This window comes from Dermatophilus congolensis, from assembly GCF_900447215.1.
In the GTDB taxonomy this organism is placed as follows: Bacteria; Actinomycetota; Actinomycetes; order Actinomycetales; family Dermatophilaceae; genus Dermatophilus; species Dermatophilus congolensis_A.
Genome location: NZ_UFYA01000001.1, coordinates 1,668,987 through 1,784,329 on the forward strand (window position 1 = coordinate 1,668,987; position 115,343 = coordinate 1,784,329).

Genomic DNA, 115,343 nt, shown 5'->3' on the forward strand with positions numbered 1-115,343 from the left:
AGCCGAAACTTCGGCTTGCTCGTACGGGCAGGGGCGCCCCGCCTCAACCAAGCAAGTTCCTTACGCAGCAGGTTGTCACGTTTCTGGGCAGCCACCGCAGCCGCCCGCTCCCGCTCAGCCTTACTCAACACAAAAGCCGCATAACCACCCTCATAAATATCGACATGACCACCCACCACCTCCCACGTCATCGTGCTCACCGCATCAAGGAACCAGCGATCGTGTGTCACCACAACCAATGCCGACCCCGAACGAGGACGATGCACCGCAAGATGATTAGCCAGCCAGGCCACACCCTCCACATCAAGGTGGTTAGTCGGCTCATCCAACAGCAACAAATCCGGATCCGCGACAAGAAGACGCGCAAGCGCCAACCTGCGCCGCTCACCACCAGACATCGGCCCCACCACGGCATCCCACCCACCCATGGCTGCCGCATCCAAACCACCCAACAGCCCTACAAGCACATCCCGGATACGCCCGCTGCTGGCCCACTCATGCTCAGGCAAGTCACCAAGAACAACATCACGGACCGTGGCCTGAGGGTCCAGAACATCAGCCTGATCAAGCATCCCAACAGTCAAGTCGTTGTTGCGCGTAATACGACCAGAGTCAACAGCAAGCTTGCCAGCAATGACCCGCATCAATGTCGATTTACCGCCACCATTGCGCCCCACCACCCCGATGCGATCCCCATCAAGAATCCCCAGAGAAACATCATCGAGAAGCACCTGAAGACCAAGCGTGACAGATGCTTTCTCCACCGAAACAAGATTCGAAGGCTGATTCATGTGTGCGAGTTTCACTCTCCTGCAATGAGATGGGCGCCGTGAACCGGGCCAGATGCGCGCAGCACCTCAGCCCCAACACCAGCGGAAGTAAGGGCATGGGTAAGCTCACGCGCATGCCCAAGATCACGGGCAAGGAACACAACCGTGGGACCAGACCCAGAAACAAAACCAACGAGCGCGCCAGCCTGACGCCCCGCATCAATAACACCAGCCAAATCAGGCCGTAAAGAAAGCGCAGCTTCTTCCATATCGTTATGCACCGCAGCCGCCAAAGCGTCCGCATCTCCCGCACGCAACGCAGCCGCGAGCGCCTCTGAAGGCGCTGGCGCAGGAATCTGCCGGTCACCGCGAATACGGTCAAGCTCGCCGAACACCGACGGTGTCGAAAGCCCCTCCTGGCTGACCACGAAAACCCACTCGTAGCTGCCCTCGCTGAGCACCGGGACAACGTTCTCGCCCCGCCCGGACCCGATCGCTGTCCCGCCAACAAGTGCGAAGTTAACGTCACTGCCTAACTCCGCCGCAAGGATGTGCAGAGCCTCATCTTCAAGACCGCAGCACCACAGCGCATTCGCACCGATGAGGGCAGCGGCCGCATCCGCGGATCCGCCAGCCATCCCCGCAGCCACGGGGATACGCTTGTCGATAACGATGCGGCAGGCTGCTTCCACCTCGGCATACTCAGCAACCCGCTGCGCAGCCCGCAGCGCAAGATTGTCCGCCGGCTCACCTACCAGCTGGGCATACGGTCCTCTTACCTCCACTGACCATTCATCGGCATCGATCAGTGTGACCTCGTCAAACACCCCAACGGCATGAAACGTAGTCGATAAATCGTGGTACCCGTCATCGCGGCGCGGCCCCACAATCAACTCCAGATTGATCTTGGCTGGGACCCGCACTGTCACACTCGTGGGAGTGGGGTTCGGCTGCATACACCAACCCTACGTGTTCACCGCTACCTACCCTGCCCGGCGCATCAACGCCACATCGCTAAGGCGAAGAACATCACTGTGCGGCTATCTTCGCTTGAGCGATCCGCGTGAAGTCTTCGATCGTGAGGCGTTCACCACGCGTGGTGGGGGCAATCCCGGCCGCACGCAAAAACGCCTCTGAAGAAGCCGTTCCACCGGCCCACGGCGCCAGCGCACCCCGCAAGGCCTTACGGCGCTGCGCGAAAGCGGCGTCGATACAGGCGAACACCTCTGAACGTGGCACGTCCGTGATCACAGGCTCCTGACGCACTACCTCAACCAGCCCAGACTCCACACGCGGAGCGGGCCAAAACACGTTCTTTCCCACAGTGCCAGCAAGCCGGGCTGTGCCGTACCAGGCTGTTTTCACGCTGGGCACGCCATAGACCTTGGATCCCGGCGCAGCCGAGAGACGCTCAGCAACCTCCAACTGCACCATCACAAGCACGCGCTTGATGCTCGGGAACCGCTCGAGAAAATTGAGCAGCACGGGCACCGAAACGTTGTAGGGCAAGTTCGCAACCAGAGCTGTCGGTTGCGGCTGCGGTAATTCAGTGACACGCATCGCATCGGCTTGCACCAGCCGCAAAGCATGCGCTCGTGAAGGCGCGAAGCGTTCCACCGTGCCAGGAAGAGCTTCAGCAAGGAGAGGGTCAATCTCTACCGCCGTCACCGAATCCACATGTTCCAGCAGCGCCAGAGTCAAGGACCCAAGACCTGGCCCAATCTCAACCACCACATCATCGGCCCCCACTCCCGCAGTCGCCACGATCCGGCGAACAGTGTTCCCGTCGATGACGAAATTCTGTCCTAGCTGTTTGGTGGGGTTAATTCCCACTGCCGAGGCAAGTTCACGAATAGCGCCAGCACCAAGTAGCTGTACCCCCTCGTGGGTGGGGGTATTTCCCGCTCCAGCGGTGCCATCTGCTCCCGGATGTCCGTCGCTCATGCGATCTCCTCCCACGGCCCGTACAGCCGTTTTGCGTTCGCTGCTGTGACCGCACACACCTCAGCCGTGCTGGCCCCCAACACCTCGGCAATAGTGCGCACCGTGAAAGGCATGAGCGAGGGCGCGTTCGTGGCGCCACGGTTTGGTGTTGGGGTCAAATACGGGGCGTCAGTCTCGACAAGAATCTGTTCTAACGGCACAACCGCTAGAGCTTGTCGCAGTTCATGGGCATTCTTAAATGTGATTGTTCCGGCAAATGACAGGTAATACCCTCGCGCTACGCACTCCCGGGCCATCTGAACGTCACCAGAAAAGCAGTGGAACACCGTCACATCTGGGGCGCCTTCCTGGGCGAGAACACGCAGCACGTCTTCATGCGCGTCTCGGTCATGGATCTGCATTGGCTTGCCCACGCGTTTAGCGATAGCGATGTGCTCACGGAAAGAACGTTGCTGTGCTTGAATGCCTTCAGGGCCAGTACGGAAGTAGTCCAGACCGGTCTCTCCGACTGCACGAACACGCTGGTGGCGAGCTAGTTGCTCAATCCGTTCTAGCGACGTCTCGAGCGTGCCCGCTTGAGCCAAAATGGGTGCCTCATTGGGGTGCAGAGCAACTGCTGCAACCAGCGCAGGATGCTCCTGCGCCAGCTGCACCGCAGCTTGCGAATCAGCTAACGAGCAGCCGACGTGGACAACCCGATCCACGCCGAAGCGGGCAGCTTCGGCGAGGATTTCCTCCACCGCGCGAGGGCTCTGCCCCTCGCGCGCCATGTCGAGATGGCAGTGGTTATCCACCACAGGTATTGGCAAGGGGTCGGGCATCTTCACTGGGCGAGATGCCCGACCTGACGTTGAGCTAGTCACTCGGACTCATCCTTGGAGTCACCGTTGAGACGAGCTAGTTCCTCGTCTACTACTGCGGTGTCCAACTTGACGAACACGGGCTTTGGTTTAGCCACAGGTGTACCCGCCACAACCGGGGTGGATTCCCACTTCGGGAAGTTTGAGTAGTCACCGGTGATGATCGGGAACGTTGTCAGTTCGGCAGATGCCCCTTCAACGTCGGTGAGCAGTCCCTCCAGCGGCGCATCCAGGTCGCTTACTTCCTCCATGCGTGGCATGGGAGTCAAAGTGCCATCACCGCCGAGCACTGCATGCACTGCATTAGAGCTGTGCGGCAAGAACGGGGAAAGAATGAGGTTGAGGTCGCTGACGCACTGGGCGAGAACGTGCAGCACCGTCTCCAAACGAGGACGTTGCTCTTCGCTCTTGAGTTTGAACGGCTCAGTTGCCGAGACATAGGCATTGACTTCACCGACCACACGCATTGCCTCACCAATAGCAGCGCGTTGCTTATGGCGGGCGATGAGATCACCGACGGTATCGAAAGCTTCCCGAACCTGGGAAAGGATTGCCTCATCCACAGGCTCCAGCTCACCTAGCGGGGGGATTTCACCGAAGTTTTTAGCAATCATGCTGGCAGTCCGGTTAACTAGGTTTCCCCATCCAGCCACCAATTCGGAGTTGGTGCGTTGGACGAATTCTGACCAGGTGAAGTCCGAGTCGCTGGTCTCAGGGCCAGCGGCAGAGATGAAGTAGCGCAGTGCGTCGGGCTGGTATCGAGAAAGCAGGTCGCGCACATAGATGACCACGCCACGGCTGGAGGAGAAACGTTTGCCCTCCATGGTCATGAATTCGCTGGCTACAACCTCAGTGGGTAGGTTCAGCTTCCCGAAAGTTCCTGGTTCACCACCGTTATCCCCAGCGCCGTTGTAGCCGAGAAGTTCAGCAGGCCAGATCTGGGAGTGGAACGTGATGTTGTCTTTGCCTTGGAAGTAGTAAGACAAAGTCTGTGGATCGTTCCACCATTCGCGCCACCGCTCGGGGGCACCGATACGCCGTGCCCACTCGATAGAGGCCGATAGGTATCCGATGACTGCGTCAAACCAGACGTAGAGACGTTTGGTGTTCTGTTCACGCCAGTCATCTAGCGGAATCGGGATACCCCAGTCGATGTCGCGGCTCATTGCCCGGGGCTTCATGTCTTTGAGCAGCCCTTGAGAGAAACGAATCACGTTGGTGCGCCAGGTGCCGGAAGCTTCACGCTCATCTAGCCATGCCCCCAGGGCTGTGGCCAGGGCAGGCAGGTCAAGGAAGAAATGTTGAGATTCGACGAATTCTGGTGTTTCGCCGTTGATTTTGCTGCGGGGGTTGATCAGGTCCGTCGGGTCGAGCTGGTTACCGCAGTTGTCACATTGGTCACCGCGAGCGTCGGTGGCACCGCAGATAGGGCAGGTGCCTTCGATGTACCGGTCGGGCAGGGTACGGCCTGTGCTGGGGCTGATTGCCCCTTTGGTGGTTTTTTCGACCATGTACCCGTTGGCGTGCACTACGCGGAACATTTCCTGAACAACGGCGTAGTGGTTACGGGTGGTGGTGCGGGTGAACAGATCGTAAGACAAGCCGAGTTTCGTCAAGTCTTCGACGATTACTCGGTTATTTGTGTCTGCCAACTCGCGAGCTGAGACTCCCGCAGCATCTGCGCCGACGAGAATCGGGGTGCCATGTTCGTCTGTACCGCTGACCATGAGGACGTCATGCCCAGCCATGCGCATGTACCGGCTGAAAACATCGGAAGGCACACCGAAACCGGCGACGTGCCCGATATGGCGGGGGCCGTTGGCGTACGGCCATGCGACAGCGGAAAGCACCTTGGTCATGTCACGAGTCTAGAGCGGTACGGGGTGTCCTCTTCACCGAGTTCACGCCAACGCATGCCATAAACGCCGTTCTGGGTGTGTCCTTCAACCGCTCTAGCGTGCTGGGACGAGCAGGTCTGCCCGTTGTGGCAGGCAGATCTGCTCGTTGCCGCTAGGCCTTTATGCGGCCACTGGCCTGCCCGACCCTGCGAATATCTGTACCCAAGCCATCGTGGACATTTTCGTCGGCGAAAACTGTCGCGCCGCCGTTACGGTCAAAGGCGATGAACCCGCCCCTGTCTTCTGGGCACTGCAGCCGCCGCACCGACCGGTAGCCGGCAAATCCAGTTTTCAGCACGTTCGTGGTGGCTTTGCCTGAAGCGTAGGGAACCGTGATTTCGCTCAGCTCCCCTGTGCCAGAGTTCACGGCAGTAAGGACGTCAGCCACTGTTGTCGTGGTCCTGTCTTTACCAGGTTGCTCTACGTAGCGCCCAAAAGACAGGTCAGTGATCGCCCCTGCTTTGCTAGCTACGACCTTTGCGCCGCCTAGCCCTTTGACATCGGAGTAGCTGTATCGACGAATGACGCCATTCTTATCTGCGGTGTAAACAAAACCGGCATTGTCTTCTAGCGGATCTACCTGTGCCGCCAAAGCAGTCGTCGTGAATCCGCGACCGATGGTTTTCACCTGCATTTTTGCTCGATAACCATGCTCACTGGCCGTCGCGACCGATATGCGCTGCATACGGCCGCTAGGAGTCACCGCGAAATGAACCCGCATGCCAGCCCCCATATCGCCAGCCTCAGCAGCAAACGTGAATGCCGCAGGACGGCGGTTGAGCTTGCCGTCACTTCCACGCAAGGTAACTTTTGCCCCCGCATCTTCTCCCACCACGTCGTAGGTATTGACCCGCCCGGAGGAATCCACAAATACGGCTTGTCCACCGCAGTCTGCCAACGATGGGGCGGCTGTTACGGCCGCTGATGCCGGGGCAGGCGCACCTGCACCCATACATGCCGCCACCATGACCGACACAGCTATACCAACCTGTCGCGACCTGTCCTTACCGAACATTTCAACCTCCTCTAACACAATCGACGTTTGGGGCCTGGCGCCCAATAGCCACGACGTTTCCCGCCGCCGTATATACCTATTGTGTCTAGGTGCCCCACCGCACAGATAGGTAAATCGGTGACGTTTTGAGCACGAGTTCATACCGACACGCAGACGCTCCACACCTAAAAGGAAAGAGCGCCCCGGAACTCCGGGACGCCCCTAACTAATTCGCTTATCCCGTTGCTTTAAACAACGGGTAACGGTGGTCAGATATGCAAGAAAGATTTCCGCAGATCTGTATTAAGTCGCGAGATAACATCCATCGGGATGTCCTTCGGGCATGCAGCCGAACACTCACCAATGTTCGTGCAGCCGCCAAACCCTTCGTTGTCATGCGTGGCGACCATGGCCTGCACCCGATCCCAACGTTCTGGCTGCCCCTGTGGAAGCAAGCCCAAGTGCGTCACCTTTGCACCAAGGAAGAGCATTCCTGCCGCGTTCGGACATGCAGCCACACACGCCGCACAGCCAATGCACGCAGCTGATTCGAAGGATCGATCAGCATCTTTCTTCGGCACGGGCACCGAGTGCGCTTCCGGAGCAGCACCGGTGTTAACCGAAATGAATCCGCCCGAGGCAATAATGCGGTCAAAAGCCGTACGGTCCACGATCAAGTCTTTAATCACCGGGAACGCATTGGCTCGCCACGGCTCAATCGTGATTGTCTCGCCATCACGGAAGCTACGCATATGTAGCTGGCACGTTGTCGTGTTGGTGCGGGTAGCACCACCATCATTGCCGTGAGGGCGGCCATTGATAACCAAACCACACATGCCGCAAATACCTTCACGGCAGTCAGAGTCGAACGCGATCGGCTCTTCACCACGATCATTCAACTCTTCATTGAGCACATCGAGCATCTCCAGGAACGACATGTCCTCGCTGATGTCATCAACAACATAGTCATGCAGCGCCCCCTGAGCGGTGGGGCCGGCCTGACGCCAGATCTTCAGGTTGATTCTCACTTGTAGCTCCGCTGCTTCATCTCGATGAACTCGTACACGAGGTCTTCCTTATGCAGGATCGGCGGGTTGCCCTCACCATTCCATTCCCACGCCGCGACATATGCGAACTCGTCATCGTGACGCAACGCCTCACCGTCTTCGGTCTGCGATTCCTCACGGAAGTGACCACCACAAGACTCACGACGATGCAGAGCATCGATACACATAAGCTCACCCAGCTCGAGGAAGTCAGCCACACGGCCTGCCTTCTCCAAAGACTGGTTCAGCTCATCAGCCTTGCCAAGCACACGTAGATTGCTCCAGAACTCCTTGCGCAGCTGGCGGATCAAATCAATCGCCTTACGCAGGCCCTCTTCGCTGCGAGACATTCCGCAGTACTCCCACATGATCTGGCCGAGTTCTTTGTGGTAGCTGTCCACTGAACGGGTGCCGTTGGAGTTGAGGAAGTAATTAATTCGGTCCTGCACCGACTTACGGGCCTCGGTAACTGCCGGGTGATCTTCACCCAGCGGCTCAAACGGCGCGGCAGCAAGGTAGTCACGGATCGTATTAGGCAAGACGAAGTACCCATCGGACAAGCCCTGCATCAACGCTGACGCACCAAGCCGGTTAGCGCCGTGGTCGGAGAAGTTTGCCTCCCCAGCAACGAACAATCCCGGGATGGAGGACTCCAGGTCGTAGTCCACCCACATGCCACCCATGGTGTAGTGAACAGCTGGGTAGATACGCATCGGAACTTCATACGGGTTATCGCCCGTGATCCGCTCGTACATGTCGAAAAGGTTGCCGTACTTAGCTTCTACGGCCGCCCGCCCCATCCGACCGATCGCCTCGGAGAAGTCGAGGTACACCCCACGGCGAACCATGGTCTCAGTTCCGGTGCTGGGGTCAATTTCAGCGATAGCTGGGCCAACACCGCGGCCTTCATCACACATGTACTTGGCCTGACGCGAAGCGATGTCACGCGGTACGAGGTTCCCAAACGCAGGGTAGATACGCTCCAGGTAGTAGTCCCGATCCTGCTCAGGAATCTGCCGAGGGTCTTTATCGCAGTCCTCTTTACGTTTAGGCACCCAGATACGGCCGTCATTACGCAAGGACTCACTCATCAGCGTGAGCTTGGACTGCTTGTCACCGTGCTGCGGAATACAGGTCGGGTGAATCTGCGTGTAGCACGGGTTCGCGAAGTAGCCACCCTTACGGTGTGCACGCCACGTAGCCGTGACATTGCACCCCATCGCGTTCGTGGACAGGAAGAACACGTTGCCGTAGCCACCTGAAGCCAAAACGACAGCATCTGCTACGTGGGTCTCAATTTCACCAGTGACCATGTCACGCACGATGATTCCGCGCGCCCGCCCATCGGCGACCACGAGCTCAACCATTTCGTGGCGAGAGTACATCGTCACAGTTCCTGCACCGACCTGACGCTCCAGCGCCTGATAGGCACCGATGAGCAACTGTTGCCCTGTCTGACCGCGGGCGTAGAACGTGCGCGAAACCTGCACACCACCGAACGAACGATTATCGAGCAAACCGCCATATTCACGAGCGAACGGGACACCCTGCGCAACACACTGGTCAATGATGTTCGCGCTCACCTCAGCCAAGCGGTACACGTTCGACTCACGGGCGCGATAGTCACCACCTTTAACCGTGTCGTAGAAGAGGCGGTAGATCGAGTCGCCATCCTCTTTATAGTTCTTTGCCGCGTTCATACCACCTTGAGCAGCAATCGAGTGCGCTCGCCGTGGGGAGTCCTGATAGCAGAAAGCCTTAACGACGTAGCCAGCTTCGCCGAGTGTGGCAGCAGCAGCAGCTCCAGCCAGCCCCGTGCCAACAACGATGACGCTCATCTTTCGCCGGTTGGACGGGTTCACCAGCTTCGCGTCGAATTTACGCTGCGCCCAACGCCCCTGAATCGGACCGCTCGGAGCCTTCGTGTCCTTGACTGGCTCACCGACGTAGTACAGGCCGTCGACGAGCTCTCCATGTGTGGAAGTCGTAGTCATGATGTCTAGCAGTCCCCTCAGTGGATCAGACCGAACTGGATGGCCAGCGGCGGGATGAGGAACCCAACCACCACAACCACCGCAACGAACAAACCAATGCCCTTAGCCCAAGAACGCGCTTTGGCGGTGTTCGTGAAACCGAGCGTCTGACAGGCCGACCAGGTGCCGTGATGCAAATGCAGCCCCAACGCCACCATCGCCCCGATGTAAATAAGCGTCACCCACCACACCTGGAAGCTCGAAACCACCAACGATGCTGGGTCAGCAGCCGGCAACGGACCAACGTTGAATTGCACGATCGTGAATTGCAGCAAGTGCCAGATCAAGAACAGCAGCAGCGCAATACCACCCCAACGCATCGCCTTCGAAGAGGCACTCGCAGCAGCGGACTTGCTCACCGCATACCTAGTTCCACGCGCTGCTTTGGCTCGCTTCCACAACGTGGCAGCTGAATAAATGTGTGCGATCACCGCAACAAGAAGAACAATGCGGAAGAGCCACAAGAACCCTGAATAGGGAAGGATGGGCATAAACATGGTGCGCAGATGGTGCGCATATTCATTGAAAAGCTCATGTCCGGCGAGAATCTTCAAGTTTCCGTACATGTGCATCAGCACAAAGAAAACAAAGAGAAGACCCGAGACGGCCATCATGAGCTTGAGCCCGATGGTCGACCGACCGGGGGACGTCGGTTTTGTGAGGGTATTGGTAGCCACGGAAAGATCCTGCCTTGTCACGCGGAAGCTATGTCGGGTTTCGATACTGCGCTCACGAATCACACGGGTTCGCTTGGGCCGCTGCCCCTGCCGGGACAGAGTGCGCGATGCGTGGACGCCATCACGGTTGATGCTAGACCTCTGAAGGACCTTGAAAGGTCAGGACAGCCTGATCCATGAACACAGGTCACGAAAATAAAAAAACTTCTCCGTGAAAAATGGGTAGACAGCACTGCAGTGAGGTGACAATCCTCACCATTTCGGCCTCCAAAAAGCCAAGCCGTACGTAAAATGCGCCGTTACTTCGCCACAAATGCGTTGTACAACTCTTTACGAGAGTGTCCCGTGGCTTTCGCCACAGTTGCCGTCACAGTGGTCAATTTCTCACCGGCCGCCACTCGCGCGGCAACTTCTTCCACCGCGCTCTCGAAGTCCACTGCCTGCTCCACTTCGCAAGCGCCAGCAACCACGATGACAATCTCGCCCCGGATTTCGCCGTTGGCCCACTCAACCAGCTCAGCCAACGTGCCACGCACCACTTCTTCATACGTTTTCGTTAGCTCACGACACACTGCCGCTGAACGGTCAGCGCCAAAGGCTTGCACCATCGCCGCCAAAGTCGCCGCTGTACGGTGAGGTGCTTCGAAATAGATCAACGTGCGACGTTCCTGCGCGACCTGTTCGAGCGCAGCGGCTCGAGGGCCTGCTTTGCGAGGCAAGAAACCTTCAAAGCAGAACCTGTCCACCGGAAGTCCTGAAACTGCAAGGGCAGTTAACGCAGCGCTCGGCCCGGGCAGGCATGTCACCGTCACCTGCGCTTGCGCTGCCTCTACTACGAGCCGGTATCCCGGGTCACTCACCGAAGGCATGCCAGCGTCTGTCACCAACAAGACATCCACTCCGGCTTTCAGCCGTTCTACTAATTCCGGGGCCTTTGACGCCTCGTTGTGTTCATGGAAGCTGACCGCCTCGCCGGTGTATCGGATACCTAAACGCTCACACAAACGCGTTAAGCGGCGGGTGTCTTCTGCGGCGATGACGGGCGCTGACTGCAGCAATTCGCGCAGCCTCAATGACGCATCACCGTCGTTACCGATAGGGGTTGCCGCCAGAAACAAAGTTCCACTCATACTCTGATCCTGCCAGGCGCCCACGGCACCTGAAGCCGCCTTGTGCAGAGCTGCTTCAGCTACGTCCCCCTACCATGTACACATGGCCGAGATCACTATGCTGCGCCAACGACTACTCGGTCATCGACCCCCGAACCTTCTTCGTGACTGGATAGCAGCCATCGCGATCACTCTGTGGGCCGGAATCATCCGCATCGTCGGGCTCGCACACCCCAACACCCTTGTCTTTGACGAGACGTACTACGTCAAGCAGGGATGGTCGATGATCCTCTATGGGCACGAACGTCGTGTCGAGAACTCTCTCGCTTCCGCCAATGCCTCTCCAAAGGTCGACGAGGTTTTCGCTGCCGGGACTCCGGACGTGTTTGGCCCGGTGGCAGATTTCGTAGTCCACCCTCCGGTCGGGAAATGGCTTATTGGCTTTGGCCAGTGGGCGTTTGGTGTTGAAAACCCGTTCAGCTGGCGTATCGCCTCTGCAGTTTTTGGCACGTTGTCGATTCTGATGATCATTCGAATCGGGCGCCGTCTTTTCGGTTCAACGAGCTTGGGGCTCATCGCTGGTGTACTCATGGCTTTCGACGGTCAGCATTTTGTGCACTCCCGCACTGGCCTACTCGACGTGTTCGTCATGTTTTTTGCTCTTGCGGCATTCGGTGCGCTGCTTATTGATCGTGACCGTTCGCGTGAACGCCTCGCTGAAATTGTGGGGACATGGCGAGCCGAAGGCATGCGGGCAGATGACCCACGGTTGCGTTTTGGCCCGTGGCTTGGCCTGCGTCCGTGGCGTCTTGTGGCTGGGGTGAGTTTGGGGTTGGCCACAGGAGTGAAGTGGTCAGGTCTGTATTTTCTTGTCGCATTCGGCCTGTTGACCGTTTTCTGGGATATGGGTGCCCGTCGTGCTGCGGGGATTCGTCGATGGTGGTTCGCAGCGATGCTCATCGAAGCACCTCAGGCGGCAGTCACTATGGTCGGTGCGACGGTCCTCACGTATGTCGCTACGTGGACTGGCTGGTTCCTCACAGACAGCGGATTTGACCGGCATTGGGCTGATGAGAACCCCGCGGCAAAGACTTTTAGCTTTGTACCGGATGCTCTTCGTTCTCTATGGCACTACCACGTGCAGATGTACGAATTTCATCGCGGATTGCACACCAAGCACGATTACATGAGTAATCCGTGGTCATGGATTGTGCAGGGGCGCCCCACCTCTTTCTATTACCAGAGCTACCACAATGGTCAATCTGGTTGCACAACGGATAATTGCAGCGCAGCGATCACTAATCTCGGAAATCCCGTGATCTGGTGGGCTGGAGCATTGTCTATTGCTGTGCTTTTCACCATGTGGGCGTGGCGGCGTGATTGGCGGGCGGGAGCGATTCTTGCCGGCTATGCCGGTGGCTACCTGCCTTGGTTTACTTTGCAGGACCGCACTATTTACACCTTTTACTCGGTGGCTTTTTTGCCGTTCGTGGTGTTGGGAGTGGTGTACTGCCTCGGATTGGCGATTGGCCCAGCTACGGCATCACCAGGACGTCGCCGTAGTGGTCTCATCGCTGTAAGCATGTACGTGGTTCTGGCTGCAGCTGTTTTCGTGTTCTTCTACCCGGTACTAGCTGCTGAAGTCATTCCGTACGAGAGCTGGCGAGCCCGAATGTGGTTCCCCTCCTGGATTTAAGGAGGTCAGCGACGCCGCAGCGCGATGAGACCTACTACCGCTGCAGCAATAAGGAGTAGCAGCGAACCCACCAATTGAAGAATGCGCGCCTGATCATCTAAAACAACCCACGCCACTAAGGCCGCGCCCGCAAGAAGAATCAGGAAAGCCCAGGAGAGCGCAGCACGACCGCGCAGATCATGAGAGCGACTGGTCACCTGCTTGCGAGACCGCCGAGTTTCAGGCTGTAGTTGAGCCGCGGAGGGTTTACTCACGGGCGAGGGCTCGGCTCCTGGCCAGGACCCGCCGGGAGTAGGGCTGGGTGCCTTCCGTGCTGTGCGTCGCTGCCGGGTTTTGTTACCTTCTGGCGCGAGATGGATAGGGCCGCTGGGCCACGTTGGTACGTCCGGGGCTACTGATTTTTGCCCAGCAGCTCCTGGCCACGACTCCGGCGGACGTAACTCGTCCTCCACGGCTACGGGTGCCCCGAAGATGTCCTCGTCCATCTCGCCAGCGTGACATGCACAGGCGCAGTTTCTACTTCTTCTGAGACACATCAACACACGAGGAATTGTTCTGACATATGTAAAGGGTCTTTGATCAGTTGATCAAAGACCCTTTACATATGTGGTGGAGCTGAGGGGATTCGAACCCCTGACCCCCTCGTTGCGAACGAGGTGCGCTACCAACTGCGCCACAGCCCCAGGCGCGAAACCGACCATAGCACCACCTGATCGCCAACACCGAATCGGAATCGATCAGGCCCCCAAGACCCTCGACTGCCCCTCACCGTCGTCGTAATACGCGTCACCGTAATCAAATTCGACGGGAGCTGGAAGTGCGACAGGCTTCGGCGCCGCCGGGCGACGAGCCTTAGCTTTCATCGTGTACGTGGGAGGTGGAACCGGCTTGGGCTCCCAGCCACCGTCAGCAAAAAGCGGATCGACTGCCAGCTGGGACGGCACAGACGTAGCTGCCTGCGCCGCGGGAGTATCGCAGGTTCGATGGTCGCGAACATCAACGAACTCTTGAGCCACCGGCATGGTCCGCGCAGCGGGCCGTGCCTCATGTGCAGCTTCAGCGCGGTAACGCACATTTCGCTCGTATTCGCGGCTGCGCGCAGCCGCTGCTCGTGTGCGTGCGGAGTGGCGAGCCAAAACGGCCGCACGCATCCGCACAAATGTCAATACAGCTACTCCGAAAGCACTCACCGGAATGAGACCAGAAACCATTCCAAGTATGGCCATCGGCACAGCGACGAGGAAGGCAACCAAAGACCCAAGGAGGAACACTGCACGGACTTGATTACGACGGATCTCACGGGCACGCACATGGGCGGCGCTTTGACGATCCGACTCGGAGTCAACATGGATCGCCTCCATCACAGTGCGACCCCCTACAGGAGCCGTACGCATAGAGGCACCCGCGACAAGTGGACGACCTATCCCGGAAGACGCGGATTTCAGTCTTACGGAAGGCTCCACATCAGCGCTGGCCACCGCCCGACGCTGCAAGACACGCATCTGATTTGAGAAGCGGTCGACATTACGAGCGGTCGCCAATTGCTCCCGTCGGCGAGCGACGTGGACCACGAAATAAATAACCCACGACGCCACGACGGCCACGAAGATCAGGCTGCTCGGCGACACACTCCAACCTTATAGGCATGTGACCTGCCCCAATCCGCCGAATTCGGCGTGTTGACGGAAAAGTTACAACGCTGTGATTACAACTATGGAATCCGATGCTCTTGGCAACCCTTAAGCACAGAGAATCCACAGGAAAAATCCAGCCGAGTCGCGTTTTAGCGCACTTTTCCCCAGAAGCATCAATGACAGCCATAGATCAAATCGAAAATAGATTTATCGCAATCTCCCCCACATGCCCACAAAAGCAACGAAACTCACCCCAAACCAAATTCAATCCCACTCAAACACTTCCCGTTTGAACAAGAACATGCGGAAGCACATCCGCCAAAACATCAAGAGCATCCCGAGTCGCCCCAGAAGACCCCGGAAGATTCACCACAAAAGACTCACCAGCCATCCCCGCACACCCACGACTAAGCATCGACGTAGGCACACCACGAGCAATTCCCACCGCCCGGATCGCCTCAACAACCCCCGGCAACGGACGATCAATGAACGCCTCGGTCATCTCCGGAGTCAGATCACGCGAAGCAACCCCCGTACCCCCGCTGGTCAACACAACCCGCACCCCCGCCCGAACAGTAGCACCCACAGCTTCCCGAACAGGCTCACCATCACCAACGAGAACAGCAGCTACCTCAAACCCCCATGCAGTAAGCCGCTCACACAAAATCCGGCCAGAAACATCCTCATACTCACCCGAACTAGCTCGATCCGAGCAGGTAATCACACAAGCAGAAGCACCATCAGCAAAAGAAGAGCGAGCCGCCGCCCGCCCCACAAAAGGATCAGGAACCACTACCCCACCAGCACCATGCGGCCGCTCACCCTGCCCTGCCTGACCCGGCACACCAACCGCCCCCAGACCCTCAGCAGCACTCACTGTGATTCACACCAATCACCCGAACGACCACCCGATTTAGCAGTGACCCGCACATCCGTGATCCGACCGTGCTTATCAACAGCTTTCACCATGTCAATCAACGTCAACGCTGCAACCGTCACACACGTCAAAGCTTCCATCTCAATGCCGGTGCGATCGGCTGTGCGAACAGTCGCCGTGATGTCCACCCGATCCTGAGCAACAGACAAATCCACCTCCACCGCATGCACAGCCACAGGATGAGCCAACGGCACAAGATCCGGAGTGCGCTTAGCCGCCTGAATCCCCGCGATACGCGCCACCGCCAACGCATCACCCTTAGGCACCTCACCACACCGAAGCGCTTGAATCGCTGCCGCGCTCAACACCACCGAACCAGCTGCCGACGCCGACCGAGCCGTCACCTGCTTAGCCGAAACATCAACCATGTGAGCCGACCCATCAGCGCGAATATGCGTCAAACCCATCGCACCCTGCCCTTGATCACTCATACCTGCCCTCCCAATCTGGCATCCATCAAAACCAAGCAACGATACGTCGAGGCCCCAACCGCACCACCATCAGAAACAGCAGGAATCTCCATAAGACCATCAGCATCAGCTAAAGCCTGCAACATATGCGACCCCTGACCAGGCAACACCGTCGCAACAGCACAACCAGCCCCATCCCGCTCCAACCGCACCCGCACAAACTGCGTACGATCCCGAGGCTGCGGGCACTTCCCCACCACCTGCACCACCTCAACAGGAACGCCACACGGCTCAGCCCCCGCCATCGCCTGCAACGCAGGCAACACAAACACACAAAAAGACACATAAGCGCTCACCGGATTGCCCGGCAACGTAAACACCGGCACCCCACCCTCAACGCCCTCCAGCGCAAGACGCCCAAATCCCTGCGGCTTACCCGGCATCATCGCCACCTTCTCAAACCGCACTCCCCGATCCGCCAACGCAGCCTTCACTGCGTCATAGGCCCCCATCGAGACCCCACCAGTAGAAATCACCACAGAGCACCCCTGATCAACCCCCCGATCAATCGCCCCCAACACCTCCTCCACTGTGTCTTTCACCCCACTGATATGCACCGACTCAACCCCCCAGGAACCCAGCAAGGCCTCCAGCATCACCCCATTGCTGTCCACGACTTCACCAAAACCAGGCATTTGCCCCAGCGGCACCAACTCATCACCCGTGGAAAGAATCAACACCTTCGGCAACGGGTACACCCAAGCCGAAACACATCCCGCCGCCGCAGCCAACGCCAGTTCCCGCGCCCCTAAAACACGCCCAGCAGGGATCACAACCTCCCCAGCACGCACGTCCTCACCCCGGCGACGTACATGACGACCATCAGCAACTGGCACATCCACCCGGACACGATCAACTCCACCATCAGTGTGCTCCACCTGCACCACCGCATCCGCGCCCTGCGGCATCGGAGCCCCCGTCATGATGCGCACCGCCGTCCCTGCAGCCAGCGACACTCGCTCACATGAACCAGCCGCGATATCTGCCTGCACCGGCAAAAACACGGGCATTTGTTCCCCAGCGTTGGCAACATCACCAGCCCGCACTGCGTACCCATCCATCGCCGAATTATCAAACCCCGGCAAATCCACCGCACTGACCAACGGTTCGGCCAACACTCGCCCCACCGCACCTCGCAGCGGCGACTCCACCGCAGCCGTAACTTCCACCTGAGACAACACACGAGAACGGTATTCAGCGACGCTCAGCATGGTCACCACCCTAATCTCGACCATCGGATTAACCACGCCGCCTCCCATGTTGAGAACATGGGAGGCAAAAGCACGAATAGCGGCCTAGGCGCTTGTCACAAGCACCCCAGGCCGCCTCGAACCTGGAGACACCATGCCCACGTACCCCTACCAGTGCAAGAACTGCGACCACGCTTTTGAAGCCCACCAGTCCTTCACTGACGATGCCCTTACCGAGTGCCCCGAATGCGGAGGCAACCTGCGCAAAGTGTTTTCGTCTGTGGGGATCGTCTTCAAAGGATCGGGTTTCTACAAAAACGATTCCCGCTCTACCTCCGCAAACACCTCATCAAGCAGCTCCTCGAGCAGTTCAACAAGCAGCTCCAGCTCCTCCTCTTCCAGCTCCGCGAGCCCTTCAGCTGCATCATCAACCTCATCCACCAGCAGCAAAAGCTGATCGCTAACAACCCGGCACGGCGGTGCAGAGTTCTCCACAACACACACTCCGCACCGCCAACACAACCACCGAAGCGACCTACCGTGCCGACATGCCTCTGCCATCTCCGCAACACTCCAGCACACGCGCCATCCCCTCCCGCCGGTCACTCTACCGACGCGCGCTCCTGCGCAAAGGCCTCGCGGGACTGCTCACTATCATTGCCGTGTGGCTATTCACTACTGTTCTGGGGCTTACACACGGGGCAGAAGCTAGCGCATGGGTAACCATCCGCGATATGGAAGCCGGTGAACAACTCACCGAGAACGATGTCCGCTCCGTCCCCATCGAAGCATCCCTACTCACCCCCTCCGCCAACGCCATTACTCGTGAATATCTGGCCTCCGGGAACGTGCTTACAGCCCCCATCACCTCTGGAGAAGTTGTCACAGCCTCCCGGCTTCGCAGTCCCGACTCTTTCGACAAACTGCCCGCCAACCGTCGTGCCGTGCGTATTCCCCTGGCTGACGTGGGCTCAGCCTCCATCCTTCGCGCCGGAAGCCACGTCGACATCCACTCCCCACCAACGGCGCTGTCATCGCCGCTGACGTGCCTGTTCTTCAGGTTGACACGCCCACCGGGGACAGCGACACCAAAACTGCTGGAGCAATCCTTGATGTCCCCGCTGACCGAGCACCCCAGCTCATGGCCACGCTCGGCACCACAACTCACGACGGCGGCGCAGTCACCCTTGCCATCCGGAGTCGCTGAACCGCAGCCATGTCCGGTGCATTGCCCTACAAGCACATAGATATGATCAGCTTGGTAACAGAACGTACACAGATACGTTTCACCTTCATTTGGGCTCTCCTCTCACACGAGGGTCGAGCCCATTTCACTCCCCAAAATTTAGACAGAGGTTTTTCATGCTCCAAGGCTTCAAGGACTTCATTCTCCGCGGAAACGTCATCGAGCTCGCGGTTGCCGTGGTTGTTGGCTCCGCGTTCCAGAAGGTTGTGGACACGTTCGTGTCCTCGATCGTCACCCCGATCATCAACGCTGTCGGAGCACCACAGTCCAGTGGTTTGGGCTTCTCACTGCGCTCAGACAAGGCTGAGGCCACTTTCATTAACTTCTCGACCATCATTAACGCGTTCGTGGTGTTCATCATCACCGCGGCAGTTGTGTACTTCATCTTCGTGCTGCCGATGAACAAACTCGCTGAGCGTCGCGCCAAGGGTGTCGAGCCCGAGCCCGAGGTCGTTTCTGAAGACATTGCTCTTCTACGCGAAATCCGCGACGAGCTCGCTGCGCAGCGCCGCCAAGCCTGAACCAGAAGCTGTTCTCGGATTCAGTGCCGAGCGTGAGGGAGGGGGCCACCCGATCGGGTGGCCCCCTCCCTCACATGCGCGTTGATGTTCACCCCCAGTGAGGTGGGCGTTGGGAAAGAATCCACCTTTCGCGTTCACTCAACGAGGAGACATCTAAAGCAGGTGTGTTCTGGTCATCTGTGGTCGGGTCGATGATGGGGTCGACTTTTCCAGGCGGTGAGCTGACTGCGCGGCGTCGTCCTACTTTTTTGATACTGCGCTTGCCTGATTCTGCGCTCGAGGAGTCCGGCGGCGGAGGTGAAGTCACCATAGGTCGCTCGAGGTTCCGGTAGAACGATTGCGCGCCGACCGGCCAGCCACCCGGCCAGCTCGGGCATCGGCTGTGCGGATCGCTTCAATCACACGAGCGACGTCAGCACTTGGCTTTTCAGCGAGATCTTCGCTCCACACGCGCACATATTCCCATCCCATCGCGTCGAACTGTTCACCACGCAAACGTTCTCGTTCACGGGTGCAAGTCATGTCCGCGTATCGGCGCCCATCAGACTCGATCGCGACAACGATGCGTCCTGGCACGTACGGGTCTTCAACAGCCAGGTCCAGTGGCGCACAAGAACTGCCGAGGCGCTCATGCACAACAAGTCCCTCTTTGCGGAGCTGGAGCGCAAATTCGCCGAGGATGGCGTCATCACTGCGTCGGATCGTACGCAACGGAGTGACGTTGGAGGCGTGCCCACCAACTTGGCGACGCAGCACCTCACGATCGCCCCCGGAATCTGCATAGGCAATGAGGTCGTGCAGGGCACGGGCTCCCCGACTTGTCATGCGTCCGCCGTCGAGGTCACTGGCAGTCAATGAGGTGACTACGGTCAAGCGGGAACGTGCTGCAGCAACGACACAGTTGATGCGACGTTCGCCTCCGTCAAGGCCCAGCGGACCTGCCCGGTGCAGAGCTCGCCCGTCTTGGCCAGCAGCGGTACCGATAGCGAAAATCATGCGGTCACGCATGTCTCCGGGCACGCGTTCAAGGTTTTTGACGTAGAACGGTTCGCCTTCAGGGCCTGCGGTGGAGTGTTCTTGCGCCTCGAAGAAGGCCAGAACAACCGGATCAGGCTCATCGGTGAGTCGGTGACGCAGTTCGCTGAGGATATGCACGGTGTGTTCAGGGCTGACCGTAGCGATACCGAGACTGAGTTCTGGTGTGTTCCTGGCATGTTCAAGCGCCAGGCGGACAACTTCGGCGACTTCAAGGCGGGTGAGATCGCGGCTGAAGGCAGTGCTGGTGTCTCCGGGGTGTTCTTCCGGGGCGCTGACGGTGACCAAATCGATAGGCCGATCCGAGCGGGTGCTCGCGAAGGTGACGAACTCCTCGTTGTATTCGTGCAGGTTAGCGAACCCGAAAATACGTTCGTCGTCGCATCCATATTGCCAACCGAGTCGATGCTGAGGCAGAACCGAGGAGAGCTGGCTAAGGACAGACTGCGCGTGTTGGCTGGTGGCGACCATGTCGCCACGTGCGGGAGTGGATGCGGTGAGCGAGAAGGGGGCCGGGGGCAGGCCGTGGGTGTCACCAACGAGAACGACTTGTCCGGCTCGTGCGATAGCGGAAATAGATTCAGCTGTGGTGATTTGCTCGGCGCCTTCGATGATGACCAGGTCAAACCATTGTCCGGGTGGGACGGTGGCACCGACGACGAGGGGACTCATCGTCCAGATGGGGCGGGCAGCTAAAAGCGCGTCAGCGGTGTACGTGAGTAGGTCGCGAGGACGGTCGTGGTGGCTGACTTGGCGTGCTTGTGAAGCGAGGTAGGCAGCTTGGTCTGCGTAGACAACTTTGGCGTGCTTCATACGGCTGGTTGCGCGTGCCGCGACACGACGCCCACCAGTTCGTATGTACTGCTGGTCGAGGCGGATGTACTCGGCGAGTGCCTCGGCAATGGTTTCCTCATGTGTGGGTTCGTTACCGAGAGTTTCGAGGATTGACTCCCACCAAACGTGTTCGAGTTCTTCGACGGCATCGTCGGGTTTGACGTTGCGGTTGGCCAGATCATCGACAAGGGGTTGCAGCCCCAGGCGGGTAAGTTCGTCCAGTAGTGGCGTGACAGTAGGCAAGATGGTGAGCCGGTCGGTGTGTTCGGCAAGGCGAGTGACCCGGTCAGCCACCTGTGGGACCGACTGGTGTAGAAGATCTGCACCCTCACGGCTGGCTGCGAGGACTTCTTCGAGTCGGGCGATGTCCGAAGCGAGCCCGTTCCAAAGGCGGATTGCTTCATCGAGCGCATCAGGGATGCGTGGCCCGCCTCGCCCGCCGAGTGTTTGCCAGCGGGTGCGTTCGTCGCGGGCGCTAACGAGGGGGGCATGGAGTTTGATGTGGCTGTTTTGGTTTTCGCGTAGTAGGTCTTTGGCTCGGCGGGTCAGGGAGTTGCGGGCCCACCAGCCCAGGGTGATTCCTGCACGTTCGCGTTGTTCTCGGTCGGCGGTGGCGTCGACAAGAGAGTCCAGGTCTGCGGTGTAGACGTCCTCGGAAAATATGCCCATGGTGCGGCGGGCTGAGGTGAGAATGGCGAGAGCTTCAGCCCAGTCAGCAGGGCATGTGGCGGCAGGTAGGCCAACGTCGGCGAAGATGGCGTCTAGTCGGGTGGTGTCGTTGGTGAAGCGTTTACCGGCCAGGTCACGCACGAGGGTGGTGAGGCTATCGACTTGGGTTTGTTCGGTGACGCGGGCCCCAGCCCAGGGATCTTGGGGGCCGTGTGTCCAGGCACCTGCTAGCGCTGCTTGTTTGAGTGTTGCCCCTGCGGTTTCGCAGGTGGCGCGGTCCATGTGGTTGAGGACCTCAGCGGGCAGGCGCACGGTTGAGGTGGGTGGGACGCTGCGTCGAGCTAGGCGGGTACGGGCACTGAGTGCATCGAAGATGCTGACACCCCAAGGGGTTCGGGGGGCGTGGAGGTGTTCACGGTGTGCGGCGAGGCGGGCTCGGTAGTGCTCGTGGCGTTTGGTGAGGTCGGTGATGTCGGGTTCGTCGTCGTTGGTTTGGGTGGAGATGGAGTCGACGTAGGCGCGGCTGGGTTCTGCGGGTGAGTGGGCTCCGTCGGGGAAGTCCAGGACGAAGTCGCCAAGTTCGCATTGGTTGAGCCGTTTGTGTAGGTCGACCAGTGCTGTGCGCTTGTTGGCCACGACGAGGACGCGTTTACCGACGGCGAGGGCTCCGGCAACAATATTGGCGACGGTCTGGGTGCGGCCGGTGCCAGGTGCGCCGGTAATGGCCAGGGATACGCCTGCACGGACAGCGTTGATGGCGTTTTCTTGGTGGGAATCGGCGTCCAGGACAAGGAGTTCGCGCACGGCAGTGATGTCGCCGTGGTTGTCGGTGACGTCGTCGTTGGCTAGGAGCTCGCTGGCTTGGGTGTCTCCGGCGAGGGCGGCGATGACATCGTGGTCGACAAGGGTGTCGCCAAGGTCGCGTAGGTCAGCGATCATGGGCAGTTTAGCTGGCGAGAAAGTGCTGACGACTTTACGGTCGATGACTTTGAGGTCATCGAGTTCGGCTCCGAGTCGTTGGATTTCACGGAAGACCGGTTGAGGGTCGAAGCGTTGCGAAGTGTAGGCGAGGTCGACGATGTTTTCGGGGTCGATGGTGATGCCACGGCTGGCGAGATAGTTGACCAGGACGGGGTTGAGGTCGAGATCGTCGCCCAGGTCTATGTCGTAGTCACGGTGGGCGGGATCGACGGGGTGCAGGGTGCAGGAGCGGATGAGAACGGGGGCGCAGGCGCGCTGTTGGGCGCCGGGTACGTTCCAGGTGGCCATGCCGATGGCCATGAAACAGGTGCGCAGGCCGCGTTCTTCTTCGAGTTCGATAGCTTTTCCGCGGATGAGTTCTACGGTGCGGCAGGCTTGAAGGAATGCGCTGCGCTCGCGGACGAGGTCGGAGAGGCGAGTGGCGCGGCCGGCCATGAGCATGGAGACTCCGCCGGGGTGGGCGGTGGTGAGTTCGAGGTCGCTTTCGACGGAGTCTTTGTGCCAGAGGAGGGTGTTGGGGCCGCCTAGTTCGGAGAGTTCGCGTTGCCAGCGGCGCACGGCGGTAGCGACACGGTTGGCGCGGCCGGGGCGGCCGGTTTCGGTGTGGTCGTTGAGAGTGTCGCGGGCGGGGGCCTGGGCGACGTGGGTGTTGTCGGGGGAGGTGCCGGTGCCGTTGGGCTCGTTAGGCGTTGAACTCACGCTGAAATCCTATCCACTGGCGGGGGGTTCTCTTTGGAACGTATGGGTACTGGTTGTTGTCGTGGTGTGTGTGTCGCTGTGTGGGTGCTGTGTGAGCGGGGGGTGCCGGTGGGGTGGTCGGGGTGATGGTGCAGGGCGTGTCGGGTGGTTTTTAGGGATGCTGCGGTGTGGGGCGGTCGTTCTGGACGATTGCGTGAATCTCCTTGACAATGTTGAAGTTAACGGCAAGGTCCCACATATCACGCGAACCGTCGTCCACTGTCTTCGCTAGGAAAGTTCGGTACATGCCTTCGGAATCATCTATTTCGCCGGATCAGCACATCGACGCTCATATGTTGCGTCCTGCTCCTCCTGTGCCTCGCACGGGATGGAGGGGGGTTGCTTACCGGGTGACTGATGGGCGCTGGAATCCGGGGGTTTCGAGTGCCGAGCAGCGTCGCCGTGCTCGGGAGGCGCAGATCGGTGCGGCGTTAAATGGCAAGCATGTGACGGCGTACTTCTGCTTGAAGGGTGGGATTTCGAAGACGTCGACGACGGCTGCGGTGGCGACTGCGTTGGCGAATTTGCGCCCGGACCCGGTGTTGGCGATCGATGCCAATCCCGATGCCGGTGATCTTTCGGAACGTCTTGTTGGTAAGAAATTATCGGGCATTACGGAATTGGCGCGCAACATCGAGAGTGTGCACTCGGTGGAGGATTTGGCGCGGTTCACGGTGTCGGCTGGGCGGTTGGTGGTGTTGCCTGGTGAGCCGAACCCTGTGTTGGGTGATTCGTTGTCGTCGCAGGATTTTGAGCGGATCTTGGGGACGGTGCAGCGGTTTTATTCGAATGTGCACGTGGATTGCGGCACGGGGGTGACGCATCCGTTGATGAGTGGGATTTTGCGGCATGCGACGACGGTGGTGATTCCGGCTGCGTGGTCGGTGACGGGTGCACGGCGTGCGATGGAGTCGATTCAGTGGTTGCGTGACAGTGGGTTTGTGCATCTGGCTGACAACTGTGTGGTGGTGTTGACGTCGAAGGACATCGTGTCTTCGCACGTGGATAAGAAGTCGGTGCAGCGTCATTTGGCTGCTCGTTCGGAACTGATCGTGGTGCCCGCAGATCCGCATATGGCTGATGGCGGGCAGATCGATTGGGAGCATTTGAAGCCCAAAACGCGTGAGGCGTTTTTAAATATTGCTGAAGCGGTGTCGCGGCGATTCGCGACACAGCAAAGCAATGACCACGCAGCGTCCACAGGTTCGGATCTGGTGCTGCAGTCATGAGAGACTAGCGTGGTCGTGGTCTTTGTAGACCATTTGCCCTCGTAGCTCAGGGGATAGAGCACCGCTCTCCTAAAGCGGGTGTCGCAAGTTCGAATCTTGCCGGGGGCGCTCAATAAATCCACTAGTCAGAACGCATAAAACGTCGCCACTTGTCCATCTTTTAAAGTCTCTAGCGCTTTGCTGTGGCGAAAGAGCATCCAGTGACGGCCTCCGCGACGTTGACTGCGGAGAGACCGTCACCTCAAGCATCAGGGTCAGTCGGCCGTTGGTCTTTGCGAGAGACGTTTGGAAAGCTTCGCGCTGTCTCGTGCGATTTCCTCCAAATCCGCTGTAGGCCAGCTAGCGTCAGGCGACTTGGAGTAAGTAACCATGACGTCTGTGACATATTCGGTTACCTCATCCACCCTCGCCGCAAGGTAACGGCCCCACATCACAAGACCACGATCCGTCGCATCCGGCTGATCAACCAGCACGAACACATAGTTCGCCAAAAGCTCCGTTACCAGCTCGAGTGAGAGCTTCGCACCTGAAGCGGCGAGCACAGTTTGGATGAACTTGTCGAAACGCTCACTATTGGCCTCTTTCCAATCCCAGTTGTACCCATGACCCCAGTCTTCGGGCACGGCTGAGATGAGGTCCGCCACTACGCCAGCAACGTCTCCCCTCTCCACACGTTCGACAAAATCTGCCAGTTCTTCGTCCCGCATTCTGTCCGGCATTACCTCACCCATCCGTTACTTATCTCGCAAGGCACAGGGCACCCACTCAGCCACACGCTAGGGGCCAGCACAACCAGCACAAGTTGCCTCAATGAAACAGTGCGAGCGCCTATCTCGCCTCATCACTTACCGATGCGGTTTAGCTCTACCGGTAATAGAACTTTCATATGCCAGATCTGGCCTGACGACCACGCCATTACTCGCCTCTTGATGGTTCTGTTGTGTGTTCTTGCAGGAGCCGGTCCATGCCGAGGATCGGCAGAACTGTCAGGCACGAACCCGCAAGCCCTACCCACATGGCCGGGATAACACCCAAACCTGACCCGAGCCAGCCAGCGACGAGCGCTGCGGCAGGCATACTCCCCCATACAACGAACCGGATGGAGGACGTCATTCGCCCTAGAAGCCGTGGAGGGCAAACTCTCTGGCGAGTACTTACTTGGGTGATGTTGAACAGCACCGCGCCTAATGTCATTCCAACTTGCCCCACCGTGAGCAGGGCGATAGCACCAGCTGGCCTGCCCGCACCGATCCACCCAGCGAGCGGAAACAACCCCGTCGAAGCGACGGCAAGACACAGCCCTAGCGCCATCGTTGCGCCAGAGCGGAGCCGCTTGCACAGCACCGAGAGAATGACTACTCCCGCGATCCCGCCGATGGTTCCAACGCCAAGAACAATCCCCATAACCGTCGCGCTGAGGTTGAGTTCACGCAGAACGAGGATGGGCGTGAGCGTCATGACGATGGTGGAGAAAAAGTTTGACGCCCCGGTGGTAGCCACCAAACGCCGCAGCACAGGGTGCGTAGCGACGAAAGAAAGTCCTGCGCGCACATCCTGAGCGATCGTGGTCGAGGCAGCTGAGCTTCTGGAGGGTTCACGGTCGGCGACTGAGTGGAGAAGCAATCCGCATACCAGGTATGCGAGGGCGTCGATAGCGATAAGTAGGGGCGCACCAACCACGGGCACCAAGGATCCCGCAATCGCTGGCCCACCTGCTGCTGCCACCTGCGTTGATCCTTCCAGGCGCGCGTTAGCTGCCTCGATGTCTTGGCGTGCAACGAGGAAAGGCACTACAGACTGGTAGGCGACGTCAAAGAACACTGAAGCGATCCCTACGGCGATGCCGATGAGATAGAGCCAGTGCAGTTCCAGCGCTCCTGCGATCCACAGCAGCGGAACTAAAGCCAAGACGGCAGCGCGCACCCATGCAGAGCAAATCATGGTGCGTCGCTTATTCCAGCGGTCGACCCAGGCGCCGGCGGGTAGCCCTACAACGAGGTAGCACACTGTCAGTGAGGCAGTCAGGTACCCAACTTGTGCTGGGCTCGCACTAAACAAGTTGATCGCGACAATCGGGAGGGCAAACAACCCAAAACGCTGCCCGAACTGAGAGATTGTTTGTGCTGCCCAGAACCGAGCGAACATCGCAGACTTCGCTGCCGTAGTCACTATGCCCCCCGATGATGCTGTTAAAAGCCCGTCCGCTGACACAACCGACTTAGCTGCCACCCTTGCCAACCCACAAAAACGGCAAGGAACAATCATTTACGCGCCCCCAATTAGGCAAGGTTCCATCGCCACGCGCGAGCTCCCTCAAGAGGTTCTGGCGGCCCATGGCGAAGTCGGCACACCATTGCCACAAAAGAAGCTCGAGCATGAAGGCCAAGAGGCCTCCCACCGGCCGGACCCAGGGAGTAAAGCAACATAAAAACTGACTAGAGTGAGGCGGGCAGCATTGTTGAAATACACCGCATTCCGCAGTTCCCATTCAGGTGACTTATCCCTCAATGGGCGGGCAACGGCTAACAAATAAGCCACTGGGGCTGCAAGTCCAAGTAACAACCATGTGATTTCGCCGCTGATCTGGCTGGCCATCAGCGACGTCACAATCGACAGAATCCAACAGCCCACTTCAACGGCAGGATATGCACGAGGCGTCACGGCCTTCATGCGAGGCAACCCACCGCTACGTCTGCAACCGCGAGCGCGACGCCACCAGACCTAACCTTCGGCACACCTTTGAAGCCGTACTTGACAGCGTGTTGGCCGCCGTCACTGCGGCGGCCAACACGCGAAGCCTTTACCGGAGGGGCAAAGCTGTCTTCTATGATCCCTCCCGAGAGGCTGCACGGGCTAGTCACTTGCACTCCATAAGCCCCTGTCCTTCAAAGGAATCAACACTAAGGCTGTGTGTTTTCACACATTAATCCAACCCAGAAATCTCGCCGGGGGACTTTGAGGCAGCTAATACCTACTTGTGAGAATGAGTTCGACTTCTAACGTTTTAGCCAGCTTGGAAGGTGTCACGGTAGCTGGTAGGTGTCACGTTGATCTGTCTGTGCAGATGGCGCCGTAGGGTGCTGGTGTTCCCAGCCCGGTGCGCCGCGCGATCGCTTCAACCGGCATACAGCCACCTACACCACTCCCCATAGGCGTCGAAAATGCCTAGAGCGCAACAATATTCGCGCTAAGTCATTACAGTCGCTCCCATAGCCCCCGCGCCAAAACACCAGGCCAACCCCAGCTGCACGGAGCCACACATGAGCAAAAAACCACCCACCAGCATCGACACCTCCTCATGCACCCTCATCCCTTGGCTCCTCGTCACCTCCTGCGCCATGACATCCATCTACGCAGCCCATCCCTTCTGGCTCGCCATCAACTTCCTCCTCGTCGCCGCCCACCTAGCCGCCCGCGCCCTATCCACACGCCACAGCCACCCCACCAGCACCGCCCTCCTCCTGGTCGCCGCCACCCTGTGCATCCTCACTCTCTGGCACCGCCCCACCGGTGGAATCATCGCCATCGCCTTGACCTACCAGCTCATCCGCCAAGAACTCCAACACACCTCCACCGCCGCATCCCGCACATAGCCCCCGCCCAACACCACCACCTGAGCCCACCCCAACCACAACCCACCCAACAGTGGGTGGACTGCCATCCAGCGAGTAATCTCTCGCTGCGTGCCCTCACACACACGCACACCCCCGCACAAATCCCCGACAGCTACCACCCCTGCCCGCAAGCTACGGCTGCGGCCAGGACAAGCCGTCGTCGCCGGATTCGCCGCAGCCATCGCCGTCGGCACCGCCCTGCTCATGCTGCCCATCGCCACAACCGGCCCCGGCAGCGCCACTTTTGTTGAAGCACTCTTCACCGCAACCTCAGCCGTCTGTGTCACCGGCCTGACCGTCGTAGACACCGCCACCTACTGGACACCCCTGGGCCAAGTCATCATCATCGCACTCATCCAAGTAGGCGGCCTGGGCATCATGACCGTCGCATCCCTACTCGTTGCGCTGCTCTCCCACCGCTTCGCCCTCACCGCCGCACTCAACGCCGCCGAAGAAACCAAAGCGCTCGGCCCCGGCCAAGCACTCGCCGTGGTCCGCCGCGTCGTCCTCTACTCCCTAGCAATCGAAACCATCACTGCCCTAGCCCTGACCGGACGATTCATCCTCCACTACCACCAAACCCCCGGACTAGCCCTCTGGCACGGCACCTTCCACGCCATCTCCGCGTTCAACAACGCCGGATTCGCGCTGTGGACCGACAACCTCATGCACTTCGTCGCCGACCTATGGATCTGTCTACCCATCGCCGCAGCCATCATCATCGGCGGCATCGGCTTCCCTGTCCTATTCGAACTGCGCCACACCTGGAACACCCCCAACCGGTGGACCATCCACACCCGCATCGCCCTATACGCCACCGCAGCGTTCCTCATCATCGGCTGGATCGCCATCTGCACCCTCGAATGGACCAACCCCCACACCATGGGCCCCCTCGACACCAAAGGAAAGCTCCTCAGCGGATTCTTCCAATCCGTCATGCCCCGAACCGCCGGATTCAACAGCCTCGACTACAGCACCATGCACTCCCAAACATGGCTCGTCACCGACATGCTCATGTTCGTCGGCGGCTCCAGCGCAGGCACCGCAGGCGGCATCAAAGTCACCACCTTCTCCGTCCTGGCTTTCGTCATCCTCGCCGAAGTCCGTGGAGAACCCTCCGTACGCGTCTACAACCGCCGCCTCGGGCACGGCATCCAACGAGCCGCCATCACTGTGGTCCTCCTTTCGGCTCTCCTGGTCATCACCGCCACCACCGTCTTCATCATCTGCACCGAATACAGCCTCGACCGCTCACTCTTCGAAGTCATATCCGCATTCGCCACCGTCGGCCTGACCACCGGCATCACCCCCACCCTGCCCACACCAGAACGCCTCATCCTCGTAGCACTCATGTTCATCGGACGGCTCGGCCCCACCACCTTCGCCTCCGCCCTAGCGCTACAGCACCGCCGCCGCGTCTACGAACTCCCCGAAGAACGGCCCATCATCGGATAAACCGCCCAGCACGCATCACCCCTGCGAGGTCTGCAATATCACCGGCACATCTCCAACAATCTTCTGCACCATCGCTCGCCCCTGCTCCACCTCCTTGCCGTACAACCGAACCCCCACACTGTTGCCCTTCACATCACTCCACACCGCAGCCACCCGCACCCCCCTGGACAACAACGAATCTGCCTGCGACTCCACCGCGGCCTTTGCCGTCTCCAAATCCGTCAACGAGTGATCCACCACCACAACCTCAACCCCATCCACATCAGCCAAACGCTCCCGCGCCATCACCGCACCCGCAGCAGTCACCTGAACACGCAACCCACCGGTTTCCTCATCCGCCACAACCCCAGCCTGAGCTTCCCGCGGCAACGTCCGCACAATCTCATCAACCCGCTGACGCACCTGAGCCTGCGACTCGTATGCGTGCACCGCACTCACTGGCTGCTGGCTACCCGACACCGCAGCATCCGTCACCATATACACACCCGTCAGCACGCACGCCCCCACCAAAGCCGCCACTACCAAACGATTCCGCTGCTCCGACACCCGGCTTTCACTATCCACTCCGCCCCCTTCAACGACAAAAAGTACCGACCGTGCCCTCTCCCCATCGACACATCCACGACGAAGTTCACCCGTTCAACACGAACGCATTAGTTATTTCTGAACCAACCAGAAACAAAAACCGAACCAAGTTTTTACACCCCACCCCAATCTCGCCCCCTACCTGCTCTCTACCCAGTCCCGCACAAACCCAACAATCCCCGGCAACGCCCCCGCAATCTGCGCAAACGTCACATCAAAATCCTCATCACCGCCGTACCACGGATCAGCCATACCAACATCACCCGAAGCCACCGCAGCCGGATCAAACTCACGAATCATCCGGACCTTCCCAGCCTCGTCATCCCCACCAGCCAACGAACGCAACATGCGCTCATGCCGATAATCCGCAGGCAACAGCAAATCCACCTCACCAAACCACCCCACCTCAAACTGCCTCGCCCGATGCCCAGCAAAACCCGAATCCGCAACCCCATGACGCCGTAACGCCGCCACCGCACGCCGATCCATCCCATTACCCACCTCCTCAGCTGAAACCCCACACGAAGACACCTCCACCACATCCCCCAACCCCTGGCTGTCCACAGCAGCACGCACCATGAACTCCGCCATCGGAGAACGACAAATGTTGCCCCAACACACCGTCATCACACGACACACCTCAGTCATGCCCGCGAGTATGCCAACCCCAGAGGGCCAACCCAACCCCCTTCCACACCACCCCAAAACCACCCCACCCGAACAGCACCAACACCACCCCACCAACCCCAGACACACATACGCCAACCGCTTCAGCAAAGACCGCCGAGATGTGACATGCGACATGTAGTGTGGTTCGTAAAGGATTGCCGAGACGGACTCGTTCCACTCGTCGCCAACGATCACGGAAAATGCACTCATCACACCGTGACCGCCCCACCAACGACGACGTGAGGCATCCGTCCGGTAGACAACGCAGTCGCCACAACGAAAGAGGCGTTTCCTCGTGTCCCAGCAGCCGCCCAACGACTCACCGTCGACCTCGTTCGGAGCCAACTCCTGGCTCGTGGACGAAATGTACGAGCAATACAAAGCCGACAAAAACTCAGTCGACAGCTCATGGTGGCCCCTCTTCCAAGAACGCGACGCCCAAGCAACCCCCACCCCCCCAGCCACACCCCACGACATCGGCACCAGCTCCCCGCCACGCGCCAACCACACCGACACCACCCCCACCACCACACCAGCCTCACCCGCCCGCCAAGCCATCGGGAAAGGCTCCGCACCCCTATCGGGCACACGCACCAACTACGACGTCTCCCGCCGCAGAGAAGCAACCCACTCACCAGCGGCCAACGCCACCGTCATGAGCTCGGCCGAACCCGCACCCGACCGCGGCATCCGCCACCAACCCATGCCCGCTCAAATGCCCACCCCGCGCGACACCCCCGCCGTGCGCCCCACCAACTCCGACGCACAAGACACCACCAAAGCCCTCAAAGGCCCCGCAGCTCGCATCGTCAAAAACATGGACGCCAGCATCCATGTCCCCACCGCGACCTCATTCCGACAGCTGCCCGCCAAAGCACTCATCGAAAACCGCACCGCAATCAACGCCCACCTCACCCGCAACCGCGGCGGCAAAGTTTCCTTCACCCACATCATCGGCTACGCCATCGTCCGGGCACTGCAATCCATGCCCGACATGAACTACAACTTCACCGAAATCGACGGAAAACCCCACGTCGTACACCCCGCACACGTCAACTTCGGTCTCGCCGTCGACCTACCCAAACCCGATGGCACCCGATCCCTCATCGTCCCCAACATCAAAGCCGCCGAACAACTCGACTTCTTCGGCTTCTGGCGCGCCTACGAAGACCTCGTCACCAAAGCACGCAACAACAAACTCACCGTCGACGACTTCGCCGGCACCACCGTCTCCCTCACCAACCCCGGCGGCATCGGCACCTTCCAATCAGTCCCCCGCCTCATGCCCGGCCAAGGCACCATCATCGGCGTCGGCTCCATGGACTACCCCGCCGAATGGCAAGGAGCCTCCCCCGAAACCCTGGCCCGCCACGGCGTCAGCAAAATCATGACCATCAGCAGCACCTACGACCACCGCATCATCCAAGGCGCTGCCTCCGGCGAATTCCTCCGCACCGTGCACCAACTCCTGCTCGGCGCCAACAACTTCTACGACGACATCTTCGAATCTCTACGGATCCCCTACGAACCCATCCGCTGGAGCATCGACCACTACGCCGGACACGAAGACGACCTATCCAAAACCGTCCGCGTCCAACAACTCATCCACGCCTACCGAGTCCGCGGACACCTCCTAGCCGACCTCGACCCCCTCGAATACCGGCAACGCATCCACCCCGACCTTCAACTAACCAACCACAACCTCACCATCTGGGACCTCGACCGCAAATTCGCCACCGGCGGCTTCGGCGGAAAACCCGCCATGACCCTGCGCGAAATCCTCGCCGTCTGCCAAGACTCCTACTGCCGCACCATCGGCGCCGAATACATGCACATCCAGGACCCCGAAGAACGCGCCTGGATGCAGAACAAAATCGAAGTCCCCCGCGAAAAAACACCCCGCGAAGAACAAATGCGCATCCTGCGCCGCCTCAACTCAGCCGAAGCATTCGAAACATTCCTCCAAACCAAATACGTCGGCCAAAAACGCTTCAGCCTCGAAGGCGCCGAATCAGCCATCGTGCTCCTAGACCAAATACTCCTAGAGTCCGCCCGCGAAGGCATGGACGAAGTCTGCATCGGCATGCCCCACCGCGGACGACTCAACGTCCTAGCCAACATTGCCGGCAAAAGCTACGGACAAATCTTCTCCGAATTCGACGGCACCCGCGCCCCCGGCAACGCCCAAGGCTCCGGTGACGTGAAATACCACCTCGGCACCGAAGGAACCTTCACCGCCGAAACCGGTGAACAAACCAAGGTCTACCTCGCCGCCAACCCCTCCCACCTCGAAGCCGTCAACCCCGTCCTCGAAGGAATCGTCCGAGCCAAACAAGACCGCCTAGACAAACACGGCGAAGCCTTCACCGTCCTGCCCATCCTCATGCACGGAGACGCCGCCTTCGCAGGACAAGGCGTCGTCATGGAAACACTGCAGCTATCCCAGTTACGCGGATACCGCACCGGCGGCACCATCCACGTCATCGTCAACAACCAAGTCGGATTCACCACCGCCCCCAGCTCCTCGCGCAGCTCCGTCTACTCCTCAGACCTGGCACGCTGCATCCAAGCCCCCATCTTCCACGTCAACGGCGACGACCCCGAAGCAGTCGTACGCGTGGCCACCCTCGCCTACGAATTCAGGCAAAAATTCGCCACCGACGTCGTCATAGACCTCGTCTGCTACCGCCGACGCGGACACAATGAAGGCGACGACCCCTCGATGACCCAACCCATCATGTACAACCTCATCGAGGCCAAACGCTCCTCCCGCAAGCTCTACACCGAAGCCCTCATCGGCCGCGGCGACATCACCGAAGAAGACGCCGACGCCGCCCTGAAGGACTACCAATCCCGCCTCGAGCAGGTTTTCCTCGAAACCCGGGAAGCGGCAAAACACCCAGAACAACAAGGCACACTCGAAATGCCCTCCGCGCAAGTTGAAGACGAACGCGCCCCCCTACGCCACATCAGCACCGCCATCGACAAAGACCTTCTCGAACGTCTCGGTGATGCCTGGGTCAACATCCCTGACGGATTCACCGTCCACAAAAAACTGATGAAGGTCCTCGAAAACCGGCAAAAGATGACCCGCGAGGGCAACATCGACTGGGCCATGGGCGAACTACTCGCCTTCGGGTCACTCCTCACCGAAGGCACTCCGGTACGTGTCACCGGACAAGACACCCGCCGAGGCACCTTCACCCAACGCCACGCCGTCCTCATCGACCGCAACACCGCCGAAGAGTGGACACCACTGCTCTACCTCGGCAACCAAGCCCGCCTATGGACCTACGACTCGATGCTCTCCGAATTCGCCTGCATGGGATTCGAATACGGATACTCCGTCGAACGCCCCGACGCGCTGGTTTGCTGGGAAGGACAATTCGGCGACTTCGCTAACGGTGCCCAAACCATCATCGATGAATTCATTTCCTCCTCCGAGCAGAAATGGAACCAACGCAGCTCCGTAGTTCTTCTCCTGCCCCACGGATACGAAGGACAAGGACCAGACCACAGCTCCGCCCGAATCGAGCGCTACCTACAACTCTGCGCCCAAGACAACATGACCGTCGCGCACCCCTCAACCCCAGCCTCCTACTTCCATCTCCTGCGCGCACAGGCATACACCCGCCCCCGAAAACCACTCATCGTGGCAACCCCCAAACAACTACTACGCCGCAAAGAAGCCGTCAGCTCCATCGAAGAATTCACCACCGGCAGCTTCCAACCCGTACTGACCGACAGCACCGACATCAGCAACAACAACATCGACCGCGTCATCGTCTGCTCCGGCCGCGTCTACTACGACCTTGCCGCCGAACGCGAAAAACGCAACGACACAAACACAGCAATCATCCGACTCGAACGCCTCTACCCCCTGGCAACCGAAGAGATGAAAAACGAGCTAGCGAAATACCCCAACGCCGAAATCGTGTGGGTCCAAGACGAACCACTCAACCAAGGCGCATGGTCCTTCCTCGCCCTCAACCTCGTCCCCGAGCTGGCAGAAAACGGCGAAACCCGCACCTGGAAACGTGTCACCCGCCCCGCCTCAGCTGCGCCCTCCACCGGCTCAGCCAAAATCCACGCAGCCGAACAGGAGAAACTCATCCACCTCGCTTTCAAACGCTAACCACCCCCACCCTGCGCCCGCCCCATCCCCTACGGGCGCAGGGACCTACACCACGCTCAGGGTGTCCTGAACGTACACACTCACTCCATTGGGGCAGAATAGAACTCGTGTACTTCACAGATCGTGGCATCGAAGAGCTGGAAAACCGGCGCGGCGATGAGATGGTGTCTCTGGAGTGGGTAGCCGAACAGCTACGGACCTTCACCGACCTGAACCCCGAATTCGAGTCGGCATTGGACCGGTTCGCAACCTGGCTCGCCCGGGTGGACGACGACGAGGATTGATAACGCGTGAGCAACGACGACTACGGCGACGACAGCCTCTACACCGACGGGGCAGACATGGACATCCCCACCCAGTTCACTCCTAGCGCCGACTACGTCGCGCACGACGGCCCCAGAGACGTCGGCATCGTCTTTATCGGCGATTCTTTCGTCTCCGGATACGGCGACCCCAAAGGCCATGGATGGGTCTCGCGCGTGATCGGCCGAACCCAACACCCCGAACTCGATCTCACCACCTACAACCTCGGCATCCGCGGTGACTCTTCCGCAGACGTACTCAACAGGTGGCGATCCGAAGGCATGCCCCGGTGGAAAGACCGCCGCGAACGTCGCCTCGTTCTGGGCGTAGGCATTCACGACATCGACCAAGGCCTCACCACAGCCCGCTCCCGCCTCAACCTCGCCAACGTCCTCGACGACGCAACAGCACGAGGCATCAGCCCCTTCGTGGTCGGCCCCGCTCCCACCCTGGATGAAGAACGCAACGCCAAACTTGAAGTAATCGTCGAAGCACAATCCGACGTGTGCTCGCGCCGCTCCATTCCCTTCGTCGACTGCTTTTACCCGCTCCTAGAACACGACCAATGGATCTCAGAACTAGCCAGTTCCCGAGACCAGATCCACCCCGGACAAGCTGGCTACGGACTCCTAGCCTGGCTCGTTCTCCACGGAGACTGGGCCACCTGGCTCCAAATCCCCCAGGAATAAACCCCTTTCGTTTCATGCGTGTGGCGGTGAACCCGACCGGGTTCACCGCCACACGCATATCCCACTCCTGCCCTCTATACACGCGATATATCTCAATCTACTCTTAAGAAGAAACGACATATCGCGTTCCAGTGCCCGCCACCGAAAGGCCCGCCATGACCACCTGGCGCATCACCTCCAACACCAGCCGCACCATCGACGACGGACGCCGCCGAAACCTCATCATCAACACCGGTGGCGGCTCCATCACCATCACCGGAGGCACCCCCGGCTCCACCGCCATCCTCATCGAAATCGCCAACGTCCGCGGACCAGAACTGACCATCATCGACGACGCCACCACCGTCAGCATCGGCCACCTACGCAACGGCACCGACTGGAAACAAACCATCAAAGACTGGGTAGGCGTACGCGGCGACGTCAGCGTCGACCTGAATATCACCGTCCCCCCAGGCACAGACACATCCGTGCGATCCCTACGCGCCCACACCAAAATCAGCGGACTCACCGGACGACTACGCGTCCGCGGCGGCACCGGAAGCGTCCGTCTCGACTCCCTCAGCGGCACCATCGACATCATCACTGCCACCGCAGACATCGAAGGAAAACGCATCTCCGGAGACATCAAAACCAAAACCGCCTCAGGCAACCTCTCCCTGGACTCCTCAGCCCCAGCATCGGTGCGCGCCAACACTGTCTCAGGCCTGAGCGACCTATGCCTCACCGGCCGCTCCCTCATCACCATCAACTCCGGCGCCGGCGACGTACGCATGCGCCTACCCCAACACCAGGGCTACGACCTCACCGCCCACAGCAAAACCGGACACGTCATGGCCGACGGATCCACCATGATCAACCCACTCAGCGAAAAACGCGGCGGACACCGCTACGACGGAGACCGGTCTTTAGCTGCAAAGGTTAAAACCGTCTCCGGGAACATCATCCTCACCCGCGGAGAAACACCACACCACTCCACACCAGGGGTGATCATCACCGGCGGACAACAGCCCCGCGGACCCGTCCAAGACACCCTCCCCGGCGACCGGAAAAATAACTGACATGGCCTCACCAGTATTCGGCCACGGACAACTACGCCTCTACCTCCTAGCCGTCCTTGACGAGGGTGGCCCCATGTCCGGCTACGACATCATTCAAGTCATGGAACGGCGGTTCCGCGGGCTCTACTCCCCCAGCGCCGGAACGATCTACCCCCGCCTAGCCAAACTCGAAGACGAAGGACTTCTGACCCGTCGCGACGAAGGCCGCAAATCTATCTACACCCTCACCAATGCCGGACGTGAAGAACTCGACTCTCGATCCGAAGAGCTCGAAGGGCTGCGCGCACATGTCACCAGCTCATCAGAACAACTCACCGACGAACTGCATCGACGCATGAGCGAAGGCGCAGCGCACCTCACATCACTGTTCGGAGCGGCAGCCGCCGCATGGGAGAACCAAACCCGATCAGCCACCGCTCAAGGATCATCACGATCTCCGCTGGCGGATATGACCATAGAAGGAATTGAGCGACTAGCTCGCGACTTCCGTCGAGGTGCAGCCTTCACCGAACACACCACCCCACCTCCACCACCCCCACCCACCAACCCAGAACCCCGCAACCTCACAACAGATGCCAACCACCACACCACCAAATCCGCCAACATCTCGAGCGAGCAGGTGAACGCCATCATCACCATCCTGCGCGAAACGGCTGACCGCCTCGAAGCAGTGCTAGAAGAAAACCCTCAACGCCACAAAGAGTGAGCAGGTGGGCCGCATACACCGACCCACCTCCATATATACATATTCGGGGTGAAAAGCCCTGCAGCAATAAGGTCTTCTAGCGACTACTCGTACACAACACTCACTCTCTCATTGCCAAATACAGCGCTTCTTGCGTCGTAATGTGTCGAAGTACCGACAAACGCCGCGAGGAGCCAACCGTGCACGGAGCACCCACGAGCGGCACTTTGCGCCGTGACCACATAAAACGGACCATCACCTGGCCAGCAGTTGACTCCGCCATCTGGATATTCGCCGTCTATGCGTCAGTGTGGATGCGATACGACTTCCGCGCCGCCCTCGTTTTCACCGGCGGCGTCGCCAGCTATGCGCTGCTTGCCGCAATAATTCACGGATGCGCAGGCACCCTCGTAGGCCCCTACCGTGTGCGCCACCGACGCGGATCAATGGAAGAAATCACCGACCTCGCCCGCACCTTCATCATCACTCTGCCCCTGCTGTTCATCACACCGTGGCTATCCTTCCCCCACCCAGTACCGCGCAGCACCGCAATCAGCGCAGGCGCTCTGGCCATGCTGACCATGCTCGCTGCGCGCCTGATCTCCCGAGCACGGCGCATGCGCGCAGCACGCCACCGCGGCGGACGTCCAGCCCTTGTTTACGGAGCCGGAGACGCCGGAGACCGCATCATCCGATCACTCCTGACCGAAGATGACTCTCCTCTAACTCCCGTAGGAATCATCGACGACGACCCAGCAAAAGCCCGGCTACGCATCCATGGCATCCGCGTCGTCGGAGACCGCAACGACCTCGCCGACTCGGCGCGCCAGTGGGAAGCCCAAACGCTGATCCTCGCTATGCCCAGCGCACCAGCTGAGGTCATCCGCGAAGTATCGGCCTCGGCCAGAAACCTTGGCCTCGAAGTGCTTGTCGCCCCCAGCATGAGCGAGATCGTGGACCACTCCCCCGGCGCCCGCGACCTACGCGACCTTGACCTGGCCGATGTTCTTGGCCGCCCACCAGTCCATCTGGAATGGGAATCGATCAGCAGCGAAATCACCGGAAAAGTCGTACTCGTCACCGGCGCCGGTGGCTCAATCGGCTCAGAACTATGCCGTCAGATCGCGCGCTTTTCTCCCGCACGTCTGCTGCTGCTTGACCATGACGAATCCGGCATGCACGCCACAGATATGTCAATCCGGGGAGATGGGCTGCTGTGCGGTGGCAACATCATCCTGGCAGACATCCGTGACGCTGCACGGATCCGTGAGGTTATGGCCCAAGAAAAACCCGACATCGTCTATCACGCCGCAGCTTTAAAACACCTTCCGCTGCTGGAAGCGCACCCGTTCGAAGCATGGAAATCCAATGTGATGGGCACCCGCAACGTATTGGCTGCAGCCGATGCGGCTGAAGTGACCTCATTCGTCAATATTTCGACTGACAAAGCAGCCGCCCCCACGAGCATGCTGGGACTATCCAAGAGGTTTGGTGAAGTGCTCACTGCCTGGTACGCCACAGCTCACGGGCGTCGGTACGTCTCCGTTCGTTTCGGAAATGTGCTGGGTTCGCGCGGGTCGGTGGTGCATGCGTTTACTTCACAGATCGCTTCTGGAGGGCCAGTAACGGTCACTGATCCTCGTGTGGAGCGGTACTTCATGCTCATTCCGGAGGCCTGCCAGCTCGTACTGCAAGCTGGTGTGCTCGGCCATGGGGGCGAGGTGATGGTGCTGGAGATGGGTGCTCCGGTGAAAATCGCTGATTTGGCGGAGACGTTGATTGAGCTGTCAGGGCGCCACGACGTGAGCATCATCTATACGGGATTACGGCCTGGTGAGAAGCTCTCTGAAGAACTGTTCGACTCTTCAGAGGTGCGACACCGCACTGGACATGAACTCGTCAACGCCGTTCAGGCACCGCCGTTGAATCCTCACGTACTAGAAACACTCTCAGCCACCGACGATGCTTCGCTGCGTGCCTGGATGTCTTCAGTGTTAGCAACTTTGAAGACTGAGGAGAAGGCAGTGCAGGCTGTGCAGGCACAGACCGCCGCAGCACAATCAGTTGCGGCCCAGCACAGCCCGGACCGTAGCGAGCAGTATTCGAAGATCGCTCATGAGCGAGGCGGAGCGCACATAGTCGACGTACCGGGCGGTTTTACGCGGTAGCAGAGTGTGAACGTAGTAGTCGGCGGGATCAGCAACGGTAGCGAGCAGGTCCCCCTCGTTCCGGAATTCAATGCTGGCTGGGTCGGTGATGCCTGGCCGGACGCTGAGGATCACCGCGGCGCGCTCTGGTGACCAGTGTTCAACCCATTCAGGTACTTCGGGTCGAGGTCCGACTAAGGACATTTCTCCCCGCAAAACGTTGAGGAGTTGGGGAAGTTCATCAAGTTTGGTGGCGCGTAACCACGCGCCGGTGCGGGTCACGCGGGTATCACCGGTGGCACTGACTGCCAGGTGGGTTTCTCCTGAGGCGGGGACAGTCATAGTGCGGAATTTCATGATGGTGAAGGGATGACCGTTGCGGCCAACGCGTTGCTGTCGAAAGAGCACCGGTCCTGGTGAATCGCGAGTCACTGCAATAGCGATGCCGGCCATCAGCGGTGCTGTAATCACGAGCCCCACAGCGGCGAGAGCGATATCGATGCCACGTTTGACCGGTGGGTACCAGGCATTGGTACGGCTGGGTGGGGCGGACTGGGGAGTGCACCTTTTCATGAGCGTGCTCCGCATAGTTGGCGTACGGCTGTGATGACGCGGTCGATTTGGTCGTCGGTCATAGCCGAGAAGATGGGGAGGGAGAAGCAGCGGCTAAAGGCATCCTCTGCGACGGGAAAGACTGTGGGGTCAGGAGCGATGGTGTCGCGCCAGACAGGGTGGCGGTGCAGTGGGATGAAGTGAACACTGGCTCCGATGCGGTAGTGGTTTGTGAGCTTGTCGATGAGGGCGTCGCGCTGGATTGGTGCGGTGTCTAGCAGGTGAGGTGCGTAGATGTGGCGGGCGTGGATATCGCCAGAAGGTGCGTGTGGCGGTAGCTGTAAGGGCAGGTCGGCGAAGGCTTCGTCGTAGGCGTCAGCGATTTCTTCGCGGCGGGTTCGCATACGTATTGCTTTGGTGAGTTGTACGCGTCCGATCGCTGCGGCGGGGTCGGTGAGGTTGTATTTGAATCCGGGGGCGAGGACTTCGTATTTCCAGGCCGGGCCTGCCGACATGCCGGATTCGGTGTAGCGAGAGAACGCGTCACGGCTGATGCCATGCAGGCGCATCATGCGGGCGTGGTTAGCTAGGTCTGGGTTAGTGGTCAGGAGCATGCCACCTTCGCCGGTGGTCATGGTTTTGGTGGCGTAGAAACTGAATACGACTGCCTCGGAAGCTCCGAGTCCCACGTTGATGTTTTCGCTGACGGCGGGGAATGCGTGGGCTGCGTCCTCGATGACGGCGAGGTTGTGTTCTCGGGCGAATTCAGCCAGGTGTGTTCGGGCAACGGGTAGGCCGGCGAAGTGGACCGGCATGATTGCGCGGGTGTGGGGGGTGATCGCTGCGGCCGCGGCGTGTAGGTCGATGTTCAAGGTGGTGGGTAAGACATCGACGAGTACGGGGGTGGCGCCTACGTAGCGGACTACCTCTGCTGTTGAGGTGAAGGTCCAGGTGGGGACGATCACTTCGTCACCTGGGCCGATGCCCAGGGCTACGAGGGCTAGGTGTAGTCCTGCCGTGGCTGAGTTGACGGCGATGGCGTGGATTTCTGGGGGTGGTGCGGGCGTAGGGGGTGAGGGGGTGCCAGGTGTGGTGGTTGTGAAGTTTCCAGCCAGCGCGGCAGCGAATTCGGTTTCGAAGGCTGCGGCGACTGGGCCGGTGGTGAGCCACCCGGACCGGATTGCTTCTGCGGCGGCGCGGACTTCTTCCTCACCGATATCTGGTGGACCAAAGGGTATAAATGGCAATAGTTTTCGACTATCTGGCGAGGATGTATTCACATTTCTAGGCTAGGGGTTCCTCGCCACAGACAGCGGGATGGGCACGTCGGATTCGAAACTCGGAAGGAGGTGTCAGCGGTGCGGTACGGGATGTTGTCGCAGTGGTATGACCCTGAACCTGGCCCGGCAGCGTTGCCTGGGGTTTTGGCTCGAGGGCTGGTCGGGCGCGGACATGCAGTCAATGTGGTCACAGGGTTCCCGAACTACCCCAGCGGGCAGATCGCGCAGGGGTATCAGCAATGCCTTTTCCGTGATGAAGTCCTTGATGACGTGGGGGTTCGCCGAGTGGCGCTGTACCCCAGTCACGACTCTTCAGCGGTCCGGCGTGTGCTGAACTATGGCAGTTTCGGAGTGTCAGCGGCGATCTCTGGTACTGCATTCGTTCGCGGCGCCGATGCGGTGTGGGTTAACTACTCCCCCATCACGGTTGCTTTACCCATGTGGGTGGCTCGGTTACGTGATCGCGTTCCGTTAGTTGTTCACGTTGGTGACCTATGGCCCGACACGATGACGGCCGCCGGTTTCACCCCCAGCGGGTTCACGGGAGCAGCACTGGAGAAAGTGCTGCATGAATGGACTGACGCCATGTACCGCTCCGCCGCTGTTGTCACCTACATCTCCCCCGGGGTCCGAGACATTCTCATCGACCGAGGCGTGCCCGAACACAAACTTCGCTACGCCCCGATGTGGGCCGACGAAACCTTGTTTTCCCCTGCCAGCCAGGCCACCCGCACCGCTGCCGAAGCATGGCGGCGCAGCAACGGCGTCGGAGACCAAGACATTCTGGTCCTGTACGCCGGTGCGCTCGGACACGCCCAAGGTCTAGAAACTCTTCTGCGCGCTGTCGCCACCGCTAATGCCGAACTCGCCGACACCGGCGCCCGTCGACGCCTGCGCTGCATCATCGCTGGTTCTGGCACCGCAGAAGAAGAACTACGCAGCCTTGCCCGCGATCTGCGCATCCCTGGAGATAACCAACCCATCACTTTCATAGGCCGGGTAGCACCTGAGCTGATGCCTACCCTCATGGCTGCCGCCGACGCCTGCTATATCGGTCTTCGCCGCGACCCTCTTTCCAAGGTCACCATGCCAAGCAAAACCCAAGCCATCATGGCCTCTGGCCGCGCAATCGTCGCCGCCGCTGACGGCGACATCAAAGATGTTGTCACCAGCGCTGGAGCCGGTTACGCCACAAACTCCGGCGACCAGCCCGGCCTCACACGAATTCTTTTGCGCCTGTGCGAAAGTGGCCGTGCATCACTAGAAAGTGTCGGCCTTGCTGGGCTACGCCACTACCGAAGCGAATACGCCGTAGAACACGCAGTCACCCGCGCTGAACAAGCCCTCACCTACGCAGCAGGCGGTGAAAGGACACCATGAACCACCCCCTCCCCGAACATCACCTCACCACCACCCCAGGAGATGAGCGAGGAGAACACCACCCCGGCGACGCCCTACGCGACACCACCATCGCCATCACCGGCGGCACCGGATCATTCGGCTCCACCATGGCCCGACGCCTCCTCAAACACGGCGTCAAAAAAATCCACATCCTCTCCCGCGACGAAGCCAAACAACACGACATGCGTGTAGCCCTAGCCGACGAACGCATCACCTACTTCGTCGGCGACGTCCGCGACCGCACCTCCGTAGACGCAGCCCTACGCGGCACCGACCACGTCTTCCACGCAGCAGCCCTCAAACAAGTCCCCAGCTGCGAATTCTTCCCCCAACAAGCCGTACTCACCAACGTACTGGGCTCCCATAACGTCATCATGGCCGCCCACGAAGCCGGCGCCCGCTCACTGGTCTGCCTCTCCACCGACAAAGCCGTCTACCCCGTCAACGCCATGGGCATGTCCAAAGCCCTCATGGAAAAACACGCCCAAGCATTCACCCGCCAATACCCAGACAGCCCCACCACCGTCACCATCACCCGCTACGGAAACGTCATGTACTCCCGCGGCTCAGTCATCCCCCACTTCATCAACCAAATCCACACCGGACGCCCCATCACCATCACCGAACCCGACATGACCCGCTTCCTCATGTCCCTCGAAGAATCCGTCGACCTCGTCACCCATGCCTTCACCAACGGCACCCCAGGCGACCTCTACGTACGCAAAGCCCCCGCCGCCACCATCAACACCCTCGCCAAAGCCGTCGCCACCCTCCTAGGCCACCCCGACCACCCCATCCACATCATCGGCGTGCGCCACGGCGAAAAAATGCACGAAACCCTGCTCTCCCACGAAGAAATGGCCCACGCCACCGACCAAGGCAACTACTTCCGCGTACCTGTGGACGCCCGCTCCATGGAATACGAGCTCTACTTCACCGAAGGCGACCACCACCGCGCCCCCCTTGAGGACTACACCTCCGCCAACACCCAACGACTCAACCTCGAAGAAACCATCACCCTCCTACTCACCCTCCCGCACATCCGCGAACTCGCCTACCAAGCCGGAACACTCCACCAGCACGAAACGGCACAGCCATGAACAGCACCCCCACCCAACGCCGCCTCAAAGCTGTCGTCACCGGCGCCAACGGATTCCTCGGCTGGCACCTACGCGCCCGCCTACTCACCTTGCCCAACATCGACACCTACCCCATCAATCGCACTGACTTCGCCACCCACGCCCTCGAAGAAGCCCTCTCCGACGCCGACCTCGTCTTCCACTGCGCAGGCATCAACCGCAGCAACGAACACGAACTCAACAACGGCAACATCGCCCTAGCCAACCGACTCGTCACCGCACTAGAAAGCACCGTCTCTGGCCGCTACACCGCAGGCAAACGCGAACCAGCCGTCGTCTACGCAGGCTCCAACCACGCCTCACCCGAACACCCCAACAGCTCCACCCCCTACGGACACGGAAAGCGCCAAGCCGGCCACATCATCACCGAATGGGCCGAACACGCTGGCGGCGAAGCCAGCGCCACCGACCTCCGCTTCTGCGGACTCTTCGGCGAACATGGCCGCCCCGACTACAACAGCTTTGTGGCCACCTTCGCCCACACCATCGCCCACGACGGCGAACCCCGCATTACCGACGACCGCGAAATCCCCCTCTTACACGTCGGCGAAGCCTGCGAACGCATGATCGCCGCCGCACTCCAACGCACCAACGGCATCCGCGAACAAACCGGCACCATGATTCGCATCTCCGAAGTCGCCCGCACCCTCGAACGATTCCACTCCGTCTACGCCCCCACCGGCGAAATCCCCGACCTCAACTCTCCCCTAGGCATCCCCCTGTTCAACACCCTGCGCGCGGCCATGTGGCCCCACGCCTACCCCATCCCCACCCAACCCAACACCGACGAACGCGGCACCCTCATCGAAACCATCCGCGTCCACGGCAGCAGCGGCCAGGTATTCCACTCCACCACCAACCCCGGCTACACCCGCGGTAACCACTTCCATCTCAACAAAATCGAACGATTCCAAGTCCTACACGGCACCGCCCGCATCTGCCTACGCCGCGTCCTGACCAATGAACGCATCGACTTCGACGTCACCGGCGACACCCCCGTCACCATCGACATGCCCACCCTGTGGACACACAACATCACCAACACCGGAACCACACCCCTACACACCATGTTCTGGACCAACGAGCTCTACGACCCCAAAAACCCCGACACCACACCACACCCCGTCGACCCTGCCCCCACCACACCCCAACCATGACCCCCCACCTACCCACTCCCCCCAACCCCCACATCCACTTCACCGAAGGCATCGACCCCACCGACATCCCCGCCCTCGCCCGCCTGCACCACGACGCCTTCCCCAACTTCTTTCTCACACGCCTCGGGCAACCCTTCCTCCGCGAGTTCTACCGCGCCTACGCCACCGACCCCACCGCCATCACCATCACCGCACGCATGCCCAACAACCAACCCATCGGCATCGCTGTCGGAACCACCGACCCCACCACCTTCTACACCCGACTCCTACGCCGCCGCGCCATTCCCTTCGCCCTCGCCGCAACCCGCGCCGCACTCACCCACCCCCGCACTGTCATCCCCCGACTCCTACGCGCCCTGCGCTACCGCGGAGACACACCACCAGGCAGCAACGGCGCCCTCCTAGCCTCCATCTGCATCAGCCCCACCCTCAAAAAAACCGGCACCGGCGCCAAACTCACCCACACCTGGACCACCTGCGCCCACCACCACGGAGCCACCAGCGCCTACCTCACCACCGACGCCGACAACAACGACGCCGTCAACCGCCACTACAACCGCCAAGGCTGGACCATCGAATCCACCTACACCACCCCCGCCGGACGGCGCATGCACCGCTACGTCAAGGAGCTCCCATGACCCACGTCATGACCATCGTCGGCACCCGCCCCGAAATCATCCGTCTCTCCCGCGTCATCACCCACCTCGACAACACCGTCACCCACACCCTCGTCCACACCGGCCAAAACTACGACTACGAACTCAACGAAATCTTCTTCGAAGAACTCGGTCTACGCCGCCCCGATCACTTCCTCGCCATCAACACAGCCACCCTAGGAACCACCCTGGGCGAAACCCTCATCAAAGTTGAAGACATCCTCACCACCCATCGCCCCGACGCAGTCCTCATCCTCGGCGACACCAACTCCGCCATCGCCGCCCTCATCGCCAAACGCATGCGCATCCCCGTTTACCACATGGAAGCAGGCAACCGCTGCTTCGACCACAACGTCCCCGAAGAAACCAACAGACGCATGGTCGACCACATCGCCGACTACAACCTCGTCTACACCGAACACGCACGCCGCAACCTCCTCGCCGAAGGCATCCATCCCCGCCACATCGCCCTTACCGGCTCCCCCATGAAAGAAGTCCTCGATCACCACCGCTCCGCCTTCGACACCAGCACCGCCACCAGCGACCTCGGCCTCACCCCCGGCAAATTCCTCCTCGTCAGCGCCCACCGCGAAGAAAACGTCGACTCCCCTCAACGGCTGACCAACCTGCTGAACTGCCTCATCACAGCACGCGACACCTTCGATATGCCCGTCCTTGTCTCCACCCATCCCCGCACCCGCAAGCGGCTCGACGCACTCCTACACCACCCAGACAGCCCTCGCCACAACCTCGAAGGCATCACCTTCCACCCACCCATGGGGTTTCTGGACTACAACCGCCTCCAAATGGACGCCGCCTGCGTCCTATCTGACTCCGGCACCATCAGCGAAGAATCCTCACTCCTGGGATTCCCGGCAGTCACCCTCCGTGACTCCATCGAACGCCCCGAAGCCCTCGACACCGGATCCATCATCATGACTGGCCTGGACCCCGACAACCTCATCGAAGCCATCCGCGATGCCATCACCACCGGCACTACCCCACCGCCAACTCCCACCGACTACCGCATCAACAACTGCTCACAACGAACCGTCCGATTCATCCTGTCCACCCACCGCCGTCACGAGACCTGGACCGGCCTGCGCAGCTGAACGCCATGACTTCACCAACCGGCCCCCGCATACTGATAGCCACGCCCTACTACACCCCTGCTTGGCGTGGCGGCGGACCTATCCGCAGCCTAGCTGCCATCACCAACCAGCATGGCGACCGCCACCATTTCCTCGTGATCACCAGTGCATACGACTGGGGCGGTGTGCCTTTAGATGTCGATACCACCGATTGGGTCCGCACCGGCTCTGCACTTGTGCGCTACTTACCCACCACTTTTGGCTCCCTGAACACCATTCCTGCCTACGTTCGAGCCTGGCGCCAGGCCACCAGTAGCCCTTCTGGACCGCCAGAAATCACTTACCTCACCGGAGCATTCCCTCCGCTATGGACATTGCTTCCTTTGCTGCTTGCGCGCACCAAAATCCTGTCGTTGGGGCATGTGCTTATCGCACCTCGAGGAGAGTTCGGGACTGGCGCTCTAGCACTGAAAGCTAAGAAAAAACGCTGCTTTCTTGCCGCGGCACGATTCGCTGGTCTTTATCGAGACGTCACGTGGCATGCCTCTTCTCCTGCTGAAGCCGCCGACATTCGTAGCGTTTTCCCCAAAGCTCGGGTCCTTATACGGCAGAACGAGACTGACCTACCTACCTGCGCTACTCGACCGCACACCCCGACGACAGCTCCGCTGCGGCTGCTTTATCTAGGGCGGCTATCACCGAAAAAAGGTATCGAGACGTTCCTGGCTGCTCTGCGGTACGTGAATTCTCCAGTTCAGGTGACTATCGCTGGAACTGCTGACAGCGATGACTATGCCTCCACGCTGCACGCTCTTGCCAATAAGAGCAAGCATCCAGTGTCTTTCGTTGGCGGGATTGAGCGCGATCGTGTGCAGGAAACTTTCTGTGAACACGATCTGTTTGTTTTTCCCACCACTAACGAAAACTTCGGCCACACAGTGGCTGAATCACTTTCCGCGGCGGTACCTGTGATGTTGCATCGCGGTTCTACCCCGTGGCCTGTGATGCTTCCGCATATACCGGCCGGAGCGCTCGAGCTGCTTGACACGTTCGATCCACGTGACTGGGCTGAACATATTGATGCTGTCGCGGCTCGTGCTCCTGAGCAGCGTTTGTCGGATCGGCAAGCAGCTGCAGATGCCTACGACGCGTGGCGTGCGTGTACGCCGACGCAGTCAGTATTCAACATGCTGCTCGACCAGTGAGCTACGTGGTCAGCGTTGATGACGCTGTAGCCTCTTCGCCCAAGTTCGGGTTTGGTCTGGATGAGTGCTGCACCACGCCAACACGATGAGTGCAGCGATACCGATGCGGGGAAGGGTTTCAAGGTTTGTCAGGGTCGCGGCCAGGAAAGTGACCATGACTGCTGATATGACCAGAGCTGCTTCAGCTGTCCATCGCATCTGATATTTCTGCCAGGCGCGGGCGATGGTGGCTGAAGAGGTAGTCGATACACCTACTAAATATCCGATGGCGACTGCCTCAATTCCCCACGAACGTGGCGAGAGCGTCCATACCGTGGCTGCTGTTGCTAGCCCGGCAAGGCTGGCGATGGTTGTGTAGAGAATGCCGTTGCGTGAGCCGGCTGTGATGGCGTTGACGCAGGGAACCGCGATCATTGTGATGAGGACGGCCAGGAGCAAGGTCGCCATGATCGGGGCGGATTGGGTGAAAGCGGGGCCGTAAAAAGTTTGGATGATTTCGGGGGCTAGTAGGGATGCCACGACGACTAGTGGGAGAACAAGGAAGGTCAAGCCGCGCACTCCGCGGTCAAGTTGTGTTGTGACTGCTGTGTTGTCTTTGCGGCCGAAAGCTTCGGCCATGTTGGGGTAGAGCACAAGGGATAGCGCTCCGGATAGCAGGGTCAGGGGCATGGCGAGGTTCCACGCTGCGGAGTAGGCCCCTGCTGCGGTGTGTCCGTGTGTGGATGCGATGAGTACGGATAGTTGCACGAGCCCGGCCGAGGCGAGGGAGCCGAGTGCGCCTAGGGTGACGAAGCGGTCAATTTCTCTGGTGAGCGCATGGGTTTGGGCTGTGGGCAGGGGTGGGTGGGGAGTGTGCCATGGCCAGCATGCTGCGGTCAGGAGCAGGAAGCCTAAGGCTGGTGGGATGAGCAGTCGTAGGTCGGTGATGTCCAGGGATATGGCGACAACGACGCCGAACAGGCCGATGAGGGATAGAGCGCAGTCGAGGGTGACAACGCGGGTGACGGCGCCTACTCCGTAGTGGATGCCACGGGTGTATTGCTGCCCGGCGATACCGAGGAGGAAGAGAGCGACGCAGGTAGCGCTGAGGGGGTCGTTTGCGCGGGTGAGGGTAATGGGGATGGAGATGAGGGCCAGGAGGAGGGCGGTGGTGATGACGCGGTGGTTGAGGTGGGTGGCGATGGTGTCGATTTCGTTGTGGTTATTTCGTCCGCGGGCTTGGGCGAGGAAGCGTGAGGCTGCTTGGCCGGCGGTGGTGGGCCACAGGAGGATGAGGAGTTGAGCGGTTGCTTGGCCGGTGGCGACGAGGCCTAATGCGCTGGCTCCAGCGTAGCGGCCGATGATGATGGTGATGGCTAGGCGGATGGCGCCTTGGCTGGCTAGTCCGATGAAGCTGGTGATGCCTCGGCGGGTGAGGTGGTGGTCGGTGGGTTGGTGGAGGTTGATGGGGCTGCGGAGGGGGTGGGGGTTCATGAGGTGAGTGCGCTGCGGAGTATGTCGATTTCGGCGGTGACGGTGTTGTGCCAGGAGTGGTTTTGGGTGTGTTGGGTCATGTGTTGGGGGCTGGGTGGGTTGGCGAGGATGGTTAGGGCGCGGGTGGCGAAGTTGTGGATGAAGTCGTTTTCGGTGGTGGTGTTGTTTGGGGGTGGGACGAGAGCTATGGCGTCGAGGGCTGATTCGCGTAGGCCGCCGGTGTCGGTGGCGACGACGGGGGTGCAGGCTGCGTAGCTTTCGGTGACGACGCATCCCCAGCCTTCTGCTCGGCTGGGGACTAGGAGGATGTCGGCTGCGTGCATGAGGGCAGGGATGTGGTGGTGGGGTTGGCGGCCCAGGAGGGTGATGTTGGGATGGTTGGTGAGCTGGTTGCGTAGGGGGCCATCGCCGGCGATGACGAGGTGGGCGTGGGAGTGGGTGTGGGTGATGGTGTTGAGGATGGCTGGGAGGCGGTCGGCGCCTTTGATGGGGAGGAGGTTTCCTACGTAGAGGAGTCGGGGTCCGGTGGTGTGTTGCCATGGGTCGGGGGTGGGTGGGGGGGTGTTGGGGTTGGTGAAGAGGCTGAGGTCTACGCCGTTGGGGATGACGTGGCTGTTGGTGTGAGGCATGCCGAGGTTGGTGGCGTGGGTGCGTAGGGCATTGGAGACGTAGATGGTGGCGGCGGCGTGGTTGAGGGTGTTGGCGGCGGGGCGGGGGTTGTGGGTGATGGTGTGGGTGACATCGCTGCCGTGCATGGTGACGACGTAGGGGATGTGTAGGTGGTGGGCTAGGGCGGCGGCGATGTGGCCGGCGGCGAGGCTGTACATGCCGTGTGCGTGGATGATGTCGTAGGGCTGGGGTTGTTGGTGGCAGTAGTGGATGAGTGCGGTGGTGGCGGTGTGGATGGCGTGGGTGGGGGTGTGTGCTGTGCGGCTGGCGATGGTGTCGGTGAGGTTCCAGTGGGCTGGGATGGGGAGCCATCCGGTGTTTTGGGCGTGGGGTGCGAGTTGTTGGTCGGTGTGTGTGGGTGCATGCATGGCCGCGCGTAGGAGGCGGACTGGGGGTGTGTAGGTGGGGGTTAGTGCGATGGGTTGGAGGTAGAGGTTGGGATGGTTGAGGTTGTTGATGGCGGTGACGCGGTGGGTCATGTAGGGGGCGCCGCTTGGTGTTGCTCGGGTGGGGTAGGAGTTGGCGAGCAGGAGGATCCGCACTGGGTCAGTGTGGCATTGCTGGGGGTTGTCGTTGGGGAATGTTGGAGGTGTTGCGTGGTGTGGATGGTGATGTTTGTGGCTGGCTGGTGTGTTTGTGGGTTTTGTTGGTGTTGTTTGTTGTTGGGGTGTTGGTACACATGCTGGAGCTGGGGGAAGCCGGACGGTTGTTCTAGACGGGTATCGTGGTTGAGTCCACTTCCCGAACATCGCTTGTTCGTCGCTTCTGGCTGCACTTGCGAATAGCCCCGTGGGGTCAGGTGGCGTTGTTGCAGCGCCGCGCCGGGGGGATTGGCGTGTGGTGTCGTGGGCGTGAATAGCTGTCGTATTAGGGGGATTTACGTGGCCAGTCCGGGCCTTGCAAATATCGACCCGTGGGGTCGTTCGCTGATCGAGACGTTGCGTCGTTGGTGGTGGATCCCTGCCGCGTTGGCGTTTGTGGGTGCTGTGGTGGGAGGTGTGATTGGTGGGAATTCTCCGGCGACGGCGACGGCGTTGTTACGGGTGCAGTCGACTGCAAACAATGGTGATGGGTTGACGCAGGCGCAGCAGAGCGCGTTGACGGAGACGGGTACTTCGGAGGTTTTTCAGGCGGCTGCGAAGCAGTTGCGTTCCTCGGAGGGTGGTCTTCGGGCACGCACTGAGCTGGCTGCGGTTCCGCAGTCGTTGATGATTTCGGCGAGTGTCACTGGTGATAGTCCTGAGGCTGCGGCGAATGCAACGAACGTGTTTGCTCAGGCTGCGGTGGCAGCGAGTAATGCTCGTGTGGCTGCGGATTTGAATTCGTTGAGTGAGCAGACGAGTCAGATTATTCGTGGTTCGCATTTGAATAATCCGCAGGCGGAGCAGGCGCGGGTTGCGGCGCTAGGTCAGGCGTTGGCGAGCAGTCAGGCCAATACGTTGGCGCAGTCGCGTCAGTTGACTGTGGTTCAGCCGGCGACGGCTGCGGGTGTGAAGCAGACGTCGGCTGCGGTGTTGGTTGTTTTGGGTGCTGTCGGCGGTGGCTTGGTTGGTGCGGGTATTGCGTTGCTCGTGGGTGGTCGCCGGGGCCGGATGGGCAAGCTGGCGGAGATGCGTCGTTTGTACCCGAATGTGGAGTTTTTGCCCACGCGTGATGTGGCTGCGGTATTGAGCATGGAGACTCCCTCGCCGCAGCGTGTGGTGGTCACTGGTGTGCGTTTGCCGGCTGCGGATGTGCAGGAGTTAGTGGGTCCGGTGGCTGAGGGCTTTGAGGCTCTTGGTCGTGAAGTGTCGGTGACGAAGAATATGGCGGCGTATGGGGCTTCGCAGCAGACGCCGTCGGATCCGAAGGGCCCTGTCACGGTATTGGAGACGGGCTTGTCCACTGCCATTGTGAAGCGTGTTGCTCGCGATCCTGAGGCTGTGTTGTTGGTCTTGGTGCGTTCGGGTAAGACACGTTTTGAGTGGCTTGATGAGTACGCGGGGCAATTTGGTGAGCGTACGTACATTGTTGTCGAGGGCTGATGGGGAGCGGGGCTTTGTCTCCGCTCCTTTGTCTCAGCATCAGCAGCGCGCGCACCAGCGGTTTGTGTTGCGTGAGTCGCATTTGGCTGGTGAACGTGAGTCGAAGTCGCGTTATCCGTCGCGGTTGCTTGATCCGGTGTGGTGGATCGGCGTGTTATTTGTCGCGAATTTCTTTCTCATGCGTTTGTCGGTTCCGGGGATTGATATTTCTTTGTCGGTGCCGTTGACGATCGTGTGGCTGGGATTGGCGTGGCGTTGTCACGTGATTGTGGTTGAGCCGCGACGGTTTTTGTTGTGGGTTGTTGCTGGTGGCGTTGCTGCTTTGGTCACTTTTCCGCAGATTCTGTTTGTTCCTGCCCCGTATGTGAGTGTGAACAGTTGGTTGTTGTGGATGGTGACCTGGCTTCCTGCAGCGTTCATGATGGCTGATCGCAGTCGTGGGACGTTTGAGCGTGCGCTGCGGGCAGTGAAGAACATCGGTTTGGGTTTGGCGAGCATTTCGGTGTTGTTCATGGTGGTGCAGGTAACTCCGATTGGGTATCGCGATTTTATTGGCGAGTCTTTGCCGTCCAATCTTGTGGTGAGCGGATTTAACACGTCGTATCCGCTTTTTTATGAGGCGAATATCTATAAGTCGAATGGCTGGTTCGCGTTGGAGCCGTCGTTCATGTCTTTCATTCTGGGTTTGTGCATTTTGGCGGCGTTGCTGATTCGTGCACGAATCTGGGAGGTCATGGTTTTGTCGGTTGGCATGCTGGTGACGGCTGCTGGTTCGGGCATGTTTGTGGCTTTGATTGGTGTGGTTGTGATGTTGTGGCAGCGGCAGTGGCCGTTGCTGCGTCGTTACTTGATACCGGGTTTGGTATTAGCTGCAGTGGCTGCTCCAACGACTATTGGTAAAACCATTTTGGATCGGTTGAGTGAGGGGTCGAGCGAGAATTCTTCGACTGCTCTGCGCACATTTGAGCCGTATCTGTATTTGTTTCCCAAGTGGGTGTCTGATTGGGGCATCGTGTTGTTTGGGGGCGGCCCGGGCTCGTCCCGGTATGTGGTGGATGCCTCAGGTGTGAATGGTCTGCTGGTGCCGACGGTGGGCAAGGTTTTCTTCGATTACGGACTTATCGCAGGGGCATTGCTGGCTGTGATCATCGTGGTTTCGTATGTGAAGGCTACTGAGCCTGCGATTGGGATGTCGGTGTTGGTGTCGATGTTGGTGTTACAGCCGCCGGCGCAGCCGTTGATGGTTCCGGCATTTTTGTTGAGCACGCTGTGGGCCCCGGCATTGCGAGACAACATTTTGGCGGGCACCGAGCGTCTTTATTCTCCTCGTAGGGCGGCAATATCTACCGCTGGTGTATCCGGCGATGTTGGTTCTGTTTCTTCTGCGGTTTCGGCTGGTTCTTCTTCCTCTGAAAGAGAGTGATCGCTTCATGTCTGAGTTGGTCAGCGTGATCATGCCTGTTCTCAACGAGTCGGCTTCAGTGGAGGGGGCGGTGAAGTCGATCCTGTCCCAGGAGGGCGTGGATGTTGAGGTACTTGTTGTCGATGGTCGTTCTTCGGATGACACAGCGGCGATTGTGCGACGACTAGCGTCACAGGATGAGCGTGTGCGCCTGTTGGATAACCCGAAAGTGGTGATCCCGTCGGGTTTGAATGTGGGGTTGGCTGCTGCGCGTGGTTCGTTTGTAGCGCGGGTTGATGGACACGCGACGATCACGCCGGGGTATTTCGCACAGGCATTGAAGCGTTTTGCAGAGAATCCGAAATTGGCTGCAGTGGGGGGGTTGCGTACTGGGGTTTCTTCTACTCCCACGGGGCGGGCGATTGGGCTGGTGCAGTCGAGTCCGTTCGCAATTGGTGATTCGATTAACCACTTCGGCACTGAGTATCAGTTGACTGACCACGCGTCGTTTGGTGTGTATCGCGCCGATGTTGCTCGTCAGGTAGGTGGTTGGGACGAGAACCTCATGGTTAATGAGGACGTGGATTTCGACCACCGGATTGCGTTGGCGGGGTATGAGATCGGTTTTGATCCTCAGATGGGGATCTTGTGGCATGTGCGTGACAACGTGCCGGACTTGTTCCGTCAGTATCGGCGATATGGGCGGGGTAAGGCGTTGATGGTGCGCAAGAACGGCCGGGAGGCGTTGCGGCCGCGTCACTTGGCGGCTCCGGTGGCGGTGATGGGCACTGTAGCGTTGGCGGCTTTGGCTTCGCGTCATCCGCGGTTGGCGCTGGCTGGTTATGCCCCGTATTTGGGGGGTCTTGCTGTTGCGAGCGCGAAGGCATTGAAGGGTCGTGAGGATTCAGCGCCGGTGGATGTGAAGTCGTTGCCGTTGGCGTTTGCGGGGATTCATTACGGGTGGGGTGTTGGGTTTTTAGAGGGGTATGTGTTGGGCAAGCAGCCTCGTCGTACTAGTGGCCGCGATAATTCCGATGCTGAGTAGCCCTGCGGGTTTGTGATCGTGCCGGTGGCTTGAGGGGGTGTCTCTGGCCACCGGCACACGTGTTTGTGCGGGGTTTTCAGTTTTCGAGAAGTTCGAGGGTTTCGCCGTTTTGGCGGTATTTCTCTCCTGTGCTGGGGCAGGTGAATAGTCCGTCTTCGCCGGGGGTGAGGGGTTCACCTGCGCGGCCGACCCAGCCGATGCGTTTAGCGGGCACTCCGGCGACGAGTGCGTGTGCGGGGACGTTTTTGGTGACGACGGAGCCAGCGGCGACTAGGGCCCAGGCTCCGATTTCGACGGGGGCGACGCATACAGATCGGGCGCCGATGGATGCTCCTTGACGGCAGGTGACGCCGACGTGTTCCCAGTCGTCTCCGCGTTTGAGGGTGCCGTCGGGGCTGATGGAGCGGGGGAAGTGGTCGTTGGTGAAGACGACGGCGGGTCCGACGAAGACGCCGTCTTCGAGTTCGGCGGGTTCGTAGACGAGGGCGTAGTTCTGGAGTTTGCAGTTGTCTCCCATTTTTACGCCGCTGCCGACGTAGGCGCCGCGTCCGATGATGCAGTTTTTCCCTAGTACTGCGTCCTCGCGGACTTGGGCTAGGTGCCAGACGGCGCTGCCTTCTCCGAAGACGGCGTTGTCGGCGACGTCGGCGCTTGCTTGGATGCGGACGGATGCCTCGGTCATGGTTCTCCTGCTGTTTGGGTGATGTGTGCAGTGCCGTTGTTGGTTGGTTTGTAGGCCTGCGGATCACGGTTGATGTGTTGGGGGGAAGCCTAGTTGTGTTGGGGTGCCTTGGCGCGCGGGGGCTGTGGTGAATGCGGGTGGTGGGTTGTGCGTTGAGATGGTGTTGATGTTGGTGTGGTCGGGTTGCCTTGACCTTGGGGGCAGGGTTTTAGCCTGATCCGGTCATGGAGAGGGAAGAAATGAAGATCGGTGCTCTCGCACTGAGGGCGGGCGTGACTGTGAAGGCTCTCCGGTATTACGAGTCGTTGGGTTTGTTGTCGCCGGAGCGCAGTGAGAATGGTTACCGCGTTTATAGCGAGAGAGATTTTCTCGTGACTTGTGAGATTAGGCATCTGGCGTCGTGTGGCATTCCACCCAGCCGGGTTCGTCCGTTTATTGAATGTCTCGATTCTGGGAATGAGTATTCGGATGATTGCCCTGAGGCTGCTCGTCTTTATGAGGAGACGATGGTGGAGATTGAGCGGGTGATGGGCGAGCTCGCTCGTCGTCATGCCACGTTAGGTGAACATCTGCGGCGACGTGAGGAGCGCAGGTTGGCGATTGGAAATTCTTCCCTCGGAGATTAAAGAGTTTGGGGAAGAAATCATGCGTAACGTCTTGGAAGCGGTGGCGAAGCTGGATCGGGTGAGCTTAACTCTCACGCGTATTGGTTTGGCTGTTGTTACTTTGTGGATTGGTGGCCTCAAGGTGGTGCCGTATGAGGCTGAGGGCATCGCTCCTTTTGTTGCGAACAGCCCTATTATGAGTTGGCTTTACAATGATCCGTCTGGTTACAAAAGTCACCGGAATCCGGAGGGCGCTTTGGTGGCCGCCAATAAGGATTGGCATGCCATGAATGGTTCCTATGTCGCTGCTCTTCTTATTGGCGCTACTATTGTGGCAATCGGGTTGCTGATTTTGGGGCATTGGATTCATCCCGTTCTTGGAGTGATAGGTGGCGTAGCTTTGACGGGGATGAGCTTTGTCACTTTGAGTTTTCTTGTGACTACTCCGGAGGCGTGGGTTCCTGCTTTGGGTTCGGCGGAGCACGGTTTCCCATACCTTTCGGGAGTGGGGCGGCTAGTGATCAAGGACTCGATCATGTTGGGTGCTTCTTTGGTCGTGGCGGTGGATTCAGCGCGTTGTGCATTGGCTCGTATGTGAGTGTGTGTGCCGCCCTGGCTGTTTGCTGTGGGCGGCACACTTGGTGGGCTGTGTGGCCGTGTCGTGCGGTGCGCGCTGAGGTTGTTTGAGGCGTTAATGTTGCGGAGAGCTTTTTGTTCCACCGTTTCTCGTGACCGTTTCTGCGTGTTGTGGGGCTTCGTGTTCGGTGGGTTTCCTTTGCAGCCGCATCCGTTTGAGGAGATGTCGTAACTCATGACCACCCCTACCCCGCCGCCGGATGCCGATCTTTTCCGTCCGCACATGTTGTATGTCGCGTGGGGTTTTCCGCCTTCACGTGGCGGTGGTGTGTATCGAGCATTGGCCACTGTGAATGGTTTCGTGCGTCAGGGATGGGATGTCACTGTTCTTACTGCTACGCGTGAAACGTTCATTGACTACACGGGTGCGGATTTTTCGCTGGAAGAGCAGGTGGATCCTGCAGTTGAGATAGTTCGGATTCCGTTTCCGTGGCCAAGCATGGACATGAATGTACGGAATTGGTCGCCTTTGCGGGCTTTGGCGCCGAAGGTGTGGCGACGCAGTCGCAAGTACCGGGATATGCGTGATTTTCCGGAGTCGAACTATGGGCCGTGGCGGCGTGATTTGGAACAGGCCGCGATTGATATCCATCAACGCAAGCGCGTACATATGACGGTGGCGACGGCGAACCCGAATGTGGATTTCATGGCTGCAGATGCGTTGTATCGGCGTTTCCGTGTTCCGTATGTAATGGATTATCGGGATGCGTGGATGCTGGATGTGTTTGATGGAACGTTCTTGCATCCTGAGGGTGGTCGCGTCGATAAGTTGGAGCGGCGTCTGTTGGCGGATGCGCATGAGGTGTGGTTTGTCAATGAGCCGATTCGTGCCTGGCATGCCAAGCGGCATCCGGAGGTGGCGGAGCGGATGCATGTGGTGGCTAATGGGTATGACCCTGAGTTTGCGCCAGCGCCAACGACTAAAAGCCCATCAGCTGATAAGCCGTTGGTGTTTGGGTATATCGGAACGGCTAGTGCGCGGGTACCGATCGCGGAGTTTGCGAAGGGGTGGGAGATTGCGCGGGGTCGTAGTGCTGAGTTGTCGAATGCGCAAGCGCAGTTGTGGGGGTATTTAGGTTTTTATTCGGCTCCGTCGCCAGCGTTGCTGAATTTGGTGGAGGAGCACGCCAAGGATGAGTTGTCGTATCAGGGCCCGGTGCCGAAGGCTAAGGTGCGGCAGATTTATGACACGTTTGATGCATTGTTGTTGGTTCTTGGCAAGGGAATTTATGTGACGAGCGGGAAGGTGTTCGAGTACGCGGCGAGCGCTTTGCCGATTGTTGCTGTGCATGATCCGGGGAACGCGGCGACGGATGTGTTGCGTGAATATCCGTTGTGGTTCCCGGTGAAGGATTTGTCGCCGGATTCGATTGCGGAGGCGTTGGTGGAGGCTGGGCGTGCGGCGCGGTCGGCTTCGGAGGAGACACGGGCGGCGTGTGCGCAGTTCGCGCGGAGGTATGCGCGGGATATCCAGCTGGAGCCGCGTGTGTCGGCGTTGAAGGAAGCTGTACCTGTGCCGGTTGGTGGGGTCGTGTTGGATGGTCCTGCGGGTGATGTGGAGGAACAGGCGTGAAGATTGTTTTGCTTGATACGGGTCGGGGTGTTTCTGCTGAGACGATCCGGATGTGGCGGGAGAATTTGGAGCTGTTGGACACTGATGAGGTGGAGCTGTTGGCGTGGCAGCCGCCGGTTGAGCCGTTGCCGGTGGCTCGGCATTTTGTGTTTGGTCCGCGGTTGGACGTGCGTCGGCCGGAGCCGTTGAGCGTGCAGACGTTGGGTGGCTCTGGTGTTGGCGCGGATGTTGCTGATCTGGTTGCCGAATCGGCTCCGGGTGAGCGTGGTGGAGTTGTTGGTGCAGGAGGTGAGGAGTCTCCGGTGAGCGTGTCTGATCTTGCTGGTCAGATGGGTGAGGTGGTGCAGGATCATGTGACTCCGGGGCGTATTGCTGACCCCAATGGTGGGGTGTATCGCACGGGTGCGGAGGCGCGTGCTTCGGTCTCGTTGCCGAAGTATCATCCGGAGCGGGTGCGGCAGGGGGTGAAGTGGCGTAGCCGTAGGGTTAAGGCCAAGGCTGTGCAGGTCAAGCGAGCGGCAAAAGCAAATATTAAGGCTAGTGATAGGCCGTTGGCGAAGGTGGCGCAGCAGGCGATTGCGGTGAGGCACGGCAGTATTTCGACGCGGTTTGCGGTGGCGTTGTCGCGGTCTCGGACGGCCTCGGAGGTGTTTGCGGGAGCGGATTTGGTGTTCCCTGTGGATGCGCGGTCGCAGCGGGGTGCGTGGTTGTTGGCTCGTCGGCATCCTGGACCGGATGTGGTGGTGGGGTATCCGGCGGCGAAGCGGGCGTTGCAGGCGCGGCGCGCACGGTGATGTGTGTTTTTAAGCAGGGGCGAGGCTGTGTGGCTTCGCCCCTGCTTGTGTGTGTTGTGGGTGGTTGATGGTGCTGGTGAGGGTCCGTGAGATGGGCTGCTTGGGTCTCTACCCTTGTGTGTATGGATGCTGACGTGAAAAGCGGCGACGAGGGTGGGCTGCGGGTGCTCGTGGTGGAGGATGACGACGATCTTCGGATGACGACGTCGTTGGTGTTGCGTAAGCAGGGGTTTGTGGTGGAGACGGCTGCTGATGGTGTGGATGCGTTGGAGTTGTTGGCGCGTTTAGATCGTGAGGGGCTTTCACCGCAGGTGGCGGTGGTGGATATTGCGATGCCTCGGATGGATGGGATCACGTTGACGCGTCGGTTGCGTGAGCGTGCTGCTCCGTTGGGGGTGATTATGTTGACGGCGCGGGAGTTGCCGTATGACCAGTTGGCTGGGTTTGAGGCCGGGGCTGATGACTATGTCATTAAGCCGTTCGATGGGGCTATTTTGGCGGCCCGGATTGTGGCTGTGTCACGACGTTCTATGGCCGCTGGGGTGCAGGCGGGTGCGGGGGCTAGGTCACGGTTGTCTGCGCCGCATGTGCAGGCAGTGGGTGATTTGCGGGTGGATCGGGATGGGATGACGGTGTTTCGGCATAGCGATGGGGTTGAGATCACTTTGTCGGGCACGGAGTTTCGTTTGTTGGCGACGTTTTTGGATCGTCCGGGCAGGGTGCTGACTAAGTCGCAGCTTTTGGATTTGGTGTGGGATATCGGTGATTGGGGTGATGACCACGTGGTTGAGGTCAGTATTGGTCGATTGCGTTCGAAGATTGGTCCGGGGATTATCCATACGGTGCGGGGGCTGGGGTACAAGCTGGTGGTGGAGTGAGTTTCGCTGGGTCTTCGTGTAGGTCGAGGAAGGGGTTGCCTGCATTACGGCGGTTGAGGTCGGTGCGGGTGTACATCACGGTGGCGGTGGCGGTGACATCGCTGTTGGTCTCGTGTGTGGTCAGTGGTGTGCTGGCAGTGCGGGCTGCGGATTCGGCGACGGATGCGGTGCGGGGGCAGGCGTTGGCACGGTTGATCGCTGCCAGTGAAGGGTATTCCTTGGATGGCCGGTTACGTTTGGGGGCTTCGATGGATACGGATTCTGCTCCTGAGGCGGTGCGTTCGGCACTGGCTGACCCGAATACGAAGGAGAAGACCACCTATTACGACGGCGCGCATATGTGGGCTGCAGCCAGGTTGGGGCCAGAGGTGGCGCTGGTGGTTCAGCTGGATGCTTCAACGTTGGCTAAGCAGAACGAAGATCGTCTGCAGACGTTGGGTATCGCAGCTGCGGCGTCGTTAGTGCTGTCGGGTTTGTTGGGGTGGATTGCGGGTATCACTATCTCTTCACGGCTTCGCCGGGCAGCTGATGGGGTGGTGATGATCGCTGATGGTGAGGATGTTTCGGTGAGCCAGAAAGGTCACGATGAGGTGGCCGTGTTGACTGCTGCCATCGATGACATGGCGGCTACGCTGCGTGGGCGGGTGGAGTTGGAGCGTGCGTTTACCTCAGACGTAGCACATGAGTTGCGTACGCCGTTGACGGCGTTGGTCAGTGCTGCGGAATTGTTGCCCGATGACGAGTCTTCTTCAATTGTGCGCCGGCAGGTGACTCGGCTGCGTCGTCTAGTAGATGACCTGTTGGAGTTGTCGCGACTGGATCGGGCTGCTGAACCTGCTGATGTGGAGCGGGTGGATTTGGCGGTGACGGTGCAGGAGTCATTGCGACGTCTGGGTGATGTGGGCGCTGAGGTGGAGTTCGTGGCTGGTTCGGCGGCAGAGGTGCTGGTCGATACTCGACGGTTGGATCGGGTGATCAGCAACTTGGTAACTAACGTGGTGCGCCACGGTGGTGGTCAAGCGCTATTTCAGGTGGATGGCAATACGTTGACGGTGCGTGATGCGGGACCTGGTTATCCGCAAGACGTTATTGAGAATGGCCCGCGCCCGTTTCATGCTGGGACTGGTAGTAAGGGATCAGGGTTGGGGCTGACGATTGCGTTTAAGCACGCTGAGACGATGGGGGCCGTGGTGACATTAGGCCGTTCTGAGCCTGATGCCCGGCATCCGGGGCTGTCTGGTGCGCAAACTGAGGTGACGTTTATGAGCGCGTGAGTCGCGTCAGCGTCGAGCGCTCCATACCGTGGTTTTGTCTTGTCCTTCGGGGACTTTGTCGGTGTAGGTAATTTCGATGCTGGTGTAGGCGCCAGCGCCGTTAGCGGTAAGGGCGCCGGTGGCTTTGATCCGCACTGGGTAGGAGACAGGTTTCCCTTCAGCACAGTTAGGGACACAGCTGTTCTCGCGTAGGACTGCGCTGCCTGTGGCTTGGGTATCTCCCCAATTGTCCCATTTCACTGAATCGAGGGCGGAGTTTGAATCAGCGCATGCGAGGGTGAAAGAGGAGGGGCGTTGCACAAGTGACTTGTCACAGTCTTGGAGGTAGAACTGGCCTTTTTTCGCTGCGCTATTCAACGCGGCGTGGTCTTCTCCGCTGGCAGGGGTTACTGCTGGCAGGGCCGATCCATGTGCCGCGGTCACGGTTCCTTGGTCGGGGACGGAGCAGCCGGTGAGAGAGATAAGAAGCGCTAGCGCCGCAGTTGCAGCCATTTTTGCGCGGTTATTCATGGGCTGTGCCATGCCTTATGTCCTCTCATGGGACTGATCGTGTAGTGAGGGTAAACCTGCCGGCCGGTGGGGTTGCGTTCTCTGGGGAGTTTCCGACCGGCAGGCGAGTAAGGGGAGATCAGTTGCTGTGAACGATGGCGTTCGCGGTGCGCCCATCCGGGGCAATAAGTGTGAGACGGATCCAGGAACCTTTAAGGTCGGCGGGGATCATGATGTCTGTGGTGAGTGCTCCTGCATCTGCGGCTGGGTGGAGGGTGCCTTTAATGCCGTGTGGCCCAACAACGGTGGCGTGGGTGAAGCTGCGTCCAGATTTGTCGCTGCCTGCGTCTGCGAACACGGTCAGCTGCTGTCCGTGTTTGAAGGTGGACTCGGTCCAGAGGCGGACGCTGGGTAGTTTGGGCCCGGCGGTCTTGCGCACGTTGGCGACTGTTTGGGCTTCTGTCGGTGCGGCCGAGGCGGTGCTGTCTTGAGCGATGATGCTGAGCGAGGGTCCTGCGATGAGGGAGACCGCCAAGACTGCAGAGGCGACTTTACCTACGGAAAAACGAGCGGACATTGTCTTCTCCTTCACATGACCATCGACACCGTCGGTGGTGCGTCCAGTGTCTTTGACGGTGGGGAACGCCTCGCGTGAGCGAGGCGCCCGGCCCCTGATTTCCGGGTTTCCCTACCGACATCTAGAACTCTGGGGCATGAACCTCACAAGAACCTCACATGACTTTCACGTCCCCCACACATATGTTTTGGCGAGCCGTTAGTAGGTATTTGGGCGATGGAAGGCTCTCGTTGAAGCAGTTATTGATGTGATTGGGATGCGTCACATCGCACGTACTGGCAGGCCAAAACGATAAGCTCCCTGCGGCATACCCTGGGGAGGAATTGTGAACGCACACGCCATTGGCTTTGACCGCGACAAGTACATCCGTATGCAGACCGAGCACATCAGTGCACGTCGAGCACAGTTCGGTGGGAAGCTGTATCTGGAGTTTGGTGGAAAGCTCTTTGATGACCATCACGCCTCGCGTGTGCTGCCCGGTTTCACTCCGGACAACAAGCTGGTGATGCTCGAGTCGATGAAAGACGACGTCGAGATGGTCGTTGTTGTTAACGCTCGAGACCTTGCTTCTAACAAGGTCCGTGGCGATTTGGGTATCGGCTACGACGCAGATGTGCTCCGCCTAGTTGATGAGTTCCGCACCTATGGCTTGTACGTCGGCAGCGTGGTGATTTCTCACTGGAGCGAAGACAACCGCACCGCGAAAGCTTTCAAACGCAAACTCGAACGTTTGGGGCTGACTGTCTACCGTCACTACCCCATCAAGGGTTACCCCAACGATGTCGCGCTCGTTGTGAGTGAAGAGGGTTACGGACGCAACGACTACATCGAAACCACCCGCAACCTTATCGTTGTCACTGCCCCCGGCCCAGGTTCAGGAAAGATGGCTACGTGTCTTTCGCAGCTTTATCAGGACCATCAGCGCGGTGTGGAGTCTGGCTACGCGAAGTTCGAAACTTTCCCGATCTGGAACCTGCCACTGGATCATCCCGTGAACCTGGCTTATGAGGCCGCTACTGCCGACCTCGACGATGTCAACATGATTGACCCGTTCCATCTGGCTGCGCATGGTGAGCAGACAGTGAACTACAACCGTGACGTCGAAGTTTTCCCTGTCTTAAATCTGCTGTTCGAGCAGATTATGGGGGCTTCTCCCTACGCCTCCCCCACCGACATGGGTGTCAACATGGTGGGCTTTTGCATCAGCGATGACGAGGTCGTCCGCTATGCCTCTAAGCAGGAAGTGATCCGCCGCTACTTCAAGGCTTTAGCCCGCGAGCACAAAGAGCAGATCGAACCAGTTGAGAGCGAACGTATCGCGCTAACGATGAGCAAACTCGGGGTCGTCGATACTGATCGTCCTGTCGTTGAACCTGCCCGCAAGCTCGCTAAGCGTTCTAAGGGCCCTGCCGCTGCGATCGAACTACCTGATGGGCGCATCATCGCTGGCAAGACCAGCTCGCTGCTAGGACCGAGCTCGGCAATCCTGCTTGACGCACTCAAAGCATTATCTGGCATCGACGACAAGGTGCATCTGCTCTCCCCCGACACGGTCGCCCCCATCCAAGCCCTCAAAACACAGCATCTGGGCAGTCACAACCCGCGTCTGCACACCGATGAGGTGCTTATTGCCCTGGCTGTGGGCGCCAAGCACGATGAAAACGCTCGCTTAGCTCTGGAGCAGCTGCAGAATCTGCGTGGCTGCGATGTGCACTCCTCCACCATCTTGGGCAGCGTCGATGAGGGCATTTTCCGGAACCTGGGTGTACAGGTCACCTGCGAGCCCGCTTACGCAACGAAGAAGCTCTACCGCAAGAGCTGATCTGCCTTGCCGCTGAGGGGGGCTTTCCATCGCTTGTGTCTGATGGAAAGCCCCCCCTCACCGTTGCAGTGAAACTGGTGCAGTTTTCTCAGGAGTGGATGTTCAGCCGCTCAGCCAGCACTGCCGCGGATCGGGTGCCGTCATGCACTTGGCGCACAAACTCTGGTCCAGAAGCAGCCACTGCGCTGAATCCGTCACGATCAGTGAGGACCTCACGCAACACTGCCTCTAAACGGTCTGCAGGTGCCTCAACCACCGGTACTTCCAGCCCCGTTTGAGACTTCACATGCTCACGAACTTCTTCGATGGCATGTCCAAGCACAAGTTTTCCTGCCGCCATCGCTTCACACGCGGCTACCCCGTACCCGCCTAAAGCGAATTGGTCGAGCACAATGTCAGCGCCTTTGACCAGGTCGACCATTTCTTTTTGGGTGGCGCCTTCTACCCGCTCATATCTGATAAGCCCTTCTTCGACGAGCGGCCCCACCGCGGCTTCAACGTGAGCGCTTCCTTTCAACGAGGAACGGCTCGGTGTGTGGAGCACTACAGGTACCGGTTTATCCAGCACAGCCGACTCAGCGCTCCACATCTGGACATCAACCACCACTGGAAGCCAATACGCACCCGGCATGTGCCGCAACAAATCTGGTGTTGAGACAAACACAGGACCGCCGAAGGCCTCGTCAGCCATGAAGGCTCGCACTTTCGGCGCGAGGATATCCACTACCCGTTGTAACCGAGCAGTTTGCTCATCTGCCGGGTCAGCGAAAGGCGACCATGGTGTCTGCTGGGCATTGATTGACGGGTTACGGATCTCACTGCCGTGCAACAGCAGCCCCACCCGTACGCCTGCCGCGCGCAACACTTTCACATCCCCAACAAAGTCATGACCATGCCGCAACCCGAACACAGGCCGCCCGGCCTCCACCAGGGCATGCGTCCAGTCCTTCACTGCACGATTTTCCAGCGCCTGCGCCCACTTGACATCACGCCGATAGGTTGTCGTCTCGACCCACGTGTCATGCGGATACCGGAACTTCTGTCCCCGGTCCACTTCCATCACAGAGGTGCTCACCCCGGGTATCGCTCGCTCGAGTGCCTTAGCCCATTGCCATGCCTGGCCAGCCATATTTGCTGGCCCAAACCCAACGTAACTTGCCCGGTCATCATGACTAATTGGCCGCTCTACCATCTCTTCTAGAGTCGAACTAGATTGCGGCTCGCTTATCCCTGCATCCCCGACCGCGACACTATTCGCTCGCACCATCAACGACTTCCCTACCGGAAGCCCTCGACGGAATAGGTCGCGGTATAGCTCACGCAGTGTTTTTTCCTGATACTCCCAGGCGTATGGCGTCAATAGGTCGGTGTTTTGGCGGATACGTTTCTGAAATTCATCTTTACGCGATAGTGCTTCTTTGACCACTGTCGCGAATGAGGCTGGGTTGCCTGCCTCATGAACTAGCCCCACCTGTTCACGCTCAACGAACTCTTTCTGTGCACGCGTATCACTGACAACCACTGGTAGACCGGCAAATAAGTACTCAAACAACTTGTTCGCGAGCGCGAACTCGTGGCTACCGAAGTGCAGGATGGGGATGAGTCCGAGGTCTGCTTCGGCGACAAAACCGCTCACGTGATCTGGGCGCACCGGTTCGATGAAGTGCACTCGGTCCTCAACGCCACAGGTTCGTGCCAATTCGGTGAGTTCACGTACTGGGGCTGTGGTGGTTCGTGGCACACATACCACTGCCACATGCACCTCAGGTAGTGCGAGTAACGCGCGTACGGCTGTATCGACGCCTCGGGCGGCAGTGACCCCTCCCGAATACACCAGTAGTGGTGTTTTCTTATCAACGCCGCATACCTCACGAAGTGAGACCTCCGCCGAGCGTTCAGCTGCGGAAAGCACTGGGGCGTTCATCACCACTGTTGGTTGTCTGGCTAGGTCGTAGTCTTTCTGCAGCTGCTCAGCCAGGGGTTGTGTCACTGTGACCACGGCGTCGGCGTCGCGGATGTATTCGTTCTGCAGATCGAGGTAGGCGGCTCGCTTGCGCACTGGCCTGCCCGGATAGATCGAAAGACCAGCTACGTATTCGTGAGCGTCGTAAACCCAGGCTGCTTCCTTACCGTTGGCTCGTCTACGTGCTACCGCCCGCGCCGCGATACCAACCATGTGCACGTCGTGGGCGTGAATGATGTCCCATTCCAGGGAATCAATTACTGGGTCAAATGCGAGCGCGTAGTCGTCAATTTCGGGGATATCGCGACGCCAGGCTACGAGGGCGGCGGAGTTGTCGATTGATTCGTACAGTTTTTGACGCCAGTTATCTTCGTACTTGCTCAAGCGTGTGGCCTGTTGTTCAAGCTTTGTTTGCGCTACTCGCCATAGGGCGGCTCGGGTAGCGCGGTTTGCTCCGTTAGCGCCTTTTTGTTCGGCAGCTTCGCGTTGGCGCAGGCTAAGTTGAAGTTCGCGCAGTCTTTTTTCGCGCGGAGATGGCTCGTTTACCACAATGAGGCGTTTGTCTCGTCGTGCTTTGCGGGCGGCGTTGGCTCGGTCACGGAATCGCCATGCCACCGGTACGCGCACGATGCGTACTGGGCCCAGCGTTGATTGTTCCCGCACTCCTGTGGAGCTGTATCCCAAGATGGTGACCTCAATATCACCGTCGGCTAGCGCCAGCGCAGTTTTGAGGACACGGGTGTCGTGGCGAATGTCATTGCCAACCATCATGAGAACGCGTCGCGGAGTCACCTGTACCACTGTAGTTCCTGACTGTTTTCACGGTGGCGTATCCCCTGTATGGGCCGTAACGCCGATACGCTCAATTCTTATGCGAGGCGAAGATATTGATGAGGCGTCAGGCTTACTGGCCAGTGGCGAATTCAACACTTCTCGCCCGCTGTCGGTGACGTGGTTTTCCTATCTCGTCGCTGCGGGGGGAGCTTGCGCCGTTGTTTTTACTGTGGCTGGCGGCTTGGTCTCTCTTCCCTTGCATGAGATGGGGCTAGAGAACGCTTTTTTGTGTGTTGTCGCTGCCGTAGCGTTTGTTGCTTTTATCAGTAGTGGCCCGCGCATTTTCCGACCTGCTGCGTGGGCTTTTCCCTTTTTTGTTGCGGCTTTTGTTTTCTGGTCTCCGTATGCTTTGGCTCGCACTCCTGACGTACGTGCTGGTGAGCTTGAGTTGACGCGACTGTTTACGGCTTTTGTTATGGCTTTAGCTGTTTATGCGTGCACGCAAGCAACCAGCGTTGGGATGACTAGTATGCGGCTGGGCTGGTTTTTTGGACTTGTGTTGTCAGTTGTTGTAGCTGGGTGGGAGATTTTCACACGGCAGCATTTGTGGATCTCTGCGAGGAATCCGTTTATTTTTCCTGAACCTGTCGTGGTGGGCACTTATATCAATCCCAATAATTTCGCGACTGCTTTGGTGGCGATGATCGTTGGGGCGATTGCGTTAGCGGCGCAGTCGCGTTCGCGCCTGTTTTCTGTGGTTGTGCTGGGTGTGGTTGCTGCTGGTTGTGTGGCGGTGGTTGTTACTCAAAGCCGTTCGGGGGTGTTGGCGCTGGTTGTTGTGCTGGCGTTGGAGGTGCGGCGGCGGATGCTTACTCGTCGTGGGGAACGTTCATTGGTTTGGCGGCAGCGGTGTGCTGACGTATCTGGACGATCCCGTGTGCTGGTGAGGGTGGCGTGTGGGGTTATCTGCTGTGGGGTTGTTGCTGCTTTCACCGTGCCAGCGTTAGTGGCGCGTAATCCTGTTATGCAGATGCTGGTGGCGCAGGCTGGGGCAGAAACGCGGCGTTCAGACACTCTTCGGCTGCAGTTACTGAAGACTGCGTGGCGTTATTTGCGTGATTCTGGGTGGCTTGGTTCGGGGGCTGGTTCTTTTGAGTATTTGTTGTGGCATGATCCGGCTCCTGCAACTTTGAAGCTGACGAATCTTCACAACGCTTTTATGGAGTTGCTGACCCAGTACGGTGTTCCTATTGCTGTTTGTTACGGCATGTTCGTAGTGGGGGTGCTGGTGACGCTGGCGGGGTCTGTGCGTGTTCCTGATACCCGTGTCGCACGGTATGAGGCAATCGGTTATCTCATTGCGCTAAGTGCTTTGGGTGTTGCGGCCAGTTCAGCTCTGCATGTTTCGACGTGGTGGGTCATGCATGCAGCTGCTGGTGCGTGTGCGTGGCGGGTTGCTACGCACACGCACCGTTTGCCGTTATGGGGACAGGAAGGTGCGGGGTCAGTTGATCCAGGTGGCAAGGACATTTGCTGACTTAGTGCCGTCGTGTACTGCTCGAACGAAGTCTTGCCCTGCTTGACTGAGCGCTATTCTCCGCTGTGGATCTTCTGCCAGGCTGCGTAGCACCTGTTCGATCTGATCTGGCTTAGCCTCAACGATAGGTAGCTCTAGACCGGTGTCCGCGGTGATTTGTTCGCGGGTTTTTTCGGTCACGTGCCCTACGACAACTCGTCCCGCCGCCATCGCTTCACATGCAGTGACACCGTAGGTGCCAAGCGCGAATTGGTCGAGAACGACGTCGGCTGCTGCGTATCGGGCCCGCATACGGCTCGGCGCAGTGCCACCAACGTTGGAGTATGTGATGACGCCTTTGCGGGCCAGGTCGGTGACGGCTGGTTCGATAAGCATCGTTCCTTGCAACAGCGAGTGGCTGGGGGCGTGCATCACGCGCATCACCCCTTCGTGGGGGTTTTGTTCTTCGCTTTGCCAAGAGTCGACATCGACGACGATTGGGCACCAACGCGCCTGAGGCACGTAGTCGAGTAGGTCAGGAGTGGAAACGAACGTGTGCCCGCAGAATTGGGTCATCGCTTCGATGGTGCGTTGTGCGCGTTGTTCCAGAACCTCGAGGGAGGGCACACCGTCCCAGGTTTCGCCGTAAGGAGACCAAGGGTGTTCTTTACGGTGAATGCTGGGAACGCGCACATCTGCGCCGTGGGCGATGAGCGCGATGTTTAGGCCTGCTTCGCGCAGTACTGGTATCTCGCCGGTGGCGCGGGTTCCATGTCGGAAACCGGTCACGGGCCGCAACGCTTCGATGAGAATGTGCGTGTAGAACTCGCCGAGATAGCGTTCTTGCCGTTCGCTCCAGCTTTCGTCGGAAAAGAATGTTGGGTCGATCTGATAGTCGCTGGGAAAGCGCAGGAGATGGCCGCGGGTTGCCATCGAGGTAGCGGATACGCCATCTAGGTGAGTGCGCAGGGCGCGTGCCCAAGCTGTCCCTTGCCCGGCGAGGTTAGCTGGCCCGATGAACACTCGTCGTGCAGCGGTGAGATCGGGGACAGGTTTGAAAGGGGCTACTGGTTCGGCTTCGCGTTCAGCGAGTGCGTCGGTGGCGGTAGCAATTTTCCCGCCGGTGAAATGCTCGGAGAGCACTTTCGCTGATAGTCGCCCGTCATGAATTTCGGCGACGTAGTCCGGCCCTTTCGCGGCGAAGGCACGGGCGCTATCGCGGTCGGTGATGATATCGAGGAGGACTTCGCGCAGGGTTTCTACAGTTGCTTCTTTAATAGGAATATCCAGTCCGGAGACTTCTTTGACACGCTGACGCACCACGTCACCCAGGAATGCCACAACTACGCGGCCAGCGGCGAGTCCTTCAATTGCAGTTACTCCGTACAACCCCATGACGAGTTGGTCGATAACGATGTCAGCTTCGCTGAACTCGCGTTGAATGTCAGTGTGAGATACGCCTCGGGGGGTGCGGTATTCGATGTGCCCTTCTTCAGCGAGCTGGGTGCAGATCTCGTCGATGAAGTCGCTTCCTTTGAGCTTGCCGTTGCTGGGAATGTGCACCACGCGTGGGATAGGGCGTGCCAGGAGGGGCCAGTCTGAATCCCAGTGGTAGGTATCGATGACGGTGGGGCACCAGTGGGCGCGCGGGGCATAGTCGATGAGATCTGGGGTGGAAACAAAAACGGGCCCATCGAACTGTTCGATGATGCGGGCGTTGTTGAGGGCCCGCTTTTCGAGGATTTGGTATGTCCTGTCCTCCGGGTCATCGAAGGGGCTGTGCGGGAACATTTGTGCGTGTTTAGAAGGGATGCGTAGGTCAGATCCGTGGGATATCAACGCAACAGCTAGCCCCGCTTCGGTGAGCCGGTTGATTTCGATCTCGCAGGTATTGCCGTATCGGGTTCCAAATAGGGGACGTTCGGCTTCGATGAGGGCGTGGGTGTAGTGAGCAAAGACGTATTTTTCTTGCTCTTTTTGCCAGCCGATGTCGCGGTAGGCCTCAGGGGCTACTTCTTGATCGACGGGGAATCGGATAGCTCCTTTAACAGCCATGGAGCGGGCTCCGACGCCGGTGATGTGTGTCTCCATCGCGTCTGCCCAGGCTTTTCCTTGGCCTGCGAAGTTCGCGGGGGCTACCCATACTCGAACAGGTTCGTTGGGTAGGAATGGCCGACGGGAGGCTGCGGCCAGTACCGCTGGGTCGATCGGTGCTGCTGGGGTTTTGCCTGTGCTGGCGTCGACAATGCGTACGGCGGCGGCGGGTAGGTGACGTCGTACGACACGCAGCTGTGTTTTGACCGGATCAGGCAAAGCTTTTCGAAGAGGTGATTGCGGACCAAGCGCGAGCCGTAGTGCCTTTCGTGCCGCTTTGCTCGCGGCTCGTCGTGCGTTGTTCGGGGTGGACGCGCTCATGGAAGTGGCCTCCCTCTCGTTGGGCGCTTTGTCGTGTGCTGTGGAGTTGGGCCTGCGGCGGCGGTGGAAGCGCGTGTGAGGCGTCCGGGGTTCATTCTGCCGTGTTTTGGGCGCTGTGGCCCGTCGTCAGGCTGGGTGATTCGCGCGCGTCTTCCCGCTTGAAAATGAATTATCAGCGGACTGTAAGAAGTTCACTAATAGCGTCGGCGAAGTCGTCGTAGCCGCTGCGCGCAGATCGCAGGCGGGTAGCCTCGGTGAGCGCAGCGGCGCGGGCGCGGGCGTGGATCTCTGGCCGCTCGGACCATTTCTGCATGTGGGCAGCAACTGCGGCACCGACAGCAGCATCTTCTCCTACCGGCACGAGGATTCCGGCTTCCGTGTCGGCCAGAACATCATGCTGTCGCGGCAGGTCGGTGCTGATTACTGGCAGTCCGCACGCAAGGTATTCGCCGAGCTTACTTGGCAGTGCCTGTTGGAAGGCAGGAGTCTCAGCGAGAAGTACTAAACCTGCCCAGGCTCCGCGCGCTATCTCCCATGCGGCGTGTGGCGGACGGCGTCCATGCAGGCGGACTCTCTCAGCTAGGCGGTTGTCGCTATCGCAGCTAGCAGTGAGTTCTTCTGCGTCGGCGGGCGCTACTGGCCCGACAATGTCCAAAGTCCAGTCCGGAGCCAGACGTAGCGCCTCGATCATTGCGAATAAACCTCGGGATCTGCGCACATCACCGATATACACAGCCCGGGGTTTGGGGTCGGGGTCGGCGGGGTCTGGCAGGAGAGCTGGCACGGGCTCGTTGCGCAGAACGAGTCGATTTCGTGCCTCCAGTGGAGGTACGTGATCGTCAGCGACAAGAGTTAGCGCGGCTCGTTTGGCGATGGTGGTAAATGCTTCTACGATACCGTTTCCAATGATGCCAGGTAATCCTGCTGCTTTGTTTGCCCATGGCCGGTCACGTAGGAGGGCTGCGTAGTCTTCATGAATATCGACGACAAGAACTCGACCGGAAGACATGACGATGGTTCCTGCAGCGACTGCTGAGTCAGGGTCGAGGGTGACCAGAACACGCCCACCGGCTGAAGCGGCCATCCTGGCTGCCAGTGGAGCTCGAGCGATGATGTGCGGGCGTTTCCACGTTCGCACAGACGCGCAGGTGGGGCCGTCTGCAGGGTCACCGAGTCCGAGAACTTCCACGGACATGCCGCGGGCCACCAGGGCCTGCACTTCACGATGCAGGCGGGCATCAGCGACATCGTGACCGCTTGTCACGAAGGACACGTCGTAGGAAGAACGCATGGTCCACGTTTACCAGGTGAGCGGGGGCGGAGCGAACCTGTTAGTACTATCCGCCCCCTGCTCGATGGTCACGAGGTCAGATTTCGTCCATGGTGGCAGGTGTTTTTCCGACCTTGACGAATTCGGTGTAGGCATCGATGCATTCCTCTGGGGAGGCGTGCATCATGATGCGTCCCTTGTGCAGCCAAATGGCGTCATTGCACATTTCTTTGATGCTGGACAGACCGTGAGAAACGAGGAACATTGCTCGCGCGGAGGCACGCAGTTCGGCCATTTTCGCGTTGGCTTTGGCGCGGAAGGTGGCATCACCGGTAGATAGCGCCTCGTCGATCATGAGGATATCGGGCTTCATGTGCACTGCCACAGCGAAGGCTAGGCGGGAGTACATACCAGAGGAGTACGTGCGCATGGGTGCATCAATGAATGCTCCCAGTTCGGCCCATTCGGCAACTTCTTCGGCCCGTTCTTCTACTTCCGCGCGTGACAGACCTGAGGCAAGCCCACCGAGGATGATGTTTTCGCGCCCGGAGAGCATGCCGTTGAATCCGACACCGAGGGCCAAGAGAGTGCTGGCTCTACCCCACACCTCAATTTGCCCGTGGTTGGGTGGGAGGATGCCGGCGATGGCGCGTAGGAGGGTGGATTTCCCTGCTCCGTTGGCGCCGATAATGCCTATGGCAGTGCCGTTGGGAACATCGAAGCTGATGTCGTTGATCGCGTTGACTTCGATGACTGCGCGTTCGCCTCGTCCGGCACGGACGATGGCGTTTTTGAACGTTGGCACTCGCTCGAAGGTGGTGCGGTAAGTGATGTGCAGGTGCTGCACTGAGACTGCCAGGTCGGTACGGCCGGTGTTGTCGCGCAGTTGCTCTTTCTCACCGCGATAGCGGATTGAACCGGTTTTGGCGCTTTTGCCTGAGCGCATAGAGAAAACGCCACCGACAAGTGCCTCGCTGTTGCTGCCGGGTTTAGCTTCGGAAGCTGCGCGCTCAGCAGATGCTGCGCGGGCTTTTTCCTGTGCGGCGAGCTTTTGTGCCTCGCGGTTGTTTTGTTCCTCGGTCATTTTGGCGCCTCCGTCGGTACCAGGGCCCGGTGTTGCGGGGGTGTTATCAGAGACGGACAGCGAACTCACGCTCCCTCGACAAGAAGAAGAACGAACCTGCGGCGACAGATACCACGCTCCACCCGATGGCCATGAGCCACAGGTCGAGCGAAGGAACGACGCCTTCTTGAAGTACCTGGTTGTACCCACCGATGAGGGAGTACAGGGGGTTGAAGGGGATGAGAGCTTTCATGACCGGGTAACGGTCAATGAGATCCACCGTCCACAGCACGGGAGATACGTACAGCCAGATTCGCATGATGTATGGCAGGAAGCTGCTGGTGTCACGGAAGTACACCTGGGCGGTGGAGAAAAGCGCTGCGAGCCCAAAAGTGAAAAGGGTGAGCAGGGCCAAGAAGATCGGGGCAATGATGAAGGTAGCCCAGGTGAAGGGATTACCGGCTGTGATGTGGAAGATGAAGTAGACGGGGATGGTGGGGAGGAATCGGAAGAGGGCGGTGCGTACCGATGTCATAGGCAGCAGAAGCCGCGGGAAAGAGGTGTTTACCACCATTTTTCCTGCTCCAGTAACAGAGGAAGCTCCCTGCAGTACTGCGCCTTGGAAGTAGTAAAAGACAAAGATGCCACCGGTGATGTGGGCTAGAAGGCTGGGTTGGTATCCCTTGCGTTGCAGGACGGTGACCAGCATGAAGTAGACCAGGGCAAGCAGAAGGGGGTTGATGACGAGCCATGCCTGTCCGAAGAAAGTCATGGTGTTTGCTGCGCGCATCCCTGCTCGGGAGTTCGCGACGGCGAACTCCTTTCTTTCCCAGAGGTCTTTGAAGTAAACCTTGAGGTTGGGAAGTCCTGCACGATGCGGCTCGTATTTGTGGTACGGGACCGCGTCGGCGCGGATGATGGATCCGTCGACAGCTCTGGTGACGGCGCGACCCGCCTCTTGTTCGACCGAGTCAGAACTCACCGGCTACTCACCTTTCCGCGTGCTTGCTCGTGTGTGTGCACGCAATGTTCTTACTGCTCTGGCCATTGGTTCCCGAACTACGCGCGCGGTGGTGTGTTGCGTTTTCGTTGTCGGGGGGAGGTGGGGTGGTGTGGCTCCTGAGAGAGAGTCGTACACCGATAGGAGGGCTGCGCCGTCACTTTCCCAGCTGAGTTCGTGTTGTGCGGCTTGTACTGATTGGCACAAGTCGGAGTATTTGGCAATGGCTTCTCGGGTGGCCTGGACAAGGCTGTCTGAGTTGCCGGGGGTGTAGAGGGTACCAAGGTTGTATTTGCGGACGACGGCGGCGAGTTCACCGATGTCGGAGGCAACCATGGGCACTCCAGCACGGACGGCGTGGAAAAGTTTGTTGGGCAGGGCAAGCTCATGGTTTTTCCAGCCGGGGGCAAGAGCTACCAGGACCAGGCCGCATGTTCGCAGGTGCGCGTCGACTTCGTCGGGGCGGGTGGGAGCAACGATGGTGGCTGCTCCGGTGTCGTGACTGTTGAGCCAGGTGTTGTCCACTGGCCCCATGAGACGAACATCTATTCCTTCATTAGTCAGCGTTGTTGCTGCTGCGGCGGCAGTTTCGAGTTCGCGGTGGGCGCCGATACGTCCTGCGTAGATGATGCCATGAGGTTTTTCGGGCAGATCGGGCAGGGAAGCGGTGATGTCTTCGGGCAGGGCGGGAAAGGAGTTACGGACCGTGGTGATGTGTGGCCAGTTGTTTTCTTTGTATTGCTGCCGCAGGGCCTCAGCGACGCCATCTCCGACGGTGATTACGGCTGCCGCCATCGCTGCGAGTTCACCTTCGAGGCGTCGCTCATGTGCATCTTGCAGCGGTGTGGGGCGGTATTCGCGGGAGCGCCCTGACCAGAACTCGTGGGTGTCATAGATCAGTGGCACAGCGGCGTGTGCGGCAATCCTGACCCCAACTTCCAGTGAGGTGAAGTCGTGGGCATGGACTACGTCGAATCCATCACCGTTGATGACCAGCTCGTGCGCGATATGTTCAGCGGCTTCACCGAATCTGGCAAAGGTGGAATTGCGGTGAGTGGGGAGCATGACCCATCGAGCGAAGGCCATGGGGGGGGAGAGTTTACGGCCGGAGAGGGATTGGGCTCCTTGTTTACGGAGCACGGAAGAGGCTCCGACGGAGGAGATTGTGACGCCAGGAGGCGGCACAAAGTCGCCGGGCACATTTTTTCCGATGATGTGAACGGTGTGGCCGGCTGCGACGAGGGTTGTTGCTTCTTTGAGGACGCGAGCGTCAGTGGCCACCGCAGTGGCCACGATCATGAGACTTTTCACCGTTGGTCAAGCGTAGTCGCCGTGGCGCCTTCTTCGTTGTGCGTGGGAGAGACTTCGCGTAGTTCCTTTGGGCTGGTAATGAATCCAATGCCCCAAGACCAGTGCATAGTGGCGAGAACCGCAGGAAGAGTGGCTCGTACTTTTAGAGGTTCACCGCGGCTGGTTGAGAGGGCTCCAGCTGTGATTCCGGCGAGGTAGCCAGCGGGAACGATCCAGGCTGGATGCCATACCGTTCCTAAAACAGTGGCTGCGACGGTGCCTAGGACCATGGCAGGAGGCGCCAAGTAGCGCAGATTGATTGTGCCTTCATGTGTGGCTGCCACGACTCTGCGCCACCGTCCGTAGTTGCGGTACTGGGTAGCTAAGGCAGAGAAAGATCCCCTAGGGCGGTAGGTAACAGACAGGGCAGGGGTGAACCATACTGTTCCGCCTGCTTGGCGGATACGGTGGTTGAGTTCCCAGTCTTGGGCGCGGGTGAAGTGGGGATCGTATCCGCCTGCTTTTTCAAGAGCGCGGCGACGGAAAACACCGAGGTAGACAGTGTCGGCTGGGCCAGCTTCTCCCCCGACATGGAAACGGGCGTTGCCAACACCGATTTTGCTGCGCATGGCGCATGCGACAGCTTTCTCGAAAGTGGTTCGTCCTTGGGCATTCATGATGCCGCCAACATTGTCGGCACCGACGCGAAGCAGTTCGGCAACAGCCAGGCGAATGTAGCCCTCGGAGAGTTCGGCGTGTCCGTCCACGCGCACGATGATGGGGTGGTGACTAGCGGCGATGGCAGCGTTGAGTGCATCGGGGGTGCGCCCTGAGGGGTTCTCGACGACGGTAACGCGTTCATCGGCAGCAGCGAGCGCGGCAGCGACCTCAGCGGTGCGGTCTTTGCTGGGGCCGACTGCCAGGATGACTTCCACTTCGCCTGGGTAATCCTGGGCGAGAACTTGTCGTACAGCAGCGTCGAGGTGGTTTTCTTCGTCGAGAACCGGGATCATGACGGTGACTGGTGGCCAGCTCTCTTCAGAGGCGAATTGCCCTAGAGCGTCGACCGGTGGCGTTGAGTGCGTTGGGTTTTGGTTGCTCATCGAACTCATCCTGCCGAACACACAGCAGCAAGGTCCTCGGTCATGCCGGTTGAGGCACTGCTGGAGCCATTGGGGCGGGGGGATGCGGTTGTGGTGGAGCGAGAACCGCGGGTGGGGTGTGCACTGCTCGTGCTGCTACCGGTGGCTCGCTGTTGTCCGGGAGCACCAGGGATGTTTTCTCCGCGGGGAGAGATGACGTTGTCGTTTTTGAGGCCATTGGTGGAGTGAGGGCTATGGCTTGCTGATGCGCGAGAGGTCGAGCTGGCTCGGGAAGAGGAGCTTGCGGATTCTCCAGCGCGTTCAGTCTTGGCGATAGCTTCCGCGACTTTGTTGCGGATCACCTGGGGGTCGTATTTCCAGGGGTTAATGATCGGCGGGGTGAAGTTGACGCTAGTCATTTTCTGGTCGCGGGCTTTGATTGCCAGGTCGCTCATGGTGCCTAGTTGAGAGGCGGGGATGTCGGTGCCGAGAGTGCTTCCGGCGGCGCCAGCAAGTTCTTGATATTTGGTGATGACCGTTGCTGGGTCGAGCTGGTGGAGCATTGAGGTCATGACGCATTGTTGGCGCTGCATGCGCTCGTAGTTGCTGGAACCCTCGCGGGAGCGGGCGTACCAGAGGGCGTGATATCCGTCGAGGTGCTGGTGACCTGGCTGGATGTAACCCTTAATGCGGGAGGTCCCACCGCCAATGGGGGTTGCTTTACGGACGTCAACATCGATACCGCCGACGGCGTCGATGAATCGTTGGAATCCTTTGAGGTCGACGAGTGCGTAGTACTGAATGTCGATACCGGAGAGGGATTCGATGGCTTCTTTGGTGGCTAGGACACCGACGTCTCCAGAGTTTGCAGGGAATTTGGAGGCGTTTTGGTGGGCCCAGGTGTAGAGACCGTTGAGGAGGCATTTGTCGCCGCAGTTCCATCCTTGAGGCATGAGCCTGCTCATGGTAGTTCCGGGGCGGAAGTTGATGTTTTCGGTGTCGCGAGCGAAGCCGAACATGGCAGTGCGGCCACTGTCTGCGTCAATACTGGCGAGCATGATGGTGTCTGGGCGTAGACCTTCACGACTTGCACCTGAGTCACCGCCGAGCAGAAGAATGTTGTAACGGCCTTGTACTGGCTTAGCGGCCATTCCTGTGCCAAACATTCCAGAAACAGCAGAGGCACCAACGCGGATGACGTTGGCGCTCCAGGTGAGTGTGCCGCAGGAGATGACCATAAGCATCGCGGCCAAAAGTGAGACGCCGAGGCGAGTTCGCTTGGGGAGAGTACCTGGGCGGCTGAGGCGGACGGCGTCGATGAACAGCCATGCCCAGCCGACGGCGCAGGCTAGTACGACCGCTGCGAGTCCCCACAGTACGGGTGGCCGCGCGAAGGTGTTGATAACGAAGGCTCGGTTGTAGAAGAACAGACCGATGATGACTGCGGCGGCGAGCACGAACAGGATGAGTAGGCGTATGACGAACCGCCCCAGTCGTTTGTTGCCGCCTACAAGCTGGGCGCTTCCCGGCGCGAACTGGGTTAACCAGATGAGCGTGTAGGCACGGCGACGGCGCACGGCTGCCGTTGCCGTGTTCGGCGACGACAACGCCTCGGTTCCGCCGCGGCCCACTAGGGACTGTTCCTCGGATGTGCGCTTGGGGTCACTGGTCATAATGAAACTAGTATCCGCACAAAGACCGTATGTATCCGAAAGTCCCGCTGAACGTCTTCCGAGAATGGGGTGGACGCAGCCCCCCTATGTCGTGTATTAAGCGCGCAGTTTTTGTGGAATTTTTCTCTCTCTGTAGTGCGTTAGGGACTAAGCAGCGCTTGAAGTGGCGGGGCAAAGAAAAATATGCCCGGCATCTTTCGTCAGCGTATGGCGCATTTTTAGCCGGAAGTGTCATGTCTCTGCTGGAGGTAAAGCTGCGCTCTTGAGCGCGTAGCTGGTGTGCATTGGAGCCCACTTGTCCTGTGTTACATGGCGCCCATAGGCATCTGTTTTGGTTACTTCACATCGAAGATGTGGGCCAAGAAGCACCCCATTCAGGACGTAAACCTGTACCCCACAGCATTTTTCGCTGTGCGTGAACTAGCGCAGTGGGTACGTGTTGATAGGACCGCTTGGCCTCGACTGCTCTTTCTTTACTTCTACTCATTTTCGTAGATCGGCATAGCGGGGAGCGGATCACTGACGCCTAGAGGATGGTCTCCCCAGTGCGCAAGGCTCCAATGCCCTGGCTTGCCGACGATGTCGACCGCAGCTGTGTTGGCAAGTGAGTTTTTTACGACGTAGTCGAATTCGACTCCGCAGACGAACATGGCAGTCCATCCACGTATGACCGCGCCGTGCGAGAAGACAACAGCCGTTCCGTCTTCACCCACGTGCTGATAAATCTCCTCTAGAACCTGGTTGTAACGATCCGCCACATTTTGTCCGGTTTCACCGTTGACTTTGCTGGTTGTGAAGTCGTCTTTCCAGCTAATGAGCATCCCGTGATAGCTCTCCAGTGCCTCCAAGTCGCCTCGCATTTCGAGATCTCCAGCAGAGATTTCGCGCACTCCCTCGCGGATCCATGGCGTGAGGTTGCGTTGGGCGGCTAGTGGTGCCGCTGTTTGCTGAGTGCGCACGAGGGTGGAGGTAACGATGAGGTCGATGTTGACCTCAGCAAGGGCTGCGGGGATGGCTTTTGCTTGCTCTATCCCCAAGTCGGTCAGATCTGCTCCGGGCTCTGCGGTATCCAACAGCATGTCGATGTTGGAGCTGGTCTGTCCGTGGCGGATGAGGATGAGGCGCATGCGCTCATTCTCTCCTGTACGCCTGAGGATGAGCTAGACGCTGTTGAGGTTTCAGCTTCGTGAATCTTCAGGATCATCGTGTGGCAGGGCAGAGAATTTTTCTACTGCTTTGACGCTGCCAGAAATGATGAGTTCGTCGCCGCGGTGGGCGATCGTTTCGGACTCGGCGTAGGTGAAGGATTCTCCTTCGCGTTTGATGCCAACAATGGTGATGCGGTAGCGCGAACGGATATCTGAGCGTGAGAAGGGCACTCCCCACAAAATCGCAGGCGCGGTGGTGCGAGCGAGCGCGTATCCCTCGAATTCGAGGTAGTCCGAGAGCGATCCGACGATTTGATGGGCAACGCGTTTGCCCATGTCACGTTCGGGGTAGACGACGTGGTGGGCGCCAACGCGTTCGAGGATGCTGCCGTGTTTATCGGTGACTGCTTTTGCCCAGATCTCTTCTACGCCAATCTCGGAAAGAGACAGGACGGTTAGAACGCTGGCTTCGATGTCGGTTCCGATGGCAACAACGGCTCGGTCAAAGCTGCTGACGCCGAGTTGGTTGAGGGCTTCACTGTCGGTGGCGTCGGCTTGAACTACGTGGGTGAATTCGCCAGCGAATCGTTGGACTAGGTCAGCATCGGAATCAATGGCCATGACTTCTTTTTCCATCTTGACCAAGCTTTGGGCTACTGAGGATCCGAAACGCCCCAGACCGACGACGAGGATGGATTCAGGTTCGCGTGCCATTCGGCGAGGCCACATGTGGTTCTCCTTGGGTTGATGTTATGCCGTGTGCGTCAGCCGACGATGGGCGCTTCGTTGGGTAGGTGGTAGTGGCGTTGTCTGGTGCGCAGCGCCAAAGCGGAGGCAACGGTGACGGTGCCGACACGTCCGATGAACATCAACACCATCAGGAGTACCTGCCCCCCTGGGGGCAGGTCAGGGGTGATGCCTAGGGATAGTCCACAGGTAGCGAATGCTGATACCACGTCGAAGAGTACGGCGATGAGTGGAAGTTCAGTGAGTGAAACAAGGATGACGGCGCTTGCAGTAACGACGCCGACTGATAGGAGCGCGATTGCCAGGGCCTGTCGGATGGTGGCATTCGACACGCTGCGGTGCCCGACGGTGACATCGTGTTCGCCGCGGATTTCGGCGAGGATCACGAAAGCCAGGAGGAAGAAGGTGGATACTTTCAGGCCGCCGGAGGTTCCTGCCGACCCTCCACCGATGAACATCAGGACGATGGTTGCGACGGTGGACTCGTCAGTGATTTGGGCGTAGTCAACAGCGCTGAATCCTGCGGAGCGGGGCATGATTCCTCCGGCGAGGGCACCATTGATTTTTCCCATCACATTAAGTGGACCCAGAGTGCCGGGGTTATTCCATTCGAAAAGCGCGAAATACCCCACGCCAACAACCATGAGGAAAAGGAATCCCCAGAAGGTCAGCCGCATATGGACGCTCCAGTGGTGGGGACGCCGCCATTTGGTTTGCAGCTCGAATAGAACGGGGTAGCCAAGGCTGCCAAGGATAATAAGCAGGAACAGCGGCCACATAATCCAGGGGTCACCGACGTAATTCACCAACCCGGCGTCGGGGGTGAATCCTGCGTTAGTGAATCCCATGGCGGAGTAGAAGAAGCCATGGAGCACAGCGCCGCTGAAGGGTTCCCCGCGGATAAGCAGCCGGATGGTGAGGATGACGCCGGCGAGGACCTCGAGAGTGAGCATGACAGCGGCGATGCGGGTGATGACGCGGCGCACTTCACCGAGGGTGCGGGTTTGTTTTTCTGTTTGGGCGACGAGGGTGCCAGTCAGGTCTAGACGACCATTGACGGCTAGGGCGAACAGTGTGGCGGCAGACATGATGCCGAATCCGCCAAGTTGAGTAAGGACGATGATGACTGCCTTACCGAAGGGGGTCCAGTAGGTCGCTGTGTCAACAACAGTCAGGCCGGTGATGCAGGTGGCGGAGACTGCCGTAAAGGCCGAGGCGAGGTAGTCAACTTCGCCGGGATGAGAGATCGGTAAAGCCAGCAGTGCTGCGCCAAGGGCCATAAAAAGGATGAACGCTATGGGGACAAGGCGGACCGGGGAGGCGAGCCATCGTCCTTGTCGCCGCCAGAGGCTAACCACATATCCTCCTGGGGGTGCACGGTGTGTACCGCTTGCGGGGGTGCCCGCGCATCCCGTCACCACCTTTTCGCCCTGTCGCCGAGGCGAGGTAGTCAACTTCGCCGGGATGAGAGATCGGTAAAGCCAGCAGTGCTGCGCCAAGGGCCATAAAAAGGATGAACGCTATGGGGACAAGGCGGACCGGGGAGGCGAGCCATCGTCCTTGTCGCCGCCAGAGGCTAACCACATATCCTCCTGGGGGTGCACGGTGTGTACCGCTTGCGGGGGTGCCCGCGCATCCCGTCACCACCTTTTCGCCCTGTCGAGGTTCCCGCGTGCGCGGGTCTTTTCGATTGTGCCAGCAGATAGTGGGGCTCTTCACCCTGGGTTGCAGCAGGGGTGGCTCACCATTGCTCGGGGTGGCTTGCGGAGCGAAGAGCGCGCAGGCCCACTGACCAGGGCCGGCTTTTAGGGTGATGACCAGCGCAGATGCCGCCGTTTTGCTGCTTGGCCTGTTTGTCACATATGCTTCTTCATGTCCTCACGGGGTCAACCGGAATTTAATCCGGTGCAGTTCGCTGCATCAGAGATAAAAAGCTGGTAGAGACCGTAAGGAAAGGGTCCCCATCGTCTAGCGGCCTAGGACTCCGCCCTTTCACGGCGGCAACACGGGTTCAAATCCCGTTGGGGATGCGCAGAAGAGCTGATTGGCACGAAGCGCACACAATGTGCTTAGATAAACTAGTCGCTCAGAGCAACACAGCAGAGAACTTACTGATGAGAAGTCTTCTCTCAAAAAAGTTCAATGCATTCTAGGCCCCGTAGCGCAGTTGGTTAGCGCGCCGCCCTGTCACGGCGGAGGTCGCCGGTTCGAGCCCGGTCGGGGTCGCCAGTTCTTTTGGCAATCGCTCTCTTGATCTCTTGAATCAAGGGAGCGATTCTGTACCAGCCAATCTGTATGGCAAGAACTGACAGGAAAATGTTCCTGCGGCCAGGTAGCTCAGTTGGTACGAGCGTCCGACTGAAAATCGGAAGGTCGGCGGTTCGACCCCGCCCCTGGCCACAAGCAAACCCGAGATCACATCCCATGATCTCGGGTTTTTTCATTCGCTTACAGCAGCACTATCAGCAGAGATCAGACGGCATCACGCAGTCACAGCCAACAGCGCGAACGAGACCAACCAGTGCGTTGCCATGAAATCGCCAGCAACAATCGCTTCCTGCACCGAAGCAACCTGCTCAGCGGTCACCACACGAATACGCCGCTCAACCTCATTCCCCACATACGGCCCCAACCGCCGCAACACTGCTGCCCGAGACAACACCAACCCATACAAATGAGCACCCTTGCCATCGGCAGGATCGGACACCTGCGGCACCTTCAATAACGAACACCCCTCCTGCCCCAACCCCGGAAGAAAATCAGCCAACCACCCAACAAACTCACCCTCCGGAAGAATTCGGCGCATTAAACCCGCCTCCGTCAATGCAGGCGACAAAAAATCAGAACCGCCAGGCTCCCACGCCACCGGATAATCCCGATCCTGCCCAAACCACGCACGCCCACGCTCCACCACCAACGACCGCAACCCCCGATCGCTGCGAACTACCCCGCATGCCGACATCACATCCAACGCATCCAGCACTAACCCCATCCCGAAAGCCACATTCGCGTGCTCACCCGAACGCACCGGATACAACAACCGCGGCAGCCACTGCCTCACCAGCTCAAACACAACATCCAACAACGGCCTACTCGCCCTAGCCCACTCCCCTGCCCCAGGGACCCCCGCGCTCTGCGCCTCAAACGCAGCAGCCACCAACATCGCCGCCCATCCCCACCCATACGGCCGCTCAAACCACGGATGCTCCCGCAAATACGCGACCTCAACTGCGACATTCTCCGGTGTCAAGCGCTCATCCAAGAGCTTCACCAACCCCGCCCGCTCAGCCTGCGGCAAATCCACCAACGTCAACAACCGCAACGCAGACCACTGCATATGACACGACGAATGCCAATCCAAAGCCCCATAAAAAGCTGGATGCAACACATGCGGAGTCACATCACAATCACCCCGTTCGGCAGACATATGCGACGACACATAGGGAAACTCTGTCCCCACCACATCAGGAACAGCCCGCGCCCACTGCACCGCATACAACGAACGCCAATCAGACAACACCACACACCCGCCAATCCAACGAAAACACCCAGCTAGCTACACCATCAAAAACAAACGACGTACATAATCACCACGTTGCATACCCACACCAACACCCATCACAAAATCAGCACCACCAGCCACCCACTCCCCCACCCAAGCGACATACACCGATTCACTCCACAACCACCCTCTTTCCACGCGACATACTGTGAAAACGTGACCACCCCCCTACCCAACACCCCCGCACCCAACAATCCACCCGGAAAACTCGTCATCATCCGCCATGGCGAAACCTCCTGGTCCAAACTCGGACGACACACCGGACTCACCGATATCCCCCTCACCCACCACGGCGAAGAACTCGCCCGACGCGCAGGCACCCTCGTCAAGGACTACAACTTCACTCTCGTTCTCTCCTCACCCCTCCAACGCGCCCGACGCACCGCCGAACTGGCCGGGCTAACCCCAGAAATAGAAGACCTCATGGTCGAGTGGGACTACGGCGGCTACGAAGGCCGCACCACCGAATCCATCCGCGAAGAACTCGGCTACAACTGGACTGCCTTCACTCACGGCGTCATCCGTGGCGAGACTCCCGGAGAAACTGTCGAAGAAGTCGCAGCCCGCGCATCCCGCGTCCTCACACGCGCTCTACCAGCTATGACACGCGGAGACGTCGCCCTCATAGCCCACGGGCACTTCCTACGCATCCTCACAGCCGTCTTCCTACGCATGCCCCCCCGCTTTGGATCAGCCCTCACCCTCGACGCAGGCTCAGTTAGCGTTCTGGGCTACCACCGCGAAGCTCCCGCCATCCTCGCGTGGAACCACGGCCCCACTTTGCCTCGAACCCCCTGTGAATCGTAAAGAATCCACCACCAAATCCACCCCTACTGCCACCAGAATCACAACTATCACCCACGCCTGAACAGAAAAATCCACTGAGAAGACAAGTAACACCAAACAAAGCACTATCCACCTTCTCTTTTTCTACAAAAATGAAAATGTTTTTAACACTTGTACATGTCGATCGACCATTCACTCTCACGATTACCTAAAGACCTCAGAAAAGTTGATAAAAATACATGTCGACCTGGACACTTGACTACAAAAACATACCCTCACCTGCGGTATTCCTCTTGGACAAAGAGACTCAGAAGCGCTACCTTCATTGATAGCGACTACAAGTCCAGGGGGAGATCCCAGCCATACCAAGGGATCTATTTTTCAACACCTAAAATTCCGCAAGGAATTATGGCAACTGGAGGGAGAGGCATGTCGCGTGCAATATCTGCGACTGAACGCGCCTATAACGCCACACGAGGAAAAATCCTCGATGGGGCATTGGCCGGTGGTGACGTCATCACCGAGGGCGCGGTTTCCACCGAACTCGGAATCAGCCGCACACCAGTACGCGAAGCGTTCCTCCGCCTCCAGGCGGAAGGGCTTCTGCAGCTTTACCCCAAACGCGGTGCCGTCGTGGTACCAGTCACCGCCGAGGAAGCACTCTCGGTCGGTGAGGCGCGCGAAATCATCGAATCCTTCGCCGTCACCAAACTCCTATCCGAGTCTCCTGAACCTCCAGCGGAACTCGTAGACCGCTTGTGGGAATGTCTCAACGCACAACGGCAAGCAATCCGCGCCCACAATGCCTCAGCATTCATCGATGCCGACACAAGCTTTCACCTGGCCATCGTGGAGCTGAGCGAAAACGACTTCTTCTTTGACCTCTACAAAAGCCTGCGTGACCACCAGCGTCGCCTAGCAGTACACGCAGGCGCCCTCACCCCCGCCAACATGACCGCCTCATACAACGAGCACGTCAAACTGGCAGGACTTTTGAGTGAAGGTGAACTCGACAGCTATCTTGCTTTCCTGCGCAAACACTTACGCGAAGGACGCAAACGCATGGGCATCGACATAGTCTGACGCTAACTAAAGGGGTGGTTCCTAACCGTACGGTCAGGAACCACCCCTTTATCTATTACCTAAAAAATCATTTCGATCATTATTCTCCAGGCATCCGCTCCCGCGGCGGCTCGTAACCAGTCGCCCCGTTAGGGACACGGTAATTCTGCCCACCTAGCATCTCGCCAGTGACATGATCGATTTTTGTAGCTTCGATCTTTGACTCATTCTGTTGACGGAAAGATTTCGCTACTCCATAAACAAGGTTCACCAACCCCCATGCCACGATGAGCGCGGCAAGGTAACGAAGAATCATTTGATCGAACTCCATCCCGCCATCTACATACTTAAGTAAAGCAGGGATCGTCATCACCGTGGCGAAAAGCACACTGATACTAAAAGGGGGAAGGTCAGGCTTCTCTTCCACGATAATCGTGGTGACAGACTCCTTTCCTTTCTTTCCCTTCTTACCTTTTTTGCCTTTTTTAGGCTGCGATTTCGCCGACATTCACCACTCCTGACGTGACAAGCGTGAGCTGACCGCCCAACTCCGAATAGGAAAGAACAGGGATCCTCGGCGCCACTTGTTCCAGAAGGCGCCGTATCGGCAGCCGTAGTGGCTGCGCACACACAAACACAGGTGGATCGCCAGTAGCCTCGGCTTCTGCGGAAACAGAGGCGATCTGGTTAGCCACGCTCTCAGCGAGCATCGGGTCGATCATCAGGGTCGCTCCTGCCTCAGTAATCCGCAGGCTCTCAAGCAGACGCTGCTCAAGAAGCGAATCAAAAGTGATCACTGACAACCGGCCATCAACCGCGTGACTAGAAGCGATAGCTGGCCCCAAAGAAGCACGCGCAGCTTCGGTCAGCCCATCAGGATCGGTGGAGATTTTGGCCCGCATAGACATGGCCTCGAAGATGCGAACGAGGTCACGTATACATACACGTTCATCGAGGAGCGCCTGGAGAGTGCGTTGAATTTCACCCAGACTCAACGGCGTAGGAGTGAGCTCCTCGATTACTACCGGGTTTGATTGACGGACCATGTCTACGAGCATCTTGACGTCTTCGCGGCCGAGAAGCTCTGCGGCATGAACGCGAACAACCTCGGCCATATGGGTGGTGACCACGGAACTGCGGTCAACGACGGTGGCAGTGGCCAAAGCCATGTGTTCACGTAGTTCACCTGGCACCCATTTAGCGGCGAGCCCGAAGACGGGTTCTGTGGTGGGTGTTCCTGGTAGGTCATCGAGATCGTCGCCGATGGCCAAGACCATTCCTGCCGGTGCGGTGCCGCGGGCGACTTCGACTCCGTGCACGCGGATGGCGTAGGTGCGTGGCGGCAGGTCAAGGTTGTCCCGGGTACGTACCAAAGGCACCACGACGCCGATTTCTTGTGCAAGTTTGCGGCGCAGCGCCCGTACTCGATCTAAGAGGTCACCGCCGTTAGCAGCATCAACCAAGTCAATGAGGTCGTAGGCCAGTTCGAGTTCAAGCGGTTCGACCCGCATGTCTTGCGCGATTGCCATAGGCGAATCTTTTTGCGGAACAAGGGGTTCGAAATCTTCGGGAGTCTCGACTTCCGGTTCTTCTCCCAGTTTGGGAATCCGTGTGGACAGGAACATGACTGCACCGCCGATAAGCGCAAATGGCAGGAACGGCATGCCAGGGACGATCGCCAGCAGAAGGATGACACCAGCAGCGATTTGGATGGTGATGCGGTTGGCGCCGAATTGTTGGAGGAGGTCGGTTCCAAGCTCGTTGTTAGTGCTGGCGCGGGTAACTACGACACCGGTTGCAACAGAAATGAGCAACGCAGGGATCTGAGAGACGATGCCGTCTCCGACAGTCATGAGCGAGTAGGTCTGTAAAGCGCTCTGGAAATCCATGCCACGCTGGACCATGCCGATGATGAAGCCACCGACGAGGTTAATGATGGCGATGAGGACTGCGGCGATGGCATCGCCTTTGACGAATTTGCTGGCACCGTCCATGGAGCCGTAGAAGTCAGCTTCGGCTGATACCTCGGCGCGGCGAGAACGGGCTTGATTTTCGTCGATGAGGCCAGAGTTGAGGTCGGCGTCAATAGCCATTTGTTTACCGGGCATGGCGTCGAGGGTGAAGCGAGCCGAGACTTCGGCGACGCGGCCGGCACCGTTGGTGATGACCATGAACTGGATCACCATGAGGATGATGAAGATCACGAGACCGACGACGATGGACCCGCCGACGACGAACTGGCCGAAGGCTTCGATAACGTGCCCGGCGAACCCGTTGAGAAGAACAAGTCGGGTGGTGGAGATGTTGAGGGCGAGACGGAAAAGAGTGGCCACGAGGATGACCACAGGGAAGGTGGAAAATTCGAGGGGTTTCTTCACCCGTAGGGCGAGAACGAGGATGACAGTAGCCAGGGCGAGGTTGGTGACGAGGAGAAGGTCGAGCACGAGGGTGGGCAGAGGGATCACCATCATGACGACGATGCCGATGATCAACGCCGGTACCCCGATGGTGGCGATGTAATCCTTTTTCACGGCACCTCACGAGCGCTGGACGGGGTTGGGGGCCAGATAGTTCTGGTCCCCTTGGCTACGCATGCTCATCGGCATTGCGGATAGTGATCTGAGAGTGCTGGAGGGATAGGGGCTTTGGTTAGAAGCTAGTAGGTGGAGGTGTTGGAGTAGGAGGCACCTTCGGGTGCTCCGAATTTAGCGATGCCGAGTGCTTCGTCGGATAGGTCCTCGGGCAGATCGACTCCGTTCCAGCCTGGATGTTTCACCGGGGATGGGTGGGCGCCTTCGGTGCGGCGGATGTCGGACATGCGCATGATGAAAGCCAGGACGGTGGCGATCGTGTCGTAAAGCTCGAAAGGTATGTAGGAGTCGACTTCGCACATTTTGAACAATGTGCGGGCGAGGATGACATCTTGGACGACTGGGACTCCGCTGGCTGCGGCTTCGTCTTTGATGCGTTGAGCAAGTAGCCCTGCGCCTTTGGCAACGACTTGGGGGGCTCCTTCGCCGGATATGTAGCGCAGGGCCACGGCAACGTGAACGGGATTAGTCAGGACAACGGTGGATTCGCTGACGGCAGCCATCATGCGGCGTTGGCCCATCTCGCGTTGACGGGCGCGGCGTTGGCCTTTGATGTGAGGGTCGCCTTCTTGTTGTTTGTTCTCGCGTTTGATCTCGTCTTTGCTCATACGGAGTGATTTTTCGACGCGGTGGCGTTCGACGCCGTAGTCGAGGGCGGCGATGACGAGCCCGACGACGATGATCCAGAGCATGACGCGGTAGGCGGCGTTACCTGTGACTTCTAAGACGGTAGTGATGCTGCGTTGGCCGGTGCCGGTGAGCATAGAGATGGTGTCTTTGACGCCCATGTAGGCGATGACGCCGAAGACGACGAATTTGATCATAGTTTTGGCGAAGGTCCAGGCAGCCTGCATGCCGAAGAGGTTTTTGATTCCGGTAAATGCGTTGAGTTTTTTCCATTTGGGTTTGAATCGTTTGGCGTTGGGGCGAGTACCCCCTTGGACAAGATGCCCCACGCTTCCTAGAACCATGCACAGGAGGATGATCGGCCCGGCGATGCGTACGTAGGCAACGAGATTGTTTGCGAAGAGTTCGAGGGCTTGCCGAGGGTCGGGTCTGATGATGATTCGTGCGATGTCGTGCAGGGTGGTAGTGACGGTTCTGAAGAGGGTGGATAGGGCGGTGGGCCCGAGTACGTAGAAGGCTAAGACGGTCAACCACATAGAGAGGTCGTGGGTTCTGGGGATGTTGCCTTCTGCTTTTGCTTTGCGGAGTTGTTCGGGGGTGGCTTTTTCGGTCTTGCTGGATTTGTCTTCGGCCATCAGCTTTTCCCTCCGAGCATGTCGGTCATAGCGGGGAATCTGGCGACGGCGTCAGCGATGGTGCGAGTGACAGCTTCTGGGAAGACAAGGATGAAGACGGAGGCGAGGGTGAGGGTGAGGATGAGTTTGATGGGGAAGGAAAGTTGGAAAACGTTCATGCTGGGCACGGCGCGGGAAACGAGTCCGAGGGCGAGGTCGGCGAGGAAGAGGACGGCGAGAACAGGCGCGGCGATTTGGAGGGCGGAGGTGATCATGATGCCGAAGTCGTGGATGAGGGCTTGGGCGATGGCTCCGGTGTCGATGGCTTTGGTGACTTGGATGTCGAAGGATTCCAGGACGCCGCGGATCATGATGAGGTGGCCGCCGGAGGTGAAGAGTAGTGCGGTGGCGAGCAGTCCGGTGTAGCGGCCGATGATGGAGCTGTTGGTGCCGCTAGTGGGGTCGAACATGCTGGCCATAGCGAATCCGCCAGTCATATCGACGTATTGTCCGGCGACTTGGAAAGCCGTGAAGAGGATGATGACGCTCAGACCGAGAGTGGCGCCGACGAGCACTTGAAAGCCGATGGCGGTGGCGAAGTTGGTCAATGAATTCCAGGTTTGCGCAGTGACGGTGGGGCGCACGACAGGAGCTACGGCTAGGGCGATCGCGAAAGACATGGCGGCGCGGGCGCGGGCGTTGAAGTTACGACCAGCGAAGGGTGGGGCAAGGGTGAAAAAGACGGAGAGTCGGGTAAATACCAGCAGCATCGCGACGAGGAGGTCGTAGGCGAGGTTGAGGTTCATTGGTGGTTACCGCTGGAGGTATCGGGGGATGTTGTGGATGAGCGTCTCGGTGAAGGTGACGGTTTCGTGCATCATCCAGTTGCCAAAGAAGAGCAGGATTGCGGCGACGGCGATGAGTTTGGGGACGAAGGTCAGGGTCATTTCCTGGACCTGGGTGACGGATTGGATGAGGGAGATGATGAATCCCATCACGAGGGAGACGATGAGGACTGGTCCAGCGAGTTTGGTTCCGAGAATCATCGCTTGGATAGCCAATTGCATGACGTCGTGGTCGCTCATGGGTGGCTCTTTTCGGTCATGTCAGCCTCCCACGTAGCTGGTGACTAGCGCGGTGGTGATGATCCCCCAGCCGTCGACCATGACGAATAGGAGCAGTTTGAAGGGCAGGGAGATCATGACGGGGGGAAGCATCATCATTCCCATGCCCATAAGGATCGATGCGACGACGAGGTCGATGACGAGGAATGGGATGTAGATGACGAAACCGATGATGAATGCGTTCTTGAGTTCGGAGATAACGAATGCGGGGATGAGGGTGGTGAAGGTGGTGTCGGTGCGGTCACCTGGGGGGTTTTGGCCCGATAGGCCGATCATGGTGCGTAGTTCTTGTTCACCGGTGTGATTAAGCATGAAGTTTTTGATGGGATCGCCTATGCGGTTGAGGGCGACTTCTTGGCTGATTTTTCCGTCGAGGAAGGGTTGGACGCCGTCGTTCCAGGCAGTACCCAGGACGGGGGTCATGACGAATAGAGAGAGGAAGAGCGCGAGTCCGGCGATGATCTGGTTGGGGGGGATGGTAGGGGTTCCGATGGCTTGTCTCACGAGTGCCAGGACCACGGCGATCTTCGTGAATGAGGTCATGAGCAGCAGGATTGAGGGGGCGACGGAGATGACCGTCATGAGCAGGATGATCTGCACTGACAGGGAGCGGTTGTTGCCGGTGTCTCCGAGGTTGATGTTGATGTTGGGCGCGGGTGTGGCTGCGTAGGCGTGGGTGCTGCCGAGTAGGAGTGCGGCGGTGATGAAGATGGCGGCGAGGATGAGCGCGGTGAGGATGGCTGGGATGAGGGTGCGGCGAATGAATCGAGGGGTGAAGGAGCCGTGAAGGGTGAGGATGGGCCCGGTGCTAGTGGGCTCTGAGATGGGGCGGTTCCGGGTGCTCATCGGGCCTCCTGCGAACCGGTGTGGGGGGTTGGTGTTTCTGGGGTCGAGTCGGGCTGCGGTAGCTGCGGGGTCGCGGTGGCGTCCGGTGCGGGCAGTGACGGCAGCGACGATGCGGGTGGCTGTTTCGTGGTGGCGGCGATTGATGAGGGGGTGGATGGTGGCGTGCTGGGGTGAGGCGTTGTCGTTGTCGTCGTCGCTGGTCAAATCATTGGGGCCCAGGTCGGTGAGTACGCTGATGCGGGTGTCGGTGACGCCCAGGACGAGTACTTGTCCTCCCACGCGGACGATGTGCATGGATGCGTTTTTGGTTAGGGGGGTGCGATTGAGCACCTCGGTGGCGATGGTGGTGGTGCCTCGTGCTTGGCGGGTGTTGCTGGCTTTTTCTAGCCATCGCATGAACAGGACAAGTAGTGCTAGAACGGCCCCGAGGGAGAGGATTGTCCGCACAGCAAGCTCGAGGCCGGAGGTTCCGCTCATGCGGTGATTGCACCTTCTCGCCCGACTACTTCGGAGATCCTGACGGCGAATTCTTCGTCGACGACGACGACTTCGCCGTGGGCGATGAGGGTGCCGTTGACGAGTACGTCGACGGGTGCGCCGGCGGCACGGTCGAGTTCCACGATGGACCCGGGGGTTAGTCCGAGGATTTCTTGGACAGTCAGTTGGGTGCGGCCAAGCTCAACGGAGACTCCCATGATGACTTCGCGGAGCAGGTCGATGCGGCGAGGGTCGGCGGCCATGACCATGCCGCCATAGAGGGGCTGGAACTGGGGAGCTGTGGTGGAGGGTTGGGCTGCTTGCCGAGCGGCGACGGCTTGGGCGTGCATGGCTGCGGCTTCTTCGGGGCTGAGTCCTTGGAGTCCGCCGGGGCCGGGGTATGCAGGCATTCCTGCGTAGTAGGCAGCGTAAGGATCGGGGGCTCCTGGCATTCCCGGTGGGGGGAAGCCGGGGGGTGGTGTGGCGCTGGCAGCGGCTGCGGCGGTGTCGTCGGTGGTGTCCTCAGCGGTGGTCTCTTCGCTGCCGCTGGTTTCGTCGGTGGTGTCTTCGCTGTCGCTGGTTTCGCTGTCTTCGTCGTTTTCTTCTGCTTCGGCGGCGGCGATGGCTGCGGCCAGTTCGGCGGCAGCGCCTTGGCCGGTGGCTTCTTTGGGCAGTGCGATGAGCATGCCGGCGAGGGTGTCTTCGTTGAATACGCCAACAACGTTGGATTCGTCTGCTTTTTCGAGGGCGTCGAAGGCGTCGACCATGTGGATTTGGCCGTTTTTGAAGTCACCGATTTCGCCTTTGAGGGCTTCCATTGCTTCGGTGAGCGCGGCTGTCCATAGGGTGCGTGCTTCGTTGCGGTCGAAGATTTCACCTTTGGCGTGATCGATAAGTCCTGTGACCACCATGACGAGGGTGCCGAGGTTGTCAGCGTTAGAGAGGTTTGTCTCTACGCCGATCGCGCCACCGGGAAGGGACATGGTGGTTGCCTGGATCGGGTCGAGGGTCTCCAGCCGCAGGGCGTCTGTGTCCGCGAAGTGCGCGGGTAGTACGCCTGCCGCGGCTAAGAGCGCGGAGTCGACGTCCAAAGAGTTCGTGGACATGCAGTGATCCTTCAGCGGTCAGAGGGAGACGATTTGGCAAGCAAAACGGTGGCCATGCGATCCAGGTACTGCTTTAGCGACAGGCACTCCGTCGGCTGACATCGTGAGCGGCTGGTTGGTCGGATGACCCAGTGGGAGCACGTCCCCTACCTCGAGATCGAGGATGTCTCCACTGGTGAGCGTGATTTCATCGAACGCGACGCGGACTACTTGCGGCACGGTCGAAACTTGTTGGCGAAGTTGTTCCACTGCTACTGCCCGGGGTCCGGTGAGTTCCAGTGGTGGTTTTTCCGTCAGTTTGTCTAGGGCGGGTTGAAGTGTGGAGATCGGGAGTGCGAGGGAAGCTTTTGCTTCCTGCTCCCCCAGGCGCAGTTCGAAGGTTGATACGACCATCGGGTCAGATGGTTGTACCAGTTGGATGAATTGCGCGTCGCTCTCCAGTGCCCCGACTACGGGTTGGATTTTTTCGAGTGTTTCGAATGCGTAGGCGAGTTCGTTGATCATGCGCCGCAGCACGTTCCCGAGGAGCCCTGCTTCCATTTCGGATAGGGCCCTGGTGGGTTGTGTGGCGGTGCCTGGTCCACCGAGTAGACGGTCGATAACGTTCATTCCCACTTCGAGTGGCATGTGGAACAGGCCTGCGTCAGGCAGAGGGTCCAGTGTCACGATAGCCAGCAACGATGGGTTGGGCAGGGTAGAAATGTATTCGTCGTATGTTGTTTGCTCTACCTCCTCGAGGTTGCAGTGGACCACCATCCGCAGTGTCGTCGAAAGCACGGTCGCGATCTGGCGGGAGAACGTTTCGTTCGCCACCTGAAGCGCCCTAAATTGCTCGCGACTGAACCGGTTGGGGCTACGGAAGTCGTAGACGATCGGCTCAGCACTCACATGGGATCTGATCGACAGCTGGTGGGACGATCTGAGGCGAAACGTGGTGTGGGGATGCGAATCATGGCTGGGGGCAGAAGGCTTCGAGCTGGGGGGTGCAGCGATGGGTGGGGTGGCCGGTATGTCTGGCCACCCCACCCATCGTGTCGTCAGCGGGGTTGTGTTGGTTGGGCTTTATTGCATGACGAACTCTGTGAAGTACACGGAGAGCACGTCTCCGTCGTATCGTTTTTTCACTTCTTTGCTGAGGTTTTGTTGTGCTTCGTTTTTCTTTTCGGGCTGGAGGAGTTCGGAGTATTTGTATTTGGAGAGGATCTCGATGGCGGCATCGCGGGCTTTACTGAGGTCGGGACCTTTAGCTGGGTCGATCCCGGCTTTGGTGAGGTTCTCATCTCCTGCCTTGCTCATTTGGATAGCAAGGTTGACTTTGAGGAATTTTCCGTCGGCGAGGTTGAGAGTCATGGGATCTTTCATCGCGTAGACGGCGCCGTTTTGGGTGGCGGGGTCGGGCTCGGATTCTTTATTCCCTCCGAGCAGCATCATGACAATGACGCCAGCAGCAACGAGTACTACGACGAGAGCGGCGGCGAGGATGATGAGTTTTTTGTTTCCGCCGGATTTTTTATCGTCTTCTTCGCTGTCGGCCATGGTGTTTTCTCCTTAGAGGGGTGACTGCTGACGGTTGTGTGGTTAGTGCGGCTTATGGGCCGACTTTGTTTGATGGCGTGTTCGCTGCCGTTCCCGCTGGTGGTTGTTGGACGGCGTTGCTGGCTGCGGCGGAATTGTTCAGTGGCACGGTGGGAAGAATCACTACGGCTACGCGTCGGTTCATGGCGCGGCCTGCGTCGTCTTTGTTGCTAGCGATGGGGCGCTGATCGGCGTACCCAGATGCGGAGACTTTAGAGGCTGGGATTCCGTCGGTGACGAGGGTGCGCAGCACTGCTGCGGCACGGTCGGTGGATAGTTCCCAGTTTGAGCGGCTAGCAGTGTTGAGGGGGACGTTGTCGGTGTGTCCTTCGATGGCGATGTAGTTGGGGATGCCTTTGAGGATGGGCGCGACGGTGTCGATGACTTTCTTTCCTGCAGGTCGCAGGTATGCTTTACCGGTATCGAAAAGCACTTTGTCGGTGACAATGTTGACTACGAGTCCGCGCTCGTTGATTTCAAATTTGGCAGCGTTGGCTAGGCCAGCTTGTTTGAGTTGAGAAGCGATTTTGATTTGGAGTTGTTTGAGGGATTCTTTTTCTTTTGCTGCGGCTTGAGCTGCGGCTTGTTCACGTTGGAGGGCCGATTGGCTCAGCGGTGAGGGCTGGGCTGCTTCGTTGTCGGGGACTTTTGTTTCTTGACCAGGTTTCTGATTTTCTAGGATCCCGTCACGCCCGTCGAGGTTTCCGCTTTTTCCTTGCATGGCAAGGTTTGCTTGTCCGAATGCTTGGGCGGTTCCTTCGGCGAAGGTTTGCAGTTTCTGCTGGTCCACTTTAGAGATTGCGAACATGACGATGAAGAGGGCAAGCAGGAGGGTGAGAATGTCTGCGTAGGAGAGCATCCATCGTTCGTGGTTGGCGTGTTCTTCGTGCTCTTCGTGTTTCTTTTTCCGCGCCATTATGCTGCCTTCGCTTCCTTGCCTTTACCGGTGTCTTTTCCACCGCTGGGCAGCGCTGAGCGCAGTTTTTGTTCTACAACGCGGGGGGATGTTCCGGCTTGTACGGCGAGGACACCTTCGATGATCATCTCCATGCCTTTGACTTCGAGGGCGGAGAGTCGTTTGAGCTTGGCGGCCATGGGCAACCACACGGCGTTACCGATGAGGACACCCCAGAGGGTGGCGACGAAGGCTGCACCAATCATTTCGCCGAGTTTGTCGACTTGGTCAAGGTTTCCGAGTGCGTGGATGAGGCCGATGACGGCGCCGACAACACCGAGGGTGGGGGCGTATCCGCCTTGGCCTTCGAAAAACGCGGCACCGACTTTGTCTTGTTCTTTTTTGGCGGTGACGCGCATTTCGAGGATTTCGGCGATTTCGTCGGCGTCGGAGCCGTCGACGGTCATTTGGATGCCTTCTTTGAGGAGGGGATCCTCAATTTCTTTTGCCATGTCTTCGAGGGCGAGGAGCCCTTCACGGCGGGCGCGGTCGGCCATTTTGACGATGACGTCAACGAGTCCGGAAGCGTCGGGGGCTTTGCTGAGGAAGGCGCGTTTGAATCCGCGAGGAATTTCAGCGAGGTCGGCTTTGGTCATGCCTGCCGAGGCGGCACCGAAGGTGCCGACGAAGATGAGCATGAGTGCGGCAGGCTGGATGAGGACAGTGACGTGGACACCGTCGAGGAGCATTGTTCCGATGACGCCCACGAAGGTGAGCCCCACCATGATCATTGTGATCGGATCCATGTTTAGCTCTCCGGGTTCGAGACGGATCGGAGCCGTGTGTGACGGGGAACGTCGGGCGACGGCGGCGTGTTTGTGGCGATCAGGACGGAGGCGCGGAAGTCGCGTACGGCGTGGACAAGGTCTTCGACGGGTTCGGCGACGACGTATTTGGTGCCGCTGACGAGCGTGATGACGGTGTCTGGTGTGGCTTCGATGCGCTCGATGAGGTCGGGGTTGAGCGCGAAGCTTGTCCCGTTCCGTCTCGTGCAGATGATCATGGGGTCCCGTCCCTGGTTGTGTTTCGTCGTCCGGTCCTTGGCCGACAGTTGCTTATCGACGCTGGGTGGGCGGAGTTGAGCACAGCAGCAATCGGATTGCGGCAGCGATTCGCGCAGGTGAGCGGGGTGATTAAGACAAGAAGCCTGTAGATACGCAGGTTCGCTGTAAGCGGGTGGATGGGTGCCTTGGTGAAGGGCAACTCAGCCACCCGCTTATTCAGGTACCTAATTGACTTTTATGTCATTGCATTTGGTTGATGCGGTCGGCCATTTCGTCAGTGGTGGTGAGGACTTTGGCGTTCGCTTGGAAGCCACGTTGGGCCATGATCAGGTTGGTGAACTGGTCAGCGAGCTGAATGTTGCTGATCTCGGTGACACCGGAAATTGCTTGGCCAAGCCCATTGGTTCCTGGTGCTCCTTCGATGGGGGCGCCGGATGCGGCGGTGGCGCTGAATTCGGTGTTTCCTTCGCGGAGCAGGCCTTGCTGGTTAGTGAATCGGGCTAGTTTCATCTGACCGATAACAACGCCACCAGGATCACCGTTGCGCACGACTAGTTGTCCGGAGGCATTCATGAAGAAGGGCGTGTTTTGGTATTGGGCAGGCACCTGGAGGGGACGGTTGTCAGTGCCAAGGACTTTTTTGCCGTCACCAGCAACGAGGGTGCCGGTCGAGTCAAAAGTAAAGTTGCCGTTGCGGGTATAGACCGGGCCTTTAGCTGATTGAAGAACGAAGTAGCCTTCGCCCTGGATACCGAAGTCGGTGGCTTGGTTCGTGATTTTGAAGGCGCCTTGGGCGAAGTCGCCGGGAATAGCGCGACGTGTCACGCCAAGCCCAGCCATGGCTGCGTTGATGGCCCCTTGAGGTTGGGGGCGTGGTGGGGCGATTTTGGTGCCGTCGACGAGTTGGTTGAGCACCTCATCGAAAACGAACTGGCTGCCTTTGAATCCGTCGGAGTTGACGTTGGCGATGTTGTTACCGACGACATCGAGGTACTGCTGGTGGTAGCGCAGCGCGCTAGCGGCCACGTCGTAAGAGCGGAACATGCCGGCCTCTCGGTTAGTGAAGAGCTAATGGGTGCGCTGATAGCGCTTATGCTGCTCACCTCGTGCCGCCCTATCCAGAGAAAGAAGGGGCGGCACGAGGTGGCGAGTCACTTAGTCAGCGGATTAGCGCTTCATGTTGATGAGGTCTTGGAGTACCTCATCGGAGGCGGTGACAACTTTCGAGTTCGCTTGGAAGCCGCGCTGGGCCATGATCAGGTTGGTGAATTCACCAGCCAAGTCGACGTTGGACAGCTCCAACGTACCGGAGGTCACAAAACCCATGCCATTAGCGGCATCGTTGGGTGCGTGGAACTGTGGCACACCAGAGTTCAGCGTCTCTTTGAACATGGTTCCACCAACACGGTCAAGACCTGCCGGGTTATTGAACTTAGTTAAGGAGATCTGACCGATAACCTGAATTTTTCCATCTGTGCTAGCTACCGGCACACCGCTGATCATACCGTTAGGAGAGATCTGGAAGTTTCGCCACTTGGTTGTATCGATAACGATATTGTCAGCGGCTTTCGTGGGGTCCAGAGTGGGAGCAGTACCTGGCGCTGTCGCTGCGGGAGCACCTGCCATAACACCTTTAACGAAACTACCGTCGCTTGTGGTGAGGTTACCGTTTTGATCTAGCGAAAAGGCACCGTTACGCGTATAGAACTTAGATGTCCCTTTCTCCACTACAAAGAATCCATCGCCCTGGATAGCAACGTCGGTGGGAACGTTGGTTACTTGTAAGCCACCTTGAGTGAAGTTTCCAGAAATCTGCCCCAGCCGAACTCCAAGACCGATCTGAGTCGGGTTCAATCCGCCCGTACCGTTAGCTTCATCTGGTGCGGCAGCATTGCGAACAACCTGGTTAAGGCTGTCCTCGAATACAGCGCGTTGGTATTTGTAGCCGTGGGTGTTGACGTTGGCGATGTTGTTACCAGTGACGTCGAGGTAGATCTGGTGGTTGCGAAGGCCGGAGACGGCGGACCACATTGAACGAATCATGAGTGGGAATCCTCCTGCTCACCCTCAATATGGGGGCTGGGGTAAGCGACATGTGTTTTTTAGCGGTAAGACGGGATCTGCCGTCGGGGGTTTCGCTCGGCGGGATCGCCGCCGTATCAGGCTGTACGCAGGTGCCAGGTGGCTTACGTGCCGGTGGAGGGGCCGGTGCGTTGCGTACTCCCAAAAGGTGTGGTCATCCGTGACCGGGGAGGTTCCGCGTCATCCATGATGCGGATTGGTTCGCGAGTCAGTGTGGTTACCCGCTACTGGTGAAGAGGCTGTATGTCAGGCCTGCGTGGCAGTGCCACGCGCGACCGCTGTGATTGAGTCGACCGGGACGTCTGTCCCGTTCACTTTAAGAATCGGCCCATCCGCCCCGATCTTTACGGATTCAACGGTGCCCTGTTCAGTAGTTGCCGTGTCACCGGTGCCTTTGGTGTAAGTGACAGTCTGTCCAATGAGGCCAATGGCGGCTGAAAGTGACTGCTGGGCAAGAAGGGACCCCAGGTGTTGGGTCATAGCTGTGTTAGATGCAATGAGATCTTTGTTAGCCGCGGCGAGCGATTCGCTGGACTTGGTCATAGATTCTGCCGCGCCAGCCATCTCGTTAATGCGCTCCACCATCGACATGGATGCAGTCTGCTGCATCATCTGCGCGGTGTCCGCTGGTTTCGATGGGTCTTGGTACTGGAGCTGAGCCACGAGCAGCTTCATAAAATCGTCTGCATTGAGCGTCTGGTTGTACTTAGCGTTGTTTTTTTTCGCCAGATCAGACATGCCGTCGGCTGGTGTCGGAGTCCAGACGGTCTGAGTTGTCCCGTCAGGATTTTTAACGACGGTAGACCCCATCGTGGGGATGACATATTGAAATTTTGATCTGTCAGGCTGAGTGATGGTGACGACTGTGCCGCTGGCCGTGTTTGAAACGGTTGCGGTGCCTGCAGCTGCGCTTCCGCTGGTGCCGGTGGCACCTGTTGTGCCAGTTGTTGTTGTGGGTGTGGTGGTGGTTCCGCTGATCGCAGATGCGTCAGTCATGGTGTTCTCCTGGGTTTAGGGCGAGGTGGGGGCGGCGGCACATGGTGGTGTGGCGCCACAGGAGAGGTGGGTTAGTTAGAGACGAAGGTTGAGGCGGTCGTTGCTGCTCGATGTGGGGGTGGTGGCTGGCTGTTGCAGCTGTTCGGTGTCGGAGTTGGTTTGTCCGTTGCCGGTGGTGACGGTGGATGAGTCTTGCCATTGGCTGTCTGTGCCGAGGGCTTCTTCGAAACTTTCGGTGTCTCCGCTTTCGCCTGTGGAGACATCGATACTTCCGGTTTTCACGCCGAGTTGTTCCAGGGTTTGTTTGAGGTCGTCGAGGTTTTCTTCGACGAGTTGTCCGGTGGCGGCATCTACTGCTTTGACATGGATGGATACCTGGCCGGATTTGACGCTTACTTGTAGTTGCACGTGTCCGAGGTTCACGGGGGTTAGTTGCAGCATGAGGGCGTATTGCCCGTCAACGCCGCGCAGCATCGGGGACACCCCGGTGACGAGTTGCTGGTAGAGCGGAACGGCGGGTGCGCTCACCATGGGGGCGGGCGTGCCACCAGAGGGAACGGTCGCTGAGATGGGCGTGGTGACTGAGACCCCCTGTGTTTGCTGTGCAGGGGTTGCCTGGTTGGCAGGTGCGGGTTGTGATGCTGGTGGGGCTGCTTCCGCGGGTGGGCGTGAGCTGGTTGGCGCAAGAGGCTGCTGTTCAGCGGTAGATGGAGGTGCCACCGGGCGGCGGGAATCAGGGCGGGAGGGCTCCGGTGCGGGAACAGGTGTTGGGTCCTCTGGCCGTGGGGCCGGGGATGGCAGGGTGGGGCGTTCGTTGGCTGGTGGGGCAGGGACCTCTTCGGTGGGGGGAGGTGGTGTGGTGGGCCGGGTGGTGTCTTCCCCGGGGGTGATGGCTGGGTCGGTGGGGACCTCGTTGGCAGGCGGGGGCGCAGTGGGTGTGGGGGTGTGGGGGGTGGAGTCGGTTGGCGCTGGTGTGGCGGGCGTGGCTGGTGCGGGTTGCCCGGTCACTGGTGAAGTGGCCACGTTTTCGGGTGTGTCAACGGAGGGTGATGTGAGTTCGTTTCCTACTGGTGGCTGTTGTGCCCCGGCGCTATTGGGGAGGGTGCCTTGTTCAGGGGTGTTTTGCGCCGTTGGTTGAGGTGTAGGCGTGGGGAACGAGGTGGACGCTGGGGCTGGGGTGTGGGTTAGTGGGGCGGTGATTGTGGGGGTTGTTGCGGCCTCGGTGGTGGCTTCGGTCGGGGCTGGGGTGGGGGTGGGTGCTGGTGGTGTTTGTCCCAGCGAGTTGGGTGTAAGGAGACCTAGTTCGCTGGCTTGCACGGAGATATCGGTAGCTGTGGGGGTGCCTTGCGGGGTTTGCGGGTGTGTTTCCGCGGCGGTGCGCACGTTCTGGTCAGCGGTAGGTGTGGTGGGTTCAGGGAGTGTGGGCTGTGGCGCAGTCAGGTCTGGGCTGTTGGGTGTGGCGTGGAGTTCAGGTTGTTCATTAGTGGGTTGGTTGGGTGTCGGGGTTACTGGCTGCTGGGGGGATGTCGGTGTTGAGGCGTCACGGTTGTTAGGTGCAGCAGGTTGTGGGGGCAGCTGTGCAGCGTTGTTGCCTTCTTCAAAGGCGGGGATGTCGTTGCTGGTGGCAGGCGTTGCTGTGGCAGATGGGTCAAGAACAGGTGGTGTGGACGCTGCTTGTTCAGGCGCGCCCACGGCCGGCAGCGTGGTTTGGTCGGTGGTGGGGGTGGTAACTGGCAGGGTGGGGGTAGCCGCCGGTGCTGTGGGGGCGGCATTGATCGGGGTGTTCGTCTCCTGTGTGCCAGTGATGCCAGGCATGGTGGAGGTGGTGGGTGATGATGGTGATGGTGAGGTTTCGGTGATGGCGGGTGTAGCGGTGGTGGCTGCGCCGTTAGCTTCAGACAGTCCAGGAAGCACTCCGGTCACGGGACCAGCAATCGGTGAGGTGTACGCCATGATGGGAGCGTCAGCGCCGGTGAGGGGGGCTGCGCCGATGCTAATCATTGGTTCTTCAATACCGGGTGTGCCCGGTAGAAGTGCTGCTACTCTCCCGGTGACGGTGGGCGTATTCGGGGTTTGTTGGGCGTTATTGAGCCCTTGCTGCAGCGTGTTGTGTTCAGATGCAGTGGGAGTCTGCGCCTGAACAGGTTGGGTGGAGCGCACGGTATTGGGCTGTTCGGTCCCATTCGGCTGTGGGGAAGTGTGAACGTGGCCGGTGTCGGTCTCGGAGTTCTTGACGCCCAGTGGTGAGGAGGTGCGATTTTGGGCTTCGCGAGAGACTCGGCGGGGGGTGTCGGTGGCGCTGCGGAGCGCTTCACCGAAGGCACGGTCGTGGGAGTCGCGCGCGGCCATCCCGGCGCGGGATGACTTACGTAAACGGGTGAGGGCGGCCTCAGCGGCGTTCACCGGCGAGATTTCCAGACGGCTCATCAGGCTCTGCTTCCCTTGAGGTTTGCGGTGATCCTGCGGACATAGTTTTGGGTTTCGGCATAGGGGGGAATGCCGTGATATTTACGGACCGCTCCTGGGCCGGCGTTGTAGGCGGCGAGCGCGAGTTCTACTGTTTTGAAGGTTTTGAGGTGGTCGCGTAGGAGGCGTGCGGCGCCGTCGACGGCTTGGGCTGGGTCGAAGGGGTCGGTGACGCCCAATGCGCGGGCGGTGCCGGGCATGAGTTGCATGAGGCCGCGTGCGCCAGCATGGCTGACCACTGTGGGGTTGAAGCTGCTTTCTTGTTTGGCGACGGCGGCAAGGAGGTCGGCGGAGACTCCGTATTTGTCCTCAGCGGCGAGGAAGAGTTTTTGGTATGCGGCGGGGGCTTGGGCTAGGACGCCGGCGACGGAGCGTGGGGCAGCGAGGGTTTCGGTGCGTGCTGCTTTGAGGGTGGTGACCGGAGGTGTCCAGGCGTCGTTGGGTAGGACTCGGCGGATGGTGGAGAGGTCTTTGTGGAGTTTGGAGATTTTGACGACGTCGCCGGTGTGGGGGGCGTGGAGCATTTTGCCGTTGCCGACGTAGATGCCGACGTGGTGGGCGGGGTCGCCGAAGTAGACGAGGTCGCCGGGTCGGGCGTCTTTGATGCTGTCGATTTTGGTGCCGATGCGTTGTTGGTCGGCAGCGACGCGGGGCAGTTTGATGCCGTGTTGTTTGTAGACGAGTTGGACCAGGCCGGAGCAGTCGAGGCCGACGTTGGGGTTGGTTCCGCCCCATTTGTAGGGGATGCCTAGGTATTTCTTGGCGGTGGCGATGAGTTTGTCGGCTTTGGTGCTGCCGTCCATGTTGACGGGGGTGTCGGTGACGGCGCCGGTGGTGGGGGTTTCGCCGCGGGCTGCTGCGGCGGCTTTGGCGAAGACGTCTTTGGCGTCGCTTTTGAGGGCAGCTTCGCGGGCGGAGGGGTTGTAGATGAAGGGGCGTTCGACGGTGGCTGCTGCCCTGTTTTTGGCATCGATTTCTGCAGAGCCGGTGATGGGCAGGGCGGTAGCAGTGTTGGCGGGTTTTTTGATTGCCTCCAGGGCGTTGTCCATGGAGGTGGAGAAGGCGGTGCCGGTGGTAGGGGCGGGCATGTTTGACTGGCCGAACATGCTGTTCAGCTGGGCGACTCGTGCCTGTGCTGCGGTGATTCCGCTCACCTCGACGGCCATCATGCTCCCCTCGTGTGCTGCTCGTGTGTGTCGTGCGGTGTTTCTGGGTGGTGTTGGGTTTGTGCGGCGCGGCGTGCTGCCTCGGCGGCGGCCTTGCGGGCACGGACCCCTGCAGTACTCTCTTCGGCTACCTGTTGGTCGGCGGCAAGCATTCGTTCGAAGCGTTCTTCTTTGGCGCGTTCGACGAGGCGTTCGAGGCCTTGGGTGCGTTGTGAGGCTTTGGTGACGTGACCGAGGGCGGTTTGTCTTGTTGTGTCTGCTTTTTCGGCTTCGTAGCTGGCCCACATGATGGATTGGGCAAGGCGTTGGCCGTGGAGTGCTTCGCGCATGAATCCGTTGATGTCGGTCTCACCATGTGATTTGTTCATGGCGTCGCGGTGGGCTTGGCGGGTGGAGTCTAGGCGTGCGAGGGCGGCGCGGTGTTCGGCGTTGGCGGCGGCGAGGGCGGCTTTGGCTTTGTCTTCTTCGATGCGCCGTACGCGCAGGAGGGTGTCGTATGGGGTGGTGAATTTGGGCATGTCACCTCCTGCGGTGGGTGCTGTTGGTGGTGGGGTGTCTGCGCTCTTATCGGCGCGGTTGGTGGTGCTTGTGAGGTGCTTGTTGGGGTTGGGTGGTGCGAAGAAAAGGCCTCGTGCACGGTGGGTGCGACGAGGCCTTTTGTGAGAGGAAAGAGTTGGGGTGCTTATGCGGCGCTGGGGGCGCCTTCCATGAGTTTGTCGTTTTCCATGATGATGGGTTTGGCCAGTCCAAGGTCGGGGTTGTTGAGGTCGTACTGCTTGAACAGGTAGTTGGCTAGTTCGGTTCGGTTGGCGAACATGGTGGTGACGTAGGGCTCTTGGAAGGCGAGTTTTTCGACGAACAGGACACGACCGTCGTTTTGGGGAAAGGCCACGCCTGTGTGTCCGATGAACAGGTCGTCTTTGTCGATGTTGTTGTGCTGGAACACTGAGATGAGGCGGGCTTTGGTGTTTCCGGTGAAGGTGACGCCGCGTTTTTTCCAGGCTGCTTGCACGGTTTCGACGTGGGTTTTTGTTGAGGTTGTGTGGGTGGTGGGGATGGTGGTGAAGATGTTTTTGAAGGCGTTGATGTTTTGTCCGCCGATGAGTGCTGAGGGGTCAGTTTTAAGGGACTCTTCGTCAAGGAATAGGTCGGGGTGGGCGGGTGTGGGTGCTGGGTTTTTTCCGACGGTGATGTGTGGCCCCATGAGTGAGTAGGCCGTGATGCGGCAGTTGTATCCGTGGAAGTTGGGGTGTTTTTTGTTCCATTTTTCTTGGAGGTCGTAGACGTCGTATTTCTTTGTGAAGGGCAGTGGTATGAATGTGCCGCTGAGCTTGACTGGGTGGATTGCTGCGGTGAATTGGTCGGCGTGCTTCAGGAGCACGTCGATACGTTTTTTCTCGACACCGGCGGTGGTCAGGGCTGCCTGAAGTTGGGCTTTGGAGGTGGGACCGGCCAGGTGTGACCAGGTGTGGGTGGCGATCGGTGCGGGGCTGGCGGCTGTGGTTCCGTGGTGGAGGCGGTTGGCCCAAGCGCTTGTGGTTCCTGTTGTCACAGATAGTGCTAACGACATGGCGCTTACTGCTGCCAGAGCGCGGGCGTGCGTGTTTTTCATGTGTCCTCCAATGTCTGCCGCAGGTGCGTTGGCTCGCCTGCTGTAGTTCCCTGCTTTAAGGGAACACCCTTGAGTTCACAAAGAACTCACAGGTTGGGCTTCGATGGAGGTAAGGGCGCCAGGGGTGGTGAGTTATTTCGCGGCGATCGCGGACAGTTGCGCCCAGGACTGGTCGTAGGGGGTGAGGTCTTCCATGTCCTGCACAAGGAAAGAAGAGATCTCTGGGGCTAGTTCGAGAGCTTTATCGACGAGTGGGTTAGTGCCTTTGACATAGGCACCGATATCGATGAGGTCTTTAGCATCTCGCTGCGCGGCCATGAGCTTACGGACGGTTGTGGCAGCTTCACGCTGTTCACGGGTAGTGAGGGCTTTATTGGCACGAGAGATGGACTCCAGCACGTCAATTGCGGGGAAATGTCCTTGAGTAGCGAGTTTGCGGGACAAGACGATGTGCCCATCGAGAATGGAACGCACATTGTCGGCGATGGGGTCGTTGAGGTCATCACCGTCAACAAGAACCGTGTACAAGCCCGTGATAGACCCGGTGGCTGCCATTCCGGCCCGCTCCAGCAATTTGGGCATGATCCCAAAAACACTCGGGGGGTATCCGCGGGTGGCGGGTGGTTCCCCGGATGCCAGCCCGACTTCGCGCTGAGCCATCGCTACACGCGTCACCGAATCCATACACAGGATGACGTCCTGGCCTTGATCCCGGAACCACTCGGCGATACGGGTGGCAGTGGAGGCGGCACGCAAACGCACCAGCGCAGGTTCATCAGAGGTAGCCACCACAACCACCGACCGCGCCAAACCTTCGGGGCCGAGGTCACCTTCAACGAACTCTCTGACTTCACGGCCGCGCTCGCCCACCAAGGCCAGTACACACACTGGCGCTGAAGAGCCCCGAACAATCATCGACAGCAGCGAGGACTTTCCCACACCTGATCCAGCGAAAATGCCTAAACGTTGTCCTTTACCGCATGGGATCAACGTGTCCATTGCGCGCACCCCTAAGGGCATCGGGGTGCCGATCCGTTCCCGGTCCATGGCCGGCGGTGGGCTTCCTTCGGTGGTGACGAGGGTGACATCACTCAGCGGCGGCCCACCATCCATAGGGCGCCCTAACGCATCTACTACCCGCCCTAGCATCCCTGGGCCGACGGGCACTTCCAGCGCGCCACCGGTGGCGATAGCTGGGTTGCCTGCTCGCACCCCACGCAAATCCGAAATCGGCATGCAGGAGGCGTATCCCTCGTGTAAAGCCACAACTTCGGCCATGATCGGGCCATCGTCCCCGAGGATCCGCACGGCCTCCCCTACCGCTAGTTGGAGCCCGGCCACGTCGATAGATAACCCCACCGCACTGACCACGGTGCCGTGCGCGACCGGAGCAGTGGCGCGCAGCATCTGTGCCCGCAAGTCTGCGTAGACGCCCCGATCAAGTAGGTAGGAACGTTCGCTTTCACGCGCTGGGACATCAAGGTTCACGGATGCAGCACCTTCCGTACCGCCGCAACCGCGTCGGCCAACGTCACTGTCACTTCAAGGTTGCGCGCTGTTGCTACGACATCGCCATGAGCAATCGTGTCATCAGCAATAGCTCGCACTCGCCGTTCTTGTGAGACAGATCCGGCGTAGTTGGCCACCAATTCCAGGTCCTGCGGGTTGACTCGTAATGTCACATCGACGTCTCGCGGAATCGAAGCGAGGGCTCGCTGCACCTGATCCACCGCGGCGCACTCCCCCACTGCCAAATGATGTCCTACGAGTTCTTCAGCGATATCGACTGCTAAGTCAGCGACGAGTCCTCGTAGCTCTTCCACCATCGGCATCTGATAGTCCAGAGCATTCTGTACTGCGTTCTCTACCGCGGCGTGGAATTCTTTGAGTCTGGTGCGGTTGGCTTCTGCTTCGGCTTCGGCAGCTGTTTTCATCTTGGTGATCTCGCCGGCCATCATCTCTAGCCCAGCGACCCGGCCATCCTCGAACCCTTGAGTATGTCCTTCTTCATAGCCGCGGCGTCGGCCCTCTTCACGGGCCTCTTCCACGAGCTTATGCATGTGCGGGTCAGTCAGGCGCGGGTCGGCATAGTCAACACCAGCGAACGGGCTCATCACTAAGTCTGAAGAGATCACTGCGCGGCGGGTGTTTTCTTCGGCTTCTTTACCGCGCAGCACGAATCCGCTGCGCCGACCAACCAGCGCTGCCGAGCTTCGTCGGTTCGGCTTAGGCAACGAACTCGTCCCCTCCGCCACGTGCCACCACGATCTCGCCGGCTTCTTCCAGCATGCGGATCTGGCGGATCACCACGGCCTGAGCTTCCTCGACCTGTTTGAGTCGCACTGGTCCCAGGATCGATATCTCATCGGCCAACGACAAGGCAGCCCGCTCGGACATGTTGCGGGTGATTTTCTCGCGCACGTCTTCACGCACACCTTTCAACGCCACAGCAAGATCCTTGGACTCGACCTTGCGCAGCACTACCTGGATGGCGCGGTCGTCCAAGCCAGTGATGTCCTCGAACATGAACATGTGTGCCCGGACCTCTTCGGCTAGGTCGAGGTCGCGTTTCTCTAGGCCGTCGAGGATCATCCGTTCGGTAGTGCGGTCGGACTGGTTGATGATGTCAACCAGTGGCTTAAGGCCACCAACGGTGGTGGAGTCAGCGGCCTGCACCACCGTCGATAGACGCCGTTCCAGGTGAGACTCCACCTGCTTAACGATCTCCGGACTGGTGCGGTCCATGATGGCCAACCGGTGTGCCACTTCAGCCTGTGTTTCTGGCAGCAACCCAGACAAGACAATGGCGGCTTGATCAGCAGGAAGGTAGGCAATGACCAAGGCGATCGTCTGCGGGTGTTCGTCGGCCAAGTAGGTCAGCAACACTTTGGGCTCAACTCGCCGCAAGAACTCGAACGGCATCTCCACCATCGAGGCAGACAGACGCTGCATCACCTCGTTCGCTTTGTCTTGCCCCATCGTGGCGACGAGAACCTCTTCAGCGAACGAAACACCTCCCTGCACGTAATACTTACGGGCCTTGGCGAGCTGCTGAAACTCTTCGAGCACACCGTCCAATGTGTCGACGTCCACGTTTTCTAGACGAGCGATTTCAGCGGTTAATGCCTCCACTTCTGGCTCACGGAGCTGTTTAAGAATCTCAGCGGAGTGTTCTTTACCGAGCTGTACGAGGAGGATCGCGGCCTTACGCAGACCGGACAATTGCGCGGTACTCATGAGGGGCTACTTCCGTTCTGCCATCCACCCGCGCAACAAGCGGGCAACTTCTTCGGGACTGTCCTCGACGAGACCAGAGATCTCTTCGCGTGCGGCGGCCCGCGCAATCGATTGCGGATCCACCGGCGTAGCTTCGACCACAGGAAGTTCGTCGCCGTCGAGGTCGTACGCCGCCGGGTTTCCTTCCAGCTCGCCCATCGCGCCACGGCCTCCGGGCAGCTCGGGCAGCGTAGGAGTGTCGATGCTTTCAGACTCCTCGATCTCCACCTCGCGTTTGCGGGTGCGGGTGGACAGGAACCCAATCAGCAAGGCGAGCAACAGGAGCAACAGCAGACCGATGTTCTTGGCCAGCGCCCACAGATCGTCCATACGTTTCTGCTCTGCAGCTGCGGCATCGGCCTGGGCTTGAGCCTGCGCTGCGGTCTGATCGAAAGGCACCTTTGAGACGGTGATGACATCACCGCGTTGGGGGTTGATGCCTGCTGCGGTGGCCACCAGCTGCTGAATCTGTTGCTGGTTGATAGCCCCGGTGGTGCGCTGATCGAGCATGACCGCCACATTGAGCCTGCTGACCCCGCCGGTAGCTTGGTCGGTGAGGGTACGGCGGGTGCCGTACGGCTGGACCTCTTTAGTGGTGGTCTTCTCCCAGTTTTGGCGACTATTGCCGGCATTCCCGTTGGGGACGGGGATGTTGTCTGGGCCAAGCACTCCCCCGATGGGAGTCTGTCCCGAACCGGTCAAGGTTTCGCGGGAGTTGTCGTTTTGCAACGCTGGTGCGCCGGGCTTGGGCTGGAGGTATTCGTTTGTTTCGACCTTGGAGTTGTCGTAGTTCATGTCGGTGTTGACGGTGGTCGTGGAGTTCCCCACACCGACGGCCTTGTCCAACATTGTTTGGATTTTGGTTTGCAATGCCATGCTCGTGGCTTGCTGTTGGGCTAGTCGGGCTTCGCCAGCGCTGGCACTGAGGGTTCCTTCGGCTGACAACAGACGGCCTTGTGAGTCAGTAACGGTCACGTTGCCTGGGGTCAGCTTCGGCACAGACGCCGACACCAAGTGCACGATCGACTCAACTTGTGAGGCAGAAACAGTCTCGTTTGGTTTGGGCGTCACCAACACTGAGGCGGTGGGGTTAGTTTTCTGCCGAACGAAAACGTCTTCTTTGGGCAGTGCAAGGTGAACTGTTGCCTCTTGGACCGTGTCAATTTTTTGGATCGCTGCAGCCAGTTCACCTTCGGTGGCGCGTTGGATAAGAATGCGCTGCTGCTCGTCAGAGGCGGTGACTGGCGCTTTTTCGACCAAACCATAGCCTTGTGAGGCGTCCGTTTTGCTCGGCAGGTTTTCAGCTGCAAGGTCGAGACGTACTTTGTCGCGTTGGTCTTGCGGCACTTCGAAAGTGTTCCCACTGAGCGTGTATTTCACACCTGCGGAAGTCAGTTTGCTCTGGATAGCGGCAGCGTCTGTGTCACTGACAGGAGTGGTGTAAAGCGGCACCATGGTGGGTTTGCTCACCCACATGAAGAAAACTACGGCTCCAGCTATCGCAACGAGAGTGGCAATGATCGTTACGGCTTTCTGGCCGCGAGTGAAGTCGTTGAACGTCCCCTTGACGCGGGTGACGATGTGTTGGATTTTTTCGTTCTTCACAGCTGCATCCGCATGATCTCGTTGAACGCTTCAAGGCCCTTATTGCGCACGGCAACAGCAAGCTGCGTGGCCACGCCTGCCTCAGCCGCGGCGATGGTGTACTCGTGTACGTCTTTAAGGTCACCGGTGGCTGCGGCGCGGGCCAGCTCGTCGGTGCGCAGGTGCATCGTGTTCAGCTGGTCGATTTTCTGGGCGAGCATTTGACCGAAAGAAGGGCCAGCTACTGAGTCGGGGTCGCGCAAGGCGCTTGGCGTGGCCGGAAGCGTGGCAGAGACGCCGTAGGCCGGGTTGATCCCGAATCCTGGCGTCACACCGAAGCCGACAGATGGAGGGATGGGAGCAATACTCATTTGCCGATTCCGATCGCTGCTTCGTATGTGGTCTTTGCTCGTTCAGCCACCGAGGCGTTGGCCTGGTAGGCGCGTTGAGCCATCATCAGTGAGGCCATTTGGTCAGATAGATCAATGTCAGGTACACGGACTAGGCCGTTGGCATCAGCCAGGGGGTGGTTCGGCATCGAGATGAGCCGACCGTTGGGATCGCCCCACATGTTTCCGGCCACGTAGGTCCCTTTGGGTTCGCCGTAGCTGGCGGCCCTGGCAACGATGAAGCGCTCCTGGAAAGCGGATTCATTTGTGGAGGTGATGTTGTTCATCCCCGCGATGTTGTCTGAAACCGCGTCAATCCATTTACGGTTCGTTGACAACCCTGACGCTGCGATGTTCATCGAATCGAACATGCTCATGTGCGTCTCCCTTCATCGAATCCGTGAGCTGGCGCGGCTCCACGGGCCTGGAGTCTTATCGGCCGTTTCACTGACCAATAGCGTTCTTGATTCCGTTGAATTTGTTGGTGAGCGCTTGGGCGATCAGCTGGGTGTGCAAAACGGTTTCTTGCCCGGCCAGAGTTTCTTCATCGAGATTGACGTTCGAGCCGTTAGCGCGTGTCGGTTCAAGGCTGCGAGCGGTGGCTATCTCGGTCAGGCGGGGGTCTTCACCGTCGGCGAGGGCTTGCCGCAGGCTGGCTTCGAAGTCGACTTTCCCAGCAAGGAATCCGGGGGTATCGACGTTGGCGAGGTTGTCCGAAATCGTGCGCTGCCTCGCTGCCAGGCCCGACATTGCCTGACTCAACGTCCGCACGGTCACGTCGCCGATGAAATCGTTCATCCGCATACCCCCAAAGAAATCCGGTGACGAAGCGCAGGGGCAGCCCGCACATCGCCACGAGTGGTCGCTCTACTGATCGGCTGTGGCTGGGGTTTTCCTTAACCGATTCGACCCACCATTTGGTGTCTCCTTGACCCTGAGGCAGCAACGGATCTGCCCATCAAGCAACCGGTCCCACACCTCTACGCGGTACAACGTGGAGCCGGTCGCCTACAACGGCAACCGGCTCCACAACACTGCTCCCTCACGAGGATGTGTTTAGTCGGGTCGGTACACCGTGGCGCGGCCGATCATTTCGCGCTTCCACGAGTTATCGATATTCATCGTGGTCTCAGCACCACCAAGGAACAGGTACCCATCTGGTTTGATGATTTTCCGCGCTCCCTGGAGGATTTGCCGCTTCATATCCACGTCGAAGTAGATGAGCACGTTTCGCAGAAAGATGATGTCCATCGAGGGCATGGGCGGCAACGGCTCAGACAAGTTCAAGAACTTTGTCTCCACCATTGCCCGCAGCCGCGAGTCGACCTGGTACTGCATACCGTGCCGAGCGAAGTAACGCACCAGAAGCGGCGCCGGCAGACCACGGTTGACCTCAAACTGGTTGTAGATGCCATCACGAGTACGTTTAAGCATCTGCGTATCGATGTCGGTGGCCAGCAGCCGCACCCGCCACGACGGGTCAGCCCCAATCAACTCCTGGATCAGCATTGCAATCGTGTACGGCTCCTGCCCCGAGCTGGAAGCCGCGCACCAAATGTTCAACGTGCGCTCGCGCCCTCGGGAGACGATCAGCTCCGGCAGAATCTGGTTCTGCAGCGCCATGAAGGGGTGTCCGTCGCGGAAGAACGAGGTTTCGTTCGTGGTCATCGCCTCGATCACTTCGTCACGCAGCGGCCCTTTCGGTGCGCTGCGCAACTTACGGATCAAGTCGTCGACGGAGGCATCTCCTCGACTGCGCGCCAGGGTCTGCAGCCGCGACTCAATGAGGTATTCCTTACTGCGGTCCAGCACGATGGCTGAGCGTTCTCGCACCACAGTCGCGATGAAGTCAAGGTCATTTCCGTTAAGTGCCATGAGTCAGCTCCTTGGCCGGGCGGCAGCGGCGCCACGGCCCGCATTAACGCGGGTCATGATCGCCTCGGCCAATTTGTCGAGGGAGTACTGCTGGAGTGGCAGACCGGCGGCAACAGCTGCGCCAGGCATGCCCCAGACCACGGAAGTGGCCTCGTCCTGAACGATCAGTTGCCCACCTGCAGCGAGGATGGGTTCTGCTCCGCGGTAACCGTCATGCCCCATACCTGTCATGATCACGGCCAATACGTTGCCCTTATATGACTCGGCAATAGAGCGGAACATTGGATCTACAGCGGGGCGGCAATAGTTTTCTTGCGGGCCTTGGTCAAGTTCCGCAACGGCACCGGCAGCAGTTTTCTTTATTCGCATATGCCAGTCGCCAGGAGCGATCAGTACCTTGCCTGGTTCGAGGCGTTCACCTTGTTTAGCCTCAACTACCCGCAGTTTGCTACGCGTATCAAGACGTTGGGCGAATAATTCGGTGAAAACGGGCGGCATGTGCTGGGTCACGACAATCGGGACCGGAAAATTGCCTGGCAAAGTCGATATAACGCGGGTCAATGCGTCTGGGCCACCGGTAGAAATACCGATCGCAACCACATCGACAACTCCCGTGGGCTTTACCGCACTCAGGTCAACAGGCGCGGCTCCTTGCGCAGCACCGGGAACTCCCGCGCTAGCCGGGGGACGACCACCGAAAATACCGCGGTTCGGGGGGCCCGCCTCTGGCGGAGCACCTGCCCCGAATGCAGGACGAGCCGTAGGTAAGGCCCGGGGGGCCCGCCCGGTAAGCGACTTGATCTTGGGGATCAGTTCGCTACGAACCGCTTCCATCGACTCGGAGACGGATCCAACATTCGCCGGTTTGGCCACATAGTCACTGGCGCCTCGCTCTAGAGCATCCAGAGTGGCACCAGCACCACGCGCAGTCAGTGTGGAGAACATGATGATTGGGATTTTTGCATCCCGCTTGCGCACTTCGACGAGAGTTTGCAAACCATCCATCACGGGCATCTCAACATCCAATGTCATGATGTCCGGTTTTAGGATCGGTAATTTCTCAAGCGCGTTCTTACCGTTAACGGCTGTACCAACAACTTCGATCTCGTTATCGGTTTTCAACACGTCCGTGATGAGACGCCGCAACACCACTGAGTCATCTGTGACCAGCACTTTAATGGGGGCACTCATCACACGAGCCCCAGCATCGCCAACTTGCCCTCAATGACGTCCGCGGTGAAGGGCTTGATCACATACTCGTGCGCACCAGCGGCGAGCGCTCGAACAATGTTGGCTTGTTCGGCCTCGGTCGTGACCATCATGAGAGTAACGTCACGCCAGTCCCGGTTCTTGCGAACCTCGACGATGAACTCCAGCCCGTTCATCACAGGCATATTCCAGTCGATCAGGCACACATCTGGCAGTGGCCCGCGCGTCATCGCGTCAATGGCTTGCTGACCATCACCGACTGCTTCCACCTCGAATCCGAGGTTGTCCATCGTGCGCGTGAGGATGGTCCTCATCGCACGTGAGTCGTCGATCACAAGAGCTCGCATGCTGGTCCTCGGGGTGCAGAGACCGCTTCCGGTCTAGGGGGTACCGCGTTCAGCGGTTTGTCGGCTAGGAGGGTGGCGCGGTGCGCCAGGTGGCTGGTTGCCCTGGGTGGGGGCAACCAGCGAAGGCAGATCACGCCGTGACCGGCTCTTTCTCGACTGCTTTTTCTGTGTCGAGAACGAGCATCAATTCCCGATCGAGCTTGCATACCCTTGTCACCAGCTCACGGAGGCGGGCTGGGACGGTGTCTGGCGGAGGCTCGAAGCGGTCGACGTCTGGCTCTAAGACGTCGCCGATCTTGTCGACCAGCATGCTCGTCACTGTGTCGTCGGCGGTGCGGACTACCACGTTGGTGGTTTCCTCACCTGGTTCGCGTGGCGGTAGCCCCATGCGTTCGCGTAGGTCGACCGTGATCACAATCTGTCCGCGTAGGTTGATCAGGCCTGAGACTTCTTTAGGGGCCAGGGGGACGCGGGTGAGTTGTTGCTCGCGGAGCACTTCTTTGACCGTGTCGACGGGGATACCGAAGAGGTGACCGCCGAGGCGGAATGTGCAGTATTGGTTGCTCATCAGAAGCCTCCTGCGTAGGCGCCGAGATCGTCTGGTTCGGGGGCGACCATCCCGGCCAGGGCGGTGTCGATGTTGAGTAGCTCGGTGACGTGCTCGTCAACGACGGCCGATCCGAGGTTGCCGCCGGTGTCAAGGTGGGTGCGGATGGCCAGTTCGTCTTCGACGATGTCGAGTACTTGGTCGACGACGAAGCCGAACAGTTGCCCGTGGTACTGGCACACGACGACCTGTAGAGGTTTGTCTGCGTCGACTTGGTCGTAGCTGCCGTAGTCGTCGGCTAGGCGCAGTAGCGGCAGGATGACACCGCGATACTGGACTACTTGGTTCTGGCCAACTGTTTCGATGCGAGAGATGGGGAACTCCTCGAGTCGCTCGACTACCTTCAGCGGCAATGCAACTCGACGTCCCGTGGAGAGGCGCACCACCAGCAGGCTGGCGGAATCCTTTGCATCTCTGGCGCGGGCTTCTTCCAGAGCACTGTTGAACTCTGAACCTTCGGAAATCATGCCCGAAGCGTTCGCTAAGGCCATCGTGTCCAGAATCAACGCGACCCGGCCATCACCCATTAGCGTGGCCCCTGAATACAGGTCGATGCCGCGCATCTGCTTGCCCAGTGGTTTGACCACGATTTCTTCGGTGTCTTCGATGTCGTCAACAACGAGGCCGAAGCGTTGCTGGTCGGCGCGAAGAACAGCGATGAATGTGGTGTCTGATTCGCTGGGCTCTATGTTGAGTTGTTCGCGCAGATACACCAGCGGGAGCAGATCGCCGCGTAGGCGGTAGACCGGGGTGCCCTGAATTGTTTCAAGGCGCTCGGCAGCCTGTGCAGCATCCAAACGCACCAGTTCCAGCAGGTTGACCTGCGGGATGGCGAACATGTTGTCCTGTCCTCGCACAAGGAGAGCCGGGATAATGGCCAGGGTCAGGGGAATTTTGATTCGGGTGGTGGTGCCTTCACCGAATGTGCTGGTGACATCGATAGTGCCGCCGATTTTTTCGATGTTGGTTTTGACCACATCCATACCGACGCCACGTCCAGAGACGTTCGAGACCTTATCGGCGGTGGAGAAACCGGGGCGGAAGATGAGGTGATTGGCGTCGCGGTCAGACATTTTCTCCGCGTCGTCGCGGGTGATCAGGCCCTTTTCAACAGCTTTGGCTTTGACTTTCTCGACGTTGATACCGGCACCGTCATCGATGATTTCAATGTTGACCTGGCCACCTTCGT

At 59.1% G+C, this 115,343-nt stretch carries 105 protein-coding genes, 5 tRNA genes and 2 pseudogenes (2 of these 112 cut by a window edge); 38 read left to right on the plus strand and 74 right to left on the minus strand.

Going from position 1 to position 115,343, the window contains the following annotated elements; genetic code table 11:
- The 10 genes from DXZ77_RS07350 to rsmI all read right to left on the minus strand — a co-directional run.
- Positions 1-791 carry the beginning of an ABC-F family ATP-binding cassette domain-containing protein gene (locus DXZ77_RS07350; protein WP_115032727.1) on the minus strand. Its footprint begins 1,033 nt before the window's first position, so only the first 791 of its 1,824 coding nucleotides appear in the window; the start codon lies at positions 789-791; the stop codon falls past the left edge of the window.
- 11 nt (positions 792-802) lie between these two features.
- Positions 803-1,726: a 4-(cytidine 5'-diphospho)-2-C-methyl-D-erythritol kinase gene (locus DXZ77_RS07355; protein ID WP_115031076.1), complete on the minus strand. Its 924-nt coding sequence runs from the start codon at positions 1,724-1,726 to the stop codon at positions 803-805.
- Between the two features lie 73 nt (positions 1,727-1,799).
- Positions 1,800-2,714: a 16S rRNA (adenine(1518)-N(6)/adenine(1519)-N(6))-dimethyltransferase RsmA gene (gene rsmA / locus DXZ77_RS07360; RefSeq protein ID WP_115031078.1), complete on the minus strand. Its 915-nt coding sequence runs from the start codon at positions 2,712-2,714 to the stop codon at positions 1,800-1,802.
- Positions 2,711-3,535 carry a TatD family hydrolase gene (locus DXZ77_RS07365; protein ID WP_115032729.1) on the minus strand — a complete coding sequence of 275 codons (825 nt, stop codon included), beginning with the start codon at positions 3,533-3,535 and terminating at the stop codon, positions 2,711-2,713. The genes rsmA and DXZ77_RS07365 overlap by 4 nt, the downstream gene beginning before the upstream one ends.
- A 38-nt stretch (positions 3,536-3,573) precedes the next feature.
- Entirely contained in the window at positions 3,574-5,433 is a 1,860-nt protein-coding gene (gene metG / locus DXZ77_RS07370) for a methionine--tRNA ligase (protein ID WP_115031080.1), read from the minus strand.
- Positions 5,434-5,584: 151 nt separating this feature from the next.
- On the minus strand, positions 5,585-6,487 hold the full coding sequence (locus DXZ77_RS07375) for a hypothetical protein (protein ID WP_115031082.1): 903 nt from the start codon (positions 6,485-6,487) through the stop codon (positions 5,585-5,587).
- 248 nt (positions 6,488-6,735) lie between these two features.
- Entirely contained in the window at positions 6,736-7,494 is a 759-nt protein-coding gene (locus tag DXZ77_RS07380; RefSeq protein WP_115031084.1) for a succinate dehydrogenase/fumarate reductase iron-sulfur subunit, read from the minus strand.
- The gene (locus DXZ77_RS07385) at positions 7,491-9,506 is read right to left on the minus strand and encodes a fumarate reductase/succinate dehydrogenase flavoprotein subunit (protein ID WP_115031086.1); all 2,016 of its coding nucleotides are present in this window, start codon (positions 9,504-9,506) and stop codon (positions 7,491-7,493) included. Before DXZ77_RS07385 ends, DXZ77_RS07380 begins: the two co-directional genes overlap by 4 nt.
- Before the next feature lie 17 nt (positions 9,507-9,523).
- On the minus strand, positions 9,524-10,222 hold the full coding sequence (locus DXZ77_RS07390) for a succinate dehydrogenase cytochrome b subunit (RefSeq protein WP_115032730.1): 699 nt from the start codon (positions 10,220-10,222) through the stop codon (positions 9,524-9,526).
- 299 nt (positions 10,223-10,521) lie between these two features.
- Positions 10,522-11,352 carry a 16S rRNA (cytidine(1402)-2'-O)-methyltransferase gene (gene rsmI, locus DXZ77_RS07395; protein ID WP_115032732.1) on the minus strand — a complete coding sequence of 277 codons (831 nt, stop codon included), beginning with the start codon at positions 11,350-11,352 and terminating at the stop codon, positions 10,522-10,524.
- 82 nt (positions 11,353-11,434) lie between these two features.
- Here rsmI and DXZ77_RS07400 point away from each other — a divergent pair, with 82 nt between their 5' ends.
- Positions 11,435-13,027: a dolichyl-phosphate-mannose--protein mannosyltransferase gene (locus tag DXZ77_RS07400; protein WP_115031088.1), complete on the plus strand. Its 1,593-nt coding sequence runs from the start codon at positions 11,435-11,437 to the stop codon at positions 13,025-13,027.
- Positions 13,028-13,032: 5 nt separating this feature from the next.
- Here the strand turns inward: DXZ77_RS07400 and DXZ77_RS11790 are convergent, their stop codons facing one another.
- The 7 genes and pseudogenes from DXZ77_RS11790 to DXZ77_RS07425 form a co-directional block, all read right to left on the minus strand.
- The gene (locus DXZ77_RS11790) at positions 13,033-13,512 is read right to left on the minus strand and encodes a hypothetical protein (protein WP_147279222.1); all 480 of its coding nucleotides are present in this window, start codon (positions 13,510-13,512) and stop codon (positions 13,033-13,035) included.
- Positions 13,513-13,634: 122 nt separating this feature from the next.
- A tRNA-Ala gene (locus DXZ77_RS07405) sits at positions 13,635-13,710 on the minus strand.
- Positions 13,711-13,764: 54 nt separating this feature from the next.
- Positions 13,765-14,421 (minus strand): hypothetical protein, encoded by a 657-nt coding sequence (locus DXZ77_RS07410; RefSeq protein ID WP_147279223.1) that lies wholly within the window; start codon positions 14,419-14,421, stop codon positions 13,765-13,767.
- An 84-nt stretch (positions 14,422-14,505) separates the two neighbouring features.
- Positions 14,506-14,655: pseudogene (locus DXZ77_RS12780) on the minus strand (SepX/GlpR family protein); the annotation flags it as partial.
- A gap of 280 nt (positions 14,656-14,935) precedes the next feature.
- A complete protein-coding gene (locus DXZ77_RS07415; RefSeq protein ID WP_258553194.1) occupies positions 14,936-15,538 on the minus strand; it encodes a MogA/MoaB family molybdenum cofactor biosynthesis protein in 603 nt (200 codons plus the stop codon).
- The gene (gene moaC, locus DXZ77_RS07420; protein ID WP_115031094.1) at positions 15,535-16,029 is read right to left on the minus strand and encodes a cyclic pyranopterin monophosphate synthase MoaC; all 495 of its coding nucleotides are present in this window, start codon (positions 16,027-16,029) and stop codon (positions 15,535-15,537) included. The genes DXZ77_RS07415 and moaC overlap by 4 nt, the downstream gene beginning before the upstream one ends.
- Entirely contained in the window at positions 16,026-17,279 is a 1,254-nt protein-coding gene (locus tag DXZ77_RS07425) for a molybdopterin molybdotransferase MoeA (RefSeq protein WP_181816064.1), read from the minus strand. Before DXZ77_RS07425 ends, moaC begins: the two co-directional genes overlap by 4 nt.
- Positions 17,280-17,412: 133 nt before the next feature.
- Between DXZ77_RS07425 and DXZ77_RS12600 the strand changes: the two are divergent.
- A pseudogene (locus tag DXZ77_RS12600) lies at positions 17,413-17,553 on the plus strand (FmdB family zinc ribbon protein); the annotation flags it as partial.
- Between the two features lie 14 nt (positions 17,554-17,567).
- On the opposite strand, the gene DXZ77_RS12605 reads toward DXZ77_RS12600, so the two are convergent.
- A complete protein-coding gene (locus tag DXZ77_RS12605) occupies positions 17,568-17,753 on the minus strand; it encodes a hypothetical protein (RefSeq protein WP_306747321.1) in 186 nt (61 codons plus the stop codon).
- 53 nt (positions 17,754-17,806) lie between these two features.
- On the opposite strand from DXZ77_RS12605, the gene DXZ77_RS07435 reads away from it, so the two are divergent.
- Entirely contained in the window at positions 17,807-18,505 is a 699-nt protein-coding gene (locus tag DXZ77_RS07435) for an SAF domain-containing protein (RefSeq protein ID WP_147279224.1), read from the plus strand.
- Positions 18,506-18,620: 115 nt separating this feature from the next.
- Positions 18,621-19,025 (plus strand): large conductance mechanosensitive channel protein MscL, encoded by a 405-nt coding sequence (gene mscL / locus DXZ77_RS07440; protein ID WP_115031102.1) that lies wholly within the window; start codon positions 18,621-18,623, stop codon positions 19,023-19,025.
- A gap of 88 nt (positions 19,026-19,113) precedes the next feature.
- On the opposite strand, the gene DXZ77_RS11795 is transcribed toward mscL, so the two are convergent.
- Both DXZ77_RS11795 and DXZ77_RS07445 read right to left on the minus strand, forming a co-directional pair.
- Positions 19,114-19,335 (minus strand): hypothetical protein, encoded by a 222-nt coding sequence (locus tag DXZ77_RS11795; protein WP_147279225.1) that lies wholly within the window; start codon positions 19,333-19,335, stop codon positions 19,114-19,116.
- Positions 19,329-23,243 (minus strand): PDDEXK-like endonuclease domain-containing protein, encoded by a 3,915-nt coding sequence (locus tag DXZ77_RS07445; protein WP_115031104.1) that lies wholly within the window; start codon positions 23,241-23,243, stop codon positions 19,329-19,331. Before DXZ77_RS07445 ends, DXZ77_RS11795 begins: the two co-directional genes overlap by 7 nt.
- Before the next feature lie 284 nt (positions 23,244-23,527).
- Here DXZ77_RS07445 and DXZ77_RS07455 point away from each other — a divergent pair, with 284 nt between their 5' ends.
- Positions 23,528-24,511: a MinD/ParA family ATP-binding protein gene (locus tag DXZ77_RS07455; protein WP_147279226.1), complete on the plus strand. Its 984-nt coding sequence runs from the start codon at positions 23,528-23,530 to the stop codon at positions 24,509-24,511.
- Positions 24,512-24,546: 35 nt separating this feature from the next.
- Positions 24,547-24,619 (plus strand) — tRNA-Arg (locus DXZ77_RS07460).
- A 146-nt stretch (positions 24,620-24,765) separates the two neighbouring features.
- Here DXZ77_RS07460 and DXZ77_RS07465 read toward each other — a convergent pair.
- Positions 24,766-25,230 carry a hypothetical protein gene (locus DXZ77_RS07465; protein WP_147279227.1) on the minus strand — a complete coding sequence of 155 codons (465 nt, stop codon included), beginning with the start codon at positions 25,228-25,230 and terminating at the stop codon, positions 24,766-24,768.
- A 196-nt stretch (positions 25,231-25,426) separates the two neighbouring features.
- Positions 25,427-26,680, minus strand: coding sequence for an MFS transporter (locus DXZ77_RS07470; RefSeq protein ID WP_181816066.1), 1,254 nt, complete (start codon positions 26,678-26,680; stop codon positions 25,427-25,429).
- Between the two features lie 1,091 nt (positions 26,681-27,771).
- Here DXZ77_RS07470 and DXZ77_RS07475 point away from each other — a divergent pair.
- Complete coding sequence (locus DXZ77_RS07475) at positions 27,772-28,104, plus strand: hypothetical protein (protein WP_115031112.1); 333 nt, start codon at positions 27,772-27,774, stop codon at positions 28,102-28,104.
- Positions 28,105-28,194: 90 nt separating this feature from the next.
- Entirely contained in the window at positions 28,195-29,580 is a 1,386-nt protein-coding gene (locus tag DXZ77_RS07480; protein ID WP_258553196.1) for a TrkH family potassium uptake protein, read from the plus strand.
- A gap of 15 nt (positions 29,581-29,595) precedes the next feature.
- On the opposite strand, the gene DXZ77_RS11800 is transcribed toward DXZ77_RS07480, so the two are convergent.
- Together DXZ77_RS11800 and DXZ77_RS07490 are read right to left on the minus strand one after the other, a co-directional pair.
- Positions 29,596-30,144 carry a hypothetical protein gene (locus tag DXZ77_RS11800; protein ID WP_147279228.1) on the minus strand — a complete coding sequence of 183 codons (549 nt, stop codon included), beginning with the start codon at positions 30,142-30,144 and terminating at the stop codon, positions 29,596-29,598.
- A 159-nt stretch (positions 30,145-30,303) separates the two neighbouring features.
- A complete protein-coding gene (locus DXZ77_RS07490) occupies positions 30,304-30,813 on the minus strand; it encodes a low molecular weight protein-tyrosine-phosphatase (RefSeq protein WP_258553197.1) in 510 nt (169 codons plus the stop codon).
- Between DXZ77_RS07490 and DXZ77_RS12055 the strand changes: the two genes are divergently transcribed.
- The 7 genes from DXZ77_RS12055 to DXZ77_RS07515 all read left to right on the plus strand — a co-directional run bounded on the left by DXZ77_RS12055 (position 30,812) and on the right by DXZ77_RS07515 (position 39,872).
- Positions 30,812-30,973, plus strand: a complete 162-nt coding sequence (locus DXZ77_RS12055; RefSeq protein WP_181816067.1) for a hypothetical protein — start codon at positions 30,812-30,814, stop codon at positions 30,971-30,973. The genes DXZ77_RS07490 and DXZ77_RS12055 overlap by 2 nt on opposite strands.
- A gap of 156 nt (positions 30,974-31,129) precedes the next feature.
- Positions 31,130-34,969: a multifunctional oxoglutarate decarboxylase/oxoglutarate dehydrogenase thiamine pyrophosphate-binding subunit/dihydrolipoyllysine-residue succinyltransferase subunit gene (locus DXZ77_RS07495; protein WP_115031115.1), complete on the plus strand. Its 3,840-nt coding sequence runs from the start codon at positions 31,130-31,132 to the stop codon at positions 34,967-34,969.
- 107 nt (positions 34,970-35,076) lie between these two features.
- Positions 35,077-35,253, plus strand: coding sequence for a DUF6104 family protein (locus tag DXZ77_RS12060; RefSeq protein ID WP_181816068.1), 177 nt, complete (start codon positions 35,077-35,079; stop codon positions 35,251-35,253).
- 6 nt (positions 35,254-35,259) lie between these two features.
- Entirely contained in the window at positions 35,260-35,961 is a 702-nt protein-coding gene (locus DXZ77_RS07500; protein WP_371667277.1) for a GDSL-type esterase/lipase family protein, read from the plus strand.
- A 155-nt stretch (positions 35,962-36,116) separates the two neighbouring features.
- Positions 36,117-37,019, plus strand: coding sequence for a DUF4097 family beta strand repeat-containing protein (locus tag DXZ77_RS07505; RefSeq protein WP_147279229.1), 903 nt, complete (start codon positions 36,117-36,119; stop codon positions 37,017-37,019).
- Position 37,020: 1 nt separating this feature from the next.
- Entirely contained in the window at positions 37,021-37,725 is a 705-nt protein-coding gene (locus DXZ77_RS07510) for a PadR family transcriptional regulator (protein WP_115031119.1), read from the plus strand.
- 179 nt (positions 37,726-37,904) lie between these two features.
- Positions 37,905-39,872: a polysaccharide biosynthesis protein gene (locus DXZ77_RS07515; protein ID WP_258553200.1), complete on the plus strand. Its 1,968-nt coding sequence runs from the start codon at positions 37,905-37,907 to the stop codon at positions 39,870-39,872.
- On the opposite strand, the gene DXZ77_RS07520 is transcribed toward DXZ77_RS07515, so the two are convergent.
- Both DXZ77_RS07520 and DXZ77_RS07525 read right to left on the minus strand, forming a co-directional pair.
- Positions 39,765-40,424, minus strand: coding sequence for a sugar transferase (locus DXZ77_RS07520; protein WP_115031123.1), 660 nt, complete (start codon positions 40,422-40,424; stop codon positions 39,765-39,767). The genes DXZ77_RS07515 and DXZ77_RS07520 overlap by 108 nt on opposite strands.
- Positions 40,421-41,650 (minus strand): DegT/DnrJ/EryC1/StrS family aminotransferase, encoded by a 1,230-nt coding sequence (locus DXZ77_RS07525; RefSeq protein WP_115031125.1) that lies wholly within the window; start codon positions 41,648-41,650, stop codon positions 40,421-40,423. The genes DXZ77_RS07520 and DXZ77_RS07525 overlap by 4 nt, the downstream gene beginning before the upstream one ends.
- Before the next feature lie 111 nt (positions 41,651-41,761).
- On the opposite strand from DXZ77_RS07525, the gene DXZ77_RS07530 reads away from it, so the two are divergent.
- The 6 genes from DXZ77_RS07530 to DXZ77_RS07555 all read left to right on the plus strand — a co-directional run bounded on the left by DXZ77_RS07530 (position 41,762) and on the right by DXZ77_RS07555 (position 48,332).
- The gene (locus DXZ77_RS07530) at positions 41,762-43,063 is read left to right on the plus strand and encodes a glycosyltransferase family 4 protein (RefSeq protein ID WP_115031127.1); all 1,302 of its coding nucleotides are present in this window, start codon (positions 41,762-41,764) and stop codon (positions 43,061-43,063) included.
- Positions 43,064-43,191: 128 nt separating this feature from the next.
- Positions 43,192-44,184, plus strand: coding sequence for a polysaccharide biosynthesis protein (locus DXZ77_RS07535; RefSeq protein WP_371667513.1), 993 nt, complete (start codon positions 43,192-43,194; stop codon positions 44,182-44,184).
- Complete coding sequence (locus DXZ77_RS07540) at positions 44,181-45,380, plus strand: polysaccharide biosynthesis C-terminal domain-containing protein (RefSeq protein WP_115031131.1); 1,200 nt, start codon at positions 44,181-44,183, stop codon at positions 45,378-45,380. Before DXZ77_RS07535 ends, DXZ77_RS07540 begins: the two co-directional genes overlap by 4 nt.
- Positions 45,377-46,018, plus strand: coding sequence for an N-acetyltransferase (locus DXZ77_RS07545; protein WP_115031133.1), 642 nt, complete (start codon positions 45,377-45,379; stop codon positions 46,016-46,018). The genes DXZ77_RS07540 and DXZ77_RS07545 overlap by 4 nt, the downstream gene beginning before the upstream one ends.
- Positions 46,015-47,148 (plus strand): non-hydrolyzing UDP-N-acetylglucosamine 2-epimerase, encoded by a 1,134-nt coding sequence (wecB, locus tag DXZ77_RS07550; protein WP_115031136.1) that lies wholly within the window; start codon positions 46,015-46,017, stop codon positions 47,146-47,148. The genes DXZ77_RS07545 and wecB overlap by 4 nt, the downstream gene beginning before the upstream one ends.
- 5 nt (positions 47,149-47,153) lie before the next feature.
- Positions 47,154-48,332, plus strand: a complete 1,179-nt coding sequence (locus tag DXZ77_RS07555) for a glycosyltransferase family 4 protein (protein WP_115031138.1) — start codon at positions 47,154-47,156, stop codon at positions 48,330-48,332.
- A 9-nt stretch (positions 48,333-48,341) separates the two neighbouring features.
- On the opposite strand, the gene DXZ77_RS07560 is transcribed toward DXZ77_RS07555, so the two are convergent.
- Complete coding sequence (locus DXZ77_RS07560; protein ID WP_115031140.1) at positions 48,342-49,805, minus strand: lipopolysaccharide biosynthesis protein; 1,464 nt, start codon at positions 49,803-49,805, stop codon at positions 48,342-48,344.
- Entirely contained in the window at positions 49,802-51,016 is a 1,215-nt protein-coding gene (locus tag DXZ77_RS07565; protein ID WP_181816069.1) for a glycosyltransferase, read from the minus strand. Before DXZ77_RS07565 ends, DXZ77_RS07560 begins: the two co-directional genes overlap by 4 nt.
- Before the next feature lie 38 nt (positions 51,017-51,054).
- On the opposite strand from DXZ77_RS07565, the gene DXZ77_RS12420 reads away from it, so the two are divergent.
- The 4 genes from DXZ77_RS12420 (at position 51,055) to DXZ77_RS07595 (ending at position 54,945) form a co-directional block, all read left to right on the plus strand.
- Positions 51,055-51,189 carry a hypothetical protein gene (locus DXZ77_RS12420; protein ID WP_258553203.1) on the plus strand — a complete coding sequence of 45 codons (135 nt, stop codon included), beginning with the start codon at positions 51,055-51,057 and terminating at the stop codon, positions 51,187-51,189.
- A gap of 166 nt (positions 51,190-51,355) precedes the next feature.
- Positions 51,356-52,498 carry a hypothetical protein gene (locus DXZ77_RS11805; protein WP_147279230.1) on the plus strand — a complete coding sequence of 381 codons (1,143 nt, stop codon included), beginning with the start codon at positions 51,356-51,358 and terminating at the stop codon, positions 52,496-52,498.
- Entirely contained in the window at positions 52,467-53,921 is a 1,455-nt protein-coding gene (locus DXZ77_RS11810) for a hypothetical protein (protein ID WP_147279231.1), read from the plus strand. The genes DXZ77_RS11805 and DXZ77_RS11810 overlap by 32 nt, the downstream gene beginning before the upstream one ends.
- Before the next feature lie 7 nt (positions 53,922-53,928).
- Entirely contained in the window at positions 53,929-54,945 is a 1,017-nt protein-coding gene (locus tag DXZ77_RS07595) for a glycosyltransferase family 2 protein (protein ID WP_115032740.1), read from the plus strand.
- Between the two features lie 76 nt (positions 54,946-55,021).
- Here DXZ77_RS07595 and DXZ77_RS07600 read toward each other — a convergent pair whose 3' ends face one another.
- On the minus strand, positions 55,022-55,627 hold the full coding sequence (locus tag DXZ77_RS07600; protein WP_115031151.1) for an acyltransferase: 606 nt from the start codon (positions 55,625-55,627) through the stop codon (positions 55,022-55,024).
- A 239-nt stretch (positions 55,628-55,866) separates the two neighbouring features.
- On the opposite strand from DXZ77_RS07600, the gene DXZ77_RS07605 reads away from it, so the two are divergent.
- The 6 genes from DXZ77_RS07605 to DXZ77_RS07630 all read left to right on the plus strand — a co-directional run bounded on the left by DXZ77_RS07605 (position 55,867) and on the right by DXZ77_RS07630 (position 61,387).
- The gene (locus DXZ77_RS07605; protein ID WP_115031153.1) at positions 55,867-56,253 is read left to right on the plus strand and encodes a MerR family DNA-binding transcriptional regulator; all 387 of its coding nucleotides are present in this window, start codon (positions 55,867-55,869) and stop codon (positions 56,251-56,253) included.
- Complete coding sequence (locus tag DXZ77_RS07610; RefSeq protein WP_258553204.1) at positions 56,228-56,830, plus strand: DUF417 family protein; 603 nt, start codon at positions 56,228-56,230, stop codon at positions 56,828-56,830. Before DXZ77_RS07605 ends, DXZ77_RS07610 begins: the two co-directional genes overlap by 26 nt.
- A 213-nt stretch (positions 56,831-57,043) precedes the next feature.
- Entirely contained in the window at positions 57,044-58,441 is a 1,398-nt protein-coding gene (locus DXZ77_RS07615; RefSeq protein WP_220181611.1) for a glycosyltransferase, read from the plus strand.
- Positions 58,438-59,235, plus strand: a complete 798-nt coding sequence (locus tag DXZ77_RS07620; protein WP_115031155.1) for a hypothetical protein — start codon at positions 58,438-58,440, stop codon at positions 59,233-59,235. The genes DXZ77_RS07615 and DXZ77_RS07620 overlap by 4 nt, the downstream gene beginning before the upstream one ends.
- Before the next feature lie 122 nt (positions 59,236-59,357).
- Entirely contained in the window at positions 59,358-60,113 is a 756-nt protein-coding gene (locus tag DXZ77_RS07625; RefSeq protein ID WP_115031156.1) for a response regulator transcription factor, read from the plus strand.
- Positions 60,110-61,387, plus strand: coding sequence for a HAMP domain-containing sensor histidine kinase (locus DXZ77_RS07630; RefSeq protein WP_147279232.1), 1,278 nt, complete (start codon positions 60,110-60,112; stop codon positions 61,385-61,387). The genes DXZ77_RS07625 and DXZ77_RS07630 overlap by 4 nt, the downstream gene beginning before the upstream one ends.
- A gap of 6 nt (positions 61,388-61,393) precedes the next feature.
- Here the strand turns inward: DXZ77_RS07630 and DXZ77_RS07635 are convergent, their stop codons facing one another.
- Complete coding sequence (locus tag DXZ77_RS07635; RefSeq protein WP_115031158.1) at positions 61,394-61,909, minus strand: hypothetical protein; 516 nt, start codon at positions 61,907-61,909, stop codon at positions 61,394-61,396.
- 106 nt (positions 61,910-62,015) lie between these two features.
- On the minus strand, positions 62,016-62,453 hold the full coding sequence (locus DXZ77_RS07640; RefSeq protein ID WP_115031159.1) for a hypothetical protein: 438 nt from the start codon (positions 62,451-62,453) through the stop codon (positions 62,016-62,018).
- 325 nt (positions 62,454-62,778) lie between these two features.
- On the opposite strand from DXZ77_RS07640, the gene DXZ77_RS07645 reads away from it, so the two are divergent.
- Positions 62,779-64,275, plus strand: a complete 1,497-nt coding sequence (locus DXZ77_RS07645) for a DUF1846 domain-containing protein (RefSeq protein WP_258553205.1) — start codon at positions 62,779-62,781, stop codon at positions 64,273-64,275.
- Positions 64,276-64,363: 88 nt separating this feature from the next.
- Here DXZ77_RS07645 and DXZ77_RS07650 read toward each other — a convergent pair whose 3' ends face one another.
- On the minus strand, positions 64,364-67,030 hold the full coding sequence (locus DXZ77_RS07650; RefSeq protein WP_258553206.1) for a glycosyltransferase family 4 protein: 2,667 nt from the start codon (positions 67,028-67,030) through the stop codon (positions 64,364-64,366).
- A 79-nt stretch (positions 67,031-67,109) separates the two neighbouring features.
- Between DXZ77_RS07650 and DXZ77_RS07655 the strand changes: the two genes are divergently transcribed.
- Positions 67,110-68,549, plus strand: coding sequence for an O-antigen ligase family protein (locus DXZ77_RS07655; RefSeq protein ID WP_181816070.1), 1,440 nt, complete (start codon positions 67,110-67,112; stop codon positions 68,547-68,549).
- On the opposite strand, the gene DXZ77_RS07660 is transcribed toward DXZ77_RS07655, so the two are convergent.
- The 10 genes from DXZ77_RS07660 to DXZ77_RS07705 all read right to left on the minus strand — a co-directional run bounded on the left by DXZ77_RS07660 (position 68,517) and on the right by DXZ77_RS07705 (position 81,574).
- A complete protein-coding gene (locus tag DXZ77_RS07660) occupies positions 68,517-70,943 on the minus strand; it encodes a glycosyltransferase (RefSeq protein WP_115031160.1) in 2,427 nt (808 codons plus the stop codon). The genes DXZ77_RS07655 and DXZ77_RS07660 overlap by 33 nt on opposite strands.
- 172 nt (positions 70,944-71,115) lie before the next feature.
- Complete coding sequence (locus DXZ77_RS07665) at positions 71,116-72,234, minus strand: glycosyltransferase (protein ID WP_115031161.1); 1,119 nt, start codon at positions 72,232-72,234, stop codon at positions 71,116-71,118.
- A gap of 76 nt (positions 72,235-72,310) precedes the next feature.
- Entirely contained in the window at positions 72,311-73,297 is a 987-nt protein-coding gene (locus DXZ77_RS07670; protein WP_197697054.1) for an ABC transporter ATP-binding protein, read from the minus strand.
- 46 nt (positions 73,298-73,343) lie between these two features.
- Positions 73,344-74,258: an ABC transporter permease gene (locus DXZ77_RS07675; RefSeq protein WP_258553207.1), complete on the minus strand. Its 915-nt coding sequence runs from the start codon at positions 74,256-74,258 to the stop codon at positions 73,344-73,346.
- A 3-nt stretch (positions 74,259-74,261) separates the two neighbouring features.
- Entirely contained in the window at positions 74,262-75,575 is a 1,314-nt protein-coding gene (locus DXZ77_RS07680) for a glycosyltransferase (protein ID WP_115032753.1), read from the minus strand.
- Between the two features lie 8 nt (positions 75,576-75,583).
- The gene (locus tag DXZ77_RS07685) at positions 75,584-76,669 is read right to left on the minus strand and encodes a glycosyltransferase family 2 protein (protein ID WP_115031162.1); all 1,086 of its coding nucleotides are present in this window, start codon (positions 76,667-76,669) and stop codon (positions 75,584-75,586) included.
- Positions 76,670-76,674: 5 nt separating this feature from the next.
- Positions 76,675-78,321: an LCP family protein gene (locus DXZ77_RS07690; RefSeq protein WP_115031163.1), complete on the minus strand. Its 1,647-nt coding sequence runs from the start codon at positions 78,319-78,321 to the stop codon at positions 76,675-76,677.
- A gap of 479 nt (positions 78,322-78,800) precedes the next feature.
- A complete protein-coding gene (locus DXZ77_RS07695) occupies positions 78,801-79,448 on the minus strand; it encodes a histidine phosphatase family protein (protein WP_115031164.1) in 648 nt (215 codons plus the stop codon).
- A 51-nt stretch (positions 79,449-79,499) separates the two neighbouring features.
- Positions 79,500-80,183, minus strand: coding sequence for a potassium channel family protein (locus tag DXZ77_RS07700; protein WP_028326714.1), 684 nt, complete (start codon positions 80,181-80,183; stop codon positions 79,500-79,502).
- A 50-nt stretch (positions 80,184-80,233) separates the two neighbouring features.
- Positions 80,234-81,574, minus strand: a complete 1,341-nt coding sequence (locus DXZ77_RS07705) for a TrkH family potassium uptake protein (protein WP_258553208.1) — start codon at positions 81,572-81,574, stop codon at positions 80,234-80,236.
- Between the two features lie 599 nt (positions 81,575-82,173).
- On the opposite strand from DXZ77_RS07705, the gene DXZ77_RS07710 reads away from it, so the two are divergent.
- The 3 genes from DXZ77_RS07710 (at position 82,174) to DXZ77_RS07720 (ending at position 82,616) form a co-directional block, all read left to right on the plus strand.
- Positions 82,174-82,246 (plus strand) — tRNA-Glu (locus DXZ77_RS07710).
- A gap of 122 nt (positions 82,247-82,368) precedes the next feature.
- Positions 82,369-82,445, plus strand: a tRNA-Asp gene (locus DXZ77_RS07715).
- A gap of 97 nt (positions 82,446-82,542) precedes the next feature.
- Positions 82,543-82,616, plus strand: a tRNA-Phe gene (locus DXZ77_RS07720).
- An 82-nt stretch (positions 82,617-82,698) separates the two neighbouring features.
- On the opposite strand, the gene DXZ77_RS07725 is transcribed toward DXZ77_RS07720, so the two are convergent.
- Entirely contained in the window at positions 82,699-83,733 is a 1,035-nt protein-coding gene (locus tag DXZ77_RS07725) for a DUF2891 family protein (RefSeq protein WP_220181612.1), read from the minus strand.
- Positions 83,734-83,934: 201 nt separating this feature from the next.
- Between DXZ77_RS07725 and DXZ77_RS07730 the strand changes: the two genes are divergently transcribed.
- Positions 83,935-84,585 (plus strand): histidine phosphatase family protein, encoded by a 651-nt coding sequence (locus tag DXZ77_RS07730; RefSeq protein WP_115032759.1) that lies wholly within the window; start codon positions 83,935-83,937, stop codon positions 84,583-84,585.
- 408 nt (positions 84,586-84,993) lie between these two features.
- Positions 84,994-85,647: a GntR family transcriptional regulator gene (locus DXZ77_RS07735; RefSeq protein ID WP_115031165.1), complete on the plus strand. Its 654-nt coding sequence runs from the start codon at positions 84,994-84,996 to the stop codon at positions 85,645-85,647.
- A 79-nt stretch (positions 85,648-85,726) separates the two neighbouring features.
- On the opposite strand, the gene DXZ77_RS07740 is transcribed toward DXZ77_RS07735, so the two are convergent.
- From DXZ77_RS07740 to DXZ77_RS07890, 31 genes are all read right to left on the minus strand, one after another.
- Complete coding sequence (locus DXZ77_RS07740) at positions 85,727-86,134, minus strand: hypothetical protein (protein ID WP_028326724.1); 408 nt, start codon at positions 86,132-86,134, stop codon at positions 85,727-85,729.
- Positions 86,112-88,157: a flagellar biosynthesis protein FlhA gene (flhA, locus tag DXZ77_RS07745; RefSeq protein WP_115031166.1), complete on the minus strand. Its 2,046-nt coding sequence runs from the start codon at positions 88,155-88,157 to the stop codon at positions 86,112-86,114. The genes DXZ77_RS07740 and flhA overlap by 23 nt, the downstream gene beginning before the upstream one ends.
- A gap of 125 nt (positions 88,158-88,282) precedes the next feature.
- Complete coding sequence (locus DXZ77_RS07750) at positions 88,283-89,479, minus strand: EscU/YscU/HrcU family type III secretion system export apparatus switch protein (RefSeq protein ID WP_115031167.1); 1,197 nt, start codon at positions 89,477-89,479, stop codon at positions 88,283-88,285.
- Complete coding sequence (gene fliR, locus DXZ77_RS07755; RefSeq protein WP_115031168.1) at positions 89,479-90,264, minus strand: flagellar biosynthetic protein FliR; 786 nt, start codon at positions 90,262-90,264, stop codon at positions 89,479-89,481. The genes DXZ77_RS07750 and fliR overlap by 1 nt, the downstream gene beginning before the upstream one ends.
- Positions 90,265-90,270: 6 nt before the next feature.
- Positions 90,271-90,543 carry a flagellar biosynthetic protein FliQ gene (locus tag DXZ77_RS07760; protein WP_115031169.1) on the minus strand — a complete coding sequence of 91 codons (273 nt, stop codon included), beginning with the start codon at positions 90,541-90,543 and terminating at the stop codon, positions 90,271-90,273.
- A gap of 21 nt (positions 90,544-90,564) precedes the next feature.
- Positions 90,565-91,905, minus strand: coding sequence for a flagellar type III secretion system pore protein FliP (fliP, locus tag DXZ77_RS12610; protein ID WP_115031170.1), 1,341 nt, complete (start codon positions 91,903-91,905; stop codon positions 90,565-90,567).
- Entirely contained in the window at positions 91,902-93,011 is a 1,110-nt protein-coding gene (gene fliN, locus DXZ77_RS07770; RefSeq protein WP_115031171.1) for a flagellar motor switch protein FliN, read from the minus strand. The genes fliP and fliN overlap by 4 nt, the downstream gene beginning before the upstream one ends.
- Positions 93,012-93,029: 18 nt before the next feature.
- A complete protein-coding gene (locus tag DXZ77_RS07775) occupies positions 93,030-93,899 on the minus strand; it encodes a flagellar motor switch protein FliM (protein ID WP_115031172.1) in 870 nt (289 codons plus the stop codon).
- 174 nt (positions 93,900-94,073) lie between these two features.
- Positions 94,074-94,547 (minus strand): flagellar basal body-associated FliL family protein, encoded by a 474-nt coding sequence (locus tag DXZ77_RS07780; protein ID WP_115031173.1) that lies wholly within the window; start codon positions 94,545-94,547, stop codon positions 94,074-94,076.
- Between the two features lie 52 nt (positions 94,548-94,599).
- Complete coding sequence (locus tag DXZ77_RS07785; RefSeq protein ID WP_115031174.1) at positions 94,600-95,502, minus strand: OmpA/MotB family protein; 903 nt, start codon at positions 95,500-95,502, stop codon at positions 94,600-94,602.
- Positions 95,502-96,287 carry a motility protein A gene (locus DXZ77_RS07790; RefSeq protein ID WP_028326733.1) on the minus strand — a complete coding sequence of 262 codons (786 nt, stop codon included), beginning with the start codon at positions 96,285-96,287 and terminating at the stop codon, positions 95,502-95,504. Before DXZ77_RS07790 ends, DXZ77_RS07785 begins: the two co-directional genes overlap by 1 nt.
- A gap of 2 nt (positions 96,288-96,289) precedes the next feature.
- Positions 96,290-96,544 (minus strand): flagellar FlbD family protein, encoded by a 255-nt coding sequence (locus DXZ77_RS07795; RefSeq protein WP_115031175.1) that lies wholly within the window; start codon positions 96,542-96,544, stop codon positions 96,290-96,292.
- 241 nt (positions 96,545-96,785) lie between these two features.
- Positions 96,786-97,589 carry a flagellar hook-basal body protein gene (locus DXZ77_RS07800; protein WP_115031176.1) on the minus strand — a complete coding sequence of 268 codons (804 nt, stop codon included), beginning with the start codon at positions 97,587-97,589 and terminating at the stop codon, positions 96,786-96,788.
- A 123-nt stretch (positions 97,590-97,712) separates the two neighbouring features.
- Complete coding sequence (locus tag DXZ77_RS07805) at positions 97,713-98,588, minus strand: flagellar hook-basal body protein (RefSeq protein ID WP_115031177.1); 876 nt, start codon at positions 98,586-98,588, stop codon at positions 97,713-97,715.
- Between the two features lie 285 nt (positions 98,589-98,873).
- A complete protein-coding gene (locus DXZ77_RS07810; RefSeq protein WP_115031178.1) occupies positions 98,874-99,623 on the minus strand; it encodes a flagellar hook assembly protein FlgD in 750 nt (249 codons plus the stop codon).
- A 75-nt stretch (positions 99,624-99,698) separates the two neighbouring features.
- Entirely contained in the window at positions 99,699-102,050 is a 2,352-nt protein-coding gene (locus DXZ77_RS07815; RefSeq protein WP_115031179.1) for a flagellar hook-length control protein FliK, read from the minus strand.
- Positions 102,050-103,255 (minus strand): transglycosylase SLT domain-containing protein, encoded by a 1,206-nt coding sequence (locus DXZ77_RS07820; RefSeq protein WP_181816071.1) that lies wholly within the window; start codon positions 103,253-103,255, stop codon positions 102,050-102,052. Before DXZ77_RS07820 ends, DXZ77_RS07815 begins: the two co-directional genes overlap by 1 nt.
- Positions 103,255-103,773, minus strand: a complete 519-nt coding sequence (locus DXZ77_RS07825; protein ID WP_115031181.1) for a flagellar FliJ family protein — start codon at positions 103,771-103,773, stop codon at positions 103,255-103,257. The genes DXZ77_RS07820 and DXZ77_RS07825 overlap by 1 nt, the downstream gene beginning before the upstream one ends.
- Before the next feature lie 164 nt (positions 103,774-103,937).
- Positions 103,938-104,867, minus strand: a complete 930-nt coding sequence (locus DXZ77_RS07830) for a DUF4300 family protein (RefSeq protein WP_115031182.1) — start codon at positions 104,865-104,867, stop codon at positions 103,938-103,940.
- A 132-nt stretch (positions 104,868-104,999) separates the two neighbouring features.
- Positions 105,000-106,274, minus strand: coding sequence for a FliI/YscN family ATPase (locus tag DXZ77_RS07835; protein WP_115032761.1), 1,275 nt, complete (start codon positions 106,272-106,274; stop codon positions 105,000-105,002).
- A 77-nt stretch (positions 106,275-106,351) separates the two neighbouring features.
- The gene (locus tag DXZ77_RS07840; protein WP_181816072.1) at positions 106,352-107,101 is read right to left on the minus strand and encodes a FliH/SctL family protein; all 750 of its coding nucleotides are present in this window, start codon (positions 107,099-107,101) and stop codon (positions 106,352-106,354) included.
- The gene (gene fliG / locus DXZ77_RS07845; RefSeq protein WP_115031184.1) at positions 107,094-108,104 is read right to left on the minus strand and encodes a flagellar motor switch protein FliG; all 1,011 of its coding nucleotides are present in this window, start codon (positions 108,102-108,104) and stop codon (positions 107,094-107,096) included. Before fliG ends, DXZ77_RS07840 begins: the two co-directional genes overlap by 8 nt.
- Positions 108,105-108,110: 6 nt before the next feature.
- Complete coding sequence (gene fliF, locus DXZ77_RS07850) at positions 108,111-109,748, minus strand: flagellar basal-body MS-ring/collar protein FliF (protein ID WP_115031186.1); 1,638 nt, start codon at positions 109,746-109,748, stop codon at positions 108,111-108,113.
- Positions 109,745-110,098, minus strand: coding sequence for a flagellar hook-basal body complex protein FliE (gene fliE / locus DXZ77_RS07855; protein ID WP_115031188.1), 354 nt, complete (start codon positions 110,096-110,098; stop codon positions 109,745-109,747). Before fliE ends, fliF begins: the two co-directional genes overlap by 4 nt.
- A complete protein-coding gene (locus DXZ77_RS07860; protein WP_028326744.1) occupies positions 110,095-110,493 on the minus strand; it encodes a flagellar basal body rod protein FlgC in 399 nt (132 codons plus the stop codon). Before DXZ77_RS07860 ends, fliE begins: the two co-directional genes overlap by 4 nt.
- Positions 110,494-110,560: 67 nt before the next feature.
- On the minus strand, positions 110,561-110,914 hold the full coding sequence (locus DXZ77_RS07865) for a flagellar basal body rod protein FlgB (RefSeq protein WP_115031190.1): 354 nt from the start codon (positions 110,912-110,914) through the stop codon (positions 110,561-110,563).
- Positions 110,915-111,172: 258 nt separating this feature from the next.
- On the minus strand, positions 111,173-111,991 hold the full coding sequence (locus DXZ77_RS07870) for a CheR family methyltransferase (protein WP_028326746.1): 819 nt from the start codon (positions 111,989-111,991) through the stop codon (positions 111,173-111,175).
- A 3-nt stretch (positions 111,992-111,994) separates the two neighbouring features.
- Positions 111,995-113,182, minus strand: a complete 1,188-nt coding sequence (locus DXZ77_RS07875) for a protein-glutamate methylesterase/protein-glutamine glutaminase (protein WP_115031192.1) — start codon at positions 113,180-113,182, stop codon at positions 111,995-111,997.
- Positions 113,182-113,547, minus strand: a complete 366-nt coding sequence (locus tag DXZ77_RS07880; RefSeq protein ID WP_028326748.1) for a response regulator — start codon at positions 113,545-113,547, stop codon at positions 113,182-113,184. The genes DXZ77_RS07875 and DXZ77_RS07880 overlap by 1 nt, the downstream gene beginning before the upstream one ends.
- A 130-nt stretch (positions 113,548-113,677) precedes the next feature.
- The gene (locus DXZ77_RS07885; RefSeq protein ID WP_115031195.1) at positions 113,678-114,115 is read right to left on the minus strand and encodes a chemotaxis protein CheW; all 438 of its coding nucleotides are present in this window, start codon (positions 114,113-114,115) and stop codon (positions 113,678-113,680) included.
- On the minus strand, positions 114,115-115,343 hold the 3' portion of the coding sequence (locus DXZ77_RS07890; protein ID WP_115031197.1) for a chemotaxis protein CheW. It continues 1,234 nt past the right edge of the window; only the last 1,229 of its 2,463 coding nucleotides appear in the window; its start codon lies off the right edge, out of view — the gene reads right to left on this strand; its stop codon occupies positions 114,115-114,117. The genes DXZ77_RS07885 and DXZ77_RS07890 overlap by 1 nt, the downstream gene beginning before the upstream one ends.

Coding starts and splice junctions, on each gene's coding strand:
- DXZ77_RS07355 (WP_115031076.1), bottom strand. CDS start 1,726: ATGCAGCCGAACCCCACTCCCACGAGTGTGACAGTGCGGGTCCCAGCC.
- rsmA (WP_115031078.1), bottom strand. CDS start 2,714: ATGAGCGACGGACATCCGGGAGCAGATGGCACCGCTGGAGCGGGAAAT.
- DXZ77_RS07365 (WP_115032729.1), bottom strand. CDS start 3,535: ATGCCCGACCCCTTGCCAATACCTGTGGTGGATAACCACTGCCATCTC.
- metG (WP_115031080.1), bottom strand. CDS start 5,433: ATGACCAAGGTGCTTTCCGCTGTCGCATGGCCGTACGCCAACGGCCCC.
- DXZ77_RS07375 (WP_115031082.1), bottom strand. CDS start 6,487: ATGTTCGGTAAGGACAGGTCGCGACAGGTTGGTATAGCTGTGTCGGTC.
- DXZ77_RS07385 (WP_115031086.1), bottom strand. CDS start 9,506: ATGACTACGACTTCCACACATGGAGAGCTCGTCGACGGCCTGTACTAC.
- rsmI (WP_115032732.1), bottom strand. CDS start 11,352: ATGAGTGGAACTTTGTTTCTGGCGGCAACCCCTATCGGTAACGACGGT.
- DXZ77_RS07400 (WP_115031088.1), top strand. CDS start 11,435: ATGGCCGAGATCACTATGCTGCGCCAACGACTACTCGGTCATCGACCC.
- DXZ77_RS11790 (WP_147279222.1), bottom strand. CDS start 13,512: ATGGACGAGGACATCTTCGGGGCACCCGTAGCCGTGGAGGACGAGTTA.
- DXZ77_RS07410 (WP_147279223.1), bottom strand. CDS start 14,421: ATGCGTACGGCTCCTGTAGGGGGTCGCACTGTGATGGAGGCGATCCAT.
- moaC (WP_115031094.1), bottom strand. CDS start 16,029: ATGAGTGATCAAGGGCAGGGTGCGATGGGTTTGACGCATATTCGCGCT.
- DXZ77_RS07425 (WP_181816064.1), bottom strand. CDS start 17,279: ATGCTGAGCGTCGCTGAATACCGTTCTCGTGTGTTGTCTCAGGTGGAA.
- DXZ77_RS07435 (WP_147279224.1), top strand. CDS start 17,807: ATGCCTCTGCCATCTCCGCAACACTCCAGCACACGCGCCATCCCCTCC.
- mscL (WP_115031102.1), top strand. CDS start 18,621: ATGCTCCAAGGCTTCAAGGACTTCATTCTCCGCGGAAACGTCATCGAG.
- DXZ77_RS11795 (WP_147279225.1), bottom strand. CDS start 19,335: ATGGTGACTTCACCTCCGCCGCCGGACTCCTCGAGCGCAGAATCAGGC.
- DXZ77_RS07455 (WP_147279226.1), top strand. CDS start 23,528: ATGCCTTCGGAATCATCTATTTCGCCGGATCAGCACATCGACGCTCAT.
- DXZ77_RS07465 (WP_147279227.1), bottom strand. CDS start 25,230: ATGCCGGACAGAATGCGGGACGAAGAACTGGCAGATTTTGTCGAACGT.
- DXZ77_RS07475 (WP_115031112.1), top strand. CDS start 27,772: ATGAGCAAAAAACCACCCACCAGCATCGACACCTCCTCATGCACCCTC.
- DXZ77_RS12055 (WP_181816067.1), top strand. CDS start 30,812: ATGCCCGCGAGTATGCCAACCCCAGAGGGCCAACCCAACCCCCTTCCA.
- DXZ77_RS07490 (WP_258553197.1), bottom strand. CDS start 30,813: ATGACTGAGGTGTGTCGTGTGATGACGGTGTGTTGGGGCAACATTTGT.
- DXZ77_RS07505 (WP_147279229.1), top strand. CDS start 36,117: ATGACCACCTGGCGCATCACCTCCAACACCAGCCGCACCATCGACGAC.
- DXZ77_RS07510 (WP_115031119.1), top strand. CDS start 37,021: ATGGCCTCACCAGTATTCGGCCACGGACAACTACGCCTCTACCTCCTA.
- DXZ77_RS07520 (WP_115031123.1), bottom strand. CDS start 40,424: ATGAAAAGGTGCACTCCCCAGTCCGCCCCACCCAGCCGTACCAATGCC.
- DXZ77_RS07535 (WP_371667513.1), top strand. CDS start 43,192: ATGGCCCGACGCCTCCTCAAACACGGCGTCAAAAAAATCCACATCCTC.
- DXZ77_RS07540 (WP_115031131.1), top strand. CDS start 44,181: ATGAACAGCACCCCCACCCAACGCCGCCTCAAAGCTGTCGTCACCGGC.
- DXZ77_RS07545 (WP_115031133.1), top strand. CDS start 45,377: ATGACCCCCCACCTACCCACTCCCCCCAACCCCCACATCCACTTCACC.
- wecB (WP_115031136.1), top strand. CDS start 46,015: ATGACCCACGTCATGACCATCGTCGGCACCCGCCCCGAAATCATCCGT.
- DXZ77_RS07555 (WP_115031138.1), top strand. CDS start 47,154: ATGACTTCACCAACCGGCCCCCGCATACTGATAGCCACGCCCTACTAC.
- DXZ77_RS07560 (WP_115031140.1), bottom strand. CDS start 49,805: ATGAACCCCCACCCCCTCCGCAGCCCCATCAACCTCCACCAACCCACC.
- DXZ77_RS12420 (WP_258553203.1), top strand. CDS start 51,055: ATGTTGGAGGTGTTGCGTGGTGTGGATGGTGATGTTTGTGGCTGGCTG.
- DXZ77_RS07595 (WP_115032740.1), top strand. CDS start 53,929: ATGTCTGAGTTGGTCAGCGTGATCATGCCTGTTCTCAACGAGTCGGCT.
- DXZ77_RS07600 (WP_115031151.1), bottom strand. CDS start 55,627: ATGACCGAGGCATCCGTCCGCATCCAAGCAAGCGCCGACGTCGCCGAC.
- DXZ77_RS07605 (WP_115031153.1), top strand. CDS start 55,867: ATGAAGATCGGTGCTCTCGCACTGAGGGCGGGCGTGACTGTGAAGGCT.
- DXZ77_RS07615 (WP_220181611.1), top strand. CDS start 57,044: ATGACCACCCCTACCCCGCCGCCGGATGCCGATCTTTTCCGTCCGCAC.
- DXZ77_RS07625 (WP_115031156.1), top strand. CDS start 59,358: ATGGATGCTGACGTGAAAAGCGGCGACGAGGGTGGGCTGCGGGTGCTC.
- DXZ77_RS07635 (WP_115031158.1), bottom strand. CDS start 61,909: ATGGCACAGCCCATGAATAACCGCGCAAAAATGGCTGCAACTGCGGCG.
- DXZ77_RS07640 (WP_115031159.1), bottom strand. CDS start 62,453: ATGTCCGCTCGTTTTTCCGTAGGTAAAGTCGCCTCTGCAGTCTTGGCG.
- DXZ77_RS07655 (WP_181816070.1), top strand. CDS start 67,110: ATGCGAGGCGAAGATATTGATGAGGCGTCAGGCTTACTGGCCAGTGGC.
- DXZ77_RS07660 (WP_115031160.1), bottom strand. CDS start 70,943: ATGAGCGCGTCCACCCCGAACAACGCACGACGAGCCGCGAGCAAAGCG.
- DXZ77_RS07665 (WP_115031161.1), bottom strand. CDS start 72,234: ATGCGTTCTTCCTACGACGTGTCCTTCGTGACAAGCGGTCACGATGTC.
- DXZ77_RS07670 (WP_197697054.1), bottom strand. CDS start 73,297: ATGACCGAGGAACAAAACAACCGCGAGGCACAAAAGCTCGCCGCACAG.
- DXZ77_RS07680 (WP_115032753.1), bottom strand. CDS start 75,575: ATGATCGTGGCCACTGCGGTGGCCACTGACGCTCGCGTCCTCAAAGAA.
- DXZ77_RS07685 (WP_115031162.1), bottom strand. CDS start 76,669: ATGAGCAACCAAAACCCAACGCACTCAACGCCACCGGTCGACGCTCTA.
- DXZ77_RS07690 (WP_115031163.1), bottom strand. CDS start 78,321: ATGACCAGTGACCCCAAGCGCACATCCGAGGAACAGTCCCTAGTGGGC.
- DXZ77_RS07695 (WP_115031164.1), bottom strand. CDS start 79,448: ATGCGCCTCATCCTCATCCGCCACGGACAGACCAGCTCCAACATCGAC.
- DXZ77_RS07700 (WP_028326714.1), bottom strand. CDS start 80,183: ATGGCACGCGAACCTGAATCCATCCTCGTCGTCGGTCTGGGGCGTTTC.
- DXZ77_RS07735 (WP_115031165.1), top strand. CDS start 84,994: ATGTCGCGTGCAATATCTGCGACTGAACGCGCCTATAACGCCACACGA.
- DXZ77_RS07740 (WP_028326724.1), bottom strand. CDS start 86,134: ATGTCGGCGAAATCGCAGCCTAAAAAAGGCAAAAAAGGTAAGAAGGGA.
- DXZ77_RS07750 (WP_115031167.1), bottom strand. CDS start 89,479: ATGGCCGAAGACAAATCCAGCAAGACCGAAAAAGCCACCCCCGAACAA.
- fliR (WP_115031168.1), bottom strand. CDS start 90,264: ATGAACCTCAACCTCGCCTACGACCTCCTCGTCGCGATGCTGCTGGTA.
- DXZ77_RS07760 (WP_115031169.1), bottom strand. CDS start 90,543: ATGAGCGACCACGACGTCATGCAATTGGCTATCCAAGCGATGATTCTC.
- fliP (WP_115031170.1), bottom strand. CDS start 91,905: ATGAGCGGAACCTCCGGCCTCGAGCTTGCTGTGCGGACAATCCTCTCC.
- fliN (WP_115031171.1), bottom strand. CDS start 93,011: ATGTCCACGAACTCTTTGGACGTCGACTCCGCGCTCTTAGCCGCGGCA.
- DXZ77_RS07780 (WP_115031173.1), bottom strand. CDS start 94,547: ATGGCCGACAGCGAAGAAGACGATAAAAAATCCGGCGGAAACAAAAAA.
- DXZ77_RS07785 (WP_115031174.1), bottom strand. CDS start 95,502: ATGGCGCGGAAAAAGAAACACGAAGAGCACGAAGAACACGCCAACCAC.
- DXZ77_RS07790 (WP_028326733.1), bottom strand. CDS start 96,287: ATGGATCCGATCACAATGATCATGGTGGGGCTCACCTTCGTGGGCGTC.
- DXZ77_RS07795 (WP_115031175.1), bottom strand. CDS start 96,544: ATGATCATCTGCACGAGACGGAACGGGACAAGCTTCGCGCTCAACCCC.
- DXZ77_RS07800 (WP_115031176.1), bottom strand. CDS start 97,589: ATGTTCCGCTCTTACGACGTGGCCGCTAGCGCGCTGCGCTACCACCAG.
- DXZ77_RS07805 (WP_115031177.1), bottom strand. CDS start 98,588: ATGATTCGTTCAATGTGGTCCGCCGTCTCCGGCCTTCGCAACCACCAG.
- DXZ77_RS07810 (WP_115031178.1), bottom strand. CDS start 99,623: ATGACTGACGCATCTGCGATCAGCGGAACCACCACCACACCCACAACA.
- DXZ77_RS07815 (WP_115031179.1), bottom strand. CDS start 102,050: ATGAGCCGTCTGGAAATCTCGCCGGTGAACGCCGCTGAGGCCGCCCTC.
- DXZ77_RS07820 (WP_181816071.1), bottom strand. CDS start 103,255: ATGGCCGTCGAGGTGAGCGGAATCACCGCAGCACAGGCACGAGTCGCC.
- DXZ77_RS07825 (WP_115031181.1), bottom strand. CDS start 103,773: ATGCCCAAATTCACCACCCCATACGACACCCTCCTGCGCGTACGGCGC.
- DXZ77_RS07830 (WP_115031182.1), bottom strand. CDS start 104,867: ATGAAAAACACGCACGCCCGCGCTCTGGCAGCAGTAAGCGCCATGTCG.
- DXZ77_RS07835 (WP_115032761.1), bottom strand. CDS start 106,274: ATGCTGCGCGCCACTGCTCCGGTCGCGCACGGCACCGTGGTCAGTGCG.
- fliG (WP_115031184.1), bottom strand. CDS start 108,104: ATGAGTACCGCGCAATTGTCCGGTCTGCGTAAGGCCGCGATCCTCCTC.
- fliE (WP_115031188.1), bottom strand. CDS start 110,098: ATGAGTATTGCTCCCATCCCTCCATCTGTCGGCTTCGGTGTGACGCCA.
- DXZ77_RS07860 (WP_028326744.1), bottom strand. CDS start 110,493: ATGAGCATGTTCGATTCGATGAACATCGCAGCGTCAGGGTTGTCAACG.
- DXZ77_RS07865 (WP_115031190.1), bottom strand. CDS start 110,914: ATGAACGATTTCATCGGCGACGTGACCGTGCGGACGTTGAGTCAGGCA.
- DXZ77_RS07870 (WP_028326746.1), bottom strand. CDS start 111,991: ATGGCACTTAACGGAAATGACCTTGACTTCATCGCGACTGTGGTGCGA.
- DXZ77_RS07875 (WP_115031192.1), bottom strand. CDS start 113,182: ATGAGTGCCCCCATTAAAGTGCTGGTCACAGATGACTCAGTGGTGTTG.
- DXZ77_RS07880 (WP_028326748.1), bottom strand. CDS start 113,547: ATGCGAGCTCTTGTGATCGACGACTCACGTGCGATGAGGACCATCCTC.
- DXZ77_RS07885 (WP_115031195.1), bottom strand. CDS start 114,115: ATGAGCAACCAATACTGCACATTCCGCCTCGGCGGTCACCTCTTCGGT.